Below are 115,343 nucleotides of genomic sequence, written 5' to 3' on the forward strand. Positions count from 1 at the left end.
AATTGCAGTGGTGCCAGCAATTCCCTGACTTTGAATCGTCCCTTGTCGCTGCGCCAGGCCAGCAATGGTTTTTATTTTGTGAATGGTACACCGTCTGATTGTGTCCACGTGGCGCTGACCGGTTTGCTGGACTTCCGTCCCGATCTGATAGTGTCCGGTATCAATAATGGTGCCAATATGGGCGATGACACCTTGTATTCGGGCACGGTCGCTGCTGCGATGGAAGGCCATTTATTCGGCATTCCCGCGATTGCCTTTTCCCTGATCGAACGGGGCTGGAAAAACCTGGACAGCGCGGCGCGCGTGGCACGGGACTTGGTGCAGCGGTGTCAGAAGCAGCCGCTGGCGGTCAACACCCTGCTGAACGTGAACATTCCGTGCCTGCCGTATGAAGCCCTGACAGGTATGCAGGTGACGCGCTTGGGCAAGCGCCACCCCTCGGAGCCGGTGGTGAAAAGCCAGACTCCTTATGGCGAACCCGTCTATTGGATTGGTCGTGTAGGTGGCGTGTCCGATAGCGAGCAGGGAACGGATTTCGGAGCGATTGAAAGCGGTGCGGTGTCGATTACTCCCTTGCGGGCAGATCTGACGAATCACGATCAACTGGCTGGTTTGCGGGACTGGGTGCAATGACAAGCAAACCCGGCAAACGCTATCCTTTCGCGGATGGGACACGGAACCGGTTTGGCAAGTCCAGCCTGGGCAGTGGCTTGTCTGCCAGCAACAGCAATACGCGCATCGTGCAACGGGGTCAGTTACAACCGACACCGTCGGTCAATTTGTCACCGCAAGTGTCAACAAGTGTCAATCTAGGTTTGAACTCGGAACGCTCGCGTGGCATGATGATTGAGCGCTTACGCCGACAGGGAATTACCGATGAACGGGTGTTGGCCGCCATGCAGGTAGTGCCTCGCCATCAGTTTGTTGATCAAGGTTTGGCCAGTCGGGCCTATGAAGATGATGCCTTGCCCATTGGCTTTGCGCAGACCATCTCCCAGCCTTGGGTCGTGGCTCATATGATCAGTTTGGTGTGTGACCAGAAAATACCGAATAAAGTATTGGAAGTGGGCGCCGGGTGTGGTTATCAGGCCGCTGTTTTGGCACAATTGGTCAAAGAAGTGTACGCCGTGGAACGCATCAAAGGTTTGTGCGATATGGCCCGCGATCACATGCGTCAATTAGGTCTGTCGCAACGTGCTCGAATACTGTTTGGTGACGGAATGCAAGGTTATCCTGCGGCAGCCCCGTATGATGCTATTGTTGTGGCGGCAGCCGGTCCGGTCATTCCCAGAACCTTATTGGAACAATTAACATTGGGGGGGAGGCTGATCGCCCCTGAAGGTACGACACAACAGCGCCTGGTTTTGGTGGAACGCACCGGACAGGCTTCGTGGCGTCGTGAAGAACTTGATGCGGTTCGCTTCGTGCCGATGCGAGCCGGAACCCAGATTTAGTCAGATATTCTCAGGAGATTTTTATGCAGCATGCAGTCAGGTTACCGTTAACCGCTGCTTCCACCGGTACACAGTGGTTCTTGACGCCCCGTCAGTGCCTGGTGGCGGCTGTGGTCACCAGTACCCTGCTGGCTGGTTGTGCAAGCCGTAACGAGCGTGCCCCAGTCACCGACCTGAGTTCTTCTTCGGCGGCGGGCAGCGTCAGCAGTGCCACAGGTACCTATGTGGTACGTCCTGGCGATACGCTTTACAAAATCGCCCAGGCACACGGCATGGACGTGAACTCGCTGATCCAGTTGAACCAGATTACCGATCCTTCCATGCTGCGCGTGGGCCAAACCTTGCGCCTGGATGGCAATACCTCGATGGCGGCAGTCAACACTCGCCCAGCCGGTAGCGGTAGCACACAGACCTCGCCCGTCAGCCCGGCCACTCCGGTCAAGACTGAAACGCCTGTGTCTGCGCCTCGCGCTAGCGACGCTGCCCTGATCGCCTGGGGTTGGCCTGCCAGTGGCAAGATCATCCAGGGCTTCAATGCCTCGACCAAGGGCATTGATATTGAAGGCAAGGTTGGCGATCCCGTGGTTGCCGCTGCGGATGGCAAGATCATGTATGCCGGTAACGGTGTGCGCGGTTTAGGTTCCATGGTTCTGGTCGGCCATAGCAATGGTTTTATCACTGCCTACGCTCATAACAGTGTCTTGCACGTTAAAACGGGCCAGCAGGTGAAGAAGGGACAGCGTATTGCCGATTTGGGTCAGTCTGACACCACCTCGCCACGGCTGCATTTCGAGATTCGTCGTTCCGGTACGCCGGTCAATCCGATCTCGTACCTGCCTACGCGATAAGCTCGGTATCTGGACTAAAAAAAGCGGCTTCTGGCCGCTTTTTTTGTGTGTTGTGTTTGAGGCTGCCCAGCGCAATGACTCTGTTAATGCAGATTGCGCTGCCAGCTTGGAAGCCATGCCTGTCGGACGGCCCCGCATACCGAGTTTAGTCGTGCTGCGGAACTGCTATTGCCGCGTTCTGTTTGTTTTTACCCGTTGTGCCGAATGCTCATTGTAAAATCAGCGATTCGCCATCGTTTGCAGCAATGCAACTGCGCCATTCTGCTTGGCAGGACGCTTATTTAGGTTTTTATCGAATGTCTGACGTATTGTTAATTGAATCGCTGGATCTGGAAGGACGCGGCGTCGCCCATAAAGAGGGCAAAGTGGTGTTTGTGGAAGGTGCCTTGCCCGGCGAAGAAGTGCTGGCCGAGACGGTACGCTCCAAGGATTCCTACGATAAAGCCCGCATGACGGCTTTGTTGAAAGCCTCGTCGCAGCGTGCCGAGCCTCCCTGTCCCAACTTCGGTGTTTGTGGCGGTTGTGCCATGCAGCACCTGGAGCCTTCGGCCCAGGTCGCGGTCAAGCAGCGTGTGCTGGAGGATTCTCTGGGGCATATCGGCAAGGTCCAGCCAGGCCGCGTGCTGGCGCCCTTGCACGGCCCATACTGGGGCTACCGTTATCGCGCCCGTTTCTCCATGCGCTACGTGCCTAAAAAGGGGGGGGTGCTGGTCGGTTTCCGTGAAAAGAATGGCCGCTATGTGGTGGACATGACGGAATGTCGAGTGCTGCCCGCCAAGGTTTCTGCCTTGCTGAAACCCTTGCGTTCCTGTCTGGCTGGCTTGTCCCGCCCCGATCGCCTGCCGCAGATCGAACTAGCTATGGGCGACAAGATCACAACCTTGACCTTGCGTCATATGGAGCCGCTGACGAGCGAGGATATCCAGCGTTTGCAGGATTTCGGGCAGGAGCACGACATCAGCTGGTGGTTGCAGCCCAAGGGCCCGGAAACGGCGCACCCCTTGCTGCGCGAAGATGCGGACAAGCTGGCCTACGCACTGCCAGAGTTTGATTTGCGCATGCCGTATCGTCCTACGGACTTTACGCAGGTGAACCACGACATTAACCGCAGCTTGATTTCGCGAGCCCTGACCTTGCTGGACGTCAAACCCGAGCACCGTGTGGCCGACTTGTTCTGTGGTCTGGGTAACTTCAGCCTGCCGCTGGCGCGCCGCGCCGCCGAAGTGGTCGGGATTGAAGGCAGCAGCACTTTGACCGAACGTGCCGGTGAAGCGGCCTTGGCCCATGACCTGCAGGACAAGGCGAAATTTACTACCCTGAACCTGTTTGAAGTGGACGTGCAATGGCTGCGTGACCTGGGGCATTTCGACCGCATGTTGATCGACCCGCCGCGCGATGGTGCCTTTGCTGTTGCAACCGCTTTGGCACAGTTGGAAAAGCACGAACGCCCCGAGCGTCTGGTTTACGTTTCCTGTAGTCCAGGTACGTTGGCGCGCGATGCCGGTGTACTGGTGCATCAAGGTGGCTATACGCTGGAATCAGCCGGTGTGGTGAATATGTTTCCGCACACGGCGCACGTGGAATCGATTGCGGTTTTTACGCGTTAAGCATACCTAAGCGGGCTGGATATAAAACGCCCCAAAGGTTGGATGAGTGTCCAATTTTTGGGGTGCAGTTCAGTTTGCGGGGCGTTTTGTTTTTCCTGGGTGGCTTTGTCAGCTCGTTAGGTCAAGGTGCTGTTGCCTTCAATCCCGACCATTTCGGTGGTATCACGTTTTAAAGGCTGGCTGAAGGATCAGTCGCGTTCAGGTGCTTTTCTTGAGATGTGGGCATGAGCCGGCCCGTGTTCTTGCCAAGGGGGCCGGCAGCTATATGCTTTTTATCACCACGTTTGAAGGCTAGGCTGGCTGATCGGTTTTATGTGTTTGATTCGATCCGTTGCTGGTTTTACCGCTTGGTGGCAGTCGTCGCCGCTTTACCGGCATGGGCAATCAAGCCATCGTGTATCAGCTCCATCATCATTTTGAACACGTGATCGGGCTGCAGGTTGACAAAACGCGGCAGAATCTGGCGCAGCATAGGCACATCCTCAGCAGGCCATTGCTCCAGTTCGTTCAGTTCTTCTTCTGTGACCGGGCGGATAAGTCCACCGAGCTCGCCCTGAATCAGTCCATATAAAGCGGCGTACCAGCCCACACAGGCGGCGGGGATTTCGGCATCGCTCAAACCTGCGTCGCGCAAGGCCCGGTACACCTGTTCAAGCACCCGATAGTCAGCCTTGCCGGTATTCAGAAAGCGCTGCATCTGCCTGAACGTCTGCGGGTGGTTTAAGGCCAATTCGCGGTATTGTCGGGCTAGCTCATAGAGGCGTTCCGCCCACGTGAGCTCTGTATCCACAGCTTGAATGCGACTTGTCAAATAATCAGCCATCGCGCGCAGCAAACCTTCTTTGGACTTGAAGTGGTAGAGCACGGCCATTGGATCGCAGCCGACGCGCTCGCCCAGTTTGCGTAAAGAAAATCCGCTGTCTCCGGCTTCCTCCATCAAGGTGACGGCAGCGATGGCCAGCTCGTCCTTATTCAATTTGCGGGTACGCGTGGAGGGTGCTTGTGCCAATAGAGTTCCTTTGTCGAAGCGGAGATAAAAAGGGTTGATTTGCCAAGTTTAACTCTACAGAGTAGAATAAATTAATTCTACAACGTAGAAGAAGATCGTTCCATTCCGTTTTTGCAACGGGGTGTTGATAACGAGACAGAACGGAACGCCGCGTTGACGGGGCGTCACCGGAGCATTCCGCTCTGTGATCCAGGCGGCCAAAGGGCCGTAACAGACACAGGACATTTATGCTGATTTCTAAACCCACACTTTTAAACGATGTCTCTAGCGCAGAGAGCTTGCTGGTCAGTAATCCCCGATTGTGGAACTGGCGCAAAGATCATCTGAACGACGCCGTCGCGCCCGCGACGTATTACGAAGCATCGCTTGCCCCCTGGACCCGCTTTGATCCTCTGCAAGCCGACACGCAATGTGATGTGCTGGTGGTAGGCGGTGGTCTGTTAGGTGCCTCGACCGCCTTGCATTTGGCCCGCTCCGGCCTGGATGTCGTGCTGGTGGAAAAAGACAGTATTGGCTCTGCCGCCTCAGGTCGAAATGGTGGCCAGTTAACTCCCGGTTTGGCCCGTTGGGAAGCGGCAGATATGATTGCCCATCTGCCTTTGGATGAAGCCCGCCGCTTGTGGCGCTTTGCCTCGCATGAAGCGATGGATTTGCTCGATCAGATTGCTCAGGATTACGAACTGGATTTTGATCGTCGTCGTGGCCATTTGACGGCTGCGGTTCATGCAGGCCATATGGGCGCTCTGGTGGAGGGGGCGGATGCCCGCCGCTACCTGGGCGATACCAGTGTGGAGATTGTGGGTAGCTACGAACTGGAACAGGAAATCCGTTCACCGCTGTATCACGGTGCCGTGGTGGATACCCTGGGCGGACAACTGCATCCCTTGGCGCTGTTGCGGGGGCTGGTGTATGGCCTGGTTCAGCATGGTGGTCGGGTTTATGAAGGCAGTCCGGTCGAGGAGATCGAGCAGACAGAAAAGGGTGCCTTGGCGGTCACTGCCGGTGGCACGATTCTGGCGCGTCAGGCCTTGGTGCTGGCCGTCCATGACACGACCTCGCAGTTCTTGCCGACGCAGTCCAATACCACCGTCCCGTTCTATACCTACGTGGGCGTGACTGAACCCCTTGAGTGCCCGGTCAGCGAGCTGCTGCCAACGGACCGTGCGGTGTACGACACCCAATTCCAGATCGACTATTACCGTGCCGTGCGTCAAAACCGCTTGCTGTTTGGCGGGCAGGGTACGGGCACCAGTTGGTCCCCTGAACGTATCAATGACTATTTGCTGGATCGTATCCAAACGGTATTCCCACAGCTGGAGCAGGTGCAGCTGGAGTTTTCCTGGAGCGGGATCAGTGACTTCACCTTGAATGGGGCCACTGACTCGCGCAAGACCGAGGATGCGGTTCCCGTTTACATGGTGCATGGCTGGAGTGGTCATGGTGTGGCACAAACCGTGCGTATTGGTAAAGCCATTAGCGACGACGTGATGGGTCGCAACGAGGACTTTGCCATGTTGACGGATATTACCCACCGCAGCATTCCGTTGGGCCATCAGTTATCGGGTCTGGCGATCCCTGTGGTCAAAGCCGCCATTGGCATGATGAGTGCGGTGAACCCCGGCCGCCTGGTGTCTTTCTAAGTACGTTTTCAAGTCCTTGTTTAGCGGCGCTGACTAGGGCAAGCCCTCACTTGTTTTCGATCCTGATTGCTTTACATTGTGATTTCCTATTTGTATTGGCTTCAATATTTTAGGTTCATAAGAATTATCAGTATCATAAAAATGAGGGACAGATATGCAGAAAGGGCTTGTTCGTACAGGGGTTGCGGCCGCTGGTTTGATTTTGGGTTTGGCGTGGGCACCGGCTCATGCGCAAGTGCAGTCGGTAGAGGTGATGCGCGACAGCTATGGTGTGCCGCATGTCTTTGCCGACAGCCACTATGGCTTGTACTACGGCTATGGTTATGCGGTCGCCCAAGACCGTCTGTTCCAGATGGACATGGCGCGCCGCTCCTTTGTAGGTACGACCGCAGCCGTCCTGGGCCCTGGCGAGCAGGATGTCTACGTCAAGTACGACATGCAGGTCAGGCAGAATTTCACACCCGCTTCCATACAGCGGCAAATCGCTGCCTTGTCCAAAGATGAGCGCGACATTTTCCGTGGCTATGCTGATGGCTATAACGCCTATCTGGAGCAGGTGCGACGACGTCCCGAGCTGCTGCCCAAAGAATATGTAGATTTTGATTTCCAGCCCGAGCCGCTGACGGATTTTGACGTGGTCATGATTTGGGTCGGGTCTATGGCTAATCGCTTCTCCGACACGAATCTGGAAGTGACGGCGCTGGCCATGCGTCAGTCTTTGGAAAAAGAGCACGGCCCGGAACGTGGCCGTGCTTTATTTGATGAGCTGCTGTGGATCAATGACACAACAGCTCCCACCACGGTTCCGGCTCCCGCTGCCGAGCACAAGCCACAGGCGCAAGCAGGGACGCGGAATCTGGCTCATGTTTCCTCGCAAGTGCTGGCTGCCGAGCTGGAACGTCAGGACAAGCACTGGGGTGGACGTGGCCCGGACTTTGCGCCCAAGGCCAGCAATTTGTGGAGCACTCGCCCCGAGCGTGTTCAGGATGGGTCTACCGTGCTGATCAATGGCCCGCAGTTTGGCTGGTACAACCCGGCTTATACCTACGGCATCGGCTTGCACGGCGCGGGCTTTGATGTGGTGGGCAACACGCCTTTTGCTTATCCGATTGTTTTGTTTGGCACCAATAGCGAGATTGCCTGGGGGGCGACTGCCGGTCCTCAGGACGTGGTGGATATGTATCAGGAGAAACTGAACCCGGCGCGTGCCGATCAGTACTGGTTCAACAATGCCTGGCGCACGATGGAGCAGCGCAAGGAGCGCATCCAGGTGCGTGGTCAGGCTGATCGTGAAATGACGATCTGGCGCACCGTACACGGCCCAGTGATGCAGTTTGATTACGATCAGGGCACGGCTTACAGCAAGAAACGCAGTTGGGATGGTTATGAGGTGCAGTCCTTGCTGGCCTGGTTGAACGTGGCCAAGGCCCGCAACTGGACGGAGTTTCTTGATCAAGCCAGTAAGATGGCGATTTCCATTAACTGGTACTACGCCGACAAGCACGGCAATATTGGCTATGTCTCGCCGGCCTTCCTGCCCCAGCGTCCTGCCAATCAGGATATCCGCGTGCCTGCTAAAGGGGACGGCAGCATGGAGTGGCTGGGCATCAAGAGTTTTGACGCGATTCCCAAAGCCTACAATCCGCCCCAAGGCTATCTGGTCAACTGGAATAACAAACCTGCGCCGGACAAGACCAACACGGATACGTACTATTGGACTTACGGCGACCGCATGAACGAGTTGGCCAGCCAATATCAGCAGAAAGACGTGTTCAGCGTGCAGGAGATCTGGGCATTCAACAAGAAGGCGTCTTATAGCGATGTGAACTGGCGCTACTTCCGTCCGCATCTGGAAAAGCTGGCGCAAAGTCTGCCTGCCAATGACGTTAATAAGGCGGCGTTGACGACCTTGTTGGCCTGGGATGGCATGGAACACGATCAAGCTGGACAAAATGCCGGATCGGCACGGGTGCTGTTCAAAACCTGGCTGGAAGAAATGTACAAGCAGGTCCTGATGCCAGTCGTGCCCGAGTCCCATCGCGCCATGTACAGCCAGGCAGGTTTTGCCACACAGCAAGGTCCCAATCCTGGTTCCATCAACTTGAGCATGGGCACCAAGGTACTGTTGCGTGCCTTGGCCCTGGAAGCCAATCCTGATCCCAAGCGTGTGAATGTTTTTGGTGAGCGCTCGTCTCCAGAAATCATGCACACGGCTTTGCAAAATGCGCAGGCTCGTTTGAGCCAGGAGCAGGGCGCTCAGATGGAGCGCTGGACCATGCCGACCTCGGTGCACCGCTTCAGCGATAAGAACTTCACAGGCACCCCGCAGACGACGTCGGGTAATACCTTTGCCTTTACTGGCTATCAGAACCGTGGCACGGAAAACAACCGTGTAGTGTTTGATACCCAGGGCGTGGAGTTCTGCGATGCCATGCCGCCCGGCCAAAGCGGATTTACCGACCGCAATGGCGTGCGCAGCCCGCATTACGAGGATCAGTTGAAGTTGTACGAGAACTTCGAGTGCAAGACGATGGATGTGACACATACGGACATTCGCCGCAATGCACAAAGCAGCACGATGCTTTTGATTCAGCCGCAGTCTTAACAATGAGTGCGGCACCTGCACTTTGAGGCGGTGCCGCTTCTTCGATCGTTGCTGGAGGGTTTAGCAGGCCAGGAGATGTAGAGTTAGTAAAGGTAGCTTGCCAGTATCAACAGCGAAGCTGAGTACGAAGTCTACGCTGCAAATCCGGGCAGGCAGGATTGGAAGTAGGTCGAAGAGGTATAAATGTATTGACTTAGGTTGATCTGATAGATGCTGGCAGATCTATCGGGCAGAAAACGGCTCAAAGTTGTCACTGGCCCGCGATTGTAGCGAACGCTGCACTTGTGCTGGAGTGTCTGATAAATCGCGATTAGGCAAAATGGCGGTTTTGTTTGGCTGCAAAGTCGAAAGCCGTTTACCTCTTTGCACCGTATTTTTTAAGCTCTAGTTTCCGCTGCATTGCGTGCTCAGGGTGCCGCTGCAGCGATGTCGCGTGCGATAGCCCGTTACATCATTCTGCCCGAGAAATGTCTGCCTCCCTTCTTAGACGGGCAGCTTAGCGGAAGCTTCAATAGATCTCGAACATGTCGCGCTTAGTGCTGCAATCCTAGGTGGTAAAACTGCCAAGTGCACGAGATTAATTTCAGCGCGCTACGCATTTGCCAGAAAGCCGGTAGCATCATTGTTAATTTGTGTAATACTGGCAACGAAGGAATCGTTTCGCAAGGACGCGCTAGTGCGCCCTTGCGCCGGATCAGACTAGCTGAGTAAGCAATGGGACAAAGAGACAAAATCTATAAAAACTCTGTAACTCGACATTCACGGGAGCTATTCCAGCTTATTGGATGTTTGCAGGATAAAAAAAAGAGAAATTTAGTCCGCGGGTACGCCTCCAAGCAGAAAGTCTCCAGCCACGACGCTGAAAAGCTGCGTTGCGGAAATTCTCCCCACGATAGCGTCGTAATTGGAGCAATACTTAAGGGCCACAAAGGCCTTTTAAACAATCTAAACGACGAAGTAAAGAAGACAAGCGGCGACTTGTACGTAATGACATCTTTTCCTTTTACTGATTGGAAAAGCGAGGTTCGTTATACCGCAGGCTACTTAAACTCCGTGGGCGCGCAGGCTTTCGAAATGCTAGACGTCATCAGATCGCTGGCGAATCTAGATTACAGAGACTGCGATGCAGTGCTTGAGATCCTTTTAGAGCAAGCGAAAAAATACGGCGCATCGAATTTTTTCTCTTATAAACTTGCATATGTGCGAAGCACAGCGAAGCTGTCGGCGCACGCATTAGGTGTGGTTTCGCAGATTGAAGATGAATTCGCACATCGGCAGCATGCTGGCCTGCATTTTAGTGCGCTGGAAAATATAAGTCCAAAAATCTCAATCTTTGCAGTGGCTCAGCGTCGGATTAGCGGTCTGATAAGCCGGCTGGCGGGAAATTTTCGAAAAGCTATCTCTCTCAGCAATTTCGTTCCTACACCGACTGATTACACTGACGTAGCGGGATTTTTGCTTCGCTCAACTGAGTCTTCTCTTATCGACACGTTGTATGCCGTTGTAACTATTTTCAATCTTCATCAAAACCTAGGTGCGGTTCGCGAGGAATTTAAGCTCCGACTAGATGCTTCGCTAGTTGGCAAAATCGAATCGCTTATAGCGTACGCCGAAACGTTTGACAACGACCAGCTGGTCTCAGAATACTACCAAGCCCAGGACATTGATGGAGATTTGTCTCTAGCAACATATCGAGTGAGTGCTGCATTTCTGGAACGACCCGCTTGCGCCTCTTATAGGAACAAGTTGGACAGGGTCGTGGGAGTGAGGCTGTTGGCCGAAGTACGTGATGATCTCCTCCCGGCTAATTCTCGCGGGGCTGTTCTTAAAGAGCTGTTGCTGGCGCCAGAGCAAACAAATGTCGCCGATGTACTCAATGTGACACTTGATTCGTTCTATCGCACGTTTCTCTTCCTACAATTTGTTGAAAATCCGCTCAACATTGTGGCGCTCACTGCGAAGGAAATTACTTTCATATTCGAAAATACCTCGCGCCTCGAAGTGCTGTTGACCGAGCGAGAGATGCGTGCGCTTTATGCGTCGGCGACGCCCAGCGCACGGGGACTGGTATCTGTTTTAGCTCTTGCGCTTTTTAGGAAAAAATCTGTAGACCCCGATGCGGACTTCGAGTTCCGAACGGACTTCATTGCATACGTCAACGAAAACCATGGCGGTTCAATTCTTGACTTTATCGAGTTCCTTCTCATGGACTCACCACAGGTCGCAAAATACATCGTGGAATCGCTAAACGAGGTGACGCTAGAAAAGATGTATACATTGGTCCGAACCGCTTCTGAAGCAGCACAAATTCGTGGGGATATTCTCAGAGCCGTCGGGCAGAAGCTCGATCAAATTGAGTACATCATCGAGGCCGATGCCATTGCGACGCGCTCTAAGTTACTACAACTTCAGAAATATTTCGATAGCAGTCGGATGTATGTAGACAGTGTTGCAATGAAGCGATGGCTCGATAGCAATCCCACAGTTTCGACAGAGCAATATAGAGCGCTCTATCCCGTCGCAGCGCATATTGCCAGAGTTAGTACGGACATTGGCGAGAGTAGAGAACTGCTATTGATTCGTTTGCAAGATGAGGATGAATATCTGATATCTCAGATTACCAAGGATGCCTTCGAGCAGTTTTGCTTAGATGCGGAATTCGGGATCCAGTCGTATCTGGGACGCCGGATTCGGCATAATACTTTAGATGGAGTAACGACCGAGACAGTCGACGCTGTTTTTCAAAGCGCCGATTATCGGGCGCTCATGTCTAATCCCTCATTTAGAAGGGCGGCCGAACATTGGTTATCCATGTATAGAGGGATTATCAATAAGCTGAGACGTGACTATCTTCAATTCAAATCAAAAACGACCATCAACCCACTTTTTGATTCCTCCTTGGACTTAGAAGATGCGGCAACGCAGGAGAATGTGCGTTGGCTTTCAAACGCACTCCGCCTAGCTGGGGGCAGCGAGTTGCTTAACGATCTCGTTATATCCTTTTGTTGGAAGCAAGTTGCGCCGCAGTTAGAGCGTGCTGCTAGATTCATACGAACACAGCTCCTTCAAGAGGCCAATGCAAGTATTGATCGAGTATTTTCTGGCTATTTTGGCGGGGTCGAAATGCAACTAAAGGCAGACCTTCACGAAGCGGTTAACGAGGTCCTGAAGAAGGTTGCGGACTGGTTTCAAGTGCCTCAGACTGGATTTGTTTCAGCGTCGCCCCGGGATTTATGCCAAATCATACTGATTGAACTCAATATACGGAATCAAATTGATTTTCGCGGAAATGCTGTCGAGAGAAAGTACACCGGAATTAGTGTGCACCGCCTATACGATTGCTTGGCCGTCCTGCTTCAAAACGCGCACAAGCATGGCGAAGCAGGCACCGATATTTTAATCACTGCCTCTGCTGCTAAGCCAGATGCTGAGGGTGATTTGGATGATTTGACTATGCAGATTACGTCGCAGGTAACTGAAAGCAAATATCATGAGGCCAAGACGCGCATCTTCAGTGCAATTGATTCCAAAGAAACTAGCAGAGCTATGGTTACGGAGGGCTATACGGGGATCAACAAGATAAAGTTCATCACCCGTGCCAGTGAGGGTGTGCATACAGTCAAATGCGACGCTGATGATCAACGACGATGCCTTACGGTGACTTTCTCGCTGCGCGCTGAGAGGGCAAGGGAAAGCATCGTAGAGGGGGCTGTACTTTGAGAATATTACTGGTAGAGGATGAGGTCCACAAGCGCGACGAGATAATCGGCTGTGTGTTGAGCGTGTACGAAACCGCCCCGGAGATCGTCGACAGCGTAAGTGGGGCTGTTCTCAGTGTCATGGCAGATGATTTCCATCTCATTATTCTTGATATGGCGCTGTCAACGTTTGGAGACAGTGCCGGCGATAACGTAAAAGGGCACGACCAGGCTCAGGGGGGTATAGAGGTTCTGCGCGCCCTAAAGGCCGCGAAAAAAATGGCAAAGATTATTATTGTGACGCAATATCCTGATTTTCACATCGGTGGTGTCAAGGTCAAACTGAAGGACTCACCTAAGATTATTAAGGCGAAATACGGGCAGGACATCGTGGGAGCGGTTTTGTACAACTATAAGTCCAAATCGACAATGCAACGAATAGCATCAATATTAAGACAACATAAATGAAAATAATGCTCATAGAAGATGACGATCGGAAGCGTCGCGCAATAGTTGCACACCTCAAGAAAAAATTTATACCAAGCGAGTCGATTATATTCGCAAAAAACATGACGGACTTCTCCGCAAGCCTTCACGAGGATATTGGATTATTTATTATTGATTTCAATCTTCCGTCGGTCGAAAATGCTGCCGCATCGCAGAATGGCCGAGCAATACTTGAGGCAATCGTCAAGGCGGGGAAGAGTGACGCCCTCACTTTGGCGATAAGTTCTTATCCGAACGATTTTCCGGAACTTCGAGCATATTATGAGGAGCGTGGCTGCATACTCGCGGACTTCAACAGCAAGGGATGGCAGTCCACTCTCGATCACATCCTTGTTCAGCTCCGACGCAATTGGCAATTCGATTTCTTAGTCTTCTGCGCGCTTCCGGAAGAGAGGAACCCCTATATCGGACTTCTGGATGGTAAGTCGGTATCTAGGGGGGGCATTGATTGCTATGACGTTCAGCTTGCCGAGAGAAGAGGTTCGATAATCCTCCTGCCGCAAATGGGATTGGTCAACGCGGCCATCACGGCTGGTGTGTGCATCGATAAGTTCAAGCCAAAGGTGATCGGCATGAGTGGCATATGCGGTGGATTCGAGCGCAGGGCAGAATTGGGGCAGATTTTTATCTGCGGGATGGCCTACGAGTATCAGTCTGGCAAATGGGCCACTGACGGGTTTAAGCAGGAACCCTACCAAGTTTCGACGGATCAACAAACCCTCACTCGGCTGAGGCATTTAGCGGATAAGACTGGGTTGATGGCCGAGCTAGAGCAGGGTTTCAGTGGTCAACGGCCAGGTCGTACGCATAAACCGGAGGTCGGGATATTCACGAGTGGGTCGGCCGTTATTGCGGACAAGAGCCACTTGAACCATATTGAAAATATCCATCGGAAAATTAACGCACTTGATATGGAAGTCTTTGCGGTTCAACGTGCCGCGGAGCTGTCAGCCCATAGGCCTCCAAGCATAAGTGCGAAATGTGTGGTCGACCTATGCGACAGCAATAAAAGTGACAATTTGCACGCATATGGTTGCCACGTTTCCGCCAAGTTCTTAATCCTAGCCATCACGGAACACTTTGCAACGCCATAACATTCAATCTATTAGAGAAGGATGGGCTTCTACATTGCTTCACGCGGGGAAGATGTCCCACGGGGCATGGCGACTCGCGTGCTTGGGCCTAGGGTAAATGGTATAGCGGTCGCATACGTACGACTGCTTCTGGCCGAAAGCAGCAGTTTCAATCCCAACCCTAACGCAACTGACAAAACATGTCAGATCAAATCTGAGTCGATACCTAAAAAAAGCCGCTCCTGAAACAGGAGCGGCTTTTCTTACTTTTAACCTAAGCTCTTATCAGCCTGGAATACGATCCAGAATGCGTTGTGCTTCGATACGAACACGCTCGGGGGCGGTGCCGCCGATGTGTTTGCGCGAAGCGACCGAGCCTTCTAGCGTCAGCACGCCAAAGATATCCGATTCAATACGGCTATCGAATTTTTGCAGTTGTTCCAGGTTCAGATCGGCCAGGTCGCAACCCAATTGTTCACATTCACGCACGGCCAAGGCCACGGTTTCGTGGGCATCACGGAAAGGCAGGCCTTTCTTGACCAGGTAGTCGGCCAGATCGGTAGCGGTGGCAAAGCCTTGCAGCGCAGCAGCGCGCATGGCTTCTGGCTTGACCTTGATGCCCGAGATCAGGTCGACAAAAATGGTCAGGGTGTCGCGAATGGTATCAGCCGAATCGAACAGACCTTCCTTGTCTTCCTGGTTGTCCTTGTTGTAGGCCAGCGGTTGGCCTTTCATCAAAGTCAGCAGGGCAATCAGGTGACCATTGACTCGGCCGGTCTTGCCACGGGCCAGTTCGGGAACGTCGGGGTTTTTCTTTTGCGGCATGATGGAGCTGCCGGTGCAAAAGCGGTCAGCCAGATCAATAAAGCCAACGCGGGGGCTCATCCACAGCACCAGCTCCTCTGAGAAGCGGGAGATGTGCGTCATGATCAGGGCGGCAGCGGCGCAGAATTCGATGGCGAAGTCGCGGTCCGACACAGCGTCCAGCGAGTTGCGGCACACATCGTCAAAGTTCAGCAGCTTGGCAACCATTTCGCGGTCGATGGGGTAGCTGGTACCGGCCAGAGCGGCAGCGCCCAAAGGCAGGCGGTTCACGCGTTTGCGGCAGTCTTGCAGACGCTCGGCGTCGCGCTGGAACATTTCAGCGTAAGCCAGCAAATGGTGGCCAAAAGTAACGGGCTGTGCCACTTGCAGGTGGGTGAAACCGGGCAAAATGGTGTCTGCCTGAGCCAGCGCCAATTCAGCCAATTTACGCTGCATCTGGGCCAGCAGGTCCAGGGCAATGTCAATTTCATTGCGCAGCCACAGGCGGATATCGGTGGCGACCTGGTCATTGCGCGAACGGCCAGTGTGCAGGCGCTTGCCCGCATCGCCAATCAGCTCGACCAGACGTTTTTCAATGTTCAGGTGTACGTCTTCCAGGTCCAGCAACCACTGGAACTGGCCTTGGGCGATTTCGTCCAGAATCTGGCTCATGCCGCGCTCAATGTCGGCCTTGTCCTGCTCGGTGATCACACCGACGGCAGCCAGCATGCTGGCGTGGGCCAAGGAACCCTGAATATCAAAGCGGGCCATGCGCTTGTCAAAGTCCACCGACGCTGTGTAGCGTTTGACGAGGTCAGAGACGGGCTCGGAAAAACGAGCCGACCAGGCCATGGCCTTATTGGCGAACTGGTCTTGGGAAGAGGGGGGGGTGTTTGATGACATAGAGGGTGATTATAGTGGATTGGACGGGCTGACGCAGGTCATCCAGTCCCGCAGAAAACAGACGCTGTGCAGTATATTAGATAGTTTTGAGACTCTAGGAAACCATGCGGGCCCTTTTTGGGGCTGGTGGGATAAGGAAGAATACATGGAGCAAGACAGTACCTTTGCCGATTTGTTGGGATGGCAATGGATCGAAGCGTATTTACCGCAGGATCGCTGGGTACAGATATTGGCCGGTTTGGCGATGCTGACTGTGCTGGTCTGGGTTGTCAGTTGGTTGACCAGTTCCGTTCTCTCGCGCCTGGTACGGCGTTTGCTGAAAGTGGCGGGCAAAGATGACTGGGCACGAGCCTTGGTGAAAAAACGCTTTGTGCGCAATGTGGGCTATGCCGTGCCTTTGTTGGTGGTCAGCTCAAATCTGACCCTGTTGCCCTTGGCCAAGACTTTGCTGGAGGTGGTCGAACGGGTGGCCTTACTGGGCTTTCTGGTCTTTCTCATCATGGCGATTGTCAGCCTCTTGGGGGCGTGGCAAGAGGTCTACGCCAACTCCAGCAAGGGGCGCACCAAGTCCATCAAGGGCTATGTGGAGGTGGCCAAGATAGCGGTGTGGGCGATTGGCATTATCGTCATGATCTCCATCATTCTGGATCAATCGCCTGTCTTGCTGCTCTCCGGTCTGGGCGCCTTGTCGGCCGTGCTGTTGCTGGTCTTTAAAGACACCTTGCTGTCGCTGGTGGCCAGCACGCAAATGAGCACCAATGACATGTTGCGCATCGGCGACTGGATCGAGATGAAGCAGGCCGGGGCAGACGGTTTTGTTATTGATATCGCTCTACATACGGTCAAAGTTCAGAACTGGGACAAGACCGTCACGACTATCCCCACCTACAAGCTGTTTTCCGAGAGCTATCGCAACTGGCGTCAGATGTTCGAGTCGGGGGGGCGACGCATCAAACGCACCTTGAGCATTGATGCTTCTAGCGTTCGTTTTCTGACTCCGGCCGAAGTTGATAGCTTGTCGCGTTTTGCGTTGCTGCGTGATTATTTGGCTGAGAAAAAAGAAGATTTGGAGCGCTCCAATCAGGAACTGAGCCGTGCGGGTATGGATGCGGTCAACTATCGCCGTCTGACCAATCTGGGCACCTTCCGTGCCTATTGCACGGCCTATATCAAACGCCACGCTGAAATTCACCAGGACATGATCCAGATGGTGCGCATGATGGACCCTACGACAGAGGGTATCCCGATCGAGGTGTATTGCTTTACCAATAAAACCGCCTGGGTGGACTATGAGCGCATCCAGGGTGACATTTTTGACCATATTCTGGCGGTGCTGCCTGAGATTGGCTTGCGTCTGTTCCAGTCGCCCACCGGTCGGGATTTGAGCCTTGGCTTGAGTCTGGCAGCCGAAAGTCACCGTCCGTCTTTGTCGGGCAGTGCGAAAGATCCTCTTTAAATTTGACGTGCGAGTAACCATGAAACAAATTACGGCCATCATCAAACCCTTCAAGCTCGATGAAGTTCGCGAAGCCCTGGCAGAGCTGGACGTTAACGGCTTGACCGTAACTGAAGTGAAAGGCTTTGGTCGCCAAAAAGGTCATACCGAGCTCTATCGCGGTGCCGAGTATGTGGTGGATTTTCTGCCCAAGATCCGTGTGGACATCGTGGTGGCAGCCGATCGCTGTGATTCGATTATCGAAGCCATTATTAAAGCCGCCCACACTGGCAAGATCGGTGATGGCAAGATATTTGTGACACCGGTTGAGCAGGCTATCCGCATTCGGACCTCGGAGAGCGGTCGCGACGCACTGTAAGGTGGCCGCAACTGGGCTGGTGTGGACAGTCGTTCTGGAAGGACAAGCTGATGCGATATGAAAAACTAGGTTCAGCACCGCGTGTTTCGTGTGTGGGCCAAGGCAGTTGGTATGTCGAGCAGGCCGATTGGTCGCAAAGCATGACGGCTTTTCAGGCCGGGCTGGACGCGGGCATGAACCATATCGACACCGCCGAGATGTATGGCGACGGGCAGGCAGAGACCTTGATCGGTCAGGCTCTGCAAGGTCGTCGTCACGAGGCTTTTCTGGTGTCCAAGGTCTTGCCCTTTAACGCTAGCCGTCAGGGCGTGATCCGTGCTTGCGAGGCCAGCCTGAAGCGTTTGGGTACGGACTATCTGGACCTGTATTTATTGCACTGGCCCGGCCAGGTTCCTTTGGAGGAAACCTGCGCGGCCTTTGACCGGCTCGTACAGCAAGGCAAGATCAGGCAGTGGGGCGTCAGCAATTTTGACGTGCCAGATCTGGAAGAGCTGTATGACATCGTGGGGCCGGGCGAGATTGCTTGCAATCAGGTTCTGTATCACCTGAATGAGCGCACCATTGAACACGCAGTCATGCCCTGGTGTCAGGAGCATAAGATCAGCGTGGTGGCGTATAGCCCCTTCGGTCACGACGATTTCCCGGAGCCGGATTCTGAAGGCGGGGCCTTGTTGGCCGAGATTGCCAGCCACTATCAGGCCACCGCGCGGCAAGTGGCTTTGGCCTTTTTGCTGCGTGACCCCAATGTGTTTGTGATTCCCAAGGCATCGCGCGCGGTTCATGCTCTGCAAAATGCAGCCGCTGCAGATTTGGTGTTGCAGCCCGAGCACATTCAAGCATTGGATGCTCAGTTTCCACGCGGCCCCAGGCCTGCTTATTTACCAATGATTTGAATGCAGGAAGAACGGCCCCCAAGCTTGGGATGACATCCAGGCTTGGGGGCCGTTTTTCATGAGTCGTCGCTTTGATTAAGTGGCGAAGTAGGGCTGACGCTTGTTCTTGACGTACAGCCAGGCCAGGGCCAGCATGACCACTGCCGAAATTGGCAGCGTCCAGGTATTGACGCCGTACCAGCCATAGACGGCCAGCACACGACCCGAGGTAAAGGAGGACAAGGCCACACAGGTAAAGATGATGAAGTCATTCAATGCCTGCACACGACCACGCTCTTCGGGACGGTAGCAGTCCACCACCATATTGGTGGCACCGATGAAACCAAAGTTCCAGCCCAGGCCCAGCAAAATCAGGCTGACCCAGAAATGCGGCACCGTCATGCCCAGCAGCGCCACAATGCTGGCTAGCCCCAGCAAGAGCACACCCGCAAAGGTGACGGGGATTTTGCCAAAGCGCTTGATCAGGTTGCCGGTAAAGAAGCTCGGGCCAAACATGGCCAGAATATGCCACTGAATCCCCAACGTGGACTCTTTCAGGCTATGGCCGTGCATGACCATGGCCAAGGGTGAGGCCGTCATCAGAAAGTTCATCAGCACGTAGGAAGCCACCCCGGCCACGACCGCAATAATGAAGTAGCTATTGGAGGCAATCACGCGCAAGGGGCGTCCGGTGTAGGGTATCTTCTCTTGCTGATTTCGTGTGCCTGGTGCCAAGCGTAGGCAAAAGGCAAAAGGCAAGACCAGAGCTGCCAAGGCCGCCTGCGCCAGGAAGGCGGCGGCAAAGGGGTGATCCGGCCAGATGTCCTGAGTATGGATAATCGTCTGGGTAGCGATAATTGCTCCCAACAGCCCTCCGGCCATAACCCAGGAAATGGCTTTGGGTCGGAACGTATCGCTGGCGTCATCCGCAGCGGCAAAGCGATAGCTTTGTACATAAGAGGCATACAGCCCGGCCAACAGGGTGCCCACACAGAACAGGACAAAGGACAGGCTGTAAATCCCGGCAGCAGCCAACAGGCCCGCTCCTATGCCCAGCAAGGCACCAATGATGTAGCCACCCTGGCGTCCTAAACGGCGCATCAGAAAAGCGGCGGGCAAAATGCCGATGGCCAACCCCAGGTTGAAAATACCCACCGGCAAGGTTGCCAGGTCCGGGCTGCTGGCCATTTTTTGCCCGACCAGACTGCTAAGCGCCACCACCAATGCCGGATTGGCCCCGCCCAGTGCTTGCATTCCAGAAAGAATAAAGGCGTTGCGACGGCTTGGATCGACTTGCGTGGACATGGCGGGTCTCGGTATATAACTTTGTTTTATTAGTTAATGCTGAATTTTAGCTAAGCCAGTGTAGCACCACGTGCCCAGAAGGCTGGCATAAAGGATTCAGCCACCAGGAGAGGTTGACCATGTCGCCAGAAGACGGAACAGCGAGACAGAATCTGCTGAGCCGGCGGAACCGGTTCGCCACTGCAGGCCAGGGCGCGCTCAATTGTGCGGAAAACGCTCATGCCCCGATTCAATCGACAGCTTAAAAAAGCCGAGCGTTGTATCTGGGCATCGTTATAAAGCATGTCGGCCAGCGGTCGGCTGCGTAGCCGGCGCATACCCTGCCAGACGCTGTGCGAGGCGGGCAGGGGAGTGAAACTGCGGGCAATCACACAACGGATTCCGTCCACGGACATGGATACTTCTCGTATCCAGGCCAGCGTGCCCAGTGGCTTTTGAATCAAAGCGGCTTCTTGAGGACTCAAGCGGCATGTGTACTCGCTGACGACTTCCAGATGGACGTTGCCCAAGCGGCGTAAACCGGCGGTCAGTGCGCCGGGACGGTGTAGCCAGTACTTTTGGGCAGGGGTGGCAGAGGGATGAATTCGCTCGTGCCAGGGTTTTTTTGTGCTGGAGGAAAATTTCATGTCCTGTATTATCGCCAAAGCCATAAAATAGCGCTCATGGAAAAAGAACGTATCTCAAAATTAATGGCCCAGCGCGGCATGTGTTCACGCCGTGAGGCGGATGCCTTCATCGAACGCGGCTGGGTTCGTGTGGACGGTCAAATCGTCTCTGAATTGGGGAGTAAAGCCTACCCCAATCAGAAAATCACACTGGAAAAACAGGCGCGTCAGCGCCAGACCCAACGTGCCACCATCCTGTTGCACAAGCCCGTGGGCTATGTGTCGGGGCAAGCTGAAGCCGGTTATCGCAATGCGGTTTCCCTGATCGGTGCGGCCACGCAGTACAAGGGTGGCCGCGGTGGCCAACGCTTTGACCCAGCACATTTGCGCGGTCTGGCCCCGGCTGGTCGTCTGGATATTGACTCCACCGGCTTGCTGATCCTGACTCAGGATGGTCGTATTGCGCGGCAGATTATTGGCGAAGACTCGGTCATCGACAAGGAATATCTGGTGCGTGTGACCGGCAAGCTGAGCGAGCGCGGCCTGGAACTGCTGAACTTTGGTTTGAGCCTGGATGGCAAGCCTTTGCTGCCTGCCCAAGTGTCCTGGCAGAACGATGACCAGCTGCGTTTCATTTTGCGCGAAGGCAAGAAACGCCAGATTCGCCGCATGTGCGAGCTGGTCGGTCTGAAGGTTGTGGGTTTGAAGCGTGTGCGTATTGGCGAACTGGTACTGGGCGACCTGCCTATGGGCCAGTGGCGCTACATGAAAGAGTCCGAGCGCCTGGCCTAAAGGCAAAGGGGCGGCTTACAACCCCGAATGACGAAGTTGAAAGCTGGCCTTGTCATCCTGGGCCAGCGTTTTTGTTAACCACGGCATGCTTTGTTCCAGAGCCTTGAGCAGCGTCCAGGGAGGATTGCTGATGAACAGGCCGCTGCCATGCAAACCCAACCCATTTTTGGCCGGAGCACGAACCGACAGGCTGACATGCAGCCAGGGCGTATCCAGTTGCTCCAGCTTGCGTTGTAAGGCCTGCACTTCGGGCCGTTGCACAATGGGATACCACACGACAATACAGGCTTGAGCAAATCGCTTGAGGGCATTTTTGACGCTGTTCAAGACCTGTTGATAGTCGGATTTGGCCTCGTAAGAGGGGTCCATCACCACGATGGCGCGTCGCGATGGCGGCGGTAGCAGGCGCCCCAACTGTTCAAACCCATTGTCTGGGTACAGACGTACTCGACGATTGCCTTGAGGGAACAATTGCGCCACGTTGTCGCTCAAGACTTCAAATTCGGACGGATGTAGCTCAAAGCCATGAAAGCTGTCTTGGGGGCGCAAGCGCTCCAGTGCCAACCAGGGGGAACCGGGGTAGTAGCGCGCCGTGCCGTCCGGGTTCAGGTCGGCAATGGCATCAATATAGTGTTCCACCAGCTCCGGGTAGTCGTCTTGCTGCAAGACCCGGTCCAGGCCGTCGTAGAACTCGCCCTTGGTTTGCGCCCAATCGTGTTCCAGATCATAGATGCCGGCACCGCAGTGAGTATCGATGATGCTGAAAGCACTGTCTTTTTGAGCGTAGTAATTAAAGATATGCAGCAAGGTGGCGTGCTTGAGCACGTCCGCGTGATTGCCAGCATGAAAGGCGTGACGGTAACTGAACAAGAGAAATCCTGATGTTGCGGTTTAATTAAAGCGTATCGGGGCGAATGGTAGTGACTTTATCAGTGAAGATGCCATTGCATCCCCAATCCAGCAGTTCGCGTACCCGTTCAGCCTCGTTGACGGTCCATACGGCTACGGTATAGCCTTTTTGCCGAATCGCCTGAACCAAGGCCTGGCTGACAAAACGATCATTCAAATTCAGACCCATGCAGCCTAGGCGTTCCAGGCGTTCAGGCCAGTCTGCCGGAACGTCTTCTTCAATCAGCAGGGCGCGGGGTAGGGTGGGGGCGGCTTGCTGGGCCGCTTCCAAAGCCGCTTCGGAAAAAGAGGACAGCAAAGGCGGCAAGCTGGCCTGTGCCCACAGAGCCTGCGCAGCCAGGGCAACCCGTCGACCCGTTTCCGCCTCGTCCCCAGTGGTGGGCTTGATTTCGATATTGCTGTGCACCTGATTGGCTAGGGTAAAGGCGGCTATCGAACTTAATGTGGGTATGGGCTCTCCGGCGTAGGCCGAGGAATGCCAGGCCCCAAAGTCCAGGGCTGACAGTTCGGCCAGTGTCAGCCGGGAGGCAATACCCTGACCATTGGAAGTGCGGTCCAACTGGTCATCGTGCAGTAGTACGGGAACCGCATCGCGGCTCAGTTTGACGTCGTACTCCATCATGCGAAAACCATTCTGGGTACCGACCCGAATGGCAGCCAGGGTGTTTTCCGGGGCAATCTTGCCGGCGCCACGGTGGGCGATCAAAGCGGGGTAGGGCCAGTGATGGTTCAGTGAAGGCATGGCGGACTCGCAAGAGGCGTGATAAAAAGCCAATGTACTATTTTAACCGGGGCTGTACACTGTACGGTTTTCATATACGGTATATTTTCAGGCCGAGCCGGCTTGCCGGTCTGATGCGCCACCCGCAGCGCCCTGCTGCAAGCGAAAGTAGGTGATGATTAATGTTCGAGATTATCCGTAAGAACCAACGCGTCATGCAGCTGGTCCTGTTAGTGCTGATTTTGCCATCTTTTGTATTGATTGGTGTCAGCGGCTACTCCAGCTACGTTTCTGGCGATAGCGATATTGTCAAAGTTGGCGATAGCGCCATTACATCCCAGGAATTTGATCGTGCGCGCCGCATGCAGCTGGATGATATGCAGCGCAACAATCCTTCCGGTTTTGATCTGGCCCAGGCCGACAGCCTGGAGAGCCGTCGTGCATTGCTGGAGTCCTTGATTGATCAACGTGTACAAATCGAAGTGGCCACTGCTGATCGCTTTAACGTGTCCGACATTGCGTTGCGCGACTATATCGCTACCATGCCGGAGTTTCAGGAAAACGGCGTCTTTTCACCTGCCCTTTACAGCCAGGTTTTGGCCTCGGCCGGCATCGATACCCGTGATTTCGAGCAAAGTCAGCGTGGTCAGTTGGCCCTGCAACGTGTGCTTGGCCCGGTCGCTGCCAGCACTTCGATGCTGCCTAGCGTCATGAACAAACTGGAAATCGCCCTGACCGAAGAGCGCGGTGTGCGCACTCGCAGTTTCTTGACTCGTGATTTTGAACCCGAGGTGCAGATCAGCGATGCAGACCTGCAGGCTTGGTACGATGCCAACAAGCAATCGCTGGAATTGCCACAGCAAGTCAAGGTGGAATACCTGTTGCTGAATGAGGCCGCAGCCTTCAAGGATCTGCCTACGCCCACAGACGAACAGCTCAAGCAGTATTACGAGCAGAACAAGGCACGTTATGTGCAGCCTGGCCGCGTAAATATCAGCCATATTTTGGTGAACGTACCGGCGGGCGCTTCCGACAGCGAACGCGAAGCGGCCCAGACCAAGGCTCGTGAGCTGGCTGAAAAAGCGCAAGCCAATAAAGACGATTTTGCCGATCTGGCGCGTGCCAATTCCCAAGATGAAGGTAGTGCCCGCGAAGGTGGCGAGCTAGGTTGGATTAGCAAAGGTTCCTGGCCCAGCGTGTTGGAAAATGCGGTATTTGCTCTGAAAAAGGGTGATGTGTCCGGCGTGATCGAAGGCCCCAACGGTTTCCATATTTTCAAAAGCAATGAGGTTCAGCCCGAGCAAGGCGAGTCTTTCGAGCAGGCCCGCAGCAAGGTTCAGGAAGAAGTGCGCAAGCAACTGGCCTCTGAGCGCTTTGCCGATATGGCCAGCAAGCTGACCAACCTGGTCTACGACAATGAGGACAGTCTGGAAGCGGCGGCCAATGCCTTGGGTTTGACTTTGAAGCAAGCTGAAGGTATCAGCCGCCAAGGTTTGATTCCTGCTTCGCAAGTAGAGGGTGATCTGGCTGCCGCCAATGGCCCCGATGCGGCCGTGCTGGATGATAGCCGTGTGCGTCAGGCGCTGTTCAATGCCGAGGCTTTGGCTTCGCGCAAGAATGCGGGCGTTGTCGAAGTGTCCCCTGACACCTTGATTGCCTTGCGGGTGATCGACGTAACCGACGCTCATGTGCCTGCGCTGGATAAAGTACGTACGATTGCTGAGGAAAACCTGCGCCGTGAAAAGGCGGCTGCCCTGGCGGTACAAGCGGGTGAAGACTACTTGAAACAGTTGCAAGCCGGTAGCGAACCAGAAAATTTCTCTGCCCAGTTTGCTGTGAGCCGTGCTGAATTCCCGGAAATGGATGAAGCCTTGCTGAACAAGGTTCTGGCCAATCCCGTGGACAAGTTGCCTGCGTATGTGGGTGATCGTCAGCCCCAGGGCTACACCGTCGTGCAGATTCTGAGTCACCAACCCGGCAAGGCGGGCAATCCCGGTCTGGACATGTTGACGGCACAGTTGACGCAAGCCATGGCTCGTACTGAGACCCAAGCTGTTTTGCAGGCGATGCGTGTACAAGAGAAGGTACAGATTCTGCCCGAAGCAGAAAAAGAGTTGACCTCCAGTGGTGAGGATGAATAAGGCGGCTTGAATCAGGGCCGGTAACCCTGGAGCTCTCAGGCTCCAGGGTGTTTTTCAAAGAGCATTCTGATGAATCACACTGATATTTCTCTGGTACGGCGGCGCCTTTTAGGCGCCGCAACTGTTTGGGGCCTGACCGCTCCGTGGCTGGCACAGGCCGCGCCTGGGCAGGGCACGTTCATCGAACGTACTCTGCATCGTCCTGTGCCGGGTGGGGTAGCCGTGCTGGACCTGGGATCAGGTGGCTCAGCCCCGGTGGCGCACTTTAATGGCAACCGTGTTCTAGTAATTCAGGATGCTGACCAGCGCTGGAAAGCGATTGTTGGGCTGGACCTGAAAACCCAAGCTGGCCAGCACAGCATCTCGGTGCAAGGGCAGTCGGGTGTGGCGTTCCAGGTGGGCAGCAAGCGGTATCGGGAGCAGCGCATTACCTTGAAAAACAAGTCTCATGTAAATCCGGACCCGCAGCAGCAGGCCCGTTTTGAGCGCGAGTATGAAGAGCAGATGCAGGCCTATGCCAGCTTTCGCAACGAAGGCCCCAGCAATGTGGTCTTTGAAAAGCCCGTTCCGGGTCGCCTGACCAGTCCGTTTGGTCTGCGCCGTTTCTTCAATGGCCAAGAGCGTAACCCACATTCGGGTCTGGACTTTGCCGCGCCTACCGGCACGGCAGTCAAAGTGCCTGCCGATGGGGTTGTCACCATCGTGGCGGACTACTTCTTTAACGGTAAAACCGTATTTGTGGATCACGGCCAGGGCCTGATCACCATGTTCTGTCACTTGTCGGCCTTTGATGTGCGTGTGGGCGATCGTGTCAGCAAGGGCGATGTCGTAGCGCGCTCCGGTGCGACGGGTCGTGCGACCGGCCCTCATTTGCACTGGAACGTCAGCCTGAATAACGCACGGGTGGACCCCGCTATCTTTATTGGTGCATTCCAGGCCTAGGCAGGGCCTGCAAGGTTTTTCATGATCATCGGTTCGGCATATCGACGGGGCTTGCGAGACAGCGCCTCTATCGCCTTGGGCTATGTCCCCGTAGCGATTTCCTTTGGGCTGACGGCGGTACACGCAGGCCTGTCGCCCTGGCTGGCGGTTCTAGTGTCCCTGATTGTGTACGCGGGGGCCAGCCAGTTCATTTTGATCAGCCTGTTGGTCGCAGGGGCGGCCTATCCCAGTATTTTGGGTATTGTGCTGCTTATGAACCTGCGCCATGTGTTCTACGGCCCGACCTTGATGGGCTTTTTCACCGGGCCCAGAACTGTGTCCAGCCTGTTCATGGCTCCAGGTTTGACTGACGAGGTCTTTGCCGCTTCTGCGGCCGGGGTGGCCCGCCAGCCGGCCCAAGAGCAAGAGTCCTGGTACTGTGGCTTGCAGTTAGGCTCTTACCTCTCCTGGGTCTTGGGCACCGCTTTGGGGGCATTCTTTGCCAGCGACCTGCTGGGCCAGTCTCCTGTGCTGGAGAAGACCTTGGGTTTTGTCTTGCCTGCCTTGTTTTTTGCTTTGCTGCTGGAAATCCGCCGTTCCGCACCTTTGCCGGTGCTGGTGGCAGCCGCTGTCGGGGCAGTGCTGGCCATGGCTTTCTTGCCCTCGTATCTGGCCATTATTGTCGGTATGCTGGCCGGCGGCCTAATGGCCTTGCGCCGCGCTTAAGGAGTAGAGATGGATTGGAGTTTTCTGCTCATGATTGTGCTGGCGGGCGTAGGCACATTTTTGATTCGTTACCTGCCTTTGCGCCTGGGTGGACGCCAAGGCAAGGCGGACCCCAGTCGCGTTTCGATCTGGCCGCGCCTGTTTGGCGCTATCGGTCCGGCAGGTGTGGTGTCTTTGCTCGTCGTGTCCCTGATTTCCTTGCTGCGCCCCGAGCAGATGTCCCTGGACTTGCCGCCTTTGCTGGCAGGTCTGGCAGGGGTGCTGCTGGGCCGCCGCTGGCCGGGTGGTATCGCGGGCTCAACACTGACCGGCGTGCTGGCCTACGGCCTGTGCGTGGCTTATGTGGGTGTGTAGATGATCTGGTCGAAGCTCTCTTGCTGATCGATCACGGCAATTTATGTTGGGTAGGCAAGAAGGGGGAGTCGCCTGTTTTTTTATTGAGTGTCTGCTGTCAGGTCTCAGACCAAAAAAAACGCCTGCTAGTGAGCGGGCGTTTTTTGTACGGCTGAAAACTGGTTTGCAAGCGGGTTTAACCCTTCACACGCACAATTTTCTGAACTTGGGGTACATGGCGAATTGCCCGAATCACGCGGGCCAGATGGGTGCGGCTATCCACCTGAACGGTTAGGTGCAGTACGGAGGTTGCAGCCGATTCATCCGGCATGGATATATGCAGGATATTGGAGTCGGCATCGGTAATTTCAGCAGCCAGACGGCCCAGGACACCGCGCTCGTTGATCGCAGTTACATCCAGACGGGTCGAGAGGTGGCGGGCGGTATTGCTGTCCCACATCACCGGCACCCAACGCTCGGGTTCTTTGGCCTGGGCGCGTTGTGCCACAGCACATTCCGCCATGTGAACGACCAGACCGTGACCTAAGCGGATACCACCAATAATAGCGTCACCAGGCAGCGGACCGCAGCACGGTGCTAACTGTACGGCCTGCCCCTCGTTACCGTGAATCAGAATCGGTGCCGAGGTGTTGGCACTGATTTCGTCAAATTCTGCGGCAGTAGTTTCCAGCAGGGGATTTTCTGGGGCAAAGCGGCGAGCCACAACGGCTGCCAAGCGTTTGCCCAAGCCAATATCAGCCAGAATTTCTTCGCGGGACGCTGCGCCTGAACCCTTGGCCAGCTTGTCCCAGTTTGGATCGTCGTCCGTAGCATGAGGCAGGCTTAGCTGGTCAAAGGCCTGATCGAGTAGGCGGCGACCAAAAGCTACGGATTCCTCGTATTTAACTGTACGCAGGTAGTGGCGAATTTCCGAACGGGCACGGCCGGAACGGACGTAGTTCAGCCACTGCGCGCTTGGGCGGGCGGCGGGGGAGGTAATGATCTCCACCGAGTCACCGCTTTTCAGCTCGGTGCGCAGCGGGGCAAACTCGCCATTGATCTTGGAGGCAACAGCGTGATTGCCGATGTCGGTATGGATGCTGTAGGCAAAGTCCACTGGCGTAGCACCGCGTGGCAGGGAAATAATCTTGCCTTTGGGGGTATGGACGTAAACCGCATCGGGGAACAGGTCAACTTTGACGTGCTCCAGGAATTCTGTGGAGTCACCCGTCTGGCTTTGGATGTCCAGCAAGGATTGCAACCAGCGGTGTGTACGCTTTTGCAAATCGTTCAGCGTGACGTCTTCTTCTTTGTACAGCCAGTGAGAGGCCACGCCTTCTTCAGCCACGTGGTCCATTTCGCGGGTGCGGAACTGGAACTCGACGGGGGTGCCGTAAGGGCCAATCAAGGTGGTGTGCAGGGATTGATAGCCATTCACTTTAGGGATGGCAATGTAGTCCTTGAACTTGCCCGGTACGGGGCGGTAGAGCTGATGCAGCGTACCCAGGGACAGATAGCACTCGGGCAAGGTATGAACAATGATGCGAAAGCCGTAAATATCCAGCACGTCCGAGAAGGATTTTTTCTGCTCGACCATCTTGCAGAAAATGCTGTAGAGCGACTTTTCACGACCGGATATCTCAGCATCAATGCCGGCTGCAGGCAGGGCAATCTTGACCGCTTCGGTGATTTTGCCCAGCACTTCACGGCGGTTGCCACGAGCGGCGAGCAGGGCCTTGTGCAGCACCTTGTAGCGATTGGGGTAGATGGCCTTGAAGCAGCGGTCCTGAAGCTCGCGAAACAGGGCGTTCAGGCCCAGGCGATGCGCAATCGGAGCGTAGATATCCAGGGTTTCCTGGGCTACGCGGCGGCGTTTTTCAGGTTTGACGGCGTCCAGCGTGCGCATATTGTGCAAGCGGTCGGCCAGCTTGATCAGGATGACGCGCACATCACGCGACATGGCCAGCAGCATCTTGCGAAAGCTGTCGGCTTGTTGCTGCGTCTTGGTGGCAAACTCCAGGCGTTCCAGCTTGGACAAACCGTCCACAATCTCGGCTACATCAGTACCGAATTTTTCAGCCAGTTCCTGCTTGGTGACGTCCTGATCTTCGATCACGTCATGCAGCAGGGCCGACATCAAGGCGTCGGTATCCAGCTTCCAGCCTGCACAGATTTCTGTGACGGCAATGGGGTGCGAGATATAGGGTTCGCCACTGGCGCGAAATTGCCCCAGGTGGGCCTGATCGGAAAAGCGATACGCTTCCCGTACCCGTTCTACATCTTTCGGGTCCAGGTACTGCGAGATGATCTTGGTTAGCGGAGCCAGTGAGGCAATAGGCGGGTTGGCACTTTCCTGCGCGGATTGTGCCAGTGCCGGGGTGTTCTTTTCTTTAGGCTTGCGACGACCTAGCCGTGAACCCTTTTTAAGGACGGCCAACAGCCCAGACGATGCGCCCCGTAAACCTGAAAATGCCATACCGTGCTCCGCTTGTGCCTATCAGGTAGGAACTTTGCGCAGCATTTCCAGACCGGTCGCGCCGGAGGCGATTTCTCGCAAGGCGGTAACCGTAGGCTTGTTCTTGCTTTCCAGGCGTGGTTCGTGGCCTTGGGCCAGTTCGCGCGCACGGTAGGCGGCTGCCAAGGTGAGCTTAAAGCGATTGGGGACTTGCTCCAGGCAGTCCTCGATAGTGATGCGAGCCATAGTAGACCTGTTATCAAAAAGAAATAAGAAGGAGATCAGCCCTGATTCAGCAGGGCATCTGCGCCTAATTGTTGAAAGAGTTGGCGATGCCGTACTGACTGAGTGGCAGTGCGCAACCGACTGGCCTGCACAATACTCAATAGCTGCTGTAATGCCGTATCAAAATCCTCATTGATAATAGCATATTGACAGTCACGAACATGGGCGATTTCGTGCTCGGCAGCCTCGACGCGGCGGGCAATGATCTCTTCGCTGTCCTGTCCGCGTTTGCGCAAACGCGCCTGCAAGGTGGGCAAGGAGGGCGGCAAAATGAAAATGCCTACGGCTTCGGGGAAATGTTCGCGGGCCAGACGGGCGCCTTGCCAGTCGATTTCCAGCAGCACATCGCGGCCTGCATTCAGGGCTTTCTGAATGGGTTCGCGGGGTGTGCCGTAGTAGTTGTCATGCACCTTGGCCCATTCCAGCATGGCGTTGTCGGCACACATCTGCTCGAAGCGCGCCTTGTCCACAAAGAAGTAGTGTTCGCCGTCGGTCTCACCAGGGCGTGGTGCTCGGGTCGTGGCCGAGATGGACAGCATGATGTTGGAATCGTTGGCCAGCAGGGCGTTGACCAGACTGGATTTGCCCGCCCCGCTGGGGGCGACAACCATAAAAACAGTGCCAGGATAGCTCGTGGACATGGAGAGCAGACTCTAGAAGTAGATTTTTATAAAAGAATTAATTGCTGCTTAGGTCGGTTTGCCCAAACTCAGTCAGGACAGCCATCACACTGGCCTTGTCCGAGCACAAAAAGACGACCGTGTCGTTGGGGTTCATGGAAAACAAAACCTCTTGTACTTCCTGGGCGGCATCGTCGGCCTGGGCGATGGCCATGACGTGCACATCGCCACCTGCCTCGAATTGTTCGGGGGGGACGATATTGGCAACGGCGTCCAGGTCAGGCTCGCTGATGGCCAGATACGCCCAGATCTTGTGCTCTTGCTCCAGGATGATCTCAAGCACGTAGCCCGAGTCAGTCTGCTCAATGATTTGGCTTTGTAGTTGCATAATTCAGTGGCTATGTCAGGTAAAGGACAGAGTAGCGGTAACAGGCGCATGATCCGAGGGCTGTTCATTGGCACGCGGTTCGCGGTCAATGTCGCAGGCTGAGCAACGGGTTTTCAAGGCATCGGACAACAAGGCATGGTCAATGCGTAAACCGGCGTCGCGGCGGAATGCAAAACGACGATAGTCCCACCAGGTAAAGGGGCTGCCGCTCTGCTCAAACAGGCGATAGGCGTCATGCAAGCCCAGTGCCAGCAAGCGCTCGAAGGCGGCCCGCTCGGGCGGGGAGACCAGAACATCATCGGCCCACTTGGCAGGGTCGTGAACGTCCTGGTCAGCTGGGGCAATATTATAGTCGCCCAGGATGGCCAGACGGGGATACTGCTGCAATTCTTTTTCCAACCAGTCGTGCAGGGCGGCGAACCATTCCAGCTTGTAGCTGTACTTTTCGCTCTCGAGCGACTGCCCGTTGGGGCAGTAGGCACAAATCACGCGGACCGGGCCGTCAGGCGATGGGTAGGTGGCGGCCAGCAGACGTTGCTGCGGGTCTTCGTAATTGGGCAGATTGCGCTGCACATCCGTGCCCGGCTCGCGGGAAATCAGGGCGACGCCGTTATAGGTTTTTTGACCTGCCCAGTGAGCGTGATATCCCATTTCCTGAAAAGCCTCCAAAGGAAAACGCTCGTCGGGCAGTTTCAGCTCTTGAAGGCAGAGTACATCGACGGGGTTGGCGGCCAGCCAGTCCAGAACTTGCGGAAGACGGACATTCAGGGAGTTCACGTTCCAGGTGGTGAGTTTCATGGTGTCAGACAATCTAAATAAAGCAGAGGAAGCCGTTGGAGCGGAGCTTTGTCGGTAGAGGTGGTGCAGAGGCGGCCATCAGCGTGTCGGAAACGGGCAAGAGGGCGTTTAGCGTGCGCGAATGCCGCCATCATATCAGCGCTAGCCAGGGACTGGTTTTAAAGCCAGCGAGGCGATGGGGATGAAATTGACCGCTCGACTTGATCTTTGTTCTAGGTCGTAGTGAAAAACAGACACTCTCGGACAAGAAATTTACCCTCAAACCGTCTGCATGTAACAGCTACAAAGTCAGGGTTCAAGACCTGAATGCCGTTGTGGGCAGATTGATGTTTTTAGGGCACTAAAAAGAGGGTTTTTTGCGTAGATCACGCGCCTGCTTGTGTTAAATTGCAGGCCAAGTTGGAACGGTGGGCCAAGAACGATGGAAGTGCTTGGCCGCAGCGCGTGATGCAAGGATTTGCCGTGCAGGAAAAGGGAATAAAAAAATCGCCGTAATGGCGACTTTTTCTGTGTGATCAAAACCGGAAAGAAGGCCAGTTTTGTCTGTCTTGAATGCAAGCAAGATGGAGGCGTGTGCTGGAATCGAACCAACCTGAACGGATTTGCAGTCCGTCACATAGCCAATCTGTCACCACGCCTTTTGTTTTGTCCTGGGACATGTAGAATTATGCCCAAGGACGTAGGGAAAAGCAAGTGTCAAATGACGGGACGTGAAAATCGGTACGATCTGCTGCACGAAAGCGACTGGCGTCCCTCCCTTTTTTTGCCGCCCCTGCGGCGCTCCCTTGTATTAAGGACATGGCATGCAATATCAATTCCCCATTGTGATTATCGATGAGGATTTTCGTTCTGAAAATGCGTCTGGTCTGAGCATTCGTGTATTAGCAGATGCGATCGAGGCTGAAGGCTTCGAGGTGTTGGGAACCACCAGTTATGGCGATTTGAGTCAATTTGCCCAGCAGCAAAGTCGTGCCAGCGCGTTTATTTTGTCCATCGATGATGAGGAGTTCACGCAAGATGGAGACAGCGCCCCGGCGCTGGTCAATTTGCGTGCCTTTATTCGGGCTGTGCGTCGTCGCAATACCGATGTGCCCATTTATGTCTATGGCGAGACCAAAACAGCTCGTCATATGCCAAACGATATCTTGCGCGAGCTGCAAGGCGTCATTCACATGTTCGAGGACACGCCCGAGTTTGTGGCGCGCCACATCGTGCGTGAAGCGCGCAGCTATGTGGAAGGCGTCAAGCCCCCGTTTCTGAAAGCCTTGCTCGACTACGCCGAAGATGGTTCCTATTCCTGGCACTGTCCCGGTCACTCCGGCGGTGTGGCCTTTCTGAAAAGCCCGGTCGGGCAGATTTTTCACCAGTTCTTTGGTGAGAACATGCTGCGTGCCGACGTGTGTAATGCCGTCGAAGAGCTGGGTCAATTGCTGGACCACAACGGGGCCATTGGTGCCAGTGAACGCAATGCCGCGCGTATTTTCAACGCGGATCACTGCTTTTTCGTCACCAATGGCACCAGCACCAGCAACAAGATTGTCTGGCATCACGCTGTGGCTCCCGGTGATGTGGTGGTCGTGGATCGCAATTGCCACAAATCCATCCTGCACAGCATCGTGATGACCGGTGCCATTCCCGTGTTCCTGCGTCCTACGCGCAACCACTTCGGGATTATTGGCCCGATTGCACGCAGTGAATTTGATATCGAGACCATTCGCGAGAAGATCCGCAAGCACCCCTTGCTCTCGCACCTGGATGCCGACACGGTTAAACCCCGCGTGTTGACGCTGACCCAGTCCACTTACGACGGCATTATTTACGACACTCAGGAGATCAAGAATGCCGTGGACGGTTACGTGGAAGTGCTGCACTTTGACGAGGCCTGGATTCCGCATGCGGCTTTCCATCCTTTCTACGGTCAGTTCCATGCCATGGGCAAGAACCGTCCGCGCCCACAAGAAACCATGGTGTTCTCCACCCAGTCCACCCACAAGCTGCTGGCCGGCTTGAGCCAAGCCAGCCATGTATTGGCACAGGACTCGGTAACCCGTAGTTTGGATCGCCATTTGTTTAATGAAGCCTATCTGATGCATACCAGCACCAGCCCGCAGTATGCGATTATTGCGTCCTGCGATGTGGCCGCTGCCATGATGGAGCCGCCCGGTGGACGTGTGCTGGTTGAAGAAAGCATTATTGAGGCGTTGGACTTTCGCCGCGCCATGCGCAAGGTCGAGTCGCAGTTTGATGAGGACGACTGGTGGTTCAAGGTATGGGGCCCGCCAACCCTGGCCGAGGACGGGGTGGGGCAGCCCGAAGACTGGATTATTACGGATGATGTTGAGCACAGTGAGTGGCACGGCTTTGGCCCGCTGGCTGATGGCTTCAATATGCTGGATCCGATCAAGGCGACGATTGTCACCCCCGGTCTGGATCTGACGGGCACGTTTGGTGAAACCGGTATTCCAGCCTCTATCGTGACCAAGTTCCTGGCGCAGCGTGGCGTGATCGTGGAGAAGATTGGCCTGTACAGCTTCTTTATCATGTTCACCATCGGTATTACCAAAGGCCGTTGGAATTCCCTGGTGACAGCCTTGCAGCAGTTCAAGGACGATTACGACCGTAACTTGCCCGTCTGGCGTGTTCTGCCTCAGTTCGCGCGTCAGTATCCTTGCTACGAAGAAATGGGCTTGCGCGATTTGTGTCAGCACGTGCACCAGTTGTACGCCAAGCACGACATTGCCCGTCTGATGACCGATATGTATCTGTCGGATGTGGTGCCTGTCATGCGTCCGGCTGATGCCTTTGCCTGCATTGCGCAGCGTCGTACTGAACGGGTCGAGATTGATCAGTTGGAAGGTCGCGTGACGACCAACCTGATCACTCCTTACCCGCCGGGTATTCCGCTCTTGATTCCGGGTGAAGCTTTCAACAAGACGATTGTGGATTTCCTGAAGTTCTCGCGTGAACTGCACCGCCAGTGTCCCGGCTTTGGTACGGATATCCACGGTTTTGTGGAAGAGGTCGATGCCTCGGGGCAGAAGCGTTACTACGTGGATTGCGTGGCGCAGTAAAACAGTTTTCTATCCAAGGCCGGGGCTGGGCATCGGTCTTTGGCTAGGGCTGTAAAGCAAGCGGGCCTGGTGATGGACCTTCAAGATTTTGGAAAACATCCAGATTTGAAGCGTCTTTGATCAGGCCCGGTTTTTATGGGCGGTTTGCCTGCGACCAATTCTTGTGACAGGTTCTTGTTGCAGCGTTTCGCTATAGACTCTGGGCCGTGCGCAAAGCACATTCCAGCAAACGCGAGGTCAGGATTTGTGGGTCGCGGTCTGCCCGCAAAATCGCGACAACCCGGCGGTGCAGGCTCGGTTGCTCGATTGGGTATTTGTGCAGATTGTGCTCGTGCAGCAGGCTGTCGGGAATGCGACTGGGCAAGATACAGTCTCCCAATCCTGAGGCGACCAGTCGTAACATGGCGTCGATGGTTTCGACTTCCGCCACAAATTCAGGGTGCAAGCCGCTGCTATGAATCATTCGGCGCAGGGCGTAGTGAGGCGGAAACCCGATCAGGCGCAAGGCCTGGTGGTTTAAGTCTGCATTTGGAAATGGCTCCTGTTTGGCGGAGATACGGCACATTTGGTCGTCAAATAAAGTGTGCGAGACCAAGCCACCACAGTCCACTGCCGAGTCGTATACAAAACCGACATCGGCCTTGCCGTTTGCCACCAACGCCACCACTTCGGGCGAGCTGCGCCCCAATAAGGATAAATTCACGGCCGGATGTGAGCTCATGAAAGCAGCTGCCACATCGGACATGAAGTAGTAGCTCAATGTGTGTACAGTGGCCAGCCTTACTGTGCCTGAATTGATGCCATGGTCCTGGCGCATTGCATGGATGGCGCCGTCAATACGACTGTAAGCGGGTTCAATGGCCTGGCGCAGTAGCTCGCCTGCGTCATTCAGGCTGACTCCGCGTCCGGTGCGGGTAAACAGGACCTGTCCCAGGCTTTGTTCCAATGTGTTTAATTGTTTGCTCAGGCTGGATTGGCTTTGTCCCAAATCATCAGCCGCTTTGCTGACCGAACCCAGTTGTGCGATGCGTAAAAAGCATCGCAAGGAACGATCCAGATTGTCGATGGAGCGGAAATCATGCATGCCATTGTCTCTTTATTGTTTTACTTAAATGCGCGAAAAGTGAGTTTTTACTGGGGGCCTTGGGTTGGGATGGGGAGTGGTGTTTGCAGACCAGTTATTTTGACTGGAATTGCCTATGAAAAAGCCCCGTTTTTAATTGCCTTTATTTTGTTCTAACATCGCCTAATTTGCATCCATAATGCACTCATATTATTAAAAAATTGATTTGTGGTCTAATCATTGATATAATAAAGAAATCGGGGCACTAAGGGCAGTGCCCCCTGGCGATATTGAGCAGGAGTTATTCGTGAGCAAATCGAAACCAGTACGTCGTAAACAGGCCTTTGAGGTTGAGCCCCTGAATTGGGTGGCTCCCAAGAAAGCAGTTGTAGAAACCGATCAGGAAGCCAAGGTGGACGCGTCCAGCGACCAGGCTCAGGACAACTAAGTTCTGACTGTAGGTGTAAAAAGCGCAAGCCATGGTGCTTGCGCTTTTTTTATGCCTGCCGGTTTGGCACTAAGACCAGCGGCGATGGGCCTGGGTAGGGGGCAGATGTCCTTGCTCCAGCAACTGTAGGCTGGCCTGTTCAAAGCAATTCCAGGTGGCCAAGGCCAGTTGTGAGCCGGTGCTGACACGGCGTACGCCAATGGCTGCCAAATCAGGCACGTTCAGCCCCGGATGAATCAGCAGCACATTCACGGGTGTCGGTGCCAGTGCCTGAACTACGTGGGCAATATCGTCCAGCTCGCGTAAACCGGGGGCGTAGACCACATCGGCACCGGCCTGGGCAAAGGCTTGCAGCCGGGCTATGGTTTGCTCCAGATCCAGCGCGCCAATCAGCATGCCTTCGCTGCGTCCCACTAGTAGAACGTCCTCACCACTGCTGCAAATGGCTTGCTTGGCCGCCTGGATGCGGGCCACGGCCAGATTCAGTTCGTACAGCTCGTTGCCTTGGCGATCTTCGATGGACAAACCTGCAATGCCGGTATCAATGGCCAGACGGACGTTTTCTGCGACCTGTTTCGGCTCATCGGCAAAACCGTTTTCAAAGTCGGCATTGAGCGGCAGGTTTGTGCTGGCCGCCAGTTGCCGCAAATGTGCCAGCAGGGCATCGCGGCCCACTTCAAAATCTTCCAGGCCGTTTGACCAGGCAAAAGCGGCGCTGCTGCTGGCAATCGCCTGAGCACCCAAACGTTCCAAGCGTTTGGCTCCCCCTATGTCCCAAGGGTTGGGCAAAACCAGTAAGCCGCTTTCATGCAAGGCTCGAAAACGGCGGCGTTTGTCCTGTGTGCTGATTGTCATGCCGAACTCCTGAGAACAAAAAACGCAAACCGAAGTTTGCGTTTTAATGCCTGGCCACGTTCTATTTTTTTTTGGCTTTCTTGCGGATAACCAGGACGGGGATTTCCGAGTAGGTCAGGACATGCTGTGTTTCGCTGCCCAAGAGCAGACGCTTGTAGCCCTTGCGGCCATGCGAGGACATGACGATCAGGTCGGCTTTTTGTTTTTCAGCGGTAGAAATAATGGCATCGGCCACCAGTTCTGATTTCACCACCAGGCCTTTGACTGAAACGCCAATATCTTTCCCGGCTTGTTTGACGGCAGCCAATTCGGATTGCGCGTGCTCTACCCAGGAGGCTTCGATACGGCTATCCAGCTTCTGGTCAATAATGGGGCCGCCTTCCAGATAGCTTTGTCGATAGCGCGGAATGACGCGCAGAGCCAGCAATTTGGCGCCGCTGGTCTTGGCCAGATTCAGTGCATGGGTGACGGCGTGGGCGGACAGTTCTGAGCCGTCGGTACATACCAGGATACGCTCGTACATGAGGGGGAATCCTATAAAAAGGGTTATCAAGAACGTGTCTTGTGGGTAAGGTATCAAACCATACTGCGAATTACGGTCTTTGTGTCTGCTTTACGGTTTTCCATGGCAGCCGTGTATATTCGAGTGGACGTTTTGTCAGCTTGGCTTTTTTATGCTGGTTATCATATCCCAAAGGGATTGAGGGAGATTCATATGAAAGAAGTAGTGGTAGTCCAGGCATGCCGTACCGCGATTGGTGATTTTGGTGGTGGATTAAAGAATGTGTCGCCAATCGAGATGGGAGCCACGGTGTTGCGCGCGGTACTGGACAGAAGTGGCGTATCAGCGGCAGACGTCCAGCATGTCGTGATGGGGCAGGTCATTCAGACCGAGCCGCGTGATATGTACTTGTCGCGTGTGGCCTCGGTGCAGGCTGGGGTGGGGCATGGAACACCGGCCATGAACGTTAACCGTTTATGCGGCTCGGGCCTGCAGGCTATTGTGTCGGCCGCGCAGGGCATTTTGCTCGGTGATGCCAAGGTGGCCTTGGCAGGTGGTGCAGAAAGCATGAGCCGTGCTCCTTATATGTCCAGCGCACATCGCTGGGGCGCTCGCATGGGCGACTCGGTCATGATGGACATGATGACCGGCGCGCTGACGGATCCCTTTGATCGCGTTCATATGGGTATTACGGCTGAAAACGTAGCTCGCCAATACGGCGTAACCCGTGCCGATCAGGACGAGCTGGCACTGGAATCGCACCAGCGTGCGCGTCGCGCAATCGAACAAGGCTACTTTAAAGAGCAGATCGTACCCATCATCCAGAAAAGCCGTAAGGGCGAGATCGTGTTTGATCAGGACGAACACGTACGCCTGGATGCCACGATGGAGAACTTTACCGGTTTGAAGCCCGTGTTCCTGCCCGACGGTGGCAGTGTGACGGCGGGCAATGCCTCCGGTCTGAATGACGGTGCGGCCGCTGTTTTGTTGATGTGTGCCGAAGAGGCGCGTCAACGTGGTCTGAAGCCATTGGCCAAACTCGTGTCTTGGGGCCATGCCGGTGTCGATCCCAGCATCATGGGCATTGGCCCTGTGCCCGCAACCCGTGTGGCGTTGGAACGTGCCGGTTTGAGCGTGTCGGACCTGGATGTGATCGAGTCCAACGAAGCTTTCGCTGCCCAGGCTTGCGCGGTAGTACGTGAGTTGGGCTTGGACCCGGCGCGCGTCAATCCCAACGGCAGTGGTATTAGCCTGGGCCACCCTATTGGGGCGACCGGCGCGGCCATTACCGTCAAGGCTTTGCATGAATTGCAGCGCGTTCAGGGTCGTTACGCGCTGGTCACCATGTGTATTGGTGGCGGCCAAGGCATTGCGGCAATTTTCGAGCGCTCTTGAGCTTGTTGATTGTCCCTCTCTAGGCCTCGTTTAGAGAGCAAGAAAGCCGGAAGTGGTACTAAACCACTTGCCGGCTTTTTTTGCGGCACATAACAGTAAATCTTACAAAACGCCGACCTGATTATTTGTTTTGTAGTGGCCCCTAAGCATCCGGCCAATTGCATCGAATTGTTTTAAAAATTATACGTGGCTTGTGTGGCTGAACACGGAGCCACTTTTTTCTCTAGTCAGAATAAAAGGAGGTTCGTATGCAAGAAGTCGTCCTGGTTCAGGCGTGTCGAACCGCGTTTGGTAACTTTGGTGGTTCGTTACGGAGTGTGCCCCCCGTTGAGATGGGCGCTGCTGTTATGCAGGAAGTGTTGGGCAGAAGCGGCATATCTGCCTCGGAGGTGGAGCAGGTGGTGATGGGGCAGGTGGTGCTGACCGAGCCCCAGGATATCTATTTGGCTCGGGCGGCCTCCATGAGGGTGGGGGTCGCTCATGAGGCTGTTGCGATGAGCGTGAATCGTTTATGTGCATCAGGTTTGCAGGCCATTATTTCGGCAGCGCAAGCGATCGTATTGGGTGAGGCCCAGGTGGCTTTGGCTGGCGGTGTTGAAAGCACCAGTCGAATACCGTATATGGCGACCTCCCAGCGTTGGGGGAGCCGCATGGGTAATGTGGCCTTGGTGGATGTTTTGTCGGAAATTTTTATCAGCCCTTTGACTCGGGAGCATGTGGGGGTGACGGGGGAGAATGTCGCCAGAAAGTACGGTGTGTCTCGTTGTGAACAGGATCAGTTGGCCCTGGAGTCGCATCGTCGAGCGGCGCGTGCCATTGAAAGCGGATACTTTAAAGAGCAGATCGTTCCGATGGTGGCACACGAGGGGACCGTCTTCGAGCAAGATGAGCATGTCCGGCATGATGGGAGCCTGGAGCAGCTTGCCGCCTTGAAGCCTATTTTCCAGAGCGACGGGGGAACGGTGACGGCTGGCAACATTCTGGGTTTAGCGGACGCGGCGGCGGTGGTGCTGATGATGGAAGAGGGGCAGGCGTGTCGTCAAGGCTTGAAACCCATGGGCAAGCTGCGCTCATGGGCGCATGCGGGCGTGGATCCACAACTTGCGGGAATGGGGCCGGTGCCATCGACTCGCTTGGCGCTTAAGCGAGCGGGGCTGACAGTGGCCGATATTGATGTGATCGAGTCCAATGAGGCGTTTGCGGCACAGGTGTGCGCCGTTGCCAAAGAATTGGATTTTGATCCGGAACGTGTCAATCCGAATGGCGGCAGCATTAGTATGGGCCATCCTTTGGGGGCGACAGGGGCGGCACTCGTGGTCAAGGCTTTGCATGAGTTGCAGCGTATCCAGGGGCGGTATGCGCTGGTAACCATGTGTCATGGCGGCAGCGAAGGAGTGGCCCTAATTATCGAGCGCCAGTGAGCCGTTGCTCATCAAGTGATCGCTGTTATGATGGCGCCTTGCTAAAAAACGCCGGAAGGGGCGCAATGTCACCTTCCGGCGTTGTTTTCTCTGTCTGCAGGGTATGTCCAGGTTCAGATTGCTGAGGGAAAGTTGCTTCTGCCTGAACCGGGGTGCCTGACTGATTTGCAAGGAAGAGTTTCATGGCTGGTGAGCAGGGGGACGATAGTCCTACGTTGTCGGAAAGCGAGGGGATCCGTTATCTGCACTTTGGAACGGAATGGATTCAAGGTGCCATGCGCATTCGCAAGCCCGCTGAATTGGTCTTGGCCTATACACAACAAATGATGGCCTGGCTGTTGTTTACGCCAGACCCCAAGCCCGAACACAAGCTGGCCATTCTGGGCCTGGGGGCGGGATCCTTGTTGCGCTTCTGTCTGAAGCAGACCGACAGCCAGGTTCAGACGGTGGAATGGAACCCGTCTGTAATTGGGATGTGTCATGCCTTTTTCCGTTTGCCACGTAGCCCACGCTCCCTGATTGATCAGGCTGATGCCGGGGTCTGGGTGCAAGACAGCGATCAGCACGGCCAATATCGCGCCTTGATGGTGGATTTATACGACGCCCATGCCGAAGGCCCGGTGCGCGACAGTTTGGAGTTTTACCAGGATTGTCGTGCCATTCTGGATGACGAGGGCATTATGACCGTCAATCTTTTTGGTGCGCATCCCAGCTTCAAACACAATATCGACAATATTCGTGAAGCCTTCAATGGCAAAGTCTTATTGTTGCCCGAGATGGACGAGGGCAACCAAGTGGTTCTGGCCTTCAAGGGCAGCACACTGGAGATGACGGCCGGAGAGTTGCTCAATCGGGCCGAGCATGTGCAGGCCGATTATGGCTTGCCGGCCACGCGTTGGGCCAGGGAACTGTTGTCGTTTCGTCGACAGATGCTAGACCAGTAAAGTGTTGGGGCAGGGATTACCTCAAGGGGCAAAGTCCTGCTGTTCGCGTTAGACTTAACACCTAAAATTTTCGTTTTTGCATCTAAGGAGTAATTGGATGAAGCTGATCAGATCGGTGCATCAGGTGGCGGCCGCGTTGGCTTGTGTGGGATTGATGTCGGGCGCTGCAGTTCATGCGCAATCTGTATCGGTATCGTCGATTGTGGAACATCCGGCCTTGGACGCCATTAAGGATGGGGTACACAAAGCACTGACTGATGCCGGTTACAACGAAGCCTCGGGCTTCAAATGGCAGTTTCAGACCGCGCAGGGCAACCCTGCCATTGCTGCTCAAATTGCTCGCAAGTTCGTGGGCGACAAGGCTGACGTGATTGTGGCGATTTCCACGCCTTCGGCTCAGGCTGTCGTATCAGCAACCAAGACCATTCCTGTGGTGTACTCGGCGGTGACCGATCCCGTGGTGGCGCATCTGGTTCCCAGCATGGAGCCGTCCGGCACCAACGTGACGGGTGTGTCCGACGCTCTGGCATTGGAAGCCCAGGTGGATCTGATCAAGAAAATCGTTCCCGATGCCAAGCGTGTGGGTATGGTGTACAACCCCGGTGAAGCCAACTCGGCCGTGGTCGTCAAGGAAATGAAAGAGCTGTTGCCCAAGCATGGCATGACGCTGGTAGAAGCCACGGCTCCTCGTACCGTGGACGTGGGTGCGGCTGCCCGTAGTCTGGTGGGCAAGGTCGATGTGATCTACACCAATACTGATAACAACGTGGTGTCGGCATACGAATCCTTGGTCAAAGTCGGTAACGATGCCAAAGTACCCCTGATTGCCTCTGACACCGACAGTGTGGCCCGTGGCGCGATTGCGGCGTTGGGCGTGAACTACTACAACCTGGGCTTGCAAACCGGTCAACAAGTCATCCGTATTCTGAAGGGTGAAAAACCCGGCGATATGGCTTCCGAGACCAGCAGCAATCTGGAGCTGTATGTCAATCCGGGCGCTGCCAAGCGCCAAGGCGTTTCGCTTAACGAGGACTTCGTGAAGTCCGCTACAAAAATCGTCGAATAAGCCTGAGCTGACTGCTTCTTGCAGGTGGGTTGCCACAAGCTGCCCGCCTGTTTCTTTTGTATCCTAGACGTCCAACAATATGTCTATTTATTCAATGTGGGGGGCCCTGGAGATTGGTCTGATTTTCGGACTGGTTGCTCTGGGTGTTCTGATTTCTTTTCGCATCTTGCGATTTCCTGACCTGACGGTCGATGGTAGTTTTCCTTTGGGTGGGGCGGTTGCCGCCATCCTGATCAGTCAGGGCAATGATCCTTTTCTGGCGACCGTGGTGGCAACGTTTGCCGGCGCCATTGCCGGAACCATTACCGGCTGGTTGAATGTCCGCCTGAAAATCATGGATCTGCTGGCCAGTATCCTGATGATGATCGCCTTGTATTCCATTAACCTGCGCATCATGGGTCGTCCCAATGTTCCTTTGATCATGGAACCGACGGTCTTTACGATCCTGCAGCCCGAAGCCATCGCTGACTATATTGCCCGTCCTTTGCTGTTGATTGGTTTGGTGATCATCGCCAAGCTGGCGCTGGATTGGTTCTTCGGTACACAAACGGGTCTGGCCATGCGTGCCACTGGTGCCAATGCCCGTATGGCTCGTGCGCAAGGCGTGGCAACCGGCAATATGCTTTTGCTGGGGATGGCGATTTCCAATGCGCTGGTCGCTTTGGCCGGTGCCTTGTTTGCTCAGTCGCAGGGTGGGGCGGATATTTCCATGGGTATTGGGACTATCGTGATTGGTCTGGCCGCCGTGATTGTGGGTGAAAGCATTTTGCCTGCTCGTAAACTGTTCTACGCCACCTTGGCCGTGGTGCTGGGTGCGATTCTGTACCGCTTCTTTATTGCTTTGGCCCTGAATGCCGATGTGATCGGCTTGAAAGCGCAGGACTTGAATCTGGTCACCGCCCTGTTGGTAACCGTGGCGCTGGTGATTCCATTGCTCAAGAAAAAGCGTGCTCGTAAACAGAAGGGGGCTCAGTAATGTTAGAAGCAAAAAAACTGTGCCTGACCTTTAACCCAGGCACGCCTATTGAAACCCGCGCCTTGCGCGGCTTGTCCCTGACCATTCCTGAAGGGCAGTTTGTGACCGTGATCGGCTCGAACGGCGCAGGCAAGTCTACTTTTCTGAATGCGATCTCGGGCGACCAGTCTGTCGATGATGGTCAAATCATGATCGACAACGTGGACGTGACTCGTCGCCCGGTCTGGGAACGTGCCAACTGGGTTGCCCGTGTGTTTCAGGATCCGATGGCTGGTACCTGTGAGGACCTGACCATTGAAGAAAATATGGCACTGGCGACGTGTCGTGGCAGTCGCCGCGGGTTGAGCCGTGCTGTGCGTCACTCCATGCGTGCTGAGTTTGCAGAGCGCCTGGAAACCTTGGGCCTGGGTCTGGAAAACCGTCTGACAGACCGTATCGGTTTGCTGTCTGGTGGTCAACGTCAGGCGGTCAGCTTGTTGATGGCCGCGTTGCGTCCTTCCAAGATATTGTTGCTGGATGAACATACTGCCGCCTTGGATCCACGTACGGCAGACTTCGTGTTGCAACTGACCAACCGTATTGTGCGCGAAGGTGGCCTGACCACCATGATGGTCACGCACAGTATGCGTCAGGCTCTGGATGTGGGCGACCGCACGGTGATGTTGCATCAAGGCAAGGTGGTGCTGGATGTCAGCGGTGAGCAGCGCCAAGGCCTGGATGTGCGTGATTTGCTGGAGATGTTTGAGAAGGTGCGGGGTGAAACACTAGCCGATGATAGTTTATTGCTAGGCTAGAAAGCACTATTCCGAATCTGGAAAACCGCGTCAACTCTAGGGGGTAAACGCGGTTTTTTTATATTAAAAAATCCCTAGGCATATGATAATACGTGTTCTTTTGGCGTAGGCGGACGACGGGGCAAGTGTAAGGGGGGAGCTGGCTAATCGTAGTCGCCAAACGATTGCAAGATCGGAATGCGTCTCATCGCAAATTTTCCTGTTTGATTTGGGCTTTTTCGACATATACTTGCTGCTTGTCCAAACCATACAATCCAGTCAGTTTAAGCGTTAAACTCCCATGCAACGCTTAGCTCAGGAGTTCTTCATGTCATTTCAAAGCTTGTTGGGTCGGCAGACTTTCCGTATTGCTGCCTTCTCTTCCTTGGTTCTTCTGGCCGCTTGCGGCAACAAAGAGCCTCAAGCTCCGGCCGGCGGGATGAAGGTCCCGGTCAGTGTGATTACCGTCCAACCGACCTCTACCGAGTTGTTCTCCGAGCTGCCTGGACGAGTCGAAGCCATCAAAGATGCACAAATCCGCGCCCGTGTGTCGGGAATCGTGGAAGAAATCAACTTTGAACAGGGCGCTGATGTCAAACAAGATCAGCTCTTGTTTACCATTGATCCTGCTCCTTACCGAGCTGTTCGCAATCAGGCCGCCGCCCAGTTGAAAAATGCGCAGGCGGAAGCGCAAAGTGCCAAGCAATTGGCCCAGCGCTATGAGCGTTTGATCAAGGAAAATGCGGTTTCGCGTCAGGATTACGATAATGCCAAGGCCCGTGCGATGCAGGCGGATGCGGCGATTGCTGCTGCGCAAGCCACGTTAGAGAGCGCCAATATTGATTTGGGCTACACCAAGATTGTGTCGCCGGTGTCAGGTCGTATTGGCAAATCCTTCGTAACCGAAGGTGCGCTGGTCTCGGCCGCCAACGCCACGCACATGGCAACCGTACAGCAACTGGATCGTGTCTATATTGATGTGACCCGTTCGACGGCAGAGCTGACTCAACTGCGTCGCGCCATGGCCGATGGCACCTTGAAGTCAGCGGGTGAGGCCCAGGCCAAAGCCAAGGCTGTGCTGGAAGATGGCTCTTTGTACGATCAGGACGGTGTGCTGCTGTTTAGCGGTGTCAGCGTGGATCCTTCTACTTCGCAAGTGACCTTGCGTGCCGTGTTCCCGAACCCTGACGAGATCCTCTTGCCCGGTATGTACGTGCGCGTTCGTCTGGAACAAGGCGTGATTCCCGATGCCTTGTTGGTGCCCGCCCAGGCGGTTCAGTACACCTCGGATGGGGCCTCTAATATTTACGTGGTTCGTGAAGAGAAAGCCCAGTCCGTACCGGTTGTATTGGGACCTGAAAGCGATGGTCAGTATGTCGTGGAGAATGGCCTGCAAGCTGGAGACCAGATCATTGTCGAAGGCTTCCAGAAGATTCGACCCGGTGCACCTGTCCAGACGATGCCTTGGAAGCAGGGCAACAAATCCGCCGCTGCGCCTGCTCCTGATGCGGCCCCCGCACAGGAACCGGCCGCTGCGGCTGAGCCAAACGAAGCCAAGTCTAGCGAGTAAGCGACATGCCTCAGTTTTTTATTGAAAGGCCCATTTTTGCATGGGTCGTTGCCTTGGCGATCACGCTATTTGGCTTATTGGCCTTGCCCAATATGCCCGTAGCGCAGTATCCCGATGTGGCACCCCCTTCGGTCACCATCCGGGCGACCTACCCCGGTGCAACGGCGGAAGACGTTGCCAGCACGGTAGCCAGTGTGATCGAAGATCAACTGAACGGTGCCAAGGGTCTGCTGTACTACGAGTCCGTCAGTGATTCCTACGGTTCGACCGAAATCACCGCCACGTTCCGTCCTGGTACCAATCCTGACATGGCTCAGGTGGACGTCCAGAACCGGGTCAGCAACATTACCGCGTCCTTGCCGACAGCGGTGATGGAGCAGGGCCTGCACGTTGAGCAGTCCAGTACAGGCTTTCTGCAAGTGGTGACCTTGTCCTCCACGGATGGCAGCCTGGACCAGACGGCTCTGGCCGATTACATCGAACGTAATATTAAGAACACGATTTCCCGTGTCCCTGGTGTGGCTCGCTTCCAGTTGTTTGCGTCCGGTCGTGCCATGCGTGTGTGGCTGGATCCTGCCAAGCTGGTCGGTTACCAGATGAGCCCGGCAGACGTGACCAACGCCATTCGTCAGCAAAACATGCTGGTGTCTGCCGGTATTCTGGGTGGCCCACCGAATCAGGACAGTCAACGCGTGGCTGCGCCGATTACGGTTAACGGTCAGTTGGCAACCGTGGAAGAGTTTGAAAACATCATTCTGCGCTCGCAGGCCGATGGTTCGACCGTGCGTATCAAGGACGTGGCTCGAGTGGAAGTGGGGGCGGACAACTACCAGTTTGGTGCCCGTCTGAACAGCAAGCCGACAGCGGCCTTTGCAATCTCCTTATTGCCTGAAGCGAACGCGCTGGATACCGCGGCGGCGATTAAAGTCGAAATGGAGAAGTTGGCCGAGTTCTTCCCAGAAAACATTCGCTACGACATTCCTTACGACACCTCACCTTACGTGGACAAATCCATCACCCAGGTGGTTTACACCTTGCTGGAAGCCATGGTGCTGGTGTTCATCGTGATGTACGTGTTCCTGCAAAACGTGCGCTATACCCTGATCCCTGCACTGGTGGTGCCGGTGGCGATTCTCGGGGCCTTCGCGGTGATGCAGGTGCTGGGCATGTCCGTGAACGTGCTGACCATGTTCGCGATGGTGCTGGCCATTGGTATTTTGGTGGACGACGCGATCGTGGTGGTGGAGAACGTCGAACGTATCATGGTGGAAGACGGGCTCTCGCCTAAAGAGGCCACCAAGAAAGCCATGCCGCAAATTAGTGGCGCGATTGTGGGTATTACGCTGGTGCTGTCGGCCGTGTTCTTGCCGCTGGCATTCATGGCCGGTTCGGTGGGGGTGATTTACCGTCAGTTCTCGGTGGCCATGGCCGTGTCGATTGCCTTCTCGGGCTTTCTGGCACTGACCTTTACGCCTGCTCTGTGCGCGACGTTGTTGAAACCGATCCCCAAGGGGCATCACGAAACCAAGCGTGGCTTCTTTGGCTGGTTCAACCGTGTCTTTACGCGTACCACCAACGGCTACGAAAGCTTTATTGGCAAGACCCTGCGTCGTGGCGGTCGGATGATGTTCATCTATCTGATCATGGTGCTGGTGCTGGGCTTTTTATACATGCGCATGCCAACCGCGTTCTTGCCCGAGGAAGATCAGGGTTACGTGATTGCCAATATCGAGCTGCCTGCCGGTTCGACTGCCAACCGTACGATTGAAACCATTACCAAGGTCGAGGATTACTTCAAAGAGCAGCCTCAGGTTGAAAACGTGATTGCCGTTCAAGGTTTCAGCTTTAATGGTAGTGGTTTGAACTCGGCGATTGCCTTTGTGCCCTTGAAGGACTTCAACGAACGTAAAGGCGAGGAAAACTCGGCTCAAGCCATCTCTGGCAAAGCCATGGGGCAGTTGTTGTTCGGTTTGCCTGACTCCATGGTGATCGCGATTGTGCCACCCGCTATTTCTGCTCTGGGTAACTCCTCGGGTATCGATATGCGTCTGGAAGACCGTGGTGGCATGGGTCACGATGCCTTGATGGCTGCGGCCGATCAGTTGTTGGGTCTGGCCAAGCAAAGCCCTGTGTTTGATCCACAGAGCGTGCGTATCACAGGCTTGGGGCCTGGCAAGCAGATTCGTCTGGAAATTGACCGTGACAAGGCTGCTGCCTTGGGAGTGAACTTTAGCGAAGCGTCTGCCTTGATCAGTGGCGCTTTGGGTTCGTCCTTCGTGGGTAAATTTACCAACCAGGGCCGTGTGCAAAGTGTCTGGGTGCAAGCTGATGCGCCGTACCGCATGACCATTGAGGACGTGCTCAAGCTGAACGCTCGCAATAAGGAAGGCAAGATGGTTCCGCTGTCTGCCTTTGTGAACCAGACGACCGAACAAGGTCCGGTACAGATCGTGCGTTACAACAGCTACGAGTCTGTTCGTATCAGTGGCGGTCCCGCTCCAGGCTACACCTCGGGTGAAGCCATGATCGAGATGGAAAACCTGATGAAGCAATTGCCCAGCGGCTTTGGTGTGGACTGGACTGGCCTGTCCTACCAGGAGCGTCAGGCGGCGGGTCAGTCGGGTATCCTGATGGGCTTGGCTGTTTTGGTGGTGTTCATGCTGCTGGCTGCCTTGTATGAAAGCTGGGCGATCCCGCTGTCCGTGATGCTGGCCGTGCCACTGGGTATGCTCGGTTCGGTCTTGCTGGTGTCCGGTCTGGGTATGCCTAACGACGTGTACTTCCAGGTGGGTATCGTGACGGTGATCGGTCTGTCGGCCAAGAACGCAATTCTGATTGTGGAGTTTGCCAAGGATGCTTACGCCCGTGGCGCCACCTTGATCGATGCCACTTTGGAAGCCGCCCGTCTGCGTTTCCGTCCTATCTTGATGACCTCCTTCGCCTTTGTGCTGGGTGTGGTGCCTCTGGCTACCTCTACCGGTGCGGGTGCGGCCAGTCAGAACGCCGTGGGTCTGGGCGTGCTGGGCGGTATGTTGGCCGCTACGCCTTTGGCGGTCTTGATGGTGCCGACTTTCTTTGTCGTGATCCTCAAGCTCTTTAAAACCAAACCCCGTTTGTTTGGCGAAGCCGCCAAATTGCACGAGGAAGAACTGGCCAAGCAAGCTGCACAACCGGCCGGTTCGCAAGGAGGACAGCACTGATGTCTAGTATGTTTTTACGTAGTCCCTTGGTGCTGGCCGTGGCGTTTGCCTTGTCGGCTTGCTCCTTGGCACCGAAGTACGAGCGTCCTGATTCCCCTGTGCCTGCACAATTTCCTCTGGCCCAGCAGGGCCAGGCGGATGTGGCACAGGTCGCTGATCTGGGGTGGCGCGAATTCTTTACCGATGCGCGCCTGCATGCCCTGATCGAACAGGCTCTGGAAAACAACCGTGACTTGCGTATTGCCACCCAGCGTATTGAGGAAGCGCGTGCGCAGTATGGTGTGGCACGCAGTGATCAGTTGCCCAGCATTGGTGTACAGGCGGCCCAGCAGGCCACTCATACACCGGCTGAGTTGCGTCCTGCTGGCCCAAGCTCGGCGCCCGTGTCTCGTACGTATCAGGCCGGCGTCGGTATTACTGCTTTCGAGCTGGACTTCTTTGGCCGGGTGCGTGATTTGGCCCGTGCTGCTCGTGAACAGTACTTTGCCACCGAGCAGGCTCAGCGCACCGCCCATATTGCTTTGGTGGCGGGCACTGCTGAAGCCTACTTTAAGGTACGTGCAGCAGAAGAATTGCATGCTCTGATGAGCAACACCCTGCGTAGCCGTCAAGAGACATTGCGCCTGGTGCAGTCCTCTTATGATGCCGGTACCGTGTCTGCGCTGGACCTGAATCAGGCCAAGGTGCAATACAACACCGTGCGTTCTGATATGCAGGCTGTTGAACGTGATCGCCAGCGGGCGCTCAATGCCTTGCAGGTCTTGTTAGGACGTGAAATTCCCCAGGATCTGCCTGCTGGCTTGCCGTTTACCCGTGCGCAGCTGATGCCTAGCTTGCCGGTAGGCCTGTCCGCAGAATTGCTGGAACGTCGTCCCGACATTCTGGCCGCCGAGCACGTTTTGCGTGGCTCCAACTACAGCATCGGTGCGGCGCGCGCTGCTTTTTTCCCGCGTCTGAGCCTGACCGGCCTGCTGGGCTTCATGAGCCCCGAGCTGGGCGGTCTGTTCAGTTCGGGCAACCGTTACTGGCAGTTCCAGCCGCAAATTACCATGCCGCTGTTGTCGGGCAGCACTTGGGCCAATCTGGATTTGGCCGAGGCTCGTCGTGATATTGCGATCAGCCAGTACGAAAAAACCATTCAGGTAGCTTTCCGTGAAGTGGCTGATGCTCTGGCGGGCGAAGCCACTTATGGTCAGCAGATCGATGCCTTGCAAGAGGTCGATCAGGCGGCCAGCGAAAGCTTGCGTTTGGCCAAGCTGCGTTACGAAGTGGGTATAGACAGCTTCCTGCAGGTACAAACGGCGGAAGTTAGCCTGTACGGTACGCGTCAGGCTTATATTCAAACTGGCTTGGCATCCTTGATGAACCGGGTCGAGTTGTACAAGGCCTTGGGGGGCGGCTGGACAGCCGAAACCATCCAGCCTGAAACAAAGACTCAGGCCGCTGGGACAGCACCGGAATAAACAGGCGATAATACGTCTAGTCATTCATCCCTGAAACTACGGAGGTCCTTGGGGAATGTTAGAACTGGGCGTCAATATCGATCATGTGGCGACGCTGCGCCAGCAGCGTCTGACCACATACCCTGATCCAATTCAGGCCGCTTTGCGAGCAGAGGAAGCCGGAGCGGACCTGATCACCTTACATCTACGTGAAGACCGGCGTCATATTCAGGATGCCGATGTCGAGGCGCTGCGCCCCGTACTGCGTACCCGGATGAATCTGGAATGCGCCATCACCACCGAAATGCTGGACATTGCGTGCCGTATCAAACCGGACGATGTCTGCCTGGTTCCCGAACACCGTGCCGAACTGACAACCGAAGGTGGTTTGGATGTGGTCGGTCATCTGGACCAGGTCAGGGCCGCAGTGCAGCAATTGCAAGCTGCCGGCATTCGTGTTTCGCTGTTCATTGATGCCGACCCGGCGCAAATTCGCGCTGCCAGTGACGTCGGCGCTACCGTGATTGAACTGCACACTGGCGCTTATGCGGATGCTCAAACACCCGAACAGGCAGCCAGCGAACTGGAACGTATCCGTGCCGGCATTGCTCAAGGTGTGTCCCAAGGTCTGCGTGTGAACGCGGGTCACGGTCTGCATTACGGTAATGTACAAGCGATTGCCGCCTTGCCCGGACTGACGGAGCTCAATATTGGTCATGCCATTGTTGCCCAGGCTGTCTTTGACGGCTGGGAAAAAGCCGTGCGTGACATGAAAGCCCTGCTGGTGCAAGCGCTCGCCCCTGCTCAAGCCTGACTGAGCCCTGCCATCAGGGCAGGGCACGCTTAACTGATTCTGGAAGCACTATGAGTACTATTGATTCTTTATTGTCCCGTCGCTCCATCAAGCTGGTGCAAGGCCCCGGCCCGAACGAGCAAGAGCTGGACCTGATTTTGCGCGCTGCCATGGTCGCTCCTGACCATGGCCGTTTGCAGCCATGGCGCTTTTGCCTGATTCGCGGTGAAAACGTGCAGGCTTTGGGTGAGCTGGCTATTGCCGCCAACGAACGCGCCGGTAATCCCTTGACCGAACAGAAAGCCGCCAGCGTGCGCGCTTGGCTGGCCAAGGTGCCTATGCTGATCGCCGTGGCCAGCCACATTGATCACGGTGAAGAAAAAATCCCTGAACTGGAACGTGTATTGGCTACCGGTGCGGCTGTCAGTAATATGCTGCATGCTGCGCATCAATTGGGTTTTGGTGCTTTCTGGAGTACTGGTCTGGGCACTTACGGTGAAGAGGTCCCTGAAGCCTTGGGCTTTGATTCCCTGGATTACCAGTTCCTGGGCTTTGTGTCTGTGGGTACACCGATTCATAAACTAGGCCCTGCGCAGCGCCCTGAACCTCAACAGTTCCTGACTGAGTGGCAAGCTGCTTGAGTCAAGCTGATGAAGAACCGGTTTTAAGATAGTGCCGGTTACCGGGTATCACCCTGGAGGGTGATTGCTGTGGAATGTTTTAAAAAGCCTGAATCCTTTCTGGATTCAGGCTTTTTTTGTGCTCTAGGGTTTGTACTGATAGGCATGAACCTAGTCCCGCTTTTATTATTATTCCATACATTAGAATAACATTCCGTTAAACGGAATATTAACAGGGAAATGATGAAACGAGTTCGCACACAGCACCTGATGCTTCCCGATGGGGCCGAACTACATTACGTAGAAATTGGGCAGCCCAGCGCATCTCGTCCATCCGTACTCATGCTGCACTCCCTGTTTTTCAATGGCGGTATGTTCCTGCCCGTGATTCAGGCGTTGCAAAACGAATGGCACATTATTTGCCCGGATCATCGTAATCAGGGTTTGAGCACCGCAGGCCAGAAGCCCGCCACCATGCATCAGTTGGCACAGGACTACGCATTCCTGGCCCAAGCGCTGCAGCTTTCTTCTCTGCATGTAGTGGGTAGCTCGATGGGAGGTTATGTGGCTCAGGAGCTGATGCAGTGCGCACCTCAGTTGGTCCGTTCTGCTGTCCTGTCTTGCTGCACCTCGATGGCAGAACAGCAGAAAGAGCGCTTTGACCAACTGGAAGCGCAACTGCGTCGAGATGGCGGTGCGCCCTATGTCTCGGCCTTGCTGCAAACCATGTTTGGAGACGCCTTTCTGGCAAGCACAGACCTTGCTGCTCAGGCTCAGCAGGAGCAGTGGCGCGACTACTTCACACACTTGCCTCCCAGCATTGCCAACTCAGTCAATGGCGTGTTTGCCCGTCCTGACTATCAGTCCCTTTTGGCAGGCAATAGCACCCCTCATTTGTTGATCAGCGGTGCTTTGGACAGAGCTAAAAAGCCCGCTGATATGGAGCATATGCACAGCTTGCTTCCAGACAGCACACATACGGTATTTGAGCAGTCCGGTCACACAACGCCGGTTGAAGTGCCCGAAGCCTTCGCACTGCAAATTGAGAATTTTTGGAATCAAGTTAATTAATGCTGCAAGGATTAATTCATGCCAGTTACTGAATCTACTGAGCTGCCGACGGCAATGGCTTTCGGTGCAAATGCACAGCCGATACGAGATATTGCGTTAGACCAGGCTAGCCAGTTTGTTGTTGAAGATGGCGCGGTCTTGTTGCGTGGCAGCCAGAGCCGTTCCAGCGGCAGCAAGGCTTTTCCCGTCCGTGACGTGTGTATGGAAACGGGTGCTCGCGACATGCAAGACATGTTTTTTGGCCCATTTGGAAAGCTCTACAGTTTTTCCACCATTTATGTTTCCGCGTCGCGTCCCACGCCTTACACCTTGGGTTATGTGGATTTTCCTAACGGAGTTCGTGTTTTGGCACACATACGTTGTGAAGACCTGAGTGCCTTGTATTGCGATATGCCTGTCAGTACTGCCACCGATGGCAATGACTGGTTTGTAACTCCTGTGTCGGCGGAGAAGTAAGGTGAGTGAAGCATATGTAGTCGGCGCGGCCATGATTCCCATGGCTCGTCATAAAGAATCCAGCTATACCGGTTTGGCCTTGCCTGCAATCCTGAACGCGATGGCCAGTGCCGGTGTACAGGCTCAGGATATTGATGCTGTTGTTTGCGGCCACGCCTTTGGTGGCATGTTGACGGGACAGCGTCTGGTCAAGGAAATCGGTATTGGTACAGTGCCTGTCGTCAATTGCGATAACGCTTGCTCGGGTGGGGCCACAGCTATTCACTTGGCGTGGAAAGATATCCAGGCTGGCCGACACGACATCGTGCTGGTGATCGGTGTGGACAAGCTGACGCAGTTTGGCGGAGGCACCTTGCCTCTGGTGCAGGAAGATCCCGAAGTCCAGCAAGGTTTGGTGATGCCTGCGGTGTATGGCATGCGTGCTCGTCGTTACCTGCATGAACGCAATCTGGGGCCAGAAGTTCTGGCGCAGGTCTCCATCAAGGCTCGCACACACAGTAAACATAATCCCTATGCACAGTATCGCGATCCACTGACCGTGGAGCAGGTGCTGGCATCACGTCCTATTTGTGACCCACTGACCTTGCTGCAATGTTGCCCTACGGGGGATGGCGCGGCGGCCTTGATCATGGTGTCCGAGCGTGCCTTGAAACGCTTGCAGAAACCTGCCATGCGGGTCGCTGCGTCGGTGCTGCATTCCGGTCAGGCGACCAGCGGTTTTCGCGATATGACTCGTCCCGAGATTTCGGCGGAATCTGCCCGCGATGCCTACAAGATGGCGGGGATTACAGCCCAGGATCTGGATGCGGTTGAGCTGCATGACGCGTTTACAATCGCCGAACTTATTTATTACGAAGCACTAGGTTTGTGTGAGGTCGGGCAGTCTGCTCAGTTTCTGCTGGATGGCCGTAGTACCTACGGCGGTGACGTGGTGGTGAACCCCAGTGGCGGTTTGCTGGCCAAGGGCCACCCAGTGGGAGCAAGCGGTGTGGCCCAAGCCGTGGAAATGTACTGGCAACTGACACACCAAGCCGGAGAACGTCAGGTTCCTGATGCTCGCTACGCCATGACTCACGTCACGGGTGGCGGTATTGCGGGCCTTGATCATGGTGCTTGTGCAATCCATATTTTTGAAGCCCAGATATGACCACACAAAACACGTCCACCTCTACTAGTTCAACCGGAACCGTAAGCCGTGCGCTTCAGCTATTGGCTGTCTTGGCGGAGTCCAATGGCCCGGTAACCGTCAAGCAAGTGTCCGAGCAAATGGGCCTGGCCCCTTCAACGGCTCACCGCTTGCTCAATCTGCTGCGCAAAGATGATTTTGTTGCGGTGGTCAGTGGTGGAAGTGGTTTGTACAGCATTGGGCCTGAATTTTATCGAGTAGCGGCGCAAGTGATGAGCGCTGAATCCAAGCCTGCCTTGGCACAAAAATCTCTGGACGAGATTGCTTCCGAGTTCAACGAGACTGTCCTGTTTGGCACGTATGCCGTCAGCGAGTCGGCCATGAGTTTTGCCGCCATCGCACGAGGCGAGCACAAGCTGCAATATCAGATTGATTTGCACAAACCCATGTCCCTGGTCTGGGGGGCTTCCGGCAAGGCTATTTTGGCGTATCTGGATCAGGACACGATAGAGCGTGTGTATGCCAAGGCCGAGACCTCTCCGGCGCAAGATGCACCTTTGCCTGCTTTGGAGTCGCTTTTGGCAGAGCTGAGCGAAGTGCGCCAGAACGGCTATGCCCACAGCATGAGCGAGAAGTTGCCCGATGCACGCGGGGTTGCTGCACCAGTCTTTGATAACCACGGCATTGTGGGCTGTATTTGTTTGACCATGCCCACTACCCGTGTGCCCAGTGCAGGTTTGAGCGCCATTACCGCTGCCGTTATTCATCATGCCGAAAAACTGTCCGAGATGTTCGGATACCGACATAGAAAAACCAAATTATGAGTCATACCGCTACCGCTCAGCCCCTGGCAGGCTATAAGGTCATCGACCTCACTACCTTTTTGTCCGGTCCCTTCTGCACACAAGTGCTGGGGGATCTGGGGGCTGAAGTGGTCAAGATCGAGGCACCGGAAGGTGACTCCAGTCGCAGTATTCCCCCCCATTTTGTGGGTGAGGATAGTGCCTACTATCTGAGTATCAACCGCAATAAAAGCAGTTTGGCGGTAAATCTGAAAACCGCTGAAGGGCTGGACCTGGTTCGACAACTGATCCTGAAAGCGGATGTGGTTGTGGAAAATTACCGCCCCGGTGTGGCAGCCCGTCTGGGCCTGGACCCACAGGCCTTGTGTGAAGAACACCCCGGCCTGGTCTGGGCGTCCATTAGTGGTTTTGGACAAACCGGCCCGGATCGTGACAAACCTGCTTACGACATGATTGTGCAAGCCTTGTCAGGCGTCATGAGCCTGACGGGCGAAGAGGGCAGACCCGCCGTACGTTTGGGTATTCCAGCCGGTGATACGGTGGCTGGTTTGTACGCGACTATCGCTATCAATGCCGCCTTGGCTGACAGGGAGCGTACTGGTAAAGGTCGGATTGTGGATGTGGCGATGCTGGATTGCCAGTTGGCCATGCTGTCCTATCAAAGTGCCTATGCCTTGATTGCAGATGTGACGCCCGCGCCCCAAGGGGCCAAGCATGACTCTATTCCTACTTATCGCTCATTTCGAGGGGGAGATGGCCGTGAGTTTGTGGTGACGGCCAATACCGAGAGAATGTGGCAAGGCTTGTGTCGTGTGCTGGGTTTGGAATCGCTTATTGACGATGAGCGTTTCCAGACTGGTGCCAGCCGCCTGAAAAATAAGCAGGCCTTGTGGGAGCTGCTTGAAAGCGCTTTCGCGACACAAGCGGCTGCGCATTGGATTCCTTTATTGGAAGAGCATAGCGTGCCGGTTGCCTTGATCCAGTCTGTGCCAGAGGCATTGGCGCATGCGCGCACTTCAGAGCGCAGCATGATTCTGGCGCTTCAAAATGAAGACCACAGCATTGAGGTCGTTGGAAACCCCATCAAATTCGTGGGCGCCGAAGCGGCTCCATCTCGGTTCCCTCCTAAGAAGGGCGAGGATGATGCGCGCGTGTTGGGTGAGTGGTTAAGCCTGTCTGCTGAAGCTGTGTCGTCTTTACAAAGTAAAGGCGTTTTGTTGAACAGCACGTGTAGCCAAGCATGACGAACCCATTGAGCAGGCTTCATTATTCGGGTTCTTTGCTCGCGGTGGACAAGGGCACGAGCCGTGATGAGTGTGTCATTGCCTTGCACTCCATCGGAGTCGATGCGTGCTCCTTTGACGCACTGTTCAGCTATTTGGCTGCCGATTACCCGTGTCTGAGCTACGACCTGCGAGGTCATGGCTCGGCTGTCGCGCTATCGCATTTCGACCTGGATACCTTGGTGGACGATGCCGTCAAGGTGGTGGAGTCCTGTCGTTGTGACAAGGTTCATTTGCTGGGGCATTCGATTGGTGGGGTGATTGCAACCCTGGCGGCGGCCAGGTTGGCCGAGAGTTCTTCCAAGAAGGTGCAAAGCCTGAGCATTATCGCCAGCCCGCCGATGGGTTTGGCGGTATTTGGTGAGCGTGCCCAGGCCATACAGCACGAGAGCCGTCAAACCATTGTGCAGACCACTATGCAGCGCTGGTTTGGTGGTCTGGAGCCCAGTCCTGAGCTAGCCCAAGCCATGCAGTACGCAGAGCAACAGCTACGCCTGGTTCCGGTGAAGACATTGCTGAGCAGTTGGCAAAGTCTTGCCCAGTTTTCCGGGTATGGCGACCTAGCGGCGCACTTGCCGGCCACTTTGCTGCTGACGGGCAGCCAGGATCTGTCTACGCCCGCCAGTGCCATGCAGATCATCCTGGATACTTTGCACAAAGCCGGCAAGACACAGACCGCGCTACACATTATTGATGGGGCAGGGCACATGTTGCCACTGACTGCGCCCGATACCTTGATTGATTTGCTGTTGGCGCACTTCAAGGCATCTGGCAACACACATTTTTGCTAGGAACCGTTATGTCAGATTTTATAGGCCGAATCGTGGTTGTCACGGGTGCTGCCGCCGGCATCGGCCAGGCTGTATGCCAGCACCTGCTGGAGTTGGGTGCCATTGTGGGGGGGATTGACCGTCAGCCTGAGGGTATCCCTCAAGGGGCCACGGCCTTGATTGCCGATGTGACCGATCAGGAGTCCTTGAATTTGGCGCTGGCCGGGTTTGCCCAAGAACAGGGCGGCATTGATGTCTTGATCAATAACGCCGGTGTGAGCTTTGTGGGCACGATAGAAGATGGCAGCGACGAAGACTGGCTGCGCATTTTTAACATCAATGTTCTGGGCTATATGCGTAGTACGCGTGCGTGTTTGCCATATTTGCGTCAGTCGAACAATGCCGTGATCGTCAATATGTCTTCCTGCACGGCGATCAATGGTTTACCCGAGCGCGCGCTGTACTCAGCGAGCAAAGGGGCGATCCAGTCCATGACGCTGGCGATGGCCGCCGATTTGATTGCCGAGCAGATTCGCGTAGTGGGCATTGCCCCCGCCACCGTAGACACCCCTTTCATGACCGAGCTGGCCAAGCGCGCTAGCGATCCGATGGCCAAGCGCAATGAGTTTCACCGTCGCCAACCCACCGGCCAAATGGTACAGCCCGAAGAGGTTGCCCGCCTGGTTGCCCACGTTGCCCACCCGGGGGCGCTGTCTTACACCGGCACCGTCATCAATATTGATGGTGGTATGGCTACCTTACGTATGCCTGCCTGAATACATTCATACCCATACCAATAAGGAACTATCGTGAGATTTGAAAATAAAACAGTGATTATTACCGGAGCGGGCCAAGGGATTGGTCGTGCCTACGCGCAAGAATTTGCCAAGGCCGGGGCCGCAGTGGTGGTCGCTGATTTGAACATTGACAAAGCACAGGCGGTTGTCGCAGAAATTCAGGCAGAAAATGGTCAGGCACTGGCCGTCAAGGTCGACGTGTCGGATGACAAGAGCACGGCCGAGATGGTTGCGCAGGCGGTCAAAGCCTTTGGCACGGTGGACGTTCTGATTAACAACGCAGCCGTTTTCTCGACTTTGAAAATGAAGCCATTTGAAGAAATCGATGCAAACGAGTGGGACTTTGTGATGGGCGTCAATGCCCGTGGTGTCTTTAACTGCGCCAAGGCGGTATCGCCTTTCATGAAGCAACAGCAAAGCGGCAAGATCATCAATATTTCTTCCAGCGTTGTGGTCACGGGCCGCGCGAACTACGCGCACTACGTGGCCTCAAAAGGGGCGGTTGTCGCCTTGACCCGCGCCCTGGCTACCGAGCTGGGTGAGTACGGCATCAATGTCAATGCCATCAGTCCGCACGGCATTGTGACCGAAGTGCCACGCGACACCATTCGTCCAGAGCAATGGGACGCCATTATCGCTGCCCAAACCTTGAAACGTAAAGGGGATGTCAGCGACATGATTGGCGCCACCATGTTCCTGGCTTGCGATGAAAGCAAATACATCACGGGTCAGACACTGAACGTGGATGCTGGTCTGCGTTTTAACTAATCCCACTTGGCAAGAGGCTTTCCGAGCATGAGTGCACATAACTTCACCATCACCCGTTCTTCCAACCGCAAACACCTTATCGCTGTGATTGATGGCCCGAACATGTCGAGCCTGGGTAAGCGCAGCAAAAAAGTCTATGGAAACATTCAGTCCCTGGACGAGCTCAAGGGATGTGTGCGCAACTTTGGTGAGCAGTTGGGTGTAGAGGTAGAGAATTTTTCGTCCAATCACATGGGCGATATTTTGGAGTACATCCACGAGTCCGCTCATCGGGTCGATGGTTACCTTATTAACCCCGCTGGCTTGACCACCATTGGCGAGGGCGTACGCCATGCCTTGGAAGACACGGAGCTGCCCGTGATGGAAGTTCATTTTTCGAATATTGCGGCCAGTGCTGGCGCTGCCCGTGGTCTGGGCGGTGGCAGTATTCAATCCAGTTTTACCCATACCGCTACTGGCATTTGCATGGGCATGCGTCATTACAGCTACCTGGCTGCGCTGACCGCCTTGACCTTGGCTCTGGATGATCAGAGCTTCCTGGGGCGACCTTCGGGTCAGTAGTTTCTCTTTATCTCATATAACGATTAATACGGAGGAAGACATGAAAAAGTTTTCTCTACTTGCTACCATTTTTGCCGCAGTCGGTTTGTTCAGCAGCGTTGCCGCCCAGGCAGAAATCAAACCGGTCACGTTGAAGTTTGCACATATTTATGCTGTCCAGGATCACTGGGGACAAACAGCAGAGCGCTTTAAAGCGGCTGTTGAAGAGCGTTCAGGCGGGAAAATCAAAATCAATATCGATGCCAACGGCTTGACAGGTGACTGGCCTCAGTCCATCGAAGGCTTGCGCATGGGCACCAATCACATTGTGCTGCAAAGTGTGGGGGCGTTGGACCGTTACGCCAAGTCAGCCGGTGTCGAAGCTTATCCTTACCTGATTCGCGATATGGATCACTACCGTGCTGTGTACAACGGCCCGGTTGGCCAAGCGCTGTATGAGCAGATCGCCAAGGAAAGCGGCTTCAAGCTGGTGGGTGCAGCCTATCGTGGCGCTCGCTACCTGACTTCAAACCGTGTGATTCAAAACCCGGACGATTTGCACGGCCTGAAAATGCGTGTCCCGCCACTGCGCATGTATCGCAGCACCTGGACCACGCTGGGTGCCAGTCCGGTGCCTATGGGCATGGCTGAGCTGTTCACCTCCTTGCAGCACGGCATGATCGATGGTCAGGAAAACCCCCTGGAAGTGATCAAGAACGTCAATCTGTTCGAGGTGCAAAAGAACGTGGCTGAAACTCAGCACACCATCGGCGCGATGACCTTGATTTATTCGGACGCCTACTTCAAAAAACTGCCCGAAGAGACACGGCAGATTTTGCAGGAAGAGGGCGAGCGTGTGATGCAAGAGGCCACAGATCGCATGATAGCGGAAGAGGAAAACATGAAGCAGTTCCTGATCGGAAAAGGCATGGCATTTAACGCCGTTGACCGCGAAGCCTTTGCGACCAAGATTAAAGCCATGGATGCAGAGTTCCCCGAGCTGCAGGTTTGGCTGGATAAAATCCGCGCCGTTCAATAATGAAAAAATCGGGACATGTGTCACCCGCATGTCCCGACCCCACAGGTAAAAGTTATGACAACTAACAACGTACCGACCAAAACAGAAAATTGGGCCGATAAAAGCGCGTCTGTTATTGAAAAGGCGCTGGACTGGATTATCGGCAGCATGATGTTTGTGATGTGTGCGGTTATTGCATGGCAGATCTTTTCTCGCTACGTCCTGAAAGATATGTCCTCCTGGAGTGAGGAAGTCGCTCGCTTCTTGATGGTGTGGATTTCCTTGCTGGGCAGTGCGGCTGTATTGCGCCGTGGTGGTCATGTCACTGTCACCATTTTGCTAGATTACCTTTCGAGCAAACTCAAACGGCGCGTATTGATTATTCGCGACCTTTTGATGTTGGCGACTCTGCTCAGCATGACCTACTACGGTTGGGAATTTGCGCAAATCAATGCGGTTCAGCTATCGGCGGCGATGGACATTCCCATGTCTTGGGTTTATGCGTCCCTGTGGCTAGGGATGGGCTTGTGTGTCGTCATTTTGCTCTTGATTCGCTTGGGCAGTCAGTCCGATTGGACATCTGGCAGTACCGATGAGCATCCCTAAGTACGGAAAACACTTTTTATGATCACCGTAACCTTAATTACCCTCCTGACGCTCATTCTCATGCTGATTGGCATGCCGATCGGCTTTGCCATCACGGCGGGCGTTCTGGCTGCTTTGGTAGTGCTGGGTGATATCAGTTTGATGGCGGTTCCCCAGCAATTGTTCAGCGGACTGGACAGTTTCTCCTTGCTGGCTATCCCGTTTTTTGTATTGGCTGGCAGCTTGATGACTTCCGGTGGCTTGACCAGCCGACTGCTGGATTTTGCCAATGCCTTGTTAGGTCGTTTCAAAGGGGGCTTGGCCATGAGCGGCGTGCTGGCCTCTGGCATGTTTGCCGGGATATCCGGTTCGGCGGTGGCAGATACCAGCGCCTTGGGCCGTATCATGATTCCGGCCATGATCCGCTCGGGCTATCCCCCCGGTTTTGCGGGCGGCGTCATTGCGGCAGCGAACGTGGTGGCCCCCATTATTCCGCCCTCTATTCCCTTTATTGTCGTGGCTGTTCTGACGGGCCAATCCATCACAACGTTGTTTCTGGCTGGAGTGGTGCCAGGTGCTCTTTATATGTTGTCCATGCTGGTGTTGAGCTGGTGGATCAGCAAGCGCAATAATTTCCCCACGCAAGGCAAGGCTTCGGGCAAGGAAATCTGGACGACATTCAAGAACTCGGCCTTTGCCTTGCTGCTGCCGATCTTTATTCTGGGCGGTATTCGCAGCGGTATTTTCAACATTACCGAAGCCGCTATTATGGCGGTGATTTATGCTCTGATAGTCGGTACGTTTGTGTACCGTCAGATCACCTGGAAAGTCTTTGTCGATAGTTTGGTCGGCGCAGCCCATACCACCGCCGTGATCATGATTATCGTTGCAGCAGCACGTGTTTTTAGTTGGTTGTTGGCTTATGTCAGCATTCCGGAGGCCATTTCCGCCTTTGTCTTGGAAAACATCAGCAACCCGCTCGTGTTCCTGCTGTTCGTCAATGTGCTGTTGCTGATCGTGGGTATGTTTCTGGAGACCAATGCCGCTTTGGTCATGCTGATTCCTGTGCTTTACCCCATTGCGATGAAATTGGGTATTGATCCTACGCACTTTACTGTGGTTACTGTCGTGAATCTGTGCATCGGTTTGATTACCCCGCCCGCGGGCTTGTGTTTGAATATTTCGTCCTTGCTGGCTCGCATCTCTTTAGAGCGTGGTGTGGTGGGTATTGCTCCTTTCCTGTTAACAGCTTTGCTGGTACTGCTTCTCTTGACCTTGTTCCCACAAGTGTCGGTGTGGCTGCCTAATTTGGTTGCGGGCTCTTAGGATACGTATAAGTAGGTAAAAGGCGGCTGCCTCCCGGACCTTGATGAAGGTTTGGGAGGTTTTTTTTCAAAGTGGTCCTGTTGTTAACCGGTCCGGGCAGGGAAGGCCCACAAGCGTCGCATGGGTCTGGATGAGCCCACGGCTAACTTGGTTTCTGAACCGAACTGGAACAATGACCGCCCTCTAACCCATCCAAAATCGGGCAATCTGGCTGGTGGTCGCCCTGGCATTGCTCAGCCAGCACACTCAGTTTGGCCGCCATGTCCAGCAGCAGAGCCGCGCGGCTTTCTAGATCCTTGATATGTGCCTGGGCCAGTTGCTTGACCTCGCTGCTGGGACGTTGCTGGTCGCGCCACAGGCTGGTCAACTGCTGAATGTCCGCCAGATTGAAGCCCAAATCCTTGGCACGCACAATAAAGTGCAAGGTATCCAGGTCTTGATCCTGGTAGACGCGGTAGCCATTGGGGGCACGGTCACTATGCAAGAGTCCCAGATCTTCATAGTGCCGAATCATCTTGGGTGTCAGGCCGGTTACGCGGGCCGCTTCACTAATCAGCATGGGCTTTCCTCGGGGCAGTGCAAGGGGACTGCGTTATGATTGAAAGAGTCAATTCTGCACATTGTAGAGCGGGCCGTCAGGTAGGTCATCAGGCCCCTGATTGCCTGAGTATGGACTCAAGGAGTGGTGATGAAAGAAATTCAGTGTGATGTTGCCGTCATTGGAGCAGGGACAGCAGGTATGACAGCGTATCGTACGGCCAAACGAGCCGGCAAACGAACGTTGATGATCGAATCAGGCCCTTATGGCACCATGTGCGCACGCGTTGGCTGCATGCCATCCAAGCTGCTGATTGCAGCGGCCGATGCCGCCCATCATGCCCGCCATACCGCTCCCTTTGGTGTTCACGTGGATGGCAATATCCGCATTGAAGGCAAAGAGGTTATGGACCGCGTGCGCCGCGAACGGGATCGCTTTGTGCAGTTTGTGGTGGACGATGTGGAAGGTTTTGATGCCCAGGACAAAGTGCGTGGCCATGCCCGCTTTGTGTCCGAGCATGTGCTGGAAGTGGACGACCATACCCGTATCACTGCAGGACACGTGATTATTGCTACCGGTTCCACGCCGGTGCGCCCCAAGGAGCTGGAGCCGCTGGGGGCTTTGTTAATCAGTAACGAAGAGATTTTCGACTGGACGGATGTACCGGAAAGTGTGCTGGTCGTGGGCACCGGTGTCATTGGTCTGGAGCTGGGCCAGGCGCTGGCGCGCTTGGGCGTGAAGGTGTCCATCATCAACCGTAGTCAGAGTCTGGCGGGTCTTTCCGATCCTGAGGTGCGAGAAGCCGGACGAGCGATTTTCAGCCAGGAACTGAACATTCGTGCCGACGTAGCTGTATTGGGTAGTGAAGTCGTCAATGGCAAGGCGCGCGTGCGCTTGCAGGTGAATGGCAAGGAGTTGGTCGAGGACTACGACTATGTACTGGGGGCGGCAGGCCGCAAACCTCAGTTGGATAATTTAGGCCTGGACAATACCCCTGCACAATGGGATAGCAAAGGGCGGGTGGTCTTTGACCTGGACAGCTTGCAACTGAAAGGCACCTCTATCTATCTGGCGGGCGATGTGAACCAGCGCGCACCTATCTTGCACGAGGCAGCAGATGATGGTCGTCTGGCCGCCTTGCAGGCCGCCAGCAATGGCCAGGACGAGCCTATGGCGCGTCGTGCCCGCATGGCGGTGGTGTTCAGTGATCCGCAGGTGGCCGTGGTTGGCACACCCTTTAAGTCGCTGCCAGAAGGTGCAGTGACGGGTAGTGTGAATTTTGGCAATCAGGGCCGTGCCCGCGTGATGTTGGTCAACCGTGGCTTGCTGCATGTGTATGCAGACAAGGAGGGCAAGTTCCTGGGGGCCGAGATGGTCGGGCCTCAAGCCGAACATATCGCTCATTTGTTGGCCTGGTCCTTGCAGATGGGGCTGACACTGGATCAGATGCTGGCGATGCCGTTCTATCATCCTGTATTGGAAGAGGGTCTGCGTACGGCCTTGCGTCAGGCTCAATCTGCCTTGCGAGGCAAGTAAGCTCATCTGAATGGGGTTGATTTCGTTCTCGGGTTTTTGCCCCGGGAATCTTGATCCTGTATTTGAACTGCCCGCCAAAGCTTGGATGCTGATCCGACCTTGGGCGGGCAGTTTGATTTTCAGGGCATTTTTATTATTTAGCGGCGTTTTGCAGATGTTGCGCGGTGGTCGCCTCGGTTACCGGGTCATGTTCCAGTGCGCCTAGCAAGGAATGCAGCAGGCCGGGAAAGCGTGCCTCCAGATCGTCCTTACGTAGAGACAGTAGGTTTTCCCGTCCAGAGGGTCGTTGCCAGATCACGCCGCTATCGCGCAATACACGCCAGTGATGGGTCATGGTGGATTTGGTTTGGCCTTGCAGCAGCGAGCCACACGCGCGTTCGCCTTCCGAGGCCAAGGCGCGTACAACGGCCAGGCGCAAAGGATTGCCCAGGGCCGTGAGCACATTTTCCAAGCGAATCTGTGCGCGCTCGGGATGATTGGGAAGCATGTAAAGTCCTGTCTTGATTCGTCGCAGTGATTGTACCTGTGTCCACGTACCGTCTCCTGCCTATTAGTCGCCCTTGCTACTGCTTATGCTGTGATTTCTGAACGCTGCAGTAGCGAAAGCAGCGTTTTTATGGAGATGGATTCGGCAATTAATTGATTGCCATGATTATGAGGATGCAGGTGATCGCCCACATCCAGAGCCGCTCGCAGGCGTTGCGGGTCTTGCGGATCGCGTAGCAACGTGTCCAGATCGATAAGGGCATCAAATTCCTGGCTGCTACGCATCCAGGTATTCAGCGCTTGTCGGATGGCTTCTTTCTCTGGGGTGAAGAAGGCATCGAAGGGTGAGCCGCCAAAGGCTCCCTTGAAGGGCGTTAAGGTCAGTCCTACTAGTGGGATGTGCTTGGCATGGGCTTGAGCAATCAGGTCTTGATAGGCCGTAATCAGAACTGCTGCGCTAGGGGGGGCTGTGTCCGGTTCCAGCGGCGTGCCCGGCCAACCCAGATCGTTTAGGCCGACCTGGAGGATGCCCAGTCGGATGCCAGGGACGTTTAAGACATCACGTTCAAAACGGATCTTGGCGCTTATGCCTATGCCATTTTGTCGCAGCCGGGAGCCAGATTGCCCTGCATTGACGACTGCGACGCCATGCGGCACCAAGTGTTTTGCCAGATGATCTGTCCAGCGTTGATCACTATCGATGGATACGCCATTGCCATCAACCAAAGAGTCCCCAATGACGGCCACCACGCTGCGGTTTGTGCTGGTTTCGACCCAGGCGGCGCCGAGTACAGGCAGGGCGGTGATCTCGGTGCCTGTGCAAGAATCAACGTGCTCGACCAAGGTCTGGTTGCCGGGCAGGAGGGTGACAGTACGCCTCGTATCCCAATGAAAGCTGGACACGGGACAACGCTGGGGCAGATAGAAGCGTACAAATAGGCTGGCCAAATCGGGGATATCCAGCTCGAGCGGATCACTGAGCAACGTTTTACCCGCAGCAATAACGGCCTGTGGTTGAGCGGAAAACAGTAGTGTCTGGTGCTTCTGTGTGTTCGAGCCAAGTGCCACACTGACCGGGCCCAGAATCAGTGGCTGTGTGCCGTATTCGTTGGAAAAAAGCAGTCTTAAACGCTTCCCACCCAAGCTGACGCGCAACCTCAAGGCCACCGTTTGTTGGCCGCTTAGCGCTGCCATATTGTTTGGGAAAGGTAGTTCTTCGCCCCAGAGCGGTTGGGTGCTGGCGGTCCAGGTGGCAATCCAGTGGGATGACTTTGAGTGTTCTTGAGATAAGTGGTGCACAGAAAATTCCTTGTTAATAGTACGATTGTAGGCGTACTATTAGATGATTATCAACCACTGAAATAAACAGGAGCCCAACTGCCTTGTTGCGCAAGGTATAAGGACTTCAAGGGAATTATCATGGCCCGCCATACCCCCATTACTCGCTATCGGAACATCGGTATATCGGCACATATTGATGCCGGCAAGACCACGACAACCGAGCGCATTCTTTTCTACACCGGCGTCAGTCACAAGCTGGGGGAAGTGCATGACGGGGCGGCCACCATGGACTGGATGAGTCAGGAGCAGGAGCGTGGCATCACCATTACCTCGGCGGCCACGACCTGCTTTTGGCAAGGCATGGATGGCTCGCTGCCCGAGCACCGTATCAATATCATCGACACCCCCGGCCACGTGGATTTCACCATCGAGGTGGAACGTTCCATGCGCGTGCTGGACGGCGCGGTCATGGTGTATGACGCTGTCGGCGGGGTACAGCCGCAATCTGAAACGGTTTGGCGTCAGGCCAACAAGTACAAGGTTCCGCGCCTGGCTTTCGTCAACAAGATGGACCGTGTGGGGGCGGATTTCTTTCGCGTACGTCAGATGATGGTGGATCGACTCAAGGCCAATCCTGTGCCTGTGGTGATCCCTATGGGGGCTGAAGATGGCTTCAAAGGCGTGATCGACTTGCGCTTGATGAAAGCGATTGTGTGGGACGAGGCCTCTCAGGGCATGAAATTCAGTTTTGAGGACATCCCTGATGATCTGCAGGCCCCGGCCAAACAGTGGCGCGAGCGCATGCTGGAAGCGGCGGCAGAGGCCAATGAAGAGCTGATGAATCAGTACCTGGAAACGGGTGACTTAAGCGTGGCCCAGATTACGTTGGGCCTGCGCTTGCGCACCATTGCCGGAGAGATTCAGCCCATGCTGTGTGGTTCGGCCTTCAAGAACAAGGGGGTACAACGCATGCTGGATGCGGTGGTGGAGCTGCTGCCTTCCCCTGTGGATGTGCCCGCTGTGCAGGGTTTGGACGAGGCCGGTGAAATCGTCACTCGCCAATCTGACGACAATGAGAAGTTCTCAGCATTGGCATTCAAGCTGATGACGGACCCGTATGTCGGCCAGCTAACCTTTGTGCGAGTGTATTCCGGTGTGCTGGCCAAGGGGGATAGCGTCTATATTCCGGGCCGTGGCAAGAAAGAGCGTATTGGCCGGATTGTGCAGATGCATGCCAATGACAGACATGAGGTCGATGAACTGCATGCGGGTGATATTGCCGCCTGTGTTGGCCTGAAAGAGGTCAGCACAGGGGAAACCTTGTGTGATCCTTTGGCCATCATCACGCTGGAGCGCATGGAGTTTCCCGAGCCGGTGATTCGTCAGGCCGTGGAGCCCAAGACCAAGTCCGATCAGGAAAAGATGGGGATTGCGCTCTCGCGTCTGGCTTCTGAAGATCCGTCTTTCCGTGTCAGCACGGACGAGGAATCGGGCCAGACGATTATTGGCGGTATGGGTGAGCTGCATCTGGAAATTATTGTGGATCGCATGAAGCGCGAGTTCGGTGTGGAAGCGAATGTGGGCAAGCCGCAAGTGGCCTACCGCGAAACCATCAGCAAGACCGTGCGTGATGTCGAAGGCAAGTTTGTGCGTCAGTCCGGCGGTAAAGGACAGTACGGCCATGTGGTCTTCACCCTGGAGCCGCAAGAGGCGGGCAAGGGCTTTGAGTTCGTCGATGCCATCAAGGGCGGGGTGGTTCCGCGTGAGTACATTCCGGCAGTGGAAAAAGGTGTGCTGGAGGCCCTGAACAGTGGTGTGCTGGCGGGCTATCCCGTGGTGGATGTGAAAGTCACCTTGACCTTCGGTTCCTACCACGACGTGGACTCGTCCGAGCAAGCCTTCAAGATGGCGGCGATCTTCGGTTTTAAGGAAGCGGCCAAACAGGCTTCACCCGTGATCCTGGAGCCTATGATGGCGGTGGAAGTGGAAACGCCTGAAGACTATGCCGGCAATGTGATGGGTGATTTGTCCAGCCGTCGGGGCATGGTTCAGGGTATGGATGACATGGTGGGGGCGGGCAAGCTGATCAAGGCGGAAGTGCCTTTGTCCGAGATGTTTGGTTATGCCACCACGCTGCGTTCCATGTCCCAGGGCCGTGCAACGTACAGCATGGAGTTCAAACGCTACGCGGAAGTGCCCAGGTCCATGGTGCAGGATCTGGTGGCAGAACGTCAGAGCACACGACAGGGAGGCTGATGACAAAGGGGGCGGGTTTTCCTGTGTCTAACCAGGCACGGGAACCCCCGCCCCTGATGCTTTGCCTGTTGTTGTTGTTGTTGTTGTTGTTGTTGTTGTTGTTGTTGTTGTTGTTGCTGCTGTGTTGTCGCTGCTGGCCAGTCTGATGTGCGGTTTGATTCAGGGCCAAGCCTGCTTAGTTCAGCAGACTGCGTACCCCGTCCGCCAGAACCTGCACCGATTCGGTGTCGGGTGCCAGATACCGCGCCCTGCCTTGCTGATCGAAAATATACACACCACGGCTGTGCGAGACTTCGTAGTTCTCGGGCGCGTTGGGATCGGGTTTTTCAATCTGGAATGCGACCCGGTAACGACGGGCCAGATCGGCAATCTGCTTTTCAGAGCCTGTCAGCCCTGTCGTGTGCTTGCCGTCAAAGGCGGCTATATAACGGGCTAGGGAGTCGGGCGTATCGCGGTGGGGATCCACACTGACAAAGATGATGCGTACCTGTTCGGCATCGTTACCCAGTTCTTCCATGACCAGCCCAAGCTGGGCCAAGGTGGTGGGGCAGATATCCGGGCAACTGGCATAGCCAAAAAACATCATGACGACTTTATCTTTGAAGTCATCCTGGGTGAGTGTTTTGGAACCAGCGGCTTGCAGGGAAAAGCGCAGATCGGGCAGGAAGCCGCGTACGGGATGCAGATTGGCAGCGGCAGCGCTGCCTAGCAGGAACAGGCCCAGCGCCAGTGTCAGGCCAAACTGTTTAAACAAGACAAGAATGGGCCTTACTGGGCTGGGTGTCATGGACGTCCTCTGGGTTTAGGCTGGCTCTGGAGTGAGCCCGCTGTGACGGAGCAGGGCGGTAATCGAAGGGTCGCGGCCACGGAAAGCACGGAAGGAGTCGGCAGCGGGGCGTTCGCCCCCTACGGACAGAATCTCGCGCCAGAAGCGATGGCCCGTATTGCTGTCGAGGGTATCACGTGCTCCATCCGAGTGGGTATAGGCTTTTTCCTCAAAGGCCGAGTAGGCGTCGGCGGACAGGACTTCGGCCCATTTGTAGCTGTAGTAACCTGCGCCATAGCCACCCGCAAACAAGTGTGAGAACTGATGCGGGAAACGGTGCCACTCAGGCGGGAACAGCACGGCGACTTCCTGGCGAACCTGATCCAGAATTTCCATGACGGCATCAATGCTCAGGCCGCTGTCACGCGAGTGGATCAGCATGTCAAACAGGGAGAATTCCAGCTGACGCACCATTTGCATGCCGCTTTGGAAGTTGCGGGCCAGGTTCAGCTTGTTGTAGAGCGCACGGGGCAGGTGCTCACCGGTTTCCACGTGGGCAGTCAGCATCTGCACGACGGGCCATTCCCAGCAGAAGTTTTCCATGAACTGCGAGGGCAGCTCGATGGCGTCCCATTCCACGGCGGAGAAGGCCGAGGCAGCCGGATCGTCTACCCGCGAGAGCAGCGTGTGTAGGGCGTGGCCGGATTCGTGGAACAGGGTGATCACATCATCATGCGTCAGTAGCGCAGGGCGGCCAGGCTGAGGTTCGGCAAAGTTGCACACCAGGTAGGCGATCGGCAGACACAGCGTTTCACCTAGACGGCGACGACTGCGTTCGCTATCGACCCAGGCGCCGCCTTGTTTGCCTTGACGGGCGTGCAGGTCCATATACAGATAACCCAGGACCTTGCCATCGGAGGCAATCACTTCAAAAGGGCGCACGGCAGGATGCCAGGCTGGGACATCGGCGGCACGCAGGGTTACGTCAAATAAACGCTGGATGACTTTGAACAGGCCACTCAGAACGGCAGGTTCCGTGAAGTACTGTTTGACCTCGTCTTCCGAATAGGCGTAGCGCTGTTCGCGCAGGCGCTCGGCACTGAACGGTACATCCCAGGCTTGCAGGGTTTCCAGGCCCAGTTCTTGTTGGGCGAAGGCTTGCAGCTCGTCCAGATCCTGGCGGGCGTAGGGACGGGCTTTGGCAGCCAGATCACGCAAGAAGCTCATCACCTGTTCTGGGGTGTCGGCCATGCGGGTTTCCAGACGCATATGGGCGTAGCTGGCAAAACCCAGTAGGCTGGCTTCCTGGGCACGCAGGTCCAACAGCGTTTCAATGGCCTGGGAGTTATCAAATTGGGCATCGCCTTGTTCGGAGGCAATGGTGGTGTAGGCCCGGTACATCAGCTCACGCAAGGTCTGGTTGCGAGCGTATTGCATGACAGGCAGGTAGCAAGGCATTTTCAGCGTCAGACGCCAGCCTTGCTGATCGTTTTCTTGCGCAGCGCGTTGGGCAGCGGCCAGCACGTCGTCCGGGATGCCGTCCAGCTCGGCCTGGTCAGTGACCAGGTAATACCACTGATCAATGGCATCCAGTACATGCTCGGAGAACTGTTGCGAGGTTTGCGCCAGCTCTTCGGAAATGCGGGCGTAGTCTTCACGTGCCTGACCTTCCAGTTGCACACCGCTCAAGCGGAAATCGCGCAAGGCCAGGGTAATGATACGTTGGCGCTGGGGCGTCAGGGCGGCAAAGGCCGGGCTGTCAGCCAGAGCCTGGTAACGCAGGAACAAAGGACGGTTCAAGCCTACCCAGGTCGAGAACTCGCTCATGCGTGGCAGGCACTGGTTGTACACCGCACGCAGCTCGGGCGTATTGATGACCGAGTTCAGGTGACCGGCCACCGACCAGGCGCGATACAAGGTTTCGGTGGCGTCGGTGATGGGCTCGACGATATTGTCCCAACTGGGTTCACTATCGTCGTTGGAGACTGTGTCTATGGCTTGGCGGGCCAAGGCCAGCAGTTGGTCCACCGCCTGCTCGATGTGCTCGGGCTGGATGGCGGGATAGTCAATAAGACTGTCGATAGGAACCAGTAAGGGATTTGTCGTCATAAACCGTTATTAATTTAAAGACTAATGTTGGCCGAGCGTTCGGCCGCTTCCAAGGTATTGACCAGCAGCATGGCAATGGTCATGGGACCCACGCCACCGGGTACGGGCGTAATGGCTGAGGCCACTTCGCTGGCGCTGGCAAAATCCACGTCACCGCACAGTTTGCCATCGGCGCCACGATTGATACCGACGTCGATCACCACCGCACCGGGCTTGACCATATCGCCAGTAATGATGCCGGGGCGGCCTACGGCGGCAACCAGCACATCGGCACGGCGGGTCTGGGCGGCCAGGTCACGCGTTTTGGAATTACAGAGGGTGACGGTCGCGCCCGCAGCCAGCAAGAGCATGGCCATGGGTTTGCCCACAATATTGCTGGCGCCCACGACGACGGCCTCTGCTCCACGCAGCGTCACGTTTTCGGATTCCAGCATCTTCATGACGCCGTAGGGCGTGCAGGGGGCAAACAGGGGTTTGCCCGTCATGAGCATGCCGGCATTGCTGACATGAAAACCATCCACGTCCTTGTGGGGCGCAATGGTTTCAATGACTTTGTGCTCGTCCAGATGGGCGGGCAGGGGCAGTTGAACCAGAATGCCGTGTACCGAGCTGTCCTGATTCAAACGAGTGATCAGGGCCAGCAGCTCGGCTTCGGTGGTGTTGGCCGGCAGGCGGATGATATCGGATTTCAGGCCGGCGGCTTCACATGCCAGACCCTTGTTGCGTACATAGACTTGGGAGGCCGGATCTTCTCCGACCAGTACCACGGTCAAACCAGCTTGAATGCCGTGGGCTTGCTTCAGTTTGGCAACGCGTTCTGCAACGTCCGCCTTGATAGCGGTGGACAGCTTTTTTCCATCAATAATGCGAGCACTCATTTACGCATCCTCGGACTTGGTGAGGGCGATTTTCATGAGGTCGGCAACCGTAGTGACTTCCAGTTTTTCCATGATATTGGCGCGATGCGCTTCGACAGTTTTAATACTGATATTCAAGTCCCCGGCAATCTGCTTGTTCAGGCGGCCAGCAACAATGCGTTCCAACACTTGCTGCTCGCGCGCTGTCAGGCGGCCCAGGACTTCTTGTTGACTTTTCTGTGCCTGCGCTTGCGAGGCACGTGCGGTAGCTTGCTCGATCATGCGGCTGACAATCGTGCGCAGATCGGCTTCATTAAAGGGTTTTTCCAGAAAGTCGATCGCGCCTTTCTTCATGGTGCTCACGGCCATGGGCACGTCACCGTGGCCGGTAATGAACACAATCGGGATATTCGATTTACGAGTGATCAGGGCTTCCTGAAGCTCCAGGCCGCTCATGCCGGGCATGCGCACGTCCACAATCAGGACGGCGACCTGGGTAGGATCGTAGGCGCCCAGAAACTCTTCGCCCGATGCAAAGCAGCGGACCCGGTAGCCATTGGCTTCCAAGAGCCAGCGCAAGGAGTCCCGTACGGCTTCGTCGTCATCGACTACGTAAATGGTGCATGGCATTTGCGGGCTGGTCATTCGGGTATCTCCAGTTTGTTATCAAGGGTGTCCACTACATCAGGTGCCGCACAAGGTAGACTGAAACGGAAAATCGTTCCACCCTCTGGATTGCCGACTGCCCATAGGCGGCCGTGATGCGATTCAATAATTGTGCGACAGATGTTCAGGCCCATCCCAAGGCCTTCGGACTTGGTGCTGTAAAACGGTTCAAAGAGGCGCTCGGGGTCTTTCAAGCCATGACCGCGATCGATGACGGCCATCTCCAAAAGCGATTCCTGTTGGGTAATCACCAATTGAAGCACATGATGTTCACTGTGCTCCATGGCTTCGATCCCATTTTTGAGCAGATTCAATAATACCTGTTCTATGAGAATGGGGTCGGCAATGACGTCAGGGACGGGGTCCGGAATGCTCAGTTCAATCTCGATCTGGCGCTTGCGGGCGTCGATTTCGGCAAAGCCGACGGCATTTTCTACAATACGCATGACCTTGACGCGGACGCGGCGTGGCTCACTGCGCTTCACGAATTCACGAATGCGGCTGATGATCTTGCCCGCACGTTCGGCTTGCTGGGCAGCCTTCTCTAGTGCAGCCAGCAGGGTTTCAGGCTGGTAGCGGCCAGATTTCAACATGGCGACAGCGCCCATGCTGTAGTTATTGATGGCGGTCAGTGGCTGGTTCAGTTCGTGTGCCAGCGAGGAGGCCATCTCGCCCATCGTGGTCAGGCGGCTGGTCAACTGAACTTTTTCCTGCTGAATGCGTGAGGCTTCTTCGTGCTTGCGGCGATCAGTAATGTCACGCGCCACTTGCAGGCGTACCCGGCGGCCATCGGTCCAGGCCAGCATGCGGTGATGAACTTCAAACCAGCGGGCCGCCGATTCGGAGTAAATCTCAACGGTTTCATCGGTGAAGCGGCCCAGGCGGCCTCCCAGCAATTCAGCGTGACCATTGGATTGGGCGCCGAAGAAGCGACGATAGGTGCGGTTGGCAAACAGCAGCTCCAGACCGTCGGAGGTATCGGCCACCACGGAGATGGCATCATCCAGACCTTCCAGCACCGTCATGAAGCGCTCGTGCGCTGCAGTCAGGGCCTCGCGAATGCGCTTGGGCTCGGTGATGTCTGTCATGGAGGTCATCCAGCCAATCTGTTCTCCATTGGGAGCACGCAAGGGCGAAACATACATACGGGCCGTAAAGCGCGAACCATCACGGCGCTGAGCCTCCACTTCCAGACCGCTGCTGGGTGTTCGGCCCGACAGCAAAAGATCCAGGGTTTCCTGATGCTGTTGATGGCGGCCGGGTAACCAGTAAGGGAAGGGGGCGGTACGACCCACCAGATCGGCTTCGTTCCAGCCAATCATTCGACAAAAAGCCGGGTTCACATAGGCAATGCGGCCTTGCATGTCAAACACGCGCATCCCCGTGGACATGGAGTTCTCCATGGCGCGTCGGAAACCGGTCTCGGCAGTCTGGGCGGCTTCGGCGTGGGTGCGAAAGCGGGTATAGCGCCACAGGGCCAGCAAGCTGACCACAATCACCAGAGACAGGGCCAGAATTACCATCATCAGGCGTTGCTGGCGCGTTTCCTGATCGATGGTCACAAACATGACGCTATCGTTTTGCAAACGCTGCAGCCACAGGAATACCCCCATGACACAGAGGTAGAGAAACAGCACGACAACCGGTGTCAGCCAATAGAATCCACGCCGATTCTGCTTAGCCTGATCATAAAAGGTTGAAGGGATCAGAGACTTTTTGGGATGAGTAGCCATAACAGCAAGAAAAGAAGTATGGCTGGATTGTAATGTAGGGCTATTTTTTTTAGTGATATTTCGTATTATGAAAACACATACCATAAAATGAAATTTTGCTTGAGCCTTTCTGTGTTCTTTCCTAGAATGGTTTGGTGCAGGCGTACCCCGCCTTGAACGCTCACAGTCCGCAATACCCGCTTCGGTCAGGATCGCTTTACTTCTTCTTAGAGGGGCGGCTCAGCGTCGAACAAGACCGGACTACTACCACATATATGGAGACACTATATGTCCTCAACCCAAGACAATAGTTCGGCTCAGGTCAGTCAAGACCAAGCCCTAGAAACAAAAGAGTGGCTTGACGCCCTGGAGGCGGTGGTGGACCGTGAAGGCCCGGCCCGTGCCCATGATCTGATCGAAAAGCTGATCGATCTGGCCCGTCGCTCCGGCGCTCACATTCCGTTCTCGCCCAACACGGCTTATGAGAACACGATCCCTCCCGGTCTGGAACCTGCCCACCCCGGCAATCTGGTGCTCGAAGAGCGTATCCGTTCCTACATTCGCTGGAACGCCATGGCCATGGTCGTGCGCGCTAACCGCGAAACTCCTCCCGATGGCGGTGGTTTGGGCGGACACATTGCCTCGTTTGCATCGCTGGCCACCATGATCGGCTGCGGTCAAAACCATTTCTGGCACGCTGAAACCGAAGATCGCGGCGGCGATATGGTGTTCTTTCAGGGCCACTCCTCACCCGGTATCTACGCCCGCGCCTTCATGGAAGGCCGCATCTCCGAAGAGCAGTTGAACAACTTCCGTCAGGAAGTCGATGGCAAAGGCTTGCCGTCCTACCCGCATCCCAAGTTGATGCCCGAATTCTGGCAGTTCCCCACCGTATCCATGGGCCTGGGCCCATTGATGGCGATCTACCAGGCCCGTTTCCTGAAGTACCTGCATGCCCGTGGCATTGCTGATACCAGCGGCCGTAAAGTCTGGGTGTTCCTGGGCGACGGCGAGATGGACGAACCCGAATCCCTGGGCGCCATCGGTCTGGCGGCACGTGAAAAGCTGGACAACCTGATTTTCATCGTGAACTGCAACCTGCAGCGTCTGGACGGCCCTGTACGTGGTAACGGCAAAATCATCCAGGAACTGGAAGGGACCTTCCGTGGTGCTGGCTGGAACGTGCTGAAACTGATCTGGGGCGGTTACTGGGATCCCTTGCTGGCCCGCGACAAGGAAGGCATCCTGCGCAAGGTCATGGAAGAAACCGTGGACGGCGAATATCAGGCCTACAAAGCCAATGATGGCGCCTACGTTCGCGAGCACTTCTTTGGCAAGCACCCCAAGCTGCTGGAAATGGTCAGCCGCATGAGCGACGAGGACATCTGGCGCCTGAACCGTGGCGGTCACGATCCTCACAAGGTGTACGCTGCATTTGATGCCGCCACCAAGCACGAAGGTCAGCCTACCGTTATTCTGGCCAAGACCATCAAGGGCTACGGCATGGGCCACGTGGGCCAAGCCAAGAACCCGTCGCACCAACAAAAGAGCCTGGATCTGGACGCCGTACGCGAATTCCGCGACCGTTTCAATATCCCGGTTCCTGATGACAAACTGGAAGAGTTGCCTTACTTCAAGCCAGCGGAAGACTCTCCAGAAATGCAGTACCTGCATGCCCGCCGTCAAGCCTTGGGTGGCTACCTGCCCAAGCGTCGCAACAAGGCGGACGAACAGTTGACCGTGCCGACACTGGACGCGTTCAAGCCCATGCTGGAAGCCACTGCCGAGGGCCGTGAGATCTCCACGACGCAAGCGTTTGTCCGTTTCCTCAATACTTTGCTGCGCGACAAACAGGTGGGGCCTCGTGCTGTGCCTATCCTGGCGGACGAATCCCGTACCTTTGGTATGGAAGGTCTGTTCCGTCAGATCGGTATTTACGCGCCTGAAGGCCAGAAGTACACCCCGGTCGATAAAGATCAGGTCATGTACTACCGCGAAACGGCCAACGGTCAGTTGTTGCAGGAAGGGATTAACGAGCAGGGTGCATTTAGCTCCTGGATTGCGGCGGCCACGTCGTACTCCAACAACAACCGCATCATGATCCCGTTCTTCATCTATTACTCGATGTTCGGCTTCCAGCGCTTTGGCGATCTGGCCTGGGCAGCCGGTGATATGAAGGCACGTGGTTTCGTGCTGGGCGGCACCGCCGGTCGCACCACCCTGAACGGTGAAGGTCTGCAGCACGAAGATGGTCATAGCCATATCCAGTCCTCGCTGATTCCTAACTGCATATCCTATGACCCCACCTTCGCTCACGAAGTGGCTGTCATCATGCAGCATGGTTTGAAGCGCATGGTGCAGGACCAGGAAGATGTGTACTACTACATCACCTTGATGAACGAGAACTACGCTCAGCCTGGTTTGGTCGAAGGCGATGAAGACGGCATCCTGCGTGGCATGTACAAGTTCAAGTCGGTTGCCAAGGACAGCAAGCTGCGTGTTCAACTGATGGGTTCGGGTACGATTTTGCGCGAAGTGATCGCGGCACAAGATCTGCTGGAAAAAGACTGGGGCATTGGCTCCGATGTCTGGAGTGTCACCAGCTTTACTGAACTGCGTCGTGATGGTCTGGATTGCGAGCGTGCCGCTCTGTTGAATCCGGAAGGCAAGGATCTGCCTGTACCGTACGTGACGACCCAATTGCAAAACACCGACGGTCCTATTGTGGTCTCTACCGACTACATCAAGGCCTTCGGTGACCAGATTCGTCCGTTCGTGCCTAAGAACCGCACACTGAAAGTGCTGGGTACCGATGGCTTTGGTCGTTCCGACTACCGCTTCAAGCTGCGTGAGCACTTTGAGGTTGATCGTCACTTCGTGGTGTTGGCTGCTCTGCGCGCGCTGGCTGAAGAAGGCAAGATTCCGTTCAGCAAAGCGTCCGAGGCGATTGCCAAATACGGCATCAATCCTTCCAAGGCCAACCCGCAGCACGCATAAGGGACTGAATCATGAGCAATATTATTCAAGTCAAAATCCCGGATATCGGTGCTGACGACGCTGTCGAAGTGATCGAAATCCTGGTCAAGGAAGGCGAGACCATTGAGGTCGAGCAAAGCCTGATTACGGTGGAGTCCGACAAGGCCTCCATGGAAATCCCATCGTCTGACGCTGGCGTGGTCAAGTCCATCAAGGTCAAACTGGGTGACAAGGTCAAGGAAGGCAGCTTGGTTCTGGAACTGGAAGCCGCCGAAAGTGCGCAGGCAGCGCCTGCCGCTGAGCCTGCCAAGGCCGAGGCCACGCCTGCTTCCAAGGCTGAAGCGGCGCCCGCCGCCGCAACGGCTGCGGCGGGTGGTGAACAGCAAGTAACGGTTCAAGTACCTGATATCGGCGACGCCCGTGATGTGGACGTAATCGAAATCATGGTTCAAGTGGGTGACGCTATCGAAGTGGACCAAAGCCTGATCACCGTGGAATCGGACAAGGCTTCCATGGAAGTGCCGTCCTCCCATGCTGGCGTGGTCACGGCCATCAAAGTGAAGCTGGGTGACAAGGTCAGCCAGGGTAGCGACATTCTGGAACTGACCGTGCAAGGTGCTGCCGCTGCACCGGCCAAGGCCGAAGCCGCTCCTGCTCCTAAAGCTGAATCCGCTCCTGCCGCTCCCGCTGCCGCTGCTGCGCCTGCGGCCAGCTCCTCGGTCGTGGTCGGTGCCGGCGCACCGGCTCCAGAGCGTGTCTCGCCTACGGCTGCCTTTGCCCAAGCAGAAGGCTCATTACGTAATCTGCCCCACGCCTCACCGAGTGTGCGTAAATTTGCGCGTGAATTGGGTGTGGATCTGGCCAAGGTTCATGGCTCGGGCGATAAAGGTCGTATTACGGCTGACGACGTGCGTGGCTTTGTGAAGCAAGTCATGGCTGGCGGCGCTGCTCCGGTTATTGCAGCCGGTACGGCGGCTCAGGTCGGCGGTCTGGATGTGCTGGCCTGGCCCAAGGTTGATTTTGCCAAGTTTGGCCCAGTCGAAACGCAGGCTCTGTCGCGCATCAAGAAAATTTCGGGTGCCAACCTGCATCGCAACTGGGTCATGATTCCTCATGTCACCAATAACGAAGTGGCTGACATTACTTCTCTTGAAGCCCTTCGCAAAGAGCTGAACGAGGAATACAAGAAGTCCGGCGCTCGTGTCACCATGCTGGCTTTTGTCATCAAGGCTGCCGTGGCGGCCCTGAAGAAATTCCCTGAATTCAACGCTTCGCTGGATGGCGACAATCTGGTGCTCAAGCAGTATTACCACATCGGTTTTGCGGCGGATACGCCTAACGGTCTGGTTGTGCCGGTCATTCGTGATGCCGACAAGAAGGGCATTCTGGATATCGCTCGTGAAACGGGTGAACTGGCTGCGGCCGCCCGTGACGGCAAGCTGAGCGCCGCTCAGATGCAAGGTGGTTGCTTCACCATTTCCTCGCTGGGTGGTATTGGCGGTACGGACTTCACACCCATCATCAATGCGCCCGAAGTGGCCATTCTGGGTCTGTCGCGTTCCTCCATGCAGCCCGTCTGGAATGGCAAGGAATTTGCGCCACGCCTGATGCTGCCGCTGTCCCTGTCTTACGACCACCGCGTTATCGATGGTGCCTCGGCTGCCCGTTTCAATGCCTTCCTGGCAACGATGCTGGCCGACTTCCGTCGTATTGCACTGTAAGGAGTTGTCATGAGTCTGATTGATCTGACGGTCCCGGATATCGGCGACTCCGGTGAAGTAGATGTCATCGAAGTGCTGGTGCAGGTCGGTGATACGGTCGAGCTCGAGCAAAGCCTGATCACCGTGGAGTCCGATAAGGCCTCGATGGAAATCCCTGCCGCTCAGGCGGGGGTGATCAAGGAATTGCTGGTCAAGGTGGGTGACAAAGTCTCCCAGGGTTCGGCCATTGCCAAGATCGAAGTAGCGGAAGGCCAAGCGGCTCCCGCTGCGGCACCCGCCAAAGAAGAAGCGCCGCAGGCAACTGTGCCTGCCGCTGCTGCTCCGGCCTCGACACCTGCTCCGCAGGCGGCCAGCCATCAGGGTGCTGCGGATGACTCCGTGGATGTGCTTGTTCTGGGCGCTGGCCCAGGCGGGTACAACGCGGCCTTCCGTGCGGCTGATCTGGGCCTGAAAGTGGCTCTGGTCGAGCGCTACAGCACTCTGGGTGGTGTGTGTCTGAACGTGGGTTGTATTCCTTCCAAGGCCTTGCTGCATACTGTGGCGGTCTACGAGGAGGCCAAGTCCCTGGCCACACACGGCATCAAGTTCGGCGAAGCGCAAATCGACATCGATGCGCTGCGCGACTACAAGAACAAGGTCATCGGCAAGCTGACCGGTGGTCTGGCCGGTATGGCCAAGGGCCGCAAGGTCCAGGTTGTGGTCGGTAACGGCCAGTTCCTGGACCCCAACCACATCGAAGTGACCGCCAACGACGGCACCAAGAAAGTGATCAAGTTCGGTTCGGCCATTATTGCTGCCGGTAGCCAGTCGGTAAAACTGCCATTCTTGCCTGACGATCCACGCGTGGTGGACTCCACCGGTGCGCTGGAACTGAAGTCTGTGCCCAAGCGCATGCTGATTGTAGGCGGTGGCATCATCGGTCTGGAAATGGGTACGGTGTACTCGGCTTTGGGCGCACGCCTGGACGTGGTGGAAATGCAAACCGGCCTGATGCCGGGTGCAGACCGCGACGTGGTCAAGGTGTGGGAGAAGATGAACAAGCATCGCTTTGACCACATGATGCTGGAAACCAGCACGGTGGCTGCCGAAGCCCGCGAAGACGGCATCTGGGTAACTTTCGAAGGCAAGAACGCTCCGGCCGAGCCACAGCGCTACGACCTGGTTCTGCAAGCCGTGGGCCGCTCGCCCAATGGTAAGAAGATCGGTGCCGAGAAAGCTGGTGTGCAGGTTACAGACCGTGGCTTCATCCCGGTTGACAAGCAACAGCGCACCAACGTGCCGCATATCTATGCGATTGGCGACATTGTGGGCCAGCCCATGCTGGCACATAAGGCCGAACACGAAGCCCACGTGGCTGCTGAAGTCATCGCCGGCGAAAAATCCTTCTTTGATGCTCGTGTGATTCCTTCGGTGGCCTACACCGATCCGGAAATCGCCTGGGTGGGTCTGACCGAAGATCAGGCCAAGAAAGACGGTATCAAGGTCGAGAAGGGCGTGTTCCCTTGGGCTGCATCCGGTCGTGCCATTGCGAACAACCGTGATGAAGGCTTTACCAAGGTTCTGTTCGATGCGGAAACCCACCGTATTGTGGGTGGCGGTATCGTCGGCACCAATGCGGGCGAGCTGATTGGCGAGCTGGTGCTGGCTATCGAAATGGGTGTGGACCCGGTCGATCTGGCCAAATCCATCCACCCGCACCCCACCTTGTGCGAGTCGGTCAGCAAGGCGGCTGCCGTTGCCGAAGGGACGTGCACGGACTTGCCGCCAGCCCGTCGCAAGTAATACCAGTATTGGCTTGATAGTTAAGGCGTATTGGATCACGGCAGGTGCTATCATCAGCGCCTGCCGTTTTTATTTTGTAATTGGTGTTGTCCATGACTCATCCTGTTCTGAAAGCCGACTCCTCGCTGAGTGACTGGCTGTCCTATTTGGAAACTTTGCATCCTTCGGCCATTGATCTGGGCCTGGGCCGGATTCGCGAGGTTGCCCAACGTCTGAACATCAAATTGGATTCCGTCGTTATCACGGTGGGCGGCACCAACGGCAAAGGCTCGACCTGCGCTATGCTGGAAGCGATTTTGCTGGCGGCGGCCTATAAGGTGGGTGTGTATGCCTCTCCGCATCTGGTGCGCTACAACGAGCGCATTCGCTTAAATGGCGAGATGGCCGAGGATGCCCAGATTACGGCGCAATTTGCCCGTATCAATGAAGCCCGGGGCGACCTGACACTGACTTACTTTGAATTCTCCACGCTGGCGGCCTTGTTGCTGTTCCAGGAGCAGCGCGTTGACGTCGCGGTGCTGGAAGTGGGTTTGGGTGGCCGACTGGATGCCGTCAATATCATTGATGCGGACTGTTCCATCATTACCAGCATTGATATTGATCATGCTGAATACCTGGGCAATACCCGAGAGCAGGTTGCTTGGGAAAAGGCTCATATTTTCCGTGCGGATCGTCCCGCCATTTGCGCCGATCCCGTGCCGCCACAGACCATGCTGGATTATGCCCAGGAGATTGGTGCCCAGTTGTGGCTGTTTGGCAAAGATTTCAACTATTCCGGCGACCGTCAGCAATGGGCCTACGGTGGCCGTAATCAGCGCCGCGCTGCATTGGCTTACCCGGTCTTGCGTGGCGCAAACCAATTGCTTAATGCTTCTGCAGCATTGGCTGCGCTGGAATCCTTGCATCCCCGCTTGGCCGTGCCTGCGCAAGCGGTACGCGCCGGTTTGCTGCGTGCCCAAATGCCTGGCCGTTTCCAGATTCAGCCTGGTCAGCCTTGCGTGATCTTTGACGTGGCGCATAATCCGCATGCGGCGGCGGCTTTGGCGCAGAATCTGGACAATATGCCGCCTTACCCCAAGACGATTGCGGTTGTGGGCATGTACAAGGACAAGGATGTGGATGGCGTGATTGCCCGCATGGCCACGCGTATCGATCATTGGATGTGCGCCAGTTTGGAAGGACCACGCAGCATGTCGGGCGAGGAATTGGCCAATCATGTGCACACCGTTCTGGCCAGTGGTCAGACGCCTGACGATGTTCTGGCCCCCGAGGCCGAATCCAGTTCACATCGCCCGGGCGTTCGACCTGTTGCACGGGCTTCGGTCAGTAAAGCGTCAGCAGTCGTATCCAGTTACAACAGTCCTCGGCTCGCTTACGAGGCGGCATTAAAAGAGGCCAGTGACAATGATAGAATTGTTGTGTTTGGCTCGTTTGCGACAGTAGGGCCGATACTTGAAGCCGCAAACGACCGTTCATCTTCCTGAATATCGGTAAGACTGCTTATTTCATAGGTCTGGGGCTCATGGGTTTATTTTCACGTAACGATACTTCCTCATCGTCGGGTCGCCGCGCTAGTGCTTCTAGCGACTCACAATTATCGGAACTGCGTGGACGGGCTCGCCGCCGTCTGATCGGTGCGTTGGCTCTGGTTCTGGCCGTGGTTGTGCTGGTGCCTATGCTGACTGCCGACAAAACGCCGCCCGAGCCCGAGCAATCCCTGGCCTTGGGGCCTATTGGGCAGACAACGGGGCAGGGCGCGGCGCAAACTCGCCCTGGTGAGTTGGTCGTGCAAGAGAATACCCCAACGCCTGTTATCGAGCAGCCCGACGAGCCACCGGTGACCGATCCCTCCACCAGCACAAATGGTGGTCTGGCTGTGGTCAATCCCGGCCTTGAAACGGATCCTGCTCATGTGACCACGCCAAGCACGCCGACAGCACCGCCGCCGGTGACAACGCCTCCAGAGCAGCCCAAACCGGTCGAAAAGCCCAAACCTGTTGAAAAACCCAAGCCTGCTCCAGCGCCTGCCCAAAACGGTCGTACGGATGATGGCTCCTATGCGCTGGCCCTGCTCGAAGGCCGTGTACCCAACAAGCCTGCCCCTGCAGCTGCCACCAAACCCGCAGCGCAGCAAGGCAATTTCATTTTGCAGATTGTCGCCTATTCCAACCAGAACGATGCCCAGTCGCGTCGTGATCAGCTGGTATCGGCCGGTGTGACCAATGCCTATGTAGAAACGGCACAAAGCGGTGGCAAGCCAACCTATCGTTTGCGTGTGGGACCATTCCCCACCCGTGAAGCGGCTCAGGCAGCTCAGGCCCGCTTGCGCTCGCTCGGTTACGAGAACAGTTTTATCTCGGCTAAGTGAGCAGCTTCGACTATATCGTCCTTGGAATTGTGGGTGTATCAGGCCTGCTGGGCCTGATACGCGGATTGATCAAGGAAGTTCTTTCGCTCAGCGCCTATTTGCTGGCTTTCATGGCCGCAATCTGGTGGGGGCCACGCACATCAGGTTGGATACAAGTCTGGATAGAAAACGGCTTATTACGTACGGCTTTGGCCTACGGAGCCGTTTTTTTTATGGTCTTGTTGCTGGTGGGTTTGTTGAACATGCTGCTGGCCAGCCTGATAGAACAAACGGGTTTGACACCTGCCGATCATGGGCTGGGTGGCTTGTTTGGGCTGGCCCGTGGGGTATTGCTGGTGCTGATTCTGGTCATCCTGGCCGGACATACCGATTTACCGAAAGAACCGTGGTGGGAGCAGGCCAAGTTGGCCGAGCCTGCGATCCGCGCGGTGCAATCGATTAAGGCCATGCTGCCGCCGTCTCTGGCAGAATGGCTGCCTTATTGAGAACACACTAACGGGAACCAATCATGTGTGGAGTTGTAGGGGTTGTTGCGCGCAGCCCTGTAAATCAGTTGATCTATGACAGTTTGCTCTTGCTGCAGCATCGCGGGCAGGATGCAGCGGGGCTGGCGACCTGGCACGACCAGTTCTTCAGCATGCACAAGGCATTTGGCCTGGTGCGGGACGTATTTCGTACCCGCAACATGCGCTCTTTGCCAGGCAATAGCGGTATTGGCCATGTGCGTTATCCCACTGCAGGCTCTAGCCAGAGCGTGGAGGAGGCGCAGCCGTTTTACGTCAATGCCCCCTTTGGTCTGAGCTTTGTTCACAACGGTAATCTGACCAACTGGCGTGAACTGCGTGAAGAGCTATTTACCATTGACCGTCGCCACATCAACACCAACTCGGACTCCGAGGTTCTGCTGAATGTGTACGCGCACGAACTGCAACGTGCTGCTACCGGTCCTGAGCTGTCTCAGGACGAAGTGTTTGACGCCGTGGCCGCCGTGCACCGTCGTGCTCGTGGTGCTTACGCCGTGGTGTCGCAAATTGCAAACTTTGGTCTGGTTGCCTTTCGCGATCCGAACGGGATTCGTCCTTTGTGCCTGGGCCGCAACGTGACCCCCAAGGGCGAGGAGTGGATGGTTGCCTCCGAGTCCGTGGCCTTGACCGGTTGCGGCTTTGAGCTGGTTCGTGATGTGGAGCCCGGCGAGGCCATCATCATTGATCTGGATGGCAATCTCAGCAGCCGCCAGTGTGCCGAGAACCCGCGCCTGAATCCCTGTGTCTTTGAATACGTATACTTTGCCCGTCCCGATTCGACGGTCGATGGTGTGTCGGTGTACGACGCGCGTTTGTTGATGGGTGTGTACCTGGCCGAGAACGTTGCCAAGAATCTGCGTCTGGCTGATATTGATGTGGTGATGCCTATTCCTGACTCGGCCCGTCCATCGGCCATGCAGCTGGCGGCTCATCTGAATCTGAACTACCGCGAAGGTTTCATCAAGAACCGCTATGTAGGTCGCACCTTCATCATGCCCGGCCAGGAAGTGCGCAAGAAGTCTGTGCGTCAGAAACTGAGCGCCATTCCCATGGAGTTCCAGGGCAAGAACGTGCTGTTGGTGGATGACTCCATCGTGCGTGGCACAACCAGCCGCCAGATCGTGGACATGGCTCGTGCTGCCGGTGCGAACAAGGTGTTCTTTGCCTCGGCAGCGCCACCTGTGCGTTTTCCGAACGTATACGGCATTGATATGCCTACCGTGTCCGAGCTGATTGCCACGGGGCGTGATGTGGATCAGGTTGCCAAGGAAATCGGTGTGGATGGTCTGGTCTACCAGGATCTGCACGATCTGGAGCAATCCCTGCGCGATTTGAACCCACGTTTTGCCGGTTTTGAGTCCTCCTGCTTTAGTGGCGAGTACGTGACGGGTGATGTGGACGAGGCTTATCTGAATTTGCTGGCGGAAGGCCGCAAAAGCGGTCGTGAAGTGCCGGACGTGACGGATTGATCGCTTAACCGCTTAGTTGAATAGAAAATCTGCTTTTCTGAGCTACACCCCAAAGCTGGACGCCAGTCCAAGCTTTGGGGTGTTTTAATCGGAAGTTTCGTCGTAGCGTAAAGAGGATCGGTATGGCGGTGCCACAGAACAAGCAGGAATTGCTGGATGCGATTCGTACCACCTATCAGAAACTGATGGCCGACCTTGCCAGTGTGCCAGCGGAGCATGCCCGAGACGCGACGCTACCGGGGCATAGACAAGGCACACAGATGAGTGTGTCCGATCTGGTGGCTTATTTGATCGGATGGAATCTGTTGGTGCTGAAATGGTGTGATGGCAAATCAAAGGGACGACCGGTCGATTTCCCTGAAACCGGCTATACGTGGAGCGAGTTAGGCAGACTGGCGCAAAAATTTTATGCCGACTATGCAGGCGTGGCCTACGCTGACTTGCTGCGGCTATTTGCGGATGTACATGCTCGCATTGTCGCGCTCGTTGAGCAGGAAAACGATGCTTCGCTGTATGGCATGCCTTGGTATGAGAGGTACACCCAAGGCCGGATGATCCAGTTCAATACATCGTCACCCTATGCCAATGCACGGTTGCGGTTGCGCAAGTGGAAGAAAGCGAACGCCATCACCTGATAATTCGATGTTCTTGGCGTGCTGGCGCACGGTCTGGCCGGGCTGTCACGCCATGCCTGAAACATATGGCCGCCAATGCTAAGCACCACGACGCTTGAACAAGGTCAGCAGCAAGCCTAGGCCCAGAATGACAAACAACGCCAGGCTCCAGTACGCATATTCAATCCCCAGCAGCGGTTGACGGGCGTCCATGCAGGAAGCATAGATGCCAAATAACCAGGGCAGGCCGCTTTCCAGGCCAGATTGGGTAATGAAGCGGTCAGCAAAGGTCTGGTCGCAACTGAACAGGTGTTGCGCCACAGAGACCTGATACCAGGCAGCCACAATACCGCCTACCGCTGTGGCCAAACCCAGCAGGCTGGCTATGGTGGAGCTGCGTGGGTGACCAAGTTGCTGCAGCACACCTGCGATCAGGCTGAATACGCCCAGCACAATGAAAATCAGCCGTTGCAGCACGCACCAGGCGCAAGGCGGGATGCTGAATACGTGCTGAGAGAGCAGCGCAATGCCTACGCCTGAGAAGGCGAGCAGGGCGATCAGATAATAGGGTGCAGCGGATTGGCGGGAAGAGGCGGCCATGGTATCAAGAGGAACTTAAAGAATGAAAGGTAGAGGCTTCCTGTAGCAAACCCAGGAAAAGCTCGTGGAAACCTGCCCAGGTAATCTGCACGCCCAGGCACAAGAGAATAAAGGCGGACAGGCGCATCACGACAGCGGTGCCATTCTTGCCCAGTTTGTACAGAAATTGGGATGCAAAACGTAAGGCCAGAAACACAATAAAACTGGCCGCCGCAATAGCGGGCAGTGCGCCAGCCAGCTTGCTCATGGTGCCGGCGACCGAGTTGTCGTGCAACGTCGCCCCTACCGTCAGCGCAGCAGACAAGGAGCCGGGGCCGCAGAGCATGGGGAAGGTCAAGGGGTAGAAGGCCTTGGAGCGAATTTGTTCCCAGGAATAGGACTCGGCCATGTTCTGGGCGTGTGCCGCATCAAAGTCCGAGGCGTTGATCAATCGCCAGGCGGTGCCAATCACCAGCAAGCCCCCGCCAATACGAATGATGGGTAGGGAGATGCCAAAGAAATTCAGCACAATATTGCCTGCCACCATAGCGATGGCCAGCATGATGAAAATGTTGATGGCAACTTTCTTGGCCAGTCGGGCGCGATCGGGCACGCTGGCCCCTTCGGTCAGGGTCAGAAAGATGGGGGCGGCCGCAGGCGGGTTCAGCATGGGCAAGAGTGTGGCCAATGCAAACAAGAAGCTGCGACTGACATCGGCAAAGACAGAGGAGATTTCCATTAAGACGCGGAGGTTTGTTGAGAGAGGGCCAAACGTACATCGCGCTCCAGGCGCAATTGATGACGGTTGTGTTCCAGTGCGGCGCCACTGAGGATGAAGACGTCTTCCACGCGGTCGCCCAGAGTCATGACTTTGGCTGAGCGTAGTCGTACGCCGTGGCGCTCGAATACTTGGGCGAGACTGTACAACAAACCGCGCCGGTCTGTAGCACTTAAGGTCAAAATCCAGTCCTGGCCTTGCTCATCCAGGCGCAGATCCACGGTGGGCTGAATGGGGAATACTCTGGCCCGGCGCGAACGTATGTCGCGATAGGGATCGTGAGCATGCTCGTTGGGGATCCAGTCCTGTTGTAGTGCCTGGCACAGCTCGGTTTCGATCAGCAAGGGGTCACGCCGTAGGGCATGGTCGTAGGCGGGCAGCATCACGACAAAGCTGTCCAGTGCCCAGCCGTGGCGAGTCGTGTAGATGCGTGCGTCCTGAATGCTGACGGCCTGGCTGTCAAAGTAACGACAGATACGTAAAAACAGACGGCTGGCGTCTTTGGTATAGACCAGTACCTGCAGCGCGTCGGTTTGTCCGGCGGGACGTATGCGCACAACAGGAGTCAGGCTGTGGGACTGGTGGTAGAGCTGGATCGTGTGCCAGGCGATTTCGCTGGCGTCATGACGCAGAAAATAAGGCTTGTCCAGCCACTGCCAAAAGTCTTCACGAGCATCGTCCAGCAGACCGGCCAGACGTATTTCACCGGCGGCGTCACGTTTGCGCTGATCCAGCACGGAGACACCGTCCTTGACGTCGCGCCCTAACGCGGCCAAGGTCAGGTTGTACAGATCCTCCAGTAGCTTGCCTTTCCAGGAGTTCCAGACGGTTGGGCTGGTGGCACGAATGTCGGCTACGGTGAGCAGGTACAGGGCGGTTAGCCGGCGTTCGGTGCCTACGGTTTGTAGGAACTGGAAAATCACATTCGGGTCGCTCAAATCGCGTTTTTGTGCGACCTGAGACATGCTCAGGTGTTCTCGGACCAGAAACACCACCAGTTCTGCATCTACGGGCATCAGGCCGTGATCCTGGCAAAAGGCCAATGCGTCCTGGGCACCCAATTCGGAGTGATTCCCACCGCGTCCTTTGGCAATGTCGTGAAAGAGGGCGGCAATATACAGCAGCCAGTGGCGATCAAAACCGCTCATTAGCTGATTGGCCATGGACAGCTCCTCGCTGTGCTCAGCCATGGTGAAGCGGCGTAGATTGCGTATGACTTTCAGCGTGTGCTCGTCCACGGTATAGGCATGGAACAGGTCGTGTTGCATCTGCCCGACCACGCGCCGGAAGACAGGCAGGTAGCGTGGCAGCACGTTGAGCAAATTCATCAAGCGCAAAGTGTGCACAATGCCTTTGTTCTGTTGGAGAATTTCCAGAAACAGACGTCGATTTCGGGGCTCGGCCCGGAAGGTGGCATCGATCAGGCGGCGGGCGTGCCACAAGGCGCGCAGCGTATCGGCTTTCAGGCCGCGCAAACTAGCTTGTTGCTGCAAATGCAGCATGGCGACAAAGATCAGAGAGGGGTCTTGCTCGAAGCCATTGGCTTGACGCAATTCCAACTGTCCATGATGAATCTGGAAGTGTTCATCCAGGACAAGCGGTTCCTGATCGGTTTGTGGAAACAGGTGTTCCTCAATGCTGCGCATCAGGATCAGATTGAGCTGGCTGACAATCTTGGCGGCCCAGTAGTAACGCTGCATCAGCAGTTCGCTGGCACGTCGGGTGGCCGTGGGTTGGAAGCCGTAGATTTCCGCCAGACGTGGTTGCAGATCAAACAGCAGTCTGTCTTCGGCGCGGCCTGTCAGTAGATGAAGTTCAATGCGCAGGCGCTTGAAGGCTGCTTCGACCCGTTGCAGGGCATTGAGCTCGGATTCGGTCAGCAGCTCGGATTGCGCGACGTCCAGCCAAGTGCGCCCCAAACCGGCTGCCCTGGCCATCCAGAGCAGCACTTGCAAGTCACGCAAGGCGCCAGGCGACTCTTTGCAGTTGGGCTCCAGGGAGTAGGGCGTGTCTTGCAGATGGGCATGACGCTGCTGCTGCTCGGCCTGCTTGGCCAGAAAGAAGGCTTGCGGGTCCATCTGGCTTTGCAGTTGCTGTTGGGCATGGCGCAGCAATAACCTGGAGCCTGCCAACCAACGGCTTTCCAGCATGGCGGTTTCGGTAGTGATGTCCTGGCTGGCTTGTTCCAGGCATTGGGCGGGTGTGGCCACATTGTGGCTGGGGGCCAGGCCGATATCCCATAAGGCGGCGACCAGTGCCTGGATGCGGTCAATGTCCTCTGCGTTCGGTTCACGCTGCAACAGAATCAGTAGATCCACATCCGAGTGCGGGTACAGTTCCCCGCGACCATACCCGCCCAAGGCCGCCAAGCTGGCTTGGCGGGGCAGGGGGTAACGGTCCAGGAGTTCGCGCAGGCCTTGGTCACAAATCTGGCACAGGCTTTTGAGCAGACGATCACAATGCAGGTCTTGCCTGAAGCGCTCGTAGACCTGGGCCCGGCGGCAAGCAATTCTGTCGCGAAGCTGGGCCAGGAAGGACATGGTTCAGGCCTTGTTGATGATGGCTGGAGGGGCAGGCATGCCGGGCGAGACGGTCAGTACTTCATAGCCGGTATCGGTCACCAGTATGGCGTGCTCCCATTGGGCTGACAGGCTGTGGTCGCGGGTGACGACGGTCCATTGATCTGCCAGGGTGCGCAGTTCGCGACGGCCCGCGTTGATCATGGGTTCAATGGTGAAGATCATGCCGGCTTCCAGTTTTACGCCTGTGCCGGGCTTGCCGTAGTGCAGCACCTGCGGGTCCTGGTGGAATTTTTGGCCCACGCCATGTCCGCAATATTCACGTACCACGGAAAAGCCTTGTTTTTCAGCGTGTTGCTGAATAGCGTGGCCGATATCCCCCAGGGTTGCGCCCGGCTTGACCTGATCGATGCCCAACCACATGCATTCGTAAGTGGTTTCAGTCAGGCGACGGGCCAGGATGCTGGGTTCACCCACGTAGAACATGCGGCTGGTGTCACCAAACCAGCCATCTTGAATAATGGTGACATCCATGTTCAGAATATCGCCGTTTTTCAACACTTTATCGCCAGGAATGCCGTGACAGATGACGTGGTTGACGGAGGTGCAGATAGAGCCCGGAAAGGGCGGGTAGCCAGGGGGCGCGTACCCCACGGTGGCTGATTTGACCCCTAGTTCATTGATGCGCTCCATGCACAGGCGGTCCAATTCGCCAGTCGTGACGCCTGCTTTGACAAAGGGGGTCAGGTAGTCAAGGATGGATGCCGCCGTCTGGCAAGCAGTGCGCATTTTTTCGAGATCAGTGGGGTCTGTGACGAGAATACTCATAGCAACTTGAACAGGTCTATTGAAAAATAGTAGAATTATAGGCTTTTGTGAATTTTGCAGTTACGCACAGTCCCGTTTGGGACGATCTGGCGGCTGTCCAAGCAAGGCGGTGTAAGGCAGCGCAAAGCGCTGTTTACCGCATTAAATCTAGGTTTTCCTGGTTTGACCGGCTTTTCTCAGGCCTTCTGAATCTTCAGGGCGGATGAGTAAAGCAAGGGGTCAGGACAGTTTGTTCCAAGATTGAAAAAAACGCCTCAGGGCGCTGCGAGCCAGCAAAAACACGCAGAATTCACAACGAATACAGGGTCAGCACGATTACAAGCGTTGCAAAAGCAACATGGGCAGCAGCCCGGTTCTTGTTCAACAGATGCTGACCAGGCAATCCCCTAGGATACACCTGCAAGCGGTGCGCTGCATGCAGGCAGTAGCCAGAAAAGTTTCAGGCCCGGTTTGACGGCAGATTTCTTGTCTGCCCAAAGGCGCGGGTCCGTTGCAGTGCAGGCGTACGCTCATGTCGGGCGACGTTTTTTATGTTGTATGTAGTAAATCGCGTGACTGTCCGTCTCGGGGTGTCTGGAATGCAGCACAGGCTGCGGCCCTTACCGGATACCGGGCAGTTACAAGACCAAACCCTTGGAGAACTTTATGTCTTTAATGCGTGAAATGCTGGAAGCTGGTGTGCACTTTGGCCACCAAACCCGTTACTGGAACCCCAAGATGGCTCCGTTCATCTTCGGCCAGCGTAACAACATCCACATCATCAACCTGGAAAAAACGGTTGTTCAGTACGAAGAAGCAACCAAATTCGTGCGTCAACTGGCTGCTCGTGGCGGCAACGTGCTGTTCGTCGGTACCAAGCGTGCTGCTCGCGAACTGGTGGCTGCTGAGGCCGAGCGTTGCGGTATGCCTTACGTTGACAGCCGCTGGCTGGGTGGCATGATGACCAACTTCAAAACGGTCAAGACTTCCATCAAGCGTCTGAAAGAAATGGAAGGTCAGATGGCTGAAGGCCGTCTGGAAACCATGAGCAAGAAAGAAGCCTTGATGTTCGAGCGCGAACTGGAAAAGCTGAACAAGGCCATCGGCGGTATCAAGGACATGAACAACCTGCCTGACGCCCTGTTCGTGATCGACGTCGGCTACCACAAGATTGCTGTGGCCGAAGCCCGCACGCTGGGTATCCCCGTTGTGGCCGTGGTTGATACCAACCACTCGCCAGAAGGTCTGGATTACGTGATTCCTGGTAACGATGACTCGGCCAAGGCTATCGCTCTGTACGCCCGTGGCATGGCTGACGCCGTGTTGGCTGGCCGCGAACAGAACCTGAACGGTCTGGTTGAAGAAATCGCCGCTGACGAAGAATTCGTCGAAGTTCAGGCTGACACCCAGGAGTAACAGGTTCACCGCTGTCTGCCAGACACCATCAGTTGTCATGGCAGACAGCTACAGTGACCTTTCGTATCGCCCCGGCTTGCCGGGGCACGTTCTACAGAATTGGAGAAAACCGTGGCTCAAATCACCGCATCGATGGTTAAAGAATTGCGCGAGAAAACCGACGCGCCCATGATGGAATGCAAAAAAGCACTGACCGAAGCCGACGGCGATATGGCACGTGCTGAAGAAATCTTGCGCGTGAAGCTGGGCAGCAAGGCTAGCAAAGCAGCTACCCGCGTTACCGCTGAAGGCCTGGTTTCTGTTTACATTGCTGACGATGCCAAGACCGGTTCCGTTGTTGAAGTCAACTGCGAAACCGACTTCGTTGCCAAGAACGATGACTTCATCGGCTTTATCAACGACGTCGCACAACTGGTTGCCAAGCACAACCCAGCAGATCTGGCCGCTTTGGCTGAACTGCCACTGGCCGACAGCAATGTCGAGACCGTGCGCGCTGCTCTGGTTGGCAAGATTGGTGAAAACATCTCGATCCGTCGCTTCCAGCGCTACGAAACAGCCGGCCAACTGGCCAGCTACGTTCACGGTGGCAAAATCGGCGTATTGGTTGATTTCGCCGGTGGCGACGAAGAAGTGGGCAAGGATCTGGCCATGCACATTGCTGCGACTCGTCCTAAAGCGATGGACGCTTCCGGTGTTGACGCTGCTGAAATCGAAGCCGAACGCTCCGTGGCGGCTCAGAAAGCCGCTGAATCGGGCAAGCCTGCTGACATCGTCACCAAAATGGTTGACGGCGCTGTTGCCAAGTTCCTGAAAGAAGTGACTCTGCTGAGCCAGCCTTTCGTCAAGAACGACAAGCAAAGCGTGCAGCAAATGCTGGACGAGAAAAAAGCATCGATCGCTGGCTTTACCCTGTACGTTGTGGGTGAAGGCATTGAAAAGCGTGTTGAGGATTTCGCCGCTGAGGTAGCTGCTGCTGCCGGCCAAGCCTAATCTAGCTGGTTTTTTCAGGGCAGGCACCGTAGTGGCGGTGCCTGCCCTGCTGCTTTACACTCTCTTCTGTCTTCGTCACTTGGAATCCCACCCATGACTACCCCTCTTTACAAACGTGTCCTGTTAAAGCTCTCCGGCGAAGCGCTGATGGGTGAGGACTCGTTCGGTATTAATCGCAGCACAATCATTCGCATGACGGAGGAGATCGCCCAGGTTGCCCAGTTGGGGGTGCAACTGGCTATCGTGATTGGCGGGGGAAATATCTTTCGCGGCATCGCTCCAGGTGCCCAGGGCATGGATCGTGCGACAGCCGATTACATGGGCATGATGGCCACCGTCATGAACGCGCTGGCCTTGCAAGATGCCTTGAAGCACCGTGGCCTGGATGCCCGTGTGCAATCCGCCCTGAATATTGAACAGGTTGTGGAGCCTTACATTCGTCCCAAGGCACTGCGTTACCTGGAAGAAAACAAAGTTGTTATTTTTGCAGCCGGTACGGGCAATCCGTTTTTTACCACCGATACGGCAGCGGCCTTGCGCGGCGCCGAAGTGGGGGCGGAAATCGTACTGAAAGCCACCAAGGTTGACGGCATCTACAGTGCCGATCCCAATAAGGATCCCGGTGCGACCCGTTATTCGCGCATCAGCTTTGACGAGGCCATTGTGCGTCGTCTGGAAGTGATGGACGCCACGGCCTTCGCCTTGTGTCGCGATCAGAAACTGCCGATTAAGGTGTTTTCGATCAACAAACCCGGTGCTTTGACGCGTGCGGTTTGTGGCGAGGACGAGGGCACCCTGGTTCACGTTTAAAGTTATAGGAATTTAGTCCATGAGTCTTTCCGAGATTAAAGCATCGACCGATAACCGTATGGGCAAGTCCCTGGAGTCTCTCAAGACGGGCCTGGCCAAGATTCGTACTGGCCGCGCTACGGCAGGCTTGCTGGATCATGTTCAGGTCGAATACTACGGTTCCATGGTGCCTGTCAGCCAAGTGGCTAACATCACGGTGGTTGACGCTCGCACCTTGAATGTGCAGGTATGGGAAAAGCATATGGCTGGCCCCATTGAAAAAGCCATTCGCGACAACGAGCTGGGCCTGAACCCCATCTCGATGGGCGAGAGCATTCGTGTGCCCATGCCTGCCTTGACCGAAGAGCGCCGTCGCGATCTGGCCAAAGTGGTGCGCGGTGAAGGTGAAGATGCCAAGGTTGCGATCCGCAACCTGCGTCGGGATGCCAATGACACGCTCAAAAAGCAAGTCAAGGACAAGGAGATTTCCGAGGACGACGAGCGTCGCGCCCAGGATGAAATCCAGAAGCTGACCGACAAGTATGTGGCTGAAGTCGACAAGCTGATCGCCCAAAAAGAAGCCGAGATCATGACGGTCTAACGGCTTTTGCACAGGTGGCTAGGTGATTTCTTTCAGTTCTACCCAAACTATTCCGGAACACGGTCAGGTTCCTGGCCACCTGGCAATTGTCATGGACGGCAATGGACGATGGGCGACCCGTCGTCTTTTGCCACGCACGGCAGGGCACTTGCGGGGTGTGCAGACCGTGCGGCGCATTGTCGAGGCTTGTGGTGAGCTCGGCGTGCGTTATTTGACCCTGTTTGCTTTTAGTTCCGAGAACTGGCGACGTCCTCCCGAGGAGGTCTCCCTGTTGATGGGGCTATTTGTCAAGATGCTGCAAAAAGAAGTGGCAACACTGAAAAAAAACGGCGTCCGACTTCATGTTATTGGCGAACTGTCCGCATTTAGCGATGAACTGCGTGGGCTGATTGCCGATGCAGAGGAAAAAACACGCGATAACGACACCTTGCATTTGACGATTGCCGCCAATTACGGCGGTCGTTGGGATATTTTGCAAGCGACCCAAAAGGCGCTGGCCGCTAATCCTGACTTGGTCGATCATCCTGAGCAGTTGGATGAGGCCATGTTCAGCCCCTATTTGGCGATGTCTTATGCCCCCGAGCCGGATTTGTTCATTCGCACGGGTGGAGAGCGTCGCATTTCCAATTTCTTGATCTGGCAGATGGCCTATACCGAGCTGTACTTTACAGACGTGTACTGGCCGGATTTTGACCGGGCGCAGCTGGAACAAGCCTTCGAGTGGTATCGTGGGCGCGAGCGGCGCTTTGGGCGCACCAGTGCCCAGGTGCAGGGTAGCCCCGCGCCTTGACGGAGCCTTATCTATGTTGAAACAACGAGTCATCACCGCCCTGATCTTGCTGGTGATTCTGGGCGCGGCCATGCTTGCCCCCGTGCGCTGGCCCTTGTTGGCCATCTTTGTGCTGATGAGTACGTTGGCGTGCTGGGAGTGGGAGCGTCTGAGTCTGTCTGAGGATCAGCAGCGTTGGGCATGGCCCTTGGCCTTGCTTAACGGTGCCTTGATGTTGTGGCTAAGCGTGTACTGGTATGACACAGGTCCACAAGAGCAGGCGGCTGATCTGGTGTACCGTGCCCTGGTGCCGTTAATGGCGGCATGGTGGATCGTTGGTGCGACAGGGCTGGTGTTGCAGGGTCAGGCCACACAACGAGCTCAAGGTGTTTTGCTCAGTGTGATGGGTGTGCTGGCTCCCTTGGTCGCGTGGGCCAGCCTGTCTCTTTTCTTGTACACGCAGGGCATTGTGTATGTGCTCTCCCTATTGGTTCTGATCTGGGCGGCGGATATCGCAGCCTACTTCACGGGTCGTGCTTTTGGTAAGGCCAAACTGGCCCCGCGTGTCAGTCCCGGCAAGACCTGGGCTGGAGCGGTTGGCGGTATGGCCGCTGCGGCGGTATGGATGGTGATAAGCGCAAATTGGGCAGGCAGCTTTGGTGCCGACGTGCAGCAACGTTGGGGGTGGGTTGCCACGGCTGTTTTGGGTGTTGCCCTGGCGGCCTTGTCGATCGTAGGTGATTTGTTCGAGTCTTTGCTCAAGCGCCGTGCCGCTGTGAAAGATTCCAGTCAATTATTGCCCGGCCATGGTGGAGTCTACGACCGTATCGACGCCTTGCTGCCGGTTGCTCCCGTAGCCTTGCTGTTAAGTGGGGCATGGCTCTTTTAGTCCTGCGTGGAACTAAGTGTTTGCGTCAAGGAAGAACTCATGAGTTTCCAGCATGTTTGTGTGTTAGGGGCCACTGGCTCTATTGGTATCAGCACACTGGATGTGATTGCTCGTCATCCGGAGCGGATGGCGGTTTATGCCGTGAGCGGCCACACTCGTATGGAGCTGCTGGCCCAGCAAGCTCGTGACAGTGCCGCCCGGGTTGTTCTGGTGCCTGATGAAGCCGCGCGTAGCCGCTTTCTGGCGGCGTGGCAGGGTGGTGTCTTGCCCGAGATCCGGGTAGGTGCCCAAGCTCTGGCCGATACGGCGGCAGACCCACAAGTAACGACGGTGATGGCCGCGATTATCGGGGCAGCAGGTCTGCCTTCGGCCCTGGCTGCGGCTCGTGCGGGCAAGCGGGTGTTGCTGGCCAATAAAGAAGCGCTGGTCGCTGCGGGCCGTATCTTCATGCAAGCCGTGCAAGAGGGCGGGGCGCAATTGATGCCTATCGACTCCGAACACAGCGCCATCTACCAATGTCTGGCCGGTGAGTTACCTGCGGAGCCCGGTCAGCCTGTGGCTGCTCTACGCCGTCTCTTGGTGACAGCTTCCGGTGGACCGTTTCGCTCGCGCAGCTTGGCCGAGCTGGATGAGGTGACCCCCGAGCAAGCCTGTGCGCATCCCAACTGGAGCATGGGCCGCAAAATTTCGGTGGATTCAGCCACTATGCTGAATAAAGGCCTGGAAGTTATTGAGGCGCATTGGTTGTTCTCGGTGCCCGTTGAGCAGATTGATGTGGTGGTGCATCCGCAAAGCGTGATTCACTCCATGGTTGAGTACATAGATGGCTCGGTGATGGCGCAATTGGGGCAGCCCGACATGCGCACGGCGATTGCCTACGGTCTGGGCTTTCCGGAACGCTTGTACAGCGGCGTAGGCTTGTTGGATCTGGCCACAATGGGTCGCCTGGACTTTGAACAGCCTGATTTTGTGCGTTTTCCCTGTCTGCGATTGGCCTATGATGCTTTGCGCAGCAGTCAGGCTGCCTGCGTGACTTTGAATGCCGCCAATGAAATTGCCGTAGACCGCTTCTTGGAAAGGCAGATTGGCTATACTCAGATTCCGGCGGTGATTGAGCATTGTCTGGACAGGCTCAATGGCCGTGCCAGCCAGGCCTTAGAGGCTCTGGAAGGGGTGTTGGAGCTGGATAGCGAGACCCGTTCGCTGGCGCTGGATTACTGCAGAGTCTCTGCGCGTATTTAACAGGAATTAACATGCTCTTCACGGTTCTGGCTTTCTTGGTAGCCTTGGGCGTGCTGGTGACTTTTCACGAGCTTGGCCACTACTGGGTGGCTCGTCGTTGCGGCGTGCGTGTAGAGCGTTTTTCTATCGGTTTTGGCAAGGTGCTGTACCGTCGTTTCGACAAGAACGGCACCGAATGGGCTGTCTCTGCTCTTCCTTTGGGCGGCTACGTCGCCATGCAAAATGATCCGCCTGCTCATGCAACGCAGGCACAGATCGACGAGTCCTTCAATCACAAGCCCCTGCGACAGCGTGCCGCGATTGTGCTGGCTGGTCCAATGGCCAACCTGATTCTGGCTGTGGTGATTTATGCTTTTGTAGGGTTGTTAGGAACCCAGGAGCCCGTCGCGCAAATCGGTCCCGTCCCAGAAGGCACGCCAGCGGCTCAGGCCGGTTTCCAGGCTGGGGATCGTCTGGTCTCGGTGGATGGCAAACCTGTGGATTCCTGGTTGCAGGCGCGCTGGGCCTTTATGGATGCCTTGTCCTCGGGCGGCGAGCTCGAAGTGGGAGTCAAGGACCTGCTGGGACGAGAAGAAAATCGTTACCTGACATTACCGGCTGGCGAGATTTTGCCGGACGGGCAGGACCTGATGGCCAAGGCTGGGCTGATGTTACGCCCGGCACGATCCGTTGTCCAAGAAGTGTTTAAAGATACGGCAGCCGAACAAGCAGGTCTGAAAAAAGACGACCTTATTCTCCGGCTGGATGATTTGATCGAGCCTGGAATTACGGCGTTCGTTCAAAAGGTGCAACAATCTGCGGGTAAGACACTTGAGCTTGAGGTGCTGCGCGAGGGTGAAATTCAACGCCTGCTGCTTACTCCCCAGGGCGATGCCAAGGCACAAGGGCGTATTGGTGCCCAAGTGGCTATGGATATGCCCATGACCTTGGTGCGGTATGGGCCCATCGAGAGCGTGGAGCGCGGATTTACCCGTACCGGGCAGACTTTTTGGTTCTCTTTGAAGATGATCGGGCGCATGATTACCGGGGATGTCTCTGTACGTAATGTCAGCGGGCCGGTTACTATTGCGGATTATGCAGGTCAGACAGCGCGTATTGGCTTTATTGCCTACCTGAATTTCTTGGCCTTGATCAGTATTAGCATTGGTTTACTGAATTTATTGCCCGTACCTATGCTAGACGGTGGGCATCTACTGTACTATGCCATCGAAGCCGTGCGCGGCAAGCCCGCTTCGGAGCGTATGATGCTTGTCGGTCAACGGCTGGGTTTGGCCTTGTTGGCCGTGCTGATGAGTATTGCTTTTTTTAATGACATCACCCGTCTTTTCAGTTGAGAGCGGGTGGCATACAATTTCCAACCATTTGACCGACCAAGGATTGTCCAGGATGTCGTTTAGCCGGAAACCTACTTTTGCGTTGCGTGTTCTGCCCGTATTGGTGGCAAGTCTGCTTGCCCCCGCCTTGGCGAATGCATTTGCACCGTTTGTCGTGCGCGATATTCAAGTCAATGGCATCCAGCGGGTCGATCCCGGTGCCGTGTTCTCGTCTTTGCCTGTCAAGGTCGGTGAGTCCTTCTCGGAAGAGCAGGCGGCAGACGCGATTCAGCGCTTGTACGCCACCGGTTTTTTCAGTGACGTGCAAATTGACACCAGCACCAATGTGCTGATCGTTAACGTCAAGGAGCGTCCAACCATCGCCTCCGTGTCTTTTAATGGCATGCGCGAGTTCGACGCCAAGAATATTATCAACTCCCTGGCCCAGGTAGGCTTTGGAGAAGGCCGGGTTTTTGACCGTTCCATGTTGGAACGTGCTGAATTCGAGCTGAAACAACAGTACTTGTCCAAGGGCAAGTATGGTGTGGAAATCACGCCTATCATCACGCCTTTGCCACGTAACCGCGTCGGTGTCAGCTTTGACATCTTTGAGGGTGGCTTGGCCAAGATCAAGGAAATCCGCATCGTCGGTACGGAAGCCGTCTCTCAAGGTGACTTGCTCGATCAGATGGAGCTGACGACCTCGGGCATGATGACCTGGTACACCGGCACTGATAAATACTCCCGCGAAAAACTGGAAGGGGATATGGAGCGTATCCGCTCCTACTACCTGAATCGTGGTTTCCTGGAGTACTCGGCCGAAGCGCCTCAGGTATCGATTTCGCCCGATCGCAAAGACATTTTCATTACCCTGACCATTCACGAGGGCCAGCCCTACACCTTGAGCAGCGTGAAATTGGCCGGTGATCTGCTGGGTCTGGAAGACAAGATCGAGCCGATGGTGCAGCAAAAAGAAGGCGAAGTGTTTTCCTCGGACAAGACCAGCGCTACCGTAAAATCGATCACCGAATATCTGGGTGGCTTGGGTTATGCCTTTGCGAATGCCAACCCGAACCCGGTGCTGGATCGCGAAAATCACACGGCTGACTTGACCTTCTACGTCGATCCCGGTCGTCGCGTGTATGTGCGCCGTATTGAGGTGGGTGGAAACGTCCGTACCCGTGATGAAGTGGTGCGTCGTGAAATGCGTCAGCAGGAAGCGGCCTGGTATGACTCGGACGCCATCAAGTTCTCGCGTGACCGTATCGACCGTCTGGGCTACTTCAATGAAGTAGATGTGAATACCAAGCCTGTACCGGGTTCGCCTGACCAGGTCGACGTGAACGTGGACGTGAAAGAAAAGCCCACCGGCTTGGTTAACCTCGGTATTGGTTACGGTTCGACTGACAAGCTGATGCTGTCAGCCGGTATCAGTCAGGACAACATCTTCGGTAGTGGTAACAGTCTGTCCTTGCAGGTCAATACCAGTAAAGTGAACCGTGCGGCGGTGATCAGCCATACCAATCCTTTCTGGACAGGTGACGGCATCAGCAAGACCACCTCGATTTACTACCGTCGTACCACGCCTTACCAGTCCAATGATGGTTGGGGTGATTACCAGAACACCGCAATCGGTGCCGGTTTGAACTTCGGTGTGCCTATTTCCGAGTACGACCGTGTATTCATGGGCGTGAACTTCGAGCACAACAAGCTCTCGCGCCTGAGCCCGCAGTACACACCCCGTGCCTATCAGGATTACGTAAACGAGTACGGTGAAGGCACCAACACCTTTATTTTCAACCTGGGTTGGTCCAAAGATACTCGCGACAGCGCGATTGCTCCCAACAAGGGCAGCTTGACCAGTCTGTCGGCTGATATGGGTACGATGGATTTGCGCTATTACATGCTGCGTGCCAGCCATCAGCACTATATTCCTTTGGGGCGTGCTTACACGCTGGCTCTGAACGGGGCGATTGACTACGGTCGCAGCATCGGTGGCAAGAGTTTCCCGGTGATCAAGAACGTATACGCCGGTGGTATCGGGTCGGTACGTGGCTACGAAGGTGCATCCTTGGGCGGACGCGATATCTTGACGGGCGACTACCTGGGTGGTTCGCGTCGAATGATTGCCAACGCTCAACTGTATCTGCCATTCCCCGGTGCCTCACGTGACCGTACGTTGCGTTGGTTCGTCTTTGCCGATGCCGGTAAAGTTGACAACACCAGCGGTGGTTGCCCAATGGGTCGTCCTGACCGTTTGTCGGAGGATCCATGCGGTTGGAAGTACGCTGCAGGTCTGGGCTTGTCGTGGGAGTCCCCACTCGGTCCGTTGCAGTTGTCCTATGGTCGCGCCTTGCGCGCCAAGGAAGGCGACGATAAACAAGCCTTCCAGTTCCAGATTGGTACCGCTTTCTGATGTTCGTGTTTAGTGGCACAATTGCACTATTCTGCAGCCTAATTAGCAAGGTAGATTTTTCATGAAGTCAAACATCGCATTAAAACTTACAAACATCGCCCGCAGCTTGTCGCGTGGCAATAACGCGCTCGTTCTGGCTGCCGCGCTGGGTGTCGGCGCCATGACCGCTGCTCCTGTTGTTCAGGCCCAGACCAAAATTGGTTTTGTCAGCACAGAGCGCATTTTGCGTGATTCCAAGCCTGCCAAAGCGGCCCAAACCAAAATCGAAGCAGAATTCAAGCGTCGTGACGAAGAGCTGGAGCGCATGGCCAACAACCTGCGTTCGCAAGCTCAGAAGTTCGACAAGGATGCTCCTGTCTTGTCCGAGTCCGATCGTGTGAAGCGTCAGCGTCAACTGGCTGACCTGGATTCCGATTTGCAGCGCAAGCGCCGCGAATTCCAGGAAGACTTCAATCGTCGCCGCAATGAAGAGTTCTCGGCCATCGTTGAGCAGGCTGATGCCGCTATCAAGCGTATTGCTGACTCGCAAGGCTACGACCTGATCATTCAGGACGCGGTCACCGTTAGCCCACGTGTGGACATCACCGAGGAAGTTCTGAAAGCACTGGGCGGTTGATGCACTATGCCGGTATTGCTGAACGTTGATCAGGCTGTACAGCTGTCTGAACTCATAGACGCCATCAACAAGACCGGACTGGATTGCAAGCTGCCAGAAGGCATTAAAGAGCCTATGCCCCGGATTCGGGGCCTAGGCTCTTTACTTTCTGCGGGTCCGGAAGAAATCAGCTTTCTGTCCAATCCCAAGATGCAGGATCTGCTGGAGCAGACCCGTGCTGCGGTGGTGATTTTGACGCCACAGGTCTACGAGGATCTGGGCTTTACACCGTCCTTTATTCCGGTTTTGTGCTCAGAGCCTTATCTAATGTATGCGCTGCTGGCTCAGCGTTTTGATCAGGTGCGCATGGCGGATTTGCCCCAGGGCATCCATCCCAGTGCGGTGATTGACCCTAGTGCTCAATTGGGCGAGGGCGTGTCGGTCGGGCCCTTTTGCGTGGTGGAGGCCGGCGTCAAGATCGGACGTGGCACCCGTTTGGGTGCGCATTGCGTGATTGGCGCAGGATCTACCTTGGGGCCAGACTGTTTACTGCATGCGCGTGTCACTCTTTACCACCAGGTGCATATCGGTGCTCGCGCCATTTTGCATTCGGGCGTAGTGCTGGGCGCGGACGGTTTTGGTTTTGCGCCGGATCCAGTGAAAGGCAAGGGTGCCTGGGCCAAGATTGCACAGATCGGCCACGTGCGTATTGGCGACGATGTTGAAATCGGCGCCAATACGACGGTGGACCGTGGTGCACTGGATGACACCGTGTTGGCCAACGGCGTCAAGCTGGACAACCAGATTATGATCGGGCACAACGTGCAGGTCGGCGAGCACACGGCCATGGCGGCGTGTGTGGGGGTGGCCGGCTCTACCCAGATTGGGGCGCGTTGTACGATCGCCGGGGCAGCGATGCTCTCGGGTCACCTGGTCTTGGGTGACGATGTACACGTCTCTGGCGGTACGGCTGTCACCTCCAATATCAGTCAGCCTGGACGTTATACCGGGGTTTATCCCTTTGCTGGGCATCAGGACTGGCAGAAAAACGCTGCCGTGCTGGGGCAATTGAGCGGTTTGCGCCGTCGCCTGCGCTCTTTGGAGCGTCAGCAGGCTGATGGGGCAAATGAATCATCTGAACATATCAATAAACAAAAATAAGCAGGACAGGACATGGAACTCGACATTCGACAAATTATGGATCGCCTCCCTCATCGTTACCCGATGCTGCTGGTTGATCGCGTCTTGGAACTGGTGCCCGGCAAGAGCATCGTCGCCATTAAAAACGTGTCGATGAATGAACCCTTTTTTACGGGTCACTTTCCGCACATGCCGGTTATGCCTGGGGTCTTGATCATTGAAGCCATGGCTCAGGCAGCGGCGCTGTTCTCTTTTACCGATCCTGAGGATCCGTACGCCAAGGTGGACAACAAGCTAGCCTATTACCTGGTTGGTGTGGATGGCGCGCGTTTTCGCAAACCCGTGATGCCAGGCGATCAGTTGCGTTTGGAAGTGACCGCGGATCGCATCAGCCGCGCCTTGTGCAAGTACACGGGCCGTGCCTTGGTTGATGGCCAAGTGGTTGCCGAAGCTAAAATTATGTGTGCGATCCGTCAATTGGAAGAATAGTTTATGCGTATTCATGAAACGGCCATCATCGAAGCGGGCGCTCAGCTTGCAGATGATGTCGAGGTCGGGCCTTACAGCATCATTGGGCCTAATGTCACGATAGGGGCGGGCACCAAAGTGGGGCCCCACTGCGTGATTGATGGCGTGACCACGATTGGTTGCAACAACCATTTCTACCGTTTCTGCTCCATTGGTGGCATGCCGCAGGACAAGAAGTACGCGGGTGAACCGACTCGTCTGGAAATCGGCGATGGCAATATGGTTCGTGAGTACGTCACCATCAATACCGGTACGGTGCAGGATGTCGGTGTGACCCGTGTCGGCAATGACAACTGGATCATGGCCTACACCCACATTGCACATGATTGCCAGATTGCCAATCACACGATTATCGCCAACAGCGTCCAACTGGGCGGCCACGTGCATATTGGCGACTGGGCCATTCTGGGCGGTTTGACGGCTGTGCATCAGTTCGGTCGTATCGGCGCACACAGCATGATTGGTGGTACCAGCTCGGTGCGTCAGGATATTCCTCCTTACGTGATTGGTGCAGGCGATCCTTTCCGTCCTGTCGGTGTGAATAGCGAAGGCTTGGGCCGTCGCAACTTCTCGGCTGAAGCGATTTCGGCGGTGAAGGAAAGCTACAAGCTGCTGTATCGTCGCAAGCTGACGGTGGAGCAGGCCGTGGAGCAGATGCAAGCCTTGCAGGAAACGCAGCCTGAGTGCCGTGCGGCCGTACAGGTCATGATCGACTTTCTGAATGACTCCAGCCGGGGTATTTGCAGACCATGAGCAGCGCCTCCAGCCCATTAGCGGCACGTTCAGACGGGTCGGGGCAAACAGGGGCCAAGCGGGATCTGTATATAGGAATGGTAGCGGGCGAGCCGTCTGGCGATTTGCTGGCGGCCCGTATCATTCAAGGGCTGCGCCAGGGCAATCCTGGCGTGCAGGTAGAAGGCATAGGCGGCCCCGAGATGGCCGCCCAGCAATTTCACCAATACTATCCCATGGACGCCTTGACGGTATTTGGTTACGTCGAGGCGCTCAAACGTATTCCGGGGCTGGTCTCCACTTATTTGGGCATGCGCAATCAGTGGTTGCGCCAGTGTCCGGATGTGTTTGTGGGTATTGACGCCCCGGACTTCAATTTGCGCCTGGAGCATCGTTTGCGTCAGGCCGGTGTGCCGACGGTGCACTTTGTGGGGCCCTCGATCTGGGCCTGGCGCTATGAGCGCATCCACAAAATCCGCGAAGCGGTGTCTCATATGCTGGTACTGTTTCCTTTCGAGACCGAGATCTACGAAAAGGAAGGCATTCCGGTGACCTATGTGGGCCATCCCTTGGCGGCGAATATTCCCTTGCAGCCGGATAAGGCTGACGCTCGCTGTCGCCTGGGCTTGCCCGAGACAGGCCGTATTCTGGGCGTGCTGCCTGGCAGCCGCTCCTCCGAGGTCAAGATGCTGTCACCGCGCTTTTTGCAGGCCGTGCAGATCTTGCAGGACCAGGATCCGGATCTGACGATTCTGGTGCCTATGGTGAATCCCAAGCGTCGTCAGGAGTTTGAGGAAGCGCTGGCTCAGCATCCCATCCGCAATTTACACATTATTGATGCCAATACGGTCGGTATTCGTCAGCCTGATTCGGAAGGCGTGGTTCGCCCACCTGCCTGGACGGTGATGGAAGCCAGTGACGCTGTGTTGGTGGCCAGTGGTACTGCCAGCCTGGAAACTGCCTTGTACAAGCGGCCTATGGTTATTTCGTATGTGCTCAGCCCCATGATGGAGCGCATCATACGGTGGAAGTCCGGTCAGGACAGGCCTTATGTGCCCTGGGTGGGTTTGCCCAATGTGCTGGCTCGGGATTTTGTCGTACCCGAACTGCTACAAGAAGATGCCCAGCCAGCGAAACTGGCGCAAGCGTGCTGGAAAGCCTTGAGCGATCAGAGCTATGTGGCGCATATCGAGCAAATCTTTACCGAGATGCATTTGACCTTGCGCAGGGACACGCCTGCTTTGGCGGCCGAGGTTATTTTGAATATGGCACGTGCATGAAGCAGCTGGATTTATTGGTCAGTGATGTCTCGGCAGGTTTGGTGGCGGGGCTGGATGAAGCGGGGCGTGGCCCATTGGCCGGTCCCGTCTTTGCCGCTGCTGTGATTCTGGACCCGAACAATCCCATTGAAGGCCTGAACGACTCCAAGAAGCTGACCGCCAAACGGCGTGAAGCCTTGGCCGTTCTGATCAAGGAAAGGGCTTTGGCCTGGGAAATTGCCAGCGCGACCGTCGCAGAAATTGATGACATCAATATTTTGCACGCCGCCATGCTGGCGATGCAACGAGCCTGTAATGGCCTGAGCGTCAAACCTGAGCAAGCCTTGGTGGATGGCAATCGTATTCCCACTGGCCTGTGCTGCCCGGCAGAAGCCATCATCAAAGGTGACGCCAGCCATGCTGCCATTGCGGCCGCATCCATTTTGGCGAAAACAGCGCGGGATGCGGTCTGTCTGGAATTACACCGAGACTATCCTGAATACGGTTTTGATCAGCACAAAGGCTACGGGACGGCCTTGCATTTGGACCGTTTGTCTCAGCACGGGCCTTGCCCCGAGCATCGTCGAAGTTTCGCGCCGGTACGCGCATCTCTAGTTAGGTAAGTTGAAGAAAATGAGGCTGATTGAATCCAAAGATAATGCGCTGTTCAAACGGGTGCAGCGCCTGGCTCACGATAAACGCGAGCTGGACGGGGGCGATCAGTTGATTTGGTTGGAAGGCATTCATCTATGCCAGATGTGGCTGGAGCGCCGAGGTTTGCCGGAACTGGCGGTTTTCGAGATGGACCGCCACTCGGACGAGTTGCTCGAACTGGCGCGCTTCTTGCCAGGCCATAGCAGTGTGACCTTCAATGCAACCTTGATGAATGCCGTATCCCAAGTTGGTCAGGGGCAGGGCATAGGCTTTATTGTTCGCGTACCTCGAGGGCAGGTTTGGACGGCTCCCACAAAACGTGCCATCTTGCTGGATCAGGTTCAAGACCCGGGTAATGTGGGCACCGTCTTGCGAACGGCGGTGGCGGTGGGGTTGGAGGCCGTGTATCTGACGCCAGGCTGTGCCAGCGTCTGGTCTCAGAAAGTGCTGCGTAGTGCACAGGGCGCCCATTTCTCCATTCAAATCCATGAGCAGGTCGATGGTGTGGCTCTGCTTGAAAAAGCTGCCTTGCCGGTGCTGGTGACCTCCTTGGGGCCAGATGCCCAGGACCTGTATGAATCCAGCTTGCCCGACCAGGGAATTTGGGTTTTTGGCAATGAAGGGCAGGGTGTTAGCCCGGCCTTGCTGACCAAAGCGAATCAGTGTTTGTTCATCCCTCAGGCGCCCGGCGTGGAGTCCTTGAACGTGGCGATTGCCACCGCCCTTTGTTTGTACGAGCAGCGTCGTCAGCACAGCCGCTAGTCTTGGCGGCTTGGTTGCACCGCACCGTGAAGAGTCAGCCGGTGTCAGTGACTTCTTTCTTGATGTCGCTCTTGTCTCCACTTTTAAAATCAAGTAAATCATCTAGTAAGGCGTCTGCTTATCGCTACGCGAGCATTGAGTGCATAGGGCATTGACGCTTGTCTGCTAGCGGCTCCCTGAGGGCCGCTTTGTCACCTTGTATCGCTCCATCGTTGTATCCGGTTGGATTCCTAATCTTTTTCAGATGAGGTCAACAATGAAACTTAGCGAATACGCGACCTATGATGCCTTGGCGTTGGCTGAGCTGGTTGCCAAGAAACACATCAGTGTTCAAGAATTAAGTCAGGTGGGCAAGAAAGCGGTTGATGCATTGAACAGCAAAATCAATGCGGTGGTAGAGAGCTGGGACGGGGAGATTGACCCCCATGCTGACCGGGACTCCGTACTTTACGGTGTCCCGTTTTTGATTAAAGATCTGGCCATCACCATGAAGGGCAAACGCTACGAGCTGGGTAGCAAGCTGGCGCAAGGTATGGTCATGGATGCGGACAGTACTTTGATGAGCCTCTATAAGGAGGCGGGACTGGTCACCCTGGGTCGAACCACGACCTCGGAATTTGCCATCAGTACAACGACGGAGGCGCGCTGCGTAGGCCCTACGCTGAACCCCTGGAACCCTGCCTTTAATGCCGGTGGCTCGACAGGAGGCTCGGCAGCCGCGGTCGCGGCAGGGATGGTGCCGGTGGCTCACGCAACTGACGGCGGTGGCTCTATTCGTGTCCCGGCGGCTGTGAACGGCTTGTTCGGCTTGAAGCCCACTCGGGGGCGGGTCTCCAGCGGCCCCCTGCAAGATGAGGTCTGGAGCGGTTTGCTGGCCCACCTGGGCGTCAGTCGTAGCGTGCGAGACAGCGCTGCTTTGCTGGATGCGATTAGCCGTCCCGGTATTGGTGAGCCGTATTACACGGCAGCACCCCCTCAGACCTTTCTATCGGCTGTGAAGAAAAATCCAGGCGCTTTGCGTATCGGGTTGATGATGGACCCGCCCAGCGGTGATAAAACCGAGTCTGTCATTGCCGGCAAGGCGATTGATATGGCCTCGGTGCTGGAGTCTCTGGGCCATCAGGTCGAACCCCTGGTATTTGATTCCGGCGTCAGTTGGGAGGCTTTTGTACACGCCAATGCCCAATTCTGGAATGTGAACACGGCGGCGTGGATAGACGGCATTGCCGCAGCGACCGGGCGGCCGGTGAATGAGGTGTATCTGGAACAGGCCACGTTGGCGGCCTATGCCTACGGCAAGAAGATTAGCGGAATTGATCTTTTGGGGGCGATCGCCGTGCGTAATACGGTCTCCCGGAATCTGGGCGTGTATTTCCAGAAATATGATGTCCTGATGACTCCCACCGTACCTGCGCTGCCCATGAGGGTGGGTGAGTACAACCAGATACAGGATCAGGTGGATGGCCTGGGCTGGATTGCCCACGTCTTTAAGCAAGCACCTTTTGCGGCTTTGGCCAATATCAGTGGCTCACCCTCCATGTCGGTGCCGGCCGGGCAGGATATGGCGACTTCCTTACCCATAGGCATGATGTTTACGGCCGCTTATGGCCAGGAATGCCTCTTGTTTGGCTTGGCTGGCCAGTTGGAGCAAGCCTTGCCCTGGAGTGATCAGCACCCGCAGGTTTGGGTGGGCAAGTTGGATTGAGTGCGGATAAAAGCAGCAGATCTGACACCGTAGCAGCGGCCAACAAAAAGGCCTGAGTTCGGTGTGATACCGAGATCAGGCCTTGATGTTGAGGCTGTCCGAATACTCCCGTAGGGGGTATCGCCCGGACTAGCTGTTCAATCCTTAGTAAGAGCGGCGGTCCAAACCGACATCATCCAGAATCTTGGTGGAGATTTCCTCGATGGATTTGGTGGTGGTGGACAGCCAGGGAATGCCTTCCATACGCATTAAACGTTCCGCCTCAGCCACTTCCATGCGGCACTGCTCGATGGTGGCGTATTTGCTTCCCGGACGGCGCTCATTACGCACTTCAGACAGACGGTCTGGATGAATGGACAGACCAAAAATCTTTTTCCGGTAGGGAGCCAGCGTGGCGGGCAGCGTGCCGCGCTGGAAATCTTCGGGAATGATGGGGTAGTTGGCGGCCTTGACGGCGTACTGCATCGCCAAGTACAAGCTGGTAGGCGTTTTTCCGCAGCGGGATACACCCACCAGAATCACGTCGGCTTGTTCCAGACCATTCACGTACTGACCATCGTCGTGCGCCAGACTGAAGTTGATGGCTTCAATGCGATTGTTGTAGCGCTTGGACATGCCACCGGAGTGCGAACGGCCTACGGAACGGCTGGACTTCACTCCCAGGGCGCGTTCAATGTGTCGTACAAAGGCACCAAACAAATCCAGGAAAGTGCAGTTGGCCGCGCCAATAATGTGTGCCATCTTGGGGTCAACCAAGGTGCTGAATACCAGCGGTTGCTGGCCTTGCTCTTGAGCGCATTGGTTGATGCGATCAGCGACAGCTTGGGCTTTCTCGATGGTATCGATGAAGGGGATACGGACGGCCTGAAATTCGAATTGAGCGAATTGCGACAGGACGGAGTTGCTGAAAGTTTCGGCGGTAATGCCCGTGCTGTCAGAAACGACAAAGACGGTACGCTCAATAGGAGAAGATGTCATGGAATAAGTCGTGCACAATGCTCGGGAAACGGTACAATTTGCAAGATTACCATTTACCGCTCGGATCGGGGTATGGAAAGGCAGGTTTGCTTAGGACAGATCACACAGACAGCGCTGTTGGGATCACTGCCTTAAGCAAACACGCTTTTTTTTCTATTCAAGGTGACTTATGTCTTACGTAATTAGTTTCGACAAGCTCCGCATGACGGACGTCGACACAGTGGGCGGTAAAAACGCGTCGCTGGGCGAAATGATCAGTCAACTGGCCGACGCTGGTGTGCGCGTGCCAGGTGGTTTTGCCACAACAGCCGAAGCATTCCGCGTTTTCCTGAAAAACAACGATCTGGACAAGCGCATTCAGCAGCGTCTGGACGCGCTGGACGCCGACGACGTTCGTGAACTGGCCGCTGCCGGTGCCGAAATTCGCCAGTGGATCATCGACACTCCATTCCCGGCCGAGTTTGAAAAAGCCGTACGTGACGCGTTTGCTGAACTGGATGCAGACGGCAAGGGTTCGTTTGCCGTGCGCTCTTCCGCCACCGCTGAAGACTTGCCTGACGCTTCCTTTGCTGGTCAGCAAGAAACCTACCTGAACGTGGTGGGCATCGACGAGGTGCTGAGCAAGATTCACCACGTGTTTGCCTCCCTGTACAACGACCGTGCTATTTCCTACCGCGTGCACAAGGGCTACGCCCACGCTGAAGTGGCGCTGTCCGCGGGTATTCAGCGCATGGTGCGCTCCGACAAGGGCAGCGCTGGTGTGATGTTCACCCTGGACACTGAATCGGGCTTTAAGGATGTGGTCTTTTTGACGTCCTCTTACGGCCTGGGCGAAACCGTGGTTCAAGGTTCGGTCAATCCGGACGAGTTCTACGTGTACAAGCCAACGCTGGCTTCTGGTCACTACCCCATCATCAGCCGCCGTATCGGCTCCAAGCTGATCAAGATGGAATTTGACGAAGGCCGTACCACGGACCACGCTGTGCGTACCGTAGACGTGCCGGTGTCCGAGCGCAACCGTTACTCCCTGAGCGACGAAGAAGTGATCGAACTGGCTCGTTACGCCACCATCATTGAAAAACACTACCAGCGTCCTATGGACATTGAGTGGGGTCGTGACGGTATCGACGGCAAGATCTACATTCTGCAAGCCCGCCCTGAGACCGTTAAGTCCCAGCAAGGCAGCAACGACGTGCAAGAGCGTTACCGCCTGAAAGCCACTGGCGAAGTGCTGGTTACCGGCCGCGCTATTGGTCAGAAGATCGGTTCGGGCAAAGTCCGTATCGTGGCAGACGCCTCCGAGATGGATCTGGTCAAACCCGGCGACGTGCTGGTCACCGACATGACGGACCCTAACTGGGAACCCATCATGAAGCTGGCTTCGGCTATCGTCACCAACCGTGGCGGTCGTACCTGCCACGCGGCGATTATTGCTCGCGAACTGGGCATCCCTGCCGTGGTCGGTTGCAACAACGCCACAGACGTGCTGAAAGAAGGTCAGGAAGTGACGGTGTCGTGTGCTGAAGGCGACGAAGGCCGGATTTACGACGGTCTGCTGGAAACCGAGATCGAAGAAGTCAGCTGGGGCCAAATGCCCGAGATCGGCCTGAAAGTCATGATGAACGTGGGTAACCCCCAACTGGCTTTCGACTTCTCGCAAATTCCTAACGATGGTGTGGGTCTGGCTCGTCTGGAATTCATCATCAACAACAACATTGCGATTCACCCCAAAGCCGTTCTGGACTACCCCAATGTGGATAGCGACCTGAAAAAGGCAGTGGAATCGGCGGCTCGTGGCTACGCCAGCCCACGTGCTTTCTTCGTGGAAAAACTGGCCGAAGGTATTGCGACTCTGGCCGCTTCCTTCTACCCCAAGCCCGTCATCGTGCGTCTGTCGGACTTCAAGTCCAACGAATACCGCAAGCTGGTGGGTGGTTCGCGCTACGAACCCGAGGAAGAGAACCCCATGCTGGGCTTCCGTGGTGTGGCTCGCTACCTGTCCGAAGACTTCGCAGAATGCTTCAAGATGGAATGCGAAGCCCTGAAGAAAGTGCGTGACGAAATGGGTCTGACCAACGTCGAAATCATGGTGCCATTCGTGCGTACCCTGGGTCAGGCAGAACGTGTTGTGGACCTGTTGGCTTCCCACGGTCTGGCTCGTGGCGAAAACGGCCTGCGCCTGATCATGATGTGCGAAGTGCCTTCCAACGCCATTCTGGCCGAGCAGTTCCTGCAGTACTTTGACGGTTTCTCCATCGGTTCCAACGACATGACTCAGTTGACTCTGGGTCTGGATCGTGACTCCGGTATGGAGCTGCTGGCTGCCGACTTCGACGAGCGCGACGAGGCTGTGAAGTTCATGCTCAGTCGTGCCATCAAGGCATGCCTGGCACAAAACAAATACGTGGGTATTTGTGGCCAAGGCCCCAGCGACCACCCTGATCTGGCCAAGTGGCTGAGCGATGAAGGCATTATTTCGCTGTCGCTGAACCCGGATACGGTTGTGGATACCTGGCAACGTCTGGCCAAGGTCTAAGACGTAAGTTACTGCTAGCGAAATCTCTGGCAGTACGCGGGTCAAGTCAGGTAAGACCTAACACCCCGACATGGAGCTTCCATGTCGGGGTGTTGTCGTTTTGGGGACGTATCTTGTGCTTTTGTTCTTGCTATGGCTCTTGGCCGTGCTCATGCGATTTTGTTTTGCAGCGCTTGCTGCCTAGGTGAGTATATTGGCGCTTTGGCTAGCTGGAGTGCTTGTACAAGCTTGTATAGGTATTGCCAAGCGCTCGTGCCTATTGGTGTGCGGCTAAGGAGAGGGGCAGGCTGCAATTCTGATGAGCAGAACGGAACAGGGCAGGGCGCGGGTGAGAGGCCGTGATGGGGAATGGCCGTAACCGCCCTGGATCGGGCGGCATGGATTCGGAGTGTCTTGACGGGTTCGCTGCTAAGGGGAGAGGAACCGTGTATGGACAGAACAATCAGCGCTGCAGCTGATTGGCTGGTATTAGTTTGCTGCGTCGATTTGGTAAACGTGTAAGAACATATCCAGAATATGTTCCGTCTCAGTTTGAATGCGCTCTTCACTCCAGGGCTCCATCGCCCCCATGAGCAACAATACAATTTCGCCTTCGCTCAGGCAACGGAAGTGTTCCACCATTAATACCGGGTCCAGCCGGCGTAGCGTGCCACGCTCGATATGGTGAGCAAAGAAACACTGCACTCCGTCCCAGATCTGGTCGTCCAGCATCTCCATAAAGCGTTTGCCGATGTCGCTGTGTCCACCGACAGAGACCACGATACGCAAGAGCTGGGCGGTTTGCTTGGAGTACAGATTACGCAGCATGGGCAGCAGGAAACTCTGCAGTTCCTGGCGGATATCACCTTCGCAATCTAGCTTGGTCAGAACCTGTTCGGTAAATTCCTGGGCACCTGTCAGCAGGACAGCCAGCAAGAGGTCTTCTTTGGATGGGAAATAATTGTAGAGCGTGCCCTTGGAGCCGCCTGCCAATGCAGCGATTTGGGACATGGATGTGGCCTCAAAACCATTCTCGCGAAAAACCTCGGAAGCCACTTCCAGGATTTTGTCGCGGCGTTCGCGTCCCTTTCGAGTCGCGCGTTGGGATTTTCGGGGAACATCGTCATGCATAATGGCAGGCAAAAATTAAGTGAATAGGACAAAGCCAGCATCATACCGTATCAATGGCTGCTGTGCTGCTGCTCCATGTCGACCGTTAAGGGAAGGCAAGACCAAACCCCTTAATTTTACGACATGCACTGCTATTGGGCCTATTTGTTTGCCTCAGTCTTTGATCTAAGGCCTAGTAAAGCGCAAAAGTGCCACACATTCGGGTGATTGCACGTGTCAGTGCTTCTGGACGCGCCTGGCGGCGTCTACAGATCGCTATAGTCCTTATCTGTTTTGATTTAAAGTATAAGGCGGCGGTTCTGATACTCTCTTTGCTTAAGACAAGGCCCAAGGAGTTGTGGATGTCTACTACGCAGTCGTATCAAGTGGTGATTGTTGGGGGCGGGGCAGGAGGCCTGGAGCTGGCTGCCAAATTAGGGCGTCAGTTCGGGCGTCAGCATATCTTTTTGGTCGACAAAGACAGCGACCATATCTGGAAACCGTCATTGCATGAGGTGGCTGCCGGTACCCTGGATATTCACCGCGAGGGGCTGTCGTATTTCATGCTGGCGCGTGACTGCGGTTTTACCTTTATTCAGGGTGAAATGATCAGCATAGACCGCGAGCAACGCACGATCACGCTGGCTCCGGTCCTGGGACCCGACCATGAAGAAGTCTTCCCGGAGCGCAGCCTGTCCTACGGTACGCTGGTGATGGCCGTAGGCAGCAAATCCAATTTCTTCAATACGCCTGGCACCCATGAGCATGCGCTGGCCTTGGACTCGACTCATCAGGCCGAGCGTTTCCGTTTGAAGCTGCTCAATGAGCTGATCAGTGTGACCCGTCGCGCGCAGCGTGAACCGGGGGCGCCCCTGTACATCAATATTGTTGGGGGCGGGGCTACCGGGGTAGAACTGGCAGCCGAGTTGCTGGAAGCCCGTGCCGATTTAAGCATTTACAGCATTCCGGGCAGCAGCTCGGACCGCGAAGTGCGTATCACCTTGCTGGAAGGTGCCGATCGCATTCTGTCCGCCTTGCCGCCCAAGCTATCGGCTACCGCGCAAAGCCTGCTGGAGCAGCGTGGTGTGGCGGTGCGGACCTCGGTGAGGGTCAGCCGTTTGGCGGCTGATCACATTGAGGATGTGAACGGTGGCCAGTATCCCAACGATTTGTGCGTCTGGGCCGCAGGGATTGAAGCCCCTGCCTTTTTGGCTCAACTCGGTCTACCTGTTAACCGGATCAATCAATTGGTGCTGGACGCCTGTTTGTCTACGCCCGATCCGTATATTTGGGCGTTGGGCGATTGCGCGCAAGTGCCTTGGGACAAGGAAGGCCAGTTCTTGCCTGCTCGCGCACAGGTCGCACACCAGCAAGCCAGTTACTTGCGCAAGCGGTTGGCTGCTCGCATTCAAGGCAAGCCGGTCGATGAAGCTCCCTTTGTCTACAAGGACTACGGCTCACTGGTCTCGGTGGGCCATAGCCGTGGGGTAGGCAGCCTGATGGGGGTTCTGTCTGGCAAGAGCTGGTTTGTAGAGGGTTTGCTGGCTCGCATTATGTATATGAGCCTGCACTTGATGCACCACATGGCGATTTTGGGGGTTGCGCGAACGGCAACCTTGGCTTTGGGCCGTTTGCTCAGCAAACGGGCCGCCCCTCGTGTTAAATTACATTGAGACTTGGAACAAAACGGGCTTTTTAGCCCGTTTTTATTCATTCGTCTTACGGCGGGTGTCGTGTTTCATCAAGCGTTCTTGTTCGCGCTTCCAGTCTTTGTCGCGGGAAACATCACGTTTATCGTGCAGTTTTTTACCGCGTCCCAGGCCGAAGTCCAGCTTGATACGACCTTTCTTGTAGTGGAGGTTCAGGGGAACCAGGGCGTAGCCACGTTGCTCAACCTTGCCAATCAGCTTGCTGATTTCTTCGGCTTTGAGCAGTAGTTTACGTGTACGAGTAGCATCGGGCCGGATATGGGTGGACGCGGTCGGCAAGGCGCTGACGTGCATCCCGATAATAAACAGCTCGCCTTCGCGTACGATGACAAAGCTTTCTTTGAGCTGAACATGACCAGCTCGGATCGCCTT

Annotated in this window: 101 protein-coding genes and 1 tRNA gene (2 of these 102 cut by a window edge); 72 read left to right on the forward strand and 30 right to left on the reverse strand. The window is 55.6% G+C overall.

What is annotated here, in order from left to right; translation table 11 throughout:
* From surE to rlmD, 4 genes are all read left to right on the forward strand, one after another.
* Positions 1-633, forward strand: partial view of a 5'/3'-nucleotidase SurE gene (gene surE / locus AB7E06_RS04635; protein ID WP_230017959.1) — the 3' portion only. 108 nt of this gene lie to the left of the window's left edge; 633 of the gene's 741 nt are visible here — the last part of the coding sequence; its start codon lies beyond the left edge, outside the window; its stop codon occupies positions 631-633.
* Positions 630-1,454, forward strand: a complete 825-nt coding sequence (locus tag AB7E06_RS04640; protein ID WP_094196890.1) for a protein-L-isoaspartate(D-aspartate) O-methyltransferase — start codon at positions 630-632, stop codon at positions 1,452-1,454. Before surE ends, AB7E06_RS04640 begins: the two co-directional genes overlap by 4 nt.
* Before the next feature lie 23 nt (positions 1,455-1,477).
* On the forward strand, positions 1,478-2,302 hold the full coding sequence (locus AB7E06_RS04645; protein WP_094196889.1) for a peptidoglycan DD-metalloendopeptidase family protein: 825 nt from the start codon (positions 1,478-1,480) through the stop codon (positions 2,300-2,302).
* Positions 2,303-2,598: 296 nt separating this feature from the next.
* A complete protein-coding gene (gene rlmD, locus AB7E06_RS04650) occupies positions 2,599-3,909 on the forward strand; it encodes a 23S rRNA (uracil(1939)-C(5))-methyltransferase RlmD (RefSeq protein ID WP_427955414.1) in 1,311 nt (436 codons plus the stop codon).
* 340 nt (positions 3,910-4,249) lie between these two features.
* Here rlmD and AB7E06_RS04655 read toward each other — a convergent pair whose 3' ends face one another.
* On the reverse strand, positions 4,250-4,918 hold the full coding sequence (locus AB7E06_RS04655; protein ID WP_346548399.1) for a TetR/AcrR family transcriptional regulator: 669 nt from the start codon (positions 4,916-4,918) through the stop codon (positions 4,250-4,252).
* Between the two features lie 227 nt (positions 4,919-5,145).
* Between AB7E06_RS04655 and AB7E06_RS04660 the strand changes: the two genes are divergently transcribed.
* The 5 genes from AB7E06_RS04660 to AB7E06_RS04680 all read left to right on the forward strand — a co-directional run bounded on the left by AB7E06_RS04660 (position 5,146) and on the right by AB7E06_RS04680 (position 14,462).
* Positions 5,146-6,558: an NAD(P)/FAD-dependent oxidoreductase gene (locus AB7E06_RS04660; RefSeq protein ID WP_234354309.1), complete on the forward strand. Its 1,413-nt coding sequence runs from the start codon at positions 5,146-5,148 to the stop codon at positions 6,556-6,558.
* 154 nt (positions 6,559-6,712) lie between these two features.
* Positions 6,713-9,163 (forward strand): penicillin G acylase, encoded by a 2,451-nt coding sequence (locus AB7E06_RS04665; RefSeq protein WP_346548401.1) that lies wholly within the window; start codon positions 6,713-6,715, stop codon positions 9,161-9,163.
* A gap of 714 nt (positions 9,164-9,877) precedes the next feature.
* Positions 9,878-12,883: a hypothetical protein gene (locus AB7E06_RS04670; protein ID WP_321277832.1), complete on the forward strand. Its 3,006-nt coding sequence runs from the start codon at positions 9,878-9,880 to the stop codon at positions 12,881-12,883.
* On the forward strand, positions 12,880-13,329 hold the full coding sequence (locus tag AB7E06_RS04675) for a response regulator (RefSeq protein WP_321277831.1): 450 nt from the start codon (positions 12,880-12,882) through the stop codon (positions 13,327-13,329). The genes AB7E06_RS04670 and AB7E06_RS04675 overlap by 4 nt, the downstream gene beginning before the upstream one ends.
* Positions 13,326-14,462 (forward strand): nucleoside phosphorylase, encoded by a 1,137-nt coding sequence (locus tag AB7E06_RS04680; protein ID WP_321277830.1) that lies wholly within the window; start codon positions 13,326-13,328, stop codon positions 14,460-14,462. Before AB7E06_RS04675 ends, AB7E06_RS04680 begins: the two co-directional genes overlap by 4 nt.
* Before the next feature lie 264 nt (positions 14,463-14,726).
* Here the strand turns inward: AB7E06_RS04680 and argH are convergent, their stop codons facing one another.
* The gene (argH, locus tag AB7E06_RS04685; RefSeq protein WP_346548404.1) at positions 14,727-16,148 is read right to left on the reverse strand and encodes an argininosuccinate lyase; all 1,422 of its coding nucleotides are present in this window, start codon (positions 16,146-16,148) and stop codon (positions 14,727-14,729) included.
* 145 nt (positions 16,149-16,293) lie between these two features.
* Here argH and AB7E06_RS04690 point away from each other — a divergent pair, with 145 nt between their 5' ends.
* Genes AB7E06_RS04690 through AB7E06_RS04700 form a run of 3 tightly spaced genes read left to right on the forward strand, consistent with a single transcriptional unit; the run spans position 16,294 to position 18,855 of the window.
* A complete protein-coding gene (locus AB7E06_RS04690) occupies positions 16,294-17,604 on the forward strand; it encodes a mechanosensitive ion channel family protein (protein WP_094196883.1) in 1,311 nt (436 codons plus the stop codon).
* A 19-nt stretch (positions 17,605-17,623) separates the two neighbouring features.
* Positions 17,624-17,962 (forward strand): P-II family nitrogen regulator, encoded by a 339-nt coding sequence (locus AB7E06_RS04695; RefSeq protein WP_094196882.1) that lies wholly within the window; start codon positions 17,624-17,626, stop codon positions 17,960-17,962.
* Positions 17,963-18,012: 50 nt separating this feature from the next.
* Entirely contained in the window at positions 18,013-18,855 is an 843-nt protein-coding gene (locus tag AB7E06_RS04700) for an aldo/keto reductase (RefSeq protein ID WP_346548407.1), read from the forward strand.
* Between the two features lie 75 nt (positions 18,856-18,930).
* Here AB7E06_RS04700 and AB7E06_RS04705 read toward each other — a convergent pair whose 3' ends face one another.
* A complete protein-coding gene (locus tag AB7E06_RS04705) occupies positions 18,931-20,139 on the reverse strand; it encodes an MFS transporter (protein ID WP_346548409.1) in 1,209 nt (402 codons plus the stop codon).
* Positions 20,140-20,189: 50 nt separating this feature from the next.
* Positions 20,190-20,765: a chorismate--pyruvate lyase family protein gene (locus AB7E06_RS04710; RefSeq protein WP_321277826.1), complete on the reverse strand. Its 576-nt coding sequence runs from the start codon at positions 20,763-20,765 to the stop codon at positions 20,190-20,192.
* 36 nt (positions 20,766-20,801) lie between these two features.
* Here AB7E06_RS04710 and AB7E06_RS04715 point away from each other — a divergent pair, with 36 nt between their 5' ends.
* A complete protein-coding gene (locus AB7E06_RS04715) occupies positions 20,802-21,536 on the forward strand; it encodes a pseudouridine synthase (protein ID WP_094196878.1) in 735 nt (244 codons plus the stop codon).
* 15 nt (positions 21,537-21,551) lie between these two features.
* On the opposite strand, the gene AB7E06_RS04720 is transcribed toward AB7E06_RS04715, so the two are convergent.
* Together AB7E06_RS04720 and ugpQ are read right to left on the reverse strand one after the other, a co-directional pair.
* Complete coding sequence (locus AB7E06_RS04720) at positions 21,552-22,406, reverse strand: 23S rRNA (adenine(2030)-N(6))-methyltransferase RlmJ (RefSeq protein WP_108727555.1); 855 nt, start codon at positions 22,404-22,406, stop codon at positions 21,552-21,554.
* Positions 22,407-22,431: 25 nt separating this feature from the next.
* Positions 22,432-23,187 carry a glycerophosphodiester phosphodiesterase gene (gene ugpQ / locus AB7E06_RS04725; protein WP_199827820.1) on the reverse strand — a complete coding sequence of 252 codons (756 nt, stop codon included), beginning with the start codon at positions 23,185-23,187 and terminating at the stop codon, positions 22,432-22,434.
* A gap of 161 nt (positions 23,188-23,348) precedes the next feature.
* Between ugpQ and AB7E06_RS04730 the strand changes: the two genes are divergently transcribed.
* From AB7E06_RS04730 to AB7E06_RS04745, 4 genes are all read left to right on the forward strand, one after another.
* On the forward strand, positions 23,349-25,307 hold the full coding sequence (locus tag AB7E06_RS04730) for a SurA N-terminal domain-containing protein (RefSeq protein WP_427955427.1): 1,959 nt from the start codon (positions 23,349-23,351) through the stop codon (positions 25,305-25,307).
* A 69-nt stretch (positions 25,308-25,376) separates the two neighbouring features.
* Positions 25,377-26,249: a M23 family metallopeptidase gene (locus AB7E06_RS04735; protein ID WP_108727553.1), complete on the forward strand. Its 873-nt coding sequence runs from the start codon at positions 25,377-25,379 to the stop codon at positions 26,247-26,249.
* A 21-nt stretch (positions 26,250-26,270) separates the two neighbouring features.
* A complete protein-coding gene (locus AB7E06_RS04740) occupies positions 26,271-26,954 on the forward strand; it encodes an AzlC family ABC transporter permease (protein ID WP_125276757.1) in 684 nt (227 codons plus the stop codon).
* 9 nt (positions 26,955-26,963) lie between these two features.
* Complete coding sequence (locus AB7E06_RS04745) at positions 26,964-27,308, forward strand: AzlD domain-containing protein (RefSeq protein ID WP_230017976.1); 345 nt, start codon at positions 26,964-26,966, stop codon at positions 27,306-27,308.
* 175 nt (positions 27,309-27,483) lie between these two features.
* Here the strand turns inward: AB7E06_RS04745 and AB7E06_RS04750 are convergent, their stop codons facing one another.
* From AB7E06_RS04750 to AB7E06_RS04775, 6 genes are all read right to left on the reverse strand, one after another.
* Complete coding sequence (locus tag AB7E06_RS04750) at positions 27,484-29,763, reverse strand: RelA/SpoT family protein (RefSeq protein WP_094196872.1); 2,280 nt, start codon at positions 29,761-29,763, stop codon at positions 27,484-27,486.
* Between the two features lie 21 nt (positions 29,764-29,784).
* Positions 29,785-29,988: a DNA-directed RNA polymerase subunit omega gene (gene rpoZ, locus AB7E06_RS04755; RefSeq protein WP_003799665.1), complete on the reverse strand. Its 204-nt coding sequence runs from the start codon at positions 29,986-29,988 to the stop codon at positions 29,785-29,787.
* Positions 29,989-30,023: 35 nt separating this feature from the next.
* The gene (gene gmk / locus AB7E06_RS04760) at positions 30,024-30,668 is read right to left on the reverse strand and encodes a guanylate kinase (protein ID WP_230017978.1); all 645 of its coding nucleotides are present in this window, start codon (positions 30,666-30,668) and stop codon (positions 30,024-30,026) included.
* Between the two features lie 37 nt (positions 30,669-30,705).
* Entirely contained in the window at positions 30,706-31,035 is a 330-nt protein-coding gene (locus tag AB7E06_RS04765) for a hypothetical protein (RefSeq protein ID WP_094196870.1), read from the reverse strand.
* 15 nt (positions 31,036-31,050) lie between these two features.
* Complete coding sequence (gene xth / locus AB7E06_RS04770) at positions 31,051-31,833, reverse strand: exodeoxyribonuclease III (protein ID WP_094196869.1); 783 nt, start codon at positions 31,831-31,833, stop codon at positions 31,051-31,053.
* Positions 31,834-32,397: 564 nt separating this feature from the next.
* Positions 32,398-32,471 (reverse strand) — tRNA-Cys (locus tag AB7E06_RS04775).
* Between the two features lie 165 nt (positions 32,472-32,636).
* Here AB7E06_RS04775 and AB7E06_RS04780 point away from each other — a divergent pair.
* A complete protein-coding gene (locus tag AB7E06_RS04780; RefSeq protein WP_094196868.1) occupies positions 32,637-34,904 on the forward strand; it encodes an arginine/lysine/ornithine decarboxylase in 2,268 nt (755 codons plus the stop codon).
* 190 nt (positions 34,905-35,094) lie between these two features.
* On the opposite strand, the gene AB7E06_RS04785 is transcribed toward AB7E06_RS04780, so the two are convergent.
* A complete protein-coding gene (locus tag AB7E06_RS04785; RefSeq protein WP_125276758.1) occupies positions 35,095-35,988 on the reverse strand; it encodes a LysR family transcriptional regulator in 894 nt (297 codons plus the stop codon).
* On the opposite strand from AB7E06_RS04785, the gene AB7E06_RS04790 reads away from it, so the two are divergent.
* Positions 35,983-36,144, forward strand: a complete 162-nt coding sequence (locus AB7E06_RS04790) for a hypothetical protein (RefSeq protein WP_159086123.1) — start codon at positions 35,983-35,985, stop codon at positions 36,142-36,144. The genes AB7E06_RS04785 and AB7E06_RS04790 overlap by 6 nt on opposite strands.
* 130 nt (positions 36,145-36,274) lie before the next feature.
* Positions 36,275-36,415: a hypothetical protein gene (locus tag AB7E06_RS04795; protein ID WP_159063934.1), complete on the forward strand. Its 141-nt coding sequence runs from the start codon at positions 36,275-36,277 to the stop codon at positions 36,413-36,415.
* A 69-nt stretch (positions 36,416-36,484) separates the two neighbouring features.
* Here AB7E06_RS04795 and AB7E06_RS04800 read toward each other — a convergent pair whose 3' ends face one another.
* A complete protein-coding gene (locus AB7E06_RS04800; RefSeq protein WP_427955440.1) occupies positions 36,485-37,270 on the reverse strand; it encodes an isocitrate lyase/PEP mutase family protein in 786 nt (261 codons plus the stop codon).
* A 61-nt stretch (positions 37,271-37,331) separates the two neighbouring features.
* Positions 37,332-37,793 (reverse strand): universal stress protein, encoded by a 462-nt coding sequence (locus AB7E06_RS04805; protein WP_009457090.1) that lies wholly within the window; start codon positions 37,791-37,793, stop codon positions 37,332-37,334.
* Between the two features lie 192 nt (positions 37,794-37,985).
* On the opposite strand from AB7E06_RS04805, the gene AB7E06_RS04810 reads away from it, so the two are divergent.
* The 23 genes from AB7E06_RS04810 to AB7E06_RS04920 all read left to right on the forward strand — a co-directional run bounded on the left by AB7E06_RS04810 (position 37,986) and on the right by AB7E06_RS04920 (position 62,515).
* Positions 37,986-39,167, forward strand: a complete 1,182-nt coding sequence (locus tag AB7E06_RS04810; protein WP_094196865.1) for an acetyl-CoA C-acyltransferase family protein — start codon at positions 37,986-37,988, stop codon at positions 39,165-39,167.
* Between the two features lie 248 nt (positions 39,168-39,415).
* Positions 39,416-40,588: a beta-ketothiolase BktB gene (bktB, locus tag AB7E06_RS04815; protein WP_108727548.1), complete on the forward strand. Its 1,173-nt coding sequence runs from the start codon at positions 39,416-39,418 to the stop codon at positions 40,586-40,588.
* 182 nt (positions 40,589-40,770) lie between these two features.
* A complete protein-coding gene (locus AB7E06_RS04820) occupies positions 40,771-41,532 on the forward strand; it encodes a spermidine synthase (protein WP_094196863.1) in 762 nt (253 codons plus the stop codon).
* A gap of 97 nt (positions 41,533-41,629) precedes the next feature.
* Entirely contained in the window at positions 41,630-42,598 is a 969-nt protein-coding gene (locus tag AB7E06_RS04825) for an ABC transporter substrate-binding protein (protein WP_094196862.1), read from the forward strand.
* Positions 42,599-42,677: 79 nt separating this feature from the next.
* On the forward strand, positions 42,678-43,574 hold the full coding sequence (locus AB7E06_RS04830) for an ABC transporter permease (protein WP_094196861.1): 897 nt from the start codon (positions 42,678-42,680) through the stop codon (positions 43,572-43,574).
* Entirely contained in the window at positions 43,574-44,368 is a 795-nt protein-coding gene (locus tag AB7E06_RS04835; RefSeq protein WP_094196860.1) for an ABC transporter ATP-binding protein, read from the forward strand. The genes AB7E06_RS04830 and AB7E06_RS04835 overlap by 1 nt, the downstream gene beginning before the upstream one ends.
* A gap of 307 nt (positions 44,369-44,675) precedes the next feature.
* Positions 44,676-45,917 (forward strand): efflux RND transporter periplasmic adaptor subunit, encoded by a 1,242-nt coding sequence (locus tag AB7E06_RS04840; RefSeq protein ID WP_094196859.1) that lies wholly within the window; start codon positions 44,676-44,678, stop codon positions 45,915-45,917.
* 5 nt (positions 45,918-45,922) lie between these two features.
* The gene (locus AB7E06_RS04845) at positions 45,923-49,117 is read left to right on the forward strand and encodes an efflux RND transporter permease subunit (RefSeq protein WP_094196858.1); all 3,195 of its coding nucleotides are present in this window, start codon (positions 45,923-45,925) and stop codon (positions 49,115-49,117) included.
* A complete protein-coding gene (locus AB7E06_RS04850) occupies positions 49,117-50,580 on the forward strand; it encodes an efflux transporter outer membrane subunit (protein ID WP_094196857.1) in 1,464 nt (487 codons plus the stop codon). The genes AB7E06_RS04845 and AB7E06_RS04850 overlap by 1 nt, the downstream gene beginning before the upstream one ends.
* 55 nt (positions 50,581-50,635) lie before the next feature.
* Positions 50,636-51,373, forward strand: a complete 738-nt coding sequence (pdxJ, locus tag AB7E06_RS04855) for a pyridoxine 5'-phosphate synthase (RefSeq protein WP_094196856.1) — start codon at positions 50,636-50,638, stop codon at positions 51,371-51,373.
* A gap of 50 nt (positions 51,374-51,423) precedes the next feature.
* Entirely contained in the window at positions 51,424-51,993 is a 570-nt protein-coding gene (locus tag AB7E06_RS04860; protein WP_094196855.1) for a nitroreductase family protein, read from the forward strand.
* A gap of 219 nt (positions 51,994-52,212) precedes the next feature.
* The gene (locus AB7E06_RS04865) at positions 52,213-53,043 is read left to right on the forward strand and encodes an alpha/beta fold hydrolase (protein WP_094196854.1); all 831 of its coding nucleotides are present in this window, start codon (positions 52,213-52,215) and stop codon (positions 53,041-53,043) included.
* Positions 53,044-53,061: 18 nt separating this feature from the next.
* The gene (locus tag AB7E06_RS04870) at positions 53,062-53,499 is read left to right on the forward strand and encodes a Zn-ribbon domain-containing OB-fold protein (RefSeq protein ID WP_094196853.1); all 438 of its coding nucleotides are present in this window, start codon (positions 53,062-53,064) and stop codon (positions 53,497-53,499) included.
* 1 nt (position 53,500) lies between these two features.
* Positions 53,501-54,646, forward strand: coding sequence for a thiolase family protein (locus AB7E06_RS04875; protein ID WP_045929923.1), 1,146 nt, complete (start codon positions 53,501-53,503; stop codon positions 54,644-54,646).
* Entirely contained in the window at positions 54,643-55,449 is an 807-nt protein-coding gene (locus tag AB7E06_RS04880) for an IclR family transcriptional regulator (RefSeq protein WP_080723684.1), read from the forward strand. Before AB7E06_RS04875 ends, AB7E06_RS04880 begins: the two co-directional genes overlap by 4 nt.
* Positions 55,446-56,672 (forward strand): CaiB/BaiF CoA transferase family protein, encoded by a 1,227-nt coding sequence (locus AB7E06_RS04885; RefSeq protein ID WP_094196851.1) that lies wholly within the window; start codon positions 55,446-55,448, stop codon positions 56,670-56,672. Before AB7E06_RS04880 ends, AB7E06_RS04885 begins: the two co-directional genes overlap by 4 nt.
* Entirely contained in the window at positions 56,669-57,502 is an 834-nt protein-coding gene (locus AB7E06_RS04890) for an alpha/beta fold hydrolase (protein WP_094196850.1), read from the forward strand. The genes AB7E06_RS04885 and AB7E06_RS04890 overlap by 4 nt, the downstream gene beginning before the upstream one ends.
* Positions 57,503-57,510: 8 nt before the next feature.
* Positions 57,511-58,257: an SDR family NAD(P)-dependent oxidoreductase gene (locus AB7E06_RS04895; RefSeq protein WP_427955456.1), complete on the forward strand. Its 747-nt coding sequence runs from the start codon at positions 57,511-57,513 to the stop codon at positions 58,255-58,257.
* A 33-nt stretch (positions 58,258-58,290) separates the two neighbouring features.
* The gene (locus AB7E06_RS04900) at positions 58,291-59,046 is read left to right on the forward strand and encodes an SDR family NAD(P)-dependent oxidoreductase (protein ID WP_427955459.1); all 756 of its coding nucleotides are present in this window, start codon (positions 58,291-58,293) and stop codon (positions 59,044-59,046) included.
* 27 nt (positions 59,047-59,073) lie between these two features.
* A complete protein-coding gene (locus AB7E06_RS04905) occupies positions 59,074-59,607 on the forward strand; it encodes a type II 3-dehydroquinate dehydratase (RefSeq protein WP_094196847.1) in 534 nt (177 codons plus the stop codon).
* Positions 59,608-59,647: 40 nt separating this feature from the next.
* On the forward strand, positions 59,648-60,625 hold the full coding sequence (locus AB7E06_RS04910; protein ID WP_159063933.1) for a TRAP transporter substrate-binding protein: 978 nt from the start codon (positions 59,648-59,650) through the stop codon (positions 60,623-60,625).
* Positions 60,626-60,679: 54 nt separating this feature from the next.
* Positions 60,680-61,210, forward strand: coding sequence for a TRAP transporter small permease (locus AB7E06_RS04915; RefSeq protein WP_159063932.1), 531 nt, complete (start codon positions 60,680-60,682; stop codon positions 61,208-61,210).
* Positions 61,211-61,228: 18 nt separating this feature from the next.
* The gene (locus tag AB7E06_RS04920; protein ID WP_094196844.1) at positions 61,229-62,515 is read left to right on the forward strand and encodes a TRAP transporter large permease; all 1,287 of its coding nucleotides are present in this window, start codon (positions 61,229-61,231) and stop codon (positions 62,513-62,515) included.
* 142 nt (positions 62,516-62,657) lie between these two features.
* Here AB7E06_RS04920 and AB7E06_RS04925 read toward each other — a convergent pair whose 3' ends face one another.
* Positions 62,658-63,074: a MerR family transcriptional regulator gene (locus AB7E06_RS04925; protein WP_094196843.1), complete on the reverse strand. Its 417-nt coding sequence runs from the start codon at positions 63,072-63,074 to the stop codon at positions 62,658-62,660.
* A 129-nt stretch (positions 63,075-63,203) separates the two neighbouring features.
* On the opposite strand from AB7E06_RS04925, the gene AB7E06_RS04930 reads away from it, so the two are divergent.
* Complete coding sequence (locus AB7E06_RS04930; protein WP_427955466.1) at positions 63,204-64,589, forward strand: dihydrolipoyl dehydrogenase; 1,386 nt, start codon at positions 63,204-63,206, stop codon at positions 64,587-64,589.
* A 133-nt stretch (positions 64,590-64,722) separates the two neighbouring features.
* On the opposite strand, the gene AB7E06_RS04935 is transcribed toward AB7E06_RS04930, so the two are convergent.
* On the reverse strand, positions 64,723-65,076 hold the full coding sequence (locus AB7E06_RS04935; RefSeq protein WP_094196841.1) for an ArsR/SmtB family transcription factor: 354 nt from the start codon (positions 65,074-65,076) through the stop codon (positions 64,723-64,725).
* Positions 65,077-65,159: 83 nt separating this feature from the next.
* Entirely contained in the window at positions 65,160-66,374 is a 1,215-nt protein-coding gene (locus AB7E06_RS04940; RefSeq protein ID WP_094196840.1) for an SGNH/GDSL hydrolase family protein, read from the reverse strand.
* Between the two features lie 120 nt (positions 66,375-66,494).
* On the opposite strand from AB7E06_RS04940, the gene fusA reads away from it, so the two are divergent.
* On the forward strand, positions 66,495-68,612 hold the full coding sequence (gene fusA, locus AB7E06_RS04945; protein WP_094196839.1) for an elongation factor G: 2,118 nt from the start codon (positions 66,495-66,497) through the stop codon (positions 68,610-68,612).
* Positions 68,613-68,787: 175 nt separating this feature from the next.
* On the opposite strand, the gene AB7E06_RS04950 is transcribed toward fusA, so the two are convergent.
* From AB7E06_RS04950 to AB7E06_RS04970, 5 genes are read right to left on the reverse strand one after another with little or no spacing between them, the layout of a single operon-like run.
* Positions 68,788-69,399 (reverse strand): SCO family protein, encoded by a 612-nt coding sequence (locus AB7E06_RS04950; protein WP_094196838.1) that lies wholly within the window; start codon positions 69,397-69,399, stop codon positions 68,788-68,790.
* A gap of 15 nt (positions 69,400-69,414) precedes the next feature.
* Entirely contained in the window at positions 69,415-71,487 is a 2,073-nt protein-coding gene (locus AB7E06_RS04955; protein WP_108727540.1) for a M3 family metallopeptidase, read from the reverse strand.
* Between the two features lie 14 nt (positions 71,488-71,501).
* Positions 71,502-72,365 carry a bifunctional methylenetetrahydrofolate dehydrogenase/methenyltetrahydrofolate cyclohydrolase FolD gene (gene folD, locus AB7E06_RS04960; protein WP_094196836.1) on the reverse strand — a complete coding sequence of 288 codons (864 nt, stop codon included), beginning with the start codon at positions 72,363-72,365 and terminating at the stop codon, positions 71,502-71,504.
* Positions 72,366-72,989 carry a response regulator transcription factor gene (locus AB7E06_RS04965; protein ID WP_094196835.1) on the reverse strand — a complete coding sequence of 208 codons (624 nt, stop codon included), beginning with the start codon at positions 72,987-72,989 and terminating at the stop codon, positions 72,366-72,368.
* On the reverse strand, positions 72,986-74,743 hold the full coding sequence (locus AB7E06_RS04970; RefSeq protein ID WP_094196834.1) for a PAS domain-containing sensor histidine kinase: 1,758 nt from the start codon (positions 74,741-74,743) through the stop codon (positions 72,986-72,988). The genes AB7E06_RS04965 and AB7E06_RS04970 overlap by 4 nt, the downstream gene beginning before the upstream one ends.
* A gap of 267 nt (positions 74,744-75,010) precedes the next feature.
* Between AB7E06_RS04970 and aceE the strand changes: the two genes are divergently transcribed.
* From aceE to AB7E06_RS05010, 8 genes are all read left to right on the forward strand, one after another.
* On the forward strand, positions 75,011-77,719 hold the full coding sequence (gene aceE, locus AB7E06_RS04975) for a pyruvate dehydrogenase (acetyl-transferring), homodimeric type (RefSeq protein ID WP_094196833.1): 2,709 nt from the start codon (positions 75,011-75,013) through the stop codon (positions 77,717-77,719).
* Positions 77,720-77,730: 11 nt separating this feature from the next.
* Positions 77,731-79,419, forward strand: coding sequence for a dihydrolipoyllysine-residue acetyltransferase (aceF, locus tag AB7E06_RS04980; RefSeq protein ID WP_427955476.1), 1,689 nt, complete (start codon positions 77,731-77,733; stop codon positions 79,417-79,419).
* Between the two features lie 9 nt (positions 79,420-79,428).
* Positions 79,429-81,201 (forward strand): dihydrolipoyl dehydrogenase, encoded by a 1,773-nt coding sequence (lpdA, locus tag AB7E06_RS04985; RefSeq protein ID WP_094196831.1) that lies wholly within the window; start codon positions 79,429-79,431, stop codon positions 81,199-81,201.
* A 92-nt stretch (positions 81,202-81,293) separates the two neighbouring features.
* Entirely contained in the window at positions 81,294-82,685 is a 1,392-nt protein-coding gene (gene folC / locus AB7E06_RS04990) for a bifunctional tetrahydrofolate synthase/dihydrofolate synthase (RefSeq protein ID WP_427955478.1), read from the forward strand.
* A 38-nt stretch (positions 82,686-82,723) separates the two neighbouring features.
* A complete protein-coding gene (locus tag AB7E06_RS04995; protein WP_094196829.1) occupies positions 82,724-83,569 on the forward strand; it encodes an SPOR domain-containing protein in 846 nt (281 codons plus the stop codon).
* Positions 83,566-84,054 carry a CvpA family protein gene (locus AB7E06_RS05000; RefSeq protein WP_094196828.1) on the forward strand — a complete coding sequence of 163 codons (489 nt, stop codon included), beginning with the start codon at positions 83,566-83,568 and terminating at the stop codon, positions 84,052-84,054. Before AB7E06_RS04995 ends, AB7E06_RS05000 begins: the two co-directional genes overlap by 4 nt.
* Positions 84,055-84,077: 23 nt before the next feature.
* Positions 84,078-85,562 (forward strand): amidophosphoribosyltransferase, encoded by a 1,485-nt coding sequence (gene purF / locus AB7E06_RS05005; protein WP_094196827.1) that lies wholly within the window; start codon positions 84,078-84,080, stop codon positions 85,560-85,562.
* Positions 85,563-85,684: 122 nt separating this feature from the next.
* Positions 85,685-86,197, forward strand: coding sequence for a ClbS/DfsB family four-helix bundle protein (locus tag AB7E06_RS05010; protein ID WP_094196826.1), 513 nt, complete (start codon positions 85,685-85,687; stop codon positions 86,195-86,197).
* A 78-nt stretch (positions 86,198-86,275) separates the two neighbouring features.
* Here AB7E06_RS05010 and AB7E06_RS05015 read toward each other — a convergent pair whose 3' ends face one another.
* Genes AB7E06_RS05015 through map form a run of 4 tightly spaced genes read right to left on the reverse strand, consistent with a single transcriptional unit; the run spans position 86,276 to position 90,880 of the window.
* Positions 86,276-86,776 (reverse strand): disulfide bond formation protein B, encoded by a 501-nt coding sequence (locus tag AB7E06_RS05015; RefSeq protein WP_094196825.1) that lies wholly within the window; start codon positions 86,774-86,776, stop codon positions 86,276-86,278.
* A 4-nt stretch (positions 86,777-86,780) separates the two neighbouring features.
* Complete coding sequence (locus AB7E06_RS05020; RefSeq protein WP_094196824.1) at positions 86,781-87,494, reverse strand: MarC family protein; 714 nt, start codon at positions 87,492-87,494, stop codon at positions 86,781-86,783.
* Positions 87,494-90,073, reverse strand: a complete 2,580-nt coding sequence (locus tag AB7E06_RS05025; RefSeq protein ID WP_427955485.1) for a [protein-PII] uridylyltransferase — start codon at positions 90,071-90,073, stop codon at positions 87,494-87,496. Before AB7E06_RS05025 ends, AB7E06_RS05020 begins: the two co-directional genes overlap by 1 nt.
* A 3-nt stretch (positions 90,074-90,076) precedes the next feature.
* Positions 90,077-90,880 carry a type I methionyl aminopeptidase gene (gene map / locus AB7E06_RS05030; protein WP_094196822.1) on the reverse strand — a complete coding sequence of 268 codons (804 nt, stop codon included), beginning with the start codon at positions 90,878-90,880 and terminating at the stop codon, positions 90,077-90,079.
* A gap of 645 nt (positions 90,881-91,525) precedes the next feature.
* Between map and rpsB the strand changes: the two genes are divergently transcribed.
* The 17 genes from rpsB to AB7E06_RS05115 all read left to right on the forward strand — a co-directional run bounded on the left by rpsB (position 91,526) and on the right by AB7E06_RS05115 (position 108,659).
* Positions 91,526-92,275, forward strand: a complete 750-nt coding sequence (gene rpsB, locus AB7E06_RS05035; RefSeq protein WP_094196821.1) for a 30S ribosomal protein S2 — start codon at positions 91,526-91,528, stop codon at positions 92,273-92,275.
* A gap of 111 nt (positions 92,276-92,386) precedes the next feature.
* Positions 92,387-93,265 (forward strand): translation elongation factor Ts, encoded by an 879-nt coding sequence (tsf, locus tag AB7E06_RS05040; protein WP_108727532.1) that lies wholly within the window; start codon positions 92,387-92,389, stop codon positions 93,263-93,265.
* A 93-nt stretch (positions 93,266-93,358) separates the two neighbouring features.
* Positions 93,359-94,075 carry a UMP kinase gene (gene pyrH, locus AB7E06_RS05045; protein WP_094196819.1) on the forward strand — a complete coding sequence of 239 codons (717 nt, stop codon included), beginning with the start codon at positions 93,359-93,361 and terminating at the stop codon, positions 94,073-94,075.
* Between the two features lie 19 nt (positions 94,076-94,094).
* On the forward strand, positions 94,095-94,655 hold the full coding sequence (frr, locus tag AB7E06_RS05050; protein ID WP_094196818.1) for a ribosome recycling factor: 561 nt from the start codon (positions 94,095-94,097) through the stop codon (positions 94,653-94,655).
* Between the two features lie 25 nt (positions 94,656-94,680).
* Positions 94,681-95,445 (forward strand): polyprenyl diphosphate synthase, encoded by a 765-nt coding sequence (gene uppS, locus AB7E06_RS05055; RefSeq protein ID WP_108728713.1) that lies wholly within the window; start codon positions 94,681-94,683, stop codon positions 95,443-95,445.
* Between the two features lie 13 nt (positions 95,446-95,458).
* Entirely contained in the window at positions 95,459-96,313 is an 855-nt protein-coding gene (locus AB7E06_RS05060) for a phosphatidate cytidylyltransferase (protein WP_406611971.1), read from the forward strand.
* A gap of 39 nt (positions 96,314-96,352) precedes the next feature.
* On the forward strand, positions 96,353-97,555 hold the full coding sequence (locus AB7E06_RS05065; RefSeq protein ID WP_094196816.1) for a 1-deoxy-D-xylulose-5-phosphate reductoisomerase: 1,203 nt from the start codon (positions 96,353-96,355) through the stop codon (positions 97,553-97,555).
* A gap of 11 nt (positions 97,556-97,566) precedes the next feature.
* A complete protein-coding gene (rseP, locus tag AB7E06_RS05070; protein WP_427955492.1) occupies positions 97,567-98,889 on the forward strand; it encodes an RIP metalloprotease RseP in 1,323 nt (440 codons plus the stop codon).
* 52 nt (positions 98,890-98,941) lie between these two features.
* The gene (bamA, locus tag AB7E06_RS05075; protein WP_094196814.1) at positions 98,942-101,284 is read left to right on the forward strand and encodes an outer membrane protein assembly factor BamA; all 2,343 of its coding nucleotides are present in this window, start codon (positions 98,942-98,944) and stop codon (positions 101,282-101,284) included.
* Positions 101,285-101,345: 61 nt separating this feature from the next.
* The gene (locus AB7E06_RS05080; protein WP_094196813.1) at positions 101,346-101,900 is read left to right on the forward strand and encodes an OmpH family outer membrane protein; all 555 of its coding nucleotides are present in this window, start codon (positions 101,346-101,348) and stop codon (positions 101,898-101,900) included.
* 6 nt (positions 101,901-101,906) lie between these two features.
* Positions 101,907-103,040, forward strand: a complete 1,134-nt coding sequence (lpxD, locus tag AB7E06_RS05085; RefSeq protein ID WP_108727528.1) for a UDP-3-O-(3-hydroxymyristoyl)glucosamine N-acyltransferase — start codon at positions 101,907-101,909, stop codon at positions 103,038-103,040.
* 12 nt (positions 103,041-103,052) lie between these two features.
* On the forward strand, positions 103,053-103,508 hold the full coding sequence (gene fabZ, locus AB7E06_RS05090) for a 3-hydroxyacyl-ACP dehydratase FabZ (RefSeq protein WP_003799758.1): 456 nt from the start codon (positions 103,053-103,055) through the stop codon (positions 103,506-103,508).
* 3 nt (positions 103,509-103,511) lie between these two features.
* Positions 103,512-104,300 (forward strand): acyl-ACP--UDP-N-acetylglucosamine O-acyltransferase, encoded by a 789-nt coding sequence (gene lpxA, locus AB7E06_RS05095; RefSeq protein WP_094196811.1) that lies wholly within the window; start codon positions 103,512-103,514, stop codon positions 104,298-104,300.
* A gap of 77 nt (positions 104,301-104,377) precedes the next feature.
* Positions 104,378-105,559, forward strand: a complete 1,182-nt coding sequence (gene lpxB, locus AB7E06_RS05100; protein ID WP_427955668.1) for a lipid-A-disaccharide synthase — start codon at positions 104,378-104,380, stop codon at positions 105,557-105,559.
* On the forward strand, positions 105,556-106,161 hold the full coding sequence (gene rnhB / locus AB7E06_RS05105; RefSeq protein WP_094196809.1) for a ribonuclease HII: 606 nt from the start codon (positions 105,556-105,558) through the stop codon (positions 106,159-106,161). Before lpxB ends, rnhB begins: the two co-directional genes overlap by 4 nt.
* 10 nt (positions 106,162-106,171) lie before the next feature.
* Positions 106,172-106,954 carry a TrmH family RNA methyltransferase gene (locus AB7E06_RS05110; RefSeq protein WP_094196808.1) on the forward strand — a complete coding sequence of 261 codons (783 nt, stop codon included), beginning with the start codon at positions 106,172-106,174 and terminating at the stop codon, positions 106,952-106,954.
* 256 nt (positions 106,955-107,210) lie between these two features.
* Positions 107,211-108,659 (forward strand): amidase, encoded by a 1,449-nt coding sequence (locus AB7E06_RS05115; protein ID WP_427955500.1) that lies wholly within the window; start codon positions 107,211-107,213, stop codon positions 108,657-108,659.
* A gap of 144 nt (positions 108,660-108,803) precedes the next feature.
* Here AB7E06_RS05115 and ppsR read toward each other — a convergent pair whose 3' ends face one another.
* On the reverse strand, positions 108,804-109,637 hold the full coding sequence (ppsR, locus tag AB7E06_RS05120) for a posphoenolpyruvate synthetase regulatory kinase/phosphorylase PpsR (protein ID WP_094196807.1): 834 nt from the start codon (positions 109,635-109,637) through the stop codon (positions 108,804-108,806).
* Positions 109,638-109,806: 169 nt separating this feature from the next.
* Here ppsR and ppsA point away from each other — a divergent pair, with 169 nt between their 5' ends.
* Positions 109,807-112,173: a phosphoenolpyruvate synthase gene (gene ppsA, locus AB7E06_RS05125; RefSeq protein ID WP_094196806.1), complete on the forward strand. Its 2,367-nt coding sequence runs from the start codon at positions 109,807-109,809 to the stop codon at positions 112,171-112,173.
* 468 nt (positions 112,174-112,641) lie between these two features.
* Here the strand turns inward: ppsA and AB7E06_RS05130 are convergent, their stop codons facing one another.
* A complete protein-coding gene (locus AB7E06_RS05130; RefSeq protein WP_234354308.1) occupies positions 112,642-113,283 on the reverse strand; it encodes a TetR/AcrR family transcriptional regulator in 642 nt (213 codons plus the stop codon).
* 341 nt (positions 113,284-113,624) lie between these two features.
* Here AB7E06_RS05130 and AB7E06_RS05135 point away from each other — a divergent pair, with 341 nt between their 5' ends.
* The gene (locus AB7E06_RS05135; protein WP_108727525.1) at positions 113,625-114,935 is read left to right on the forward strand and encodes an NAD(P)/FAD-dependent oxidoreductase; all 1,311 of its coding nucleotides are present in this window, start codon (positions 113,625-113,627) and stop codon (positions 114,933-114,935) included.
* Positions 114,936-114,968: 33 nt separating this feature from the next.
* Here AB7E06_RS05135 and smpB read toward each other — a convergent pair whose 3' ends face one another.
* A protein-coding gene (gene smpB, locus AB7E06_RS05140; protein ID WP_042480746.1) for an SsrA-binding protein SmpB crosses the window boundary here: on the reverse strand, positions 114,969-115,343 show its 3' portion. The gene runs 90 nt beyond the window's last position; 375 of the gene's 465 nt are visible here — the last part of the coding sequence; its start codon lies beyond the right edge, outside the window; its stop codon occupies positions 114,969-114,971.

The sequence above is a fragment of the Alcaligenes sp. genome (assembly GCF_050255915.1).
In the GTDB taxonomy this organism is placed as follows: domain Bacteria; phylum Pseudomonadota; class Gammaproteobacteria; order Burkholderiales; family Burkholderiaceae_B; genus Alcaligenes; species Alcaligenes aquatilis.

Coding starts and splice junctions, on each gene's coding strand:
- AB7E06_RS04950 (WP_094196838.1), bottom strand. CDS start 69,399: ATGACACCCAGCCCAGTAAGGCCCATTCTTGTCTTGTTTAAACAGTTT.
- AB7E06_RS04660 (WP_234354309.1), top strand. CDS start 5,146: ATGCTGATTTCTAAACCCACACTTTTAAACGATGTCTCTAGCGCAGAG.
- AB7E06_RS04905 (WP_094196847.1), top strand. CDS start 59,074: ATGAGTGCACATAACTTCACCATCACCCGTTCTTCCAACCGCAAACAC.
- rpoZ (WP_003799665.1), bottom strand. CDS start 29,988: ATGGCTCGCATCACTATCGAGGACTGCCTGGAGCAAGTCCCCAATCGC.
- frr (WP_094196818.1), top strand. CDS start 94,095: ATGAGTCTTTCCGAGATTAAAGCATCGACCGATAACCGTATGGGCAAG.
- AB7E06_RS04895 (WP_427955456.1), top strand. CDS start 57,511: ATGTCAGATTTTATAGGCCGAATCGTGGTTGTCACGGGTGCTGCCGCC.
- AB7E06_RS04850 (WP_094196857.1), top strand. CDS start 49,117: ATGTCTAGTATGTTTTTACGTAGTCCCTTGGTGCTGGCCGTGGCGTTT.
- AB7E06_RS05010 (WP_094196826.1), top strand. CDS start 85,685: ATGGCGGTGCCACAGAACAAGCAGGAATTGCTGGATGCGATTCGTACC.
- AB7E06_RS04735 (WP_108727553.1), top strand. CDS start 25,377: ATGAATCACACTGATATTTCTCTGGTACGGCGGCGCCTTTTAGGCGCC.
- AB7E06_RS04860 (WP_094196855.1), top strand. CDS start 51,424: ATGAGTACTATTGATTCTTTATTGTCCCGTCGCTCCATCAAGCTGGTG.
- AB7E06_RS04710 (WP_321277826.1), bottom strand. CDS start 20,765: ATGAAATTTTCCTCCAGCACAAAAAAACCCTGGCACGAGCGAATTCAT.
- ppsR (WP_094196807.1), bottom strand. CDS start 109,637: ATGACATCTTCTCCTATTGAGCGTACCGTCTTTGTCGTTTCTGACAGC.
- folD (WP_094196836.1), bottom strand. CDS start 72,365: ATGAGTGCTCGCATTATTGATGGAAAAAAGCTGTCCACCGCTATCAAG.
- ugpQ (WP_199827820.1), bottom strand. CDS start 23,187: ATGCCTTCACTGAACCATCACTGGCCCTACCCCGCTTTGATCGCCCAC.
- AB7E06_RS04800 (WP_427955440.1), bottom strand. CDS start 37,270: ATGACAATCAGCACACAGGACAAACGCCGCCGTTTTCGAGCCTTGCAT.
- AB7E06_RS04665 (WP_346548401.1), top strand. CDS start 6,713: ATGCAGAAAGGGCTTGTTCGTACAGGGGTTGCGGCCGCTGGTTTGATT.
- rpsB (WP_094196821.1), top strand. CDS start 91,526: ATGTCTTTAATGCGTGAAATGCTGGAAGCTGGTGTGCACTTTGGCCAC.
- AB7E06_RS04750 (WP_094196872.1), bottom strand. CDS start 29,763: ATGGCATTTTCAGGTTTACGGGGCGCATCGTCTGGGCTGTTGGCCGTC.
- lpxA (WP_094196811.1), top strand. CDS start 103,512: ATGCGTATTCATGAAACGGCCATCATCGAAGCGGGCGCTCAGCTTGCA.
- AB7E06_RS04810 (WP_094196865.1), top strand. CDS start 37,986: ATGAAAGAAGTAGTGGTAGTCCAGGCATGCCGTACCGCGATTGGTGAT.
- rlmD (WP_427955414.1), top strand. CDS start 2,599: ATGTCTGACGTATTGTTAATTGAATCGCTGGATCTGGAAGGACGCGGC.
- AB7E06_RS05110 (WP_094196808.1), top strand. CDS start 106,172: ATGAGGCTGATTGAATCCAAAGATAATGCGCTGTTCAAACGGGTGCAG.
- AB7E06_RS04690 (WP_094196883.1), top strand. CDS start 16,294: ATGGAGCAAGACAGTACCTTTGCCGATTTGTTGGGATGGCAATGGATC.
- AB7E06_RS05115 (WP_427955500.1), top strand. CDS start 107,211: ATGAAACTTAGCGAATACGCGACCTATGATGCCTTGGCGTTGGCTGAG.
- AB7E06_RS04965 (WP_094196835.1), bottom strand. CDS start 72,989: ATGACCAGCCCGCAAATGCCATGCACCATTTACGTAGTCGATGACGAC.
- xth (WP_094196869.1), bottom strand. CDS start 31,833: ATGAAACTCACCACCTGGAACGTGAACTCCCTGAATGTCCGTCTTCCG.
- AB7E06_RS05015 (WP_094196825.1), bottom strand. CDS start 86,776: ATGGCCGCCTCTTCCCGCCAATCCGCTGCACCCTATTATCTGATCGCC.
- AB7E06_RS04890 (WP_094196850.1), top strand. CDS start 56,669: ATGACGAACCCATTGAGCAGGCTTCATTATTCGGGTTCTTTGCTCGCG.
- AB7E06_RS04880 (WP_080723684.1), top strand. CDS start 54,643: ATGACCACACAAAACACGTCCACCTCTACTAGTTCAACCGGAACCGTA.
- AB7E06_RS04970 (WP_094196834.1), bottom strand. CDS start 74,743: ATGGCTACTCATCCCAAAAAGTCTCTGATCCCTTCAACCTTTTATGAT.
- AB7E06_RS04885 (WP_094196851.1), top strand. CDS start 55,446: ATGAGTCATACCGCTACCGCTCAGCCCCTGGCAGGCTATAAGGTCATC.
- lpxD (WP_108727528.1), top strand. CDS start 101,907: ATGCCGGTATTGCTGAACGTTGATCAGGCTGTACAGCTGTCTGAACTC.
- purF (WP_094196827.1), top strand. CDS start 84,078: ATGTGTGGAGTTGTAGGGGTTGTTGCGCGCAGCCCTGTAAATCAGTTG.
- argH (WP_346548404.1), bottom strand. CDS start 16,148: ATGTCATCAAACACCCCCCCCTCTTCCCAAGACCAGTTCGCCAATAAG.
- AB7E06_RS04695 (WP_094196882.1), top strand. CDS start 17,624: ATGAAACAAATTACGGCCATCATCAAACCCTTCAAGCTCGATGAAGTT.
- folC (WP_427955478.1), top strand. CDS start 81,294: ATGACTCATCCTGTTCTGAAAGCCGACTCCTCGCTGAGTGACTGGCTG.
- AB7E06_RS05135 (WP_108727525.1), top strand. CDS start 113,625: ATGTCTACTACGCAGTCGTATCAAGTGGTGATTGTTGGGGGCGGGGCA.
- AB7E06_RS05065 (WP_094196816.1), top strand. CDS start 96,353: ATGAGTTTCCAGCATGTTTGTGTGTTAGGGGCCACTGGCTCTATTGGT.
- AB7E06_RS04830 (WP_094196861.1), top strand. CDS start 42,678: ATGTCTATTTATTCAATGTGGGGGGCCCTGGAGATTGGTCTGATTTTC.
- AB7E06_RS04785 (WP_125276758.1), bottom strand. CDS start 35,988: ATGCATGATTTCCGCTCCATCGACAATCTGGATCGTTCCTTGCGATGC.
- AB7E06_RS04930 (WP_427955466.1), top strand. CDS start 63,204: ATGAAAGAAATTCAGTGTGATGTTGCCGTCATTGGAGCAGGGACAGCA.
- fusA (WP_094196839.1), top strand. CDS start 66,495: ATGGCCCGCCATACCCCCATTACTCGCTATCGGAACATCGGTATATCG.
- AB7E06_RS04780 (WP_094196868.1), top strand. CDS start 32,637: ATGCAATATCAATTCCCCATTGTGATTATCGATGAGGATTTTCGTTCT.
- AB7E06_RS04925 (WP_094196843.1), bottom strand. CDS start 63,074: ATGCTGATTAGTGAAGCGGCCCGCGTAACCGGCCTGACACCCAAGATG.
- fabZ (WP_003799758.1), top strand. CDS start 103,053: ATGGAACTCGACATTCGACAAATTATGGATCGCCTCCCTCATCGTTAC.
- AB7E06_RS05020 (WP_094196824.1), bottom strand. CDS start 87,494: ATGGAAATCTCCTCTGTCTTTGCCGATGTCAGTCGCAGCTTCTTGTTT.
- AB7E06_RS04820 (WP_094196863.1), top strand. CDS start 40,771: ATGGCTGGTGAGCAGGGGGACGATAGTCCTACGTTGTCGGAAAGCGAG.
- AB7E06_RS04740 (WP_125276757.1), top strand. CDS start 26,271: ATGATCATCGGTTCGGCATATCGACGGGGCTTGCGAGACAGCGCCTCT.
- bktB (WP_108727548.1), top strand. CDS start 39,416: ATGCAAGAAGTCGTCCTGGTTCAGGCGTGTCGAACCGCGTTTGGTAAC.
- pdxJ (WP_094196856.1), top strand. CDS start 50,636: ATGTTAGAACTGGGCGTCAATATCGATCATGTGGCGACGCTGCGCCAG.
- pyrH (WP_094196819.1), top strand. CDS start 93,359: ATGACTACCCCTCTTTACAAACGTGTCCTGTTAAAGCTCTCCGGCGAA.
- AB7E06_RS04765 (WP_094196870.1), bottom strand. CDS start 31,035: ATGCAACTACAAAGCCAAATCATTGAGCAGACTGACTCGGGCTACGTG.
- AB7E06_RS04835 (WP_094196860.1), top strand. CDS start 43,574: ATGTTAGAAGCAAAAAAACTGTGCCTGACCTTTAACCCAGGCACGCCT.
- AB7E06_RS04920 (WP_094196844.1), top strand. CDS start 61,229: ATGATCACCGTAACCTTAATTACCCTCCTGACGCTCATTCTCATGCTG.
- map (WP_094196822.1), bottom strand. CDS start 90,880: ATGAGTATTCTCGTCACAGACCCCACTGATCTCGAAAAAATGCGCACT.
- AB7E06_RS04910 (WP_159063933.1), top strand. CDS start 59,648: ATGAAAAAGTTTTCTCTACTTGCTACCATTTTTGCCGCAGTCGGTTTG.
- gmk (WP_230017978.1), bottom strand. CDS start 30,668: ATGTCCACGAGCTATCCTGGCACTGTTTTTATGGTTGTCGCCCCCAGC.
- lpxB (WP_427955668.1), top strand. CDS start 104,378: ATGGTAGCGGGCGAGCCGTCTGGCGATTTGCTGGCGGCCCGTATCATT.
- AB7E06_RS05060 (WP_406611971.1), top strand. CDS start 95,459: ATGTTGAAACAACGAGTCATCACCGCCCTGATCTTGCTGGTGATTCTG.
- aceF (WP_427955476.1), top strand. CDS start 77,731: ATGAGCAATATTATTCAAGTCAAAATCCCGGATATCGGTGCTGACGAC.
- AB7E06_RS04745 (WP_230017976.1), top strand. CDS start 26,964: ATGGATTGGAGTTTTCTGCTCATGATTGTGCTGGCGGGCGTAGGCACA.
- AB7E06_RS05130 (WP_234354308.1), bottom strand. CDS start 113,283: ATGCATGACGATGTTCCCCGAAAATCCCAACGCGCGACTCGAAAGGGA.
- AB7E06_RS04705 (WP_346548409.1), bottom strand. CDS start 20,139: ATGTCCACGCAAGTCGATCCAAGCCGTCGCAACGCCTTTATTCTTTCT.
- AB7E06_RS04870 (WP_094196853.1), top strand. CDS start 53,062: ATGCCAGTTACTGAATCTACTGAGCTGCCGACGGCAATGGCTTTCGGT.
- AB7E06_RS05025 (WP_427955485.1), bottom strand. CDS start 90,073: ATGTCCTTCCTGGCCCAGCTTCGCGACAGAATTGCTTGCCGCCGGGCC.
- AB7E06_RS04865 (WP_094196854.1), top strand. CDS start 52,213: ATGATGAAACGAGTTCGCACACAGCACCTGATGCTTCCCGATGGGGCC.
- AB7E06_RS04715 (WP_094196878.1), top strand. CDS start 20,802: ATGGAAAAAGAACGTATCTCAAAATTAATGGCCCAGCGCGGCATGTGT.
- AB7E06_RS04790 (WP_159086123.1), top strand. CDS start 35,983: ATGCATGCCATTGTCTCTTTATTGTTTTACTTAAATGCGCGAAAAGTG.
- rseP (WP_427955492.1), top strand. CDS start 97,567: ATGCTCTTCACGGTTCTGGCTTTCTTGGTAGCCTTGGGCGTGCTGGTG.
- AB7E06_RS04825 (WP_094196862.1), top strand. CDS start 41,630: ATGAAGCTGATCAGATCGGTGCATCAGGTGGCGGCCGCGTTGGCTTGT.
- AB7E06_RS04730 (WP_427955427.1), top strand. CDS start 23,349: ATGTTCGAGATTATCCGTAAGAACCAACGCGTCATGCAGCTGGTCCTG.
- AB7E06_RS04640 (WP_094196890.1), top strand. CDS start 630: ATGACAAGCAAACCCGGCAAACGCTATCCTTTCGCGGATGGGACACGG.
- AB7E06_RS04915 (WP_159063932.1), top strand. CDS start 60,680: ATGACAACTAACAACGTACCGACCAAAACAGAAAATTGGGCCGATAAA.
- AB7E06_RS04840 (WP_094196859.1), top strand. CDS start 44,676: ATGTCATTTCAAAGCTTGTTGGGTCGGCAGACTTTCCGTATTGCTGCC.
- AB7E06_RS04670 (WP_321277832.1), top strand. CDS start 9,878: ATGGGACAAAGAGACAAAATCTATAAAAACTCTGTAACTCGACATTCA.
- AB7E06_RS04845 (WP_094196858.1), top strand. CDS start 45,923: ATGCCTCAGTTTTTTATTGAAAGGCCCATTTTTGCATGGGTCGTTGCC.
- lpdA (WP_094196831.1), top strand. CDS start 79,429: ATGAGTCTGATTGATCTGACGGTCCCGGATATCGGCGACTCCGGTGAA.
- AB7E06_RS04805 (WP_009457090.1), bottom strand. CDS start 37,793: ATGTACGAGCGTATCCTGGTATGTACCGACGGCTCAGAACTGTCCGCC.
- AB7E06_RS04995 (WP_094196829.1), top strand. CDS start 82,724: ATGGGTTTATTTTCACGTAACGATACTTCCTCATCGTCGGGTCGCCGC.
- AB7E06_RS04680 (WP_321277830.1), top strand. CDS start 13,326: ATGAAAATAATGCTCATAGAAGATGACGATCGGAAGCGTCGCGCAATA.
- AB7E06_RS04700 (WP_346548407.1), top strand. CDS start 18,013: ATGCGATATGAAAAACTAGGTTCAGCACCGCGTGTTTCGTGTGTGGGC.
- aceE (WP_094196833.1), top strand. CDS start 75,011: ATGTCCTCAACCCAAGACAATAGTTCGGCTCAGGTCAGTCAAGACCAA.
- AB7E06_RS04645 (WP_094196889.1), top strand. CDS start 1,478: ATGCAGCATGCAGTCAGGTTACCGTTAACCGCTGCTTCCACCGGTACA.
- bamA (WP_094196814.1), top strand. CDS start 98,942: ATGTCGTTTAGCCGGAAACCTACTTTTGCGTTGCGTGTTCTGCCCGTA.
- AB7E06_RS05080 (WP_094196813.1), top strand. CDS start 101,346: ATGAAGTCAAACATCGCATTAAAACTTACAAACATCGCCCGCAGCTTG.
- AB7E06_RS04955 (WP_108727540.1), bottom strand. CDS start 71,487: ATGACGACAAATCCCTTACTGGTTCCTATCGACAGTCTTATTGACTAT.
- ppsA (WP_094196806.1), top strand. CDS start 109,807: ATGTCTTACGTAATTAGTTTCGACAAGCTCCGCATGACGGACGTCGAC.
- rnhB (WP_094196809.1), top strand. CDS start 105,556: ATGAAGCAGCTGGATTTATTGGTCAGTGATGTCTCGGCAGGTTTGGTG.
- AB7E06_RS04935 (WP_094196841.1), bottom strand. CDS start 65,076: ATGCTTCCCAATCATCCCGAGCGCGCACAGATTCGCTTGGAAAATGTG.